This is a genomic window from Streptomyces zhaozhouensis (assembly GCF_900230195.1).
Lineage (GTDB): Bacteria > Actinomycetota > Actinomycetes > Streptomycetales > Streptomycetaceae > Streptomyces > Streptomyces zhaozhouensis.
In genome coordinates this window covers 110,599-225,309 of the sequence record NZ_OCNE01000004.1, presented here as the reverse complement: position 1 = coordinate 225,309, position 114,711 = coordinate 110,599, and the positions used below count along the sequence as shown (strand labels likewise).

Annotated in this window: 95 protein-coding genes and 1 pseudogene (1 of these 96 only partly in view); 40 read left to right on the top strand and 56 right to left on the bottom strand. The window is 73.5% G+C overall.

Annotated elements, in window-relative coordinates; translation table 11 throughout:
• Together CRP51_RS09050 and CRP51_RS09045 are read right to left on the bottom strand one after the other, a co-directional pair.
• Positions 1-1,387, bottom strand: the 5' portion of a protein-coding gene (locus tag CRP51_RS09050; RefSeq protein WP_245880459.1) for an SLC13 family permease. It extends 131 nt beyond the left edge of the window; only the first 1,387 of its 1,518 coding nucleotides appear in the window; it begins with the start codon at positions 1,385-1,387; its stop codon lies beyond the left edge, outside the window.
• A 172-nt stretch (positions 1,388-1,559) separates the two neighbouring features.
• Complete coding sequence (locus CRP51_RS09045; protein WP_097230520.1) at positions 1,560-2,192, bottom strand: PH domain-containing protein; 633 nt, start codon at positions 2,190-2,192, stop codon at positions 1,560-1,562.
• 272 nt (positions 2,193-2,464) lie between these two features.
• Here CRP51_RS09045 and deoC point away from each other — a divergent pair, with 272 nt between their 5' ends.
• The 3 genes from deoC to CRP51_RS09030 are packed head-to-tail and all read left to right on the top strand — an operon-like array spanning position 2,465 to position 5,760.
• Complete coding sequence (gene deoC, locus CRP51_RS09040) at positions 2,465-3,466, top strand: deoxyribose-phosphate aldolase (RefSeq protein ID WP_439333140.1); 1,002 nt, start codon at positions 2,465-2,467, stop codon at positions 3,464-3,466.
• A 7-nt stretch (positions 3,467-3,473) separates the two neighbouring features.
• On the top strand, positions 3,474-4,904 hold the full coding sequence (locus CRP51_RS09035; protein ID WP_097230518.1) for an aldehyde dehydrogenase family protein: 1,431 nt from the start codon (positions 3,474-3,476) through the stop codon (positions 4,902-4,904).
• On the top strand, positions 4,897-5,760 hold the full coding sequence (locus tag CRP51_RS09030) for an aldehyde dehydrogenase family protein (RefSeq protein ID WP_097230517.1): 864 nt from the start codon (positions 4,897-4,899) through the stop codon (positions 5,758-5,760). The genes CRP51_RS09035 and CRP51_RS09030 overlap by 8 nt, the downstream gene beginning before the upstream one ends.
• 162 nt (positions 5,761-5,922) lie before the next feature.
• On the opposite strand, the gene CRP51_RS09025 is transcribed toward CRP51_RS09030, so the two are convergent.
• On the bottom strand, positions 5,923-6,576 hold the full coding sequence (locus CRP51_RS09025) for a hypothetical protein (protein WP_097230516.1): 654 nt from the start codon (positions 6,574-6,576) through the stop codon (positions 5,923-5,925).
• 897 nt (positions 6,577-7,473) lie between these two features.
• Between CRP51_RS09025 and CRP51_RS09015 the strand changes: the two genes are divergently transcribed.
• Genes CRP51_RS09015 through CRP51_RS30090 form a run of 3 tightly spaced genes read left to right on the top strand, consistent with a single transcriptional unit; the run spans position 7,474 to position 9,224 of the window.
• On the top strand, positions 7,474-8,001 hold the full coding sequence (locus tag CRP51_RS09015; protein ID WP_097230515.1) for a DUF6879 family protein: 528 nt from the start codon (positions 7,474-7,476) through the stop codon (positions 7,999-8,001).
• A gap of 7 nt (positions 8,002-8,008) precedes the next feature.
• Positions 8,009-8,863 (top strand): helix-turn-helix domain-containing protein, encoded by an 855-nt coding sequence (locus tag CRP51_RS09010; protein ID WP_097230514.1) that lies wholly within the window; start codon positions 8,009-8,011, stop codon positions 8,861-8,863.
• 10 nt (positions 8,864-8,873) lie between these two features.
• Positions 8,874-9,224 carry a DUF397 domain-containing protein gene (locus CRP51_RS30090; RefSeq protein ID WP_097230513.1) on the top strand — a complete coding sequence of 117 codons (351 nt, stop codon included), beginning with the start codon at positions 8,874-8,876 and terminating at the stop codon, positions 9,222-9,224.
• 131 nt (positions 9,225-9,355) lie between these two features.
• On the opposite strand, the gene CRP51_RS09000 is transcribed toward CRP51_RS30090, so the two are convergent.
• The gene (locus CRP51_RS09000) at positions 9,356-10,081 is read right to left on the bottom strand and encodes a SigE family RNA polymerase sigma factor (protein ID WP_097230512.1); all 726 of its coding nucleotides are present in this window, start codon (positions 10,079-10,081) and stop codon (positions 9,356-9,358) included.
• A gap of 296 nt (positions 10,082-10,377) precedes the next feature.
• Here CRP51_RS09000 and CRP51_RS08995 point away from each other — a divergent pair, with 296 nt between their 5' ends.
• The 4 genes from CRP51_RS08995 to CRP51_RS08980 all read left to right on the top strand — a co-directional run bounded on the left by CRP51_RS08995 (position 10,378) and on the right by CRP51_RS08980 (position 14,289).
• Positions 10,378-11,052 carry a response regulator gene (locus tag CRP51_RS08995; RefSeq protein WP_097230511.1) on the top strand — a complete coding sequence of 225 codons (675 nt, stop codon included), beginning with the start codon at positions 10,378-10,380 and terminating at the stop codon, positions 11,050-11,052.
• Between the two features lie 37 nt (positions 11,053-11,089).
• A complete protein-coding gene (locus CRP51_RS08990; protein WP_097230510.1) occupies positions 11,090-12,883 on the top strand; it encodes an ATP-binding protein in 1,794 nt (597 codons plus the stop codon).
• Positions 12,880-13,458: a hypothetical protein gene (locus tag CRP51_RS08985; protein WP_097230509.1), complete on the top strand. Its 579-nt coding sequence runs from the start codon at positions 12,880-12,882 to the stop codon at positions 13,456-13,458. The genes CRP51_RS08990 and CRP51_RS08985 overlap by 4 nt, the downstream gene beginning before the upstream one ends.
• Before the next feature lie 99 nt (positions 13,459-13,557).
• A complete protein-coding gene (locus CRP51_RS08980; RefSeq protein ID WP_170970474.1) occupies positions 13,558-14,289 on the top strand; it encodes a VanZ family protein in 732 nt (243 codons plus the stop codon).
• 106 nt (positions 14,290-14,395) lie between these two features.
• Here the strand turns inward: CRP51_RS08980 and CRP51_RS08975 are convergent, their stop codons facing one another.
• From CRP51_RS08975 to CRP51_RS08965, 3 genes are all read right to left on the bottom strand, one after another.
• Positions 14,396-14,785, bottom strand: coding sequence for a hypothetical protein (locus CRP51_RS08975; RefSeq protein WP_097230507.1), 390 nt, complete (start codon positions 14,783-14,785; stop codon positions 14,396-14,398).
• A gap of 164 nt (positions 14,786-14,949) precedes the next feature.
• On the bottom strand, positions 14,950-16,083 hold the full coding sequence (locus CRP51_RS08970) for an adenosine deaminase (protein ID WP_097230654.1): 1,134 nt from the start codon (positions 16,081-16,083) through the stop codon (positions 14,950-14,952).
• 535 nt (positions 16,084-16,618) lie between these two features.
• On the bottom strand, positions 16,619-17,581 hold the full coding sequence (locus tag CRP51_RS08965; protein WP_439333133.1) for a LysR family transcriptional regulator: 963 nt from the start codon (positions 17,579-17,581) through the stop codon (positions 16,619-16,621).
• 126 nt (positions 17,582-17,707) lie between these two features.
• On the opposite strand from CRP51_RS08965, the gene CRP51_RS08960 reads away from it, so the two are divergent.
• The gene (locus tag CRP51_RS08960) at positions 17,708-18,958 is read left to right on the top strand and encodes an MFS transporter (protein ID WP_097230653.1); all 1,251 of its coding nucleotides are present in this window, start codon (positions 17,708-17,710) and stop codon (positions 18,956-18,958) included.
• A gap of 53 nt (positions 18,959-19,011) precedes the next feature.
• On the opposite strand, the gene CRP51_RS08955 is transcribed toward CRP51_RS08960, so the two are convergent.
• The 4 genes from CRP51_RS08955 to mgtE all read right to left on the bottom strand — a co-directional run bounded on the left by CRP51_RS08955 (position 19,012) and on the right by mgtE (position 23,228).
• On the bottom strand, positions 19,012-19,539 hold the full coding sequence (locus CRP51_RS08955) for a hypothetical protein (protein WP_097230505.1): 528 nt from the start codon (positions 19,537-19,539) through the stop codon (positions 19,012-19,014).
• A gap of 45 nt (positions 19,540-19,584) precedes the next feature.
• Complete coding sequence (locus CRP51_RS08950) at positions 19,585-20,751, bottom strand: amidohydrolase family protein (protein WP_097230504.1); 1,167 nt, start codon at positions 20,749-20,751, stop codon at positions 19,585-19,587.
• A 183-nt stretch (positions 20,752-20,934) separates the two neighbouring features.
• A complete protein-coding gene (locus CRP51_RS08945) occupies positions 20,935-21,681 on the bottom strand; it encodes an SAM-dependent methyltransferase (RefSeq protein ID WP_097230503.1) in 747 nt (248 codons plus the stop codon).
• A 221-nt stretch (positions 21,682-21,902) separates the two neighbouring features.
• Positions 21,903-23,228: a magnesium transporter gene (gene mgtE, locus CRP51_RS08940; protein ID WP_097230502.1), complete on the bottom strand. Its 1,326-nt coding sequence runs from the start codon at positions 23,226-23,228 to the stop codon at positions 21,903-21,905.
• A gap of 466 nt (positions 23,229-23,694) precedes the next feature.
• Here mgtE and CRP51_RS08935 point away from each other — a divergent pair, with 466 nt between their 5' ends.
• Positions 23,695-24,168, top strand: a complete 474-nt coding sequence (locus CRP51_RS08935) for a carboxymuconolactone decarboxylase family protein (protein WP_097230501.1) — start codon at positions 23,695-23,697, stop codon at positions 24,166-24,168.
• Between the two features lie 120 nt (positions 24,169-24,288).
• Here the strand turns inward: CRP51_RS08935 and CRP51_RS08930 are convergent, their stop codons facing one another.
• The 12 genes and pseudogenes from CRP51_RS08930 to CRP51_RS08875 form a co-directional block, all read right to left on the bottom strand.
• Positions 24,289-25,578: a thymidine phosphorylase gene (locus CRP51_RS08930; RefSeq protein WP_097230500.1), complete on the bottom strand. Its 1,290-nt coding sequence runs from the start codon at positions 25,576-25,578 to the stop codon at positions 24,289-24,291.
• A 46-nt stretch (positions 25,579-25,624) separates the two neighbouring features.
• A complete protein-coding gene (locus CRP51_RS08925; RefSeq protein ID WP_212615861.1) occupies positions 25,625-26,035 on the bottom strand; it encodes a cytidine deaminase in 411 nt (136 codons plus the stop codon).
• Entirely contained in the window at positions 26,032-27,315 is a 1,284-nt protein-coding gene (locus tag CRP51_RS29125; protein WP_097230498.1) for an ABC transporter permease, read from the bottom strand. Before CRP51_RS29125 ends, CRP51_RS08925 begins: the two co-directional genes overlap by 4 nt.
• The gene (locus CRP51_RS08915) at positions 27,312-28,439 is read right to left on the bottom strand and encodes an ABC transporter permease (RefSeq protein WP_245880458.1); all 1,128 of its coding nucleotides are present in this window, start codon (positions 28,437-28,439) and stop codon (positions 27,312-27,314) included. Before CRP51_RS08915 ends, CRP51_RS29125 begins: the two co-directional genes overlap by 4 nt.
• On the bottom strand, positions 28,436-30,115 hold the full coding sequence (locus CRP51_RS08910) for an ABC transporter ATP-binding protein (protein ID WP_097230497.1): 1,680 nt from the start codon (positions 30,113-30,115) through the stop codon (positions 28,436-28,438). Before CRP51_RS08910 ends, CRP51_RS08915 begins: the two co-directional genes overlap by 4 nt.
• 189 nt (positions 30,116-30,304) lie before the next feature.
• On the bottom strand, positions 30,305-31,339 hold the full coding sequence (locus CRP51_RS08905; RefSeq protein ID WP_097230496.1) for a BMP family lipoprotein: 1,035 nt from the start codon (positions 31,337-31,339) through the stop codon (positions 30,305-30,307).
• 231 nt (positions 31,340-31,570) lie between these two features.
• Positions 31,571-32,770 carry an amidohydrolase gene (locus CRP51_RS08900; RefSeq protein ID WP_097230495.1) on the bottom strand — a complete coding sequence of 400 codons (1,200 nt, stop codon included), beginning with the start codon at positions 32,768-32,770 and terminating at the stop codon, positions 31,571-31,573.
• A gap of 404 nt (positions 32,771-33,174) precedes the next feature.
• Positions 33,175-34,260: a hypothetical protein gene (locus CRP51_RS08895; RefSeq protein WP_097230494.1), complete on the bottom strand. Its 1,086-nt coding sequence runs from the start codon at positions 34,258-34,260 to the stop codon at positions 33,175-33,177.
• 93 nt (positions 34,261-34,353) lie between these two features.
• Positions 34,354-35,286 (bottom strand): N-acetylneuraminate synthase family protein, encoded by a 933-nt coding sequence (locus tag CRP51_RS08890; RefSeq protein ID WP_097230493.1) that lies wholly within the window; start codon positions 35,284-35,286, stop codon positions 34,354-34,356.
• On the bottom strand, positions 35,283-36,524 hold the full coding sequence (locus tag CRP51_RS08885; RefSeq protein WP_097230492.1) for an acylneuraminate cytidylyltransferase: 1,242 nt from the start codon (positions 36,522-36,524) through the stop codon (positions 35,283-35,285). Before CRP51_RS08885 ends, CRP51_RS08890 begins: the two co-directional genes overlap by 4 nt.
• Before the next feature lie 53 nt (positions 36,525-36,577).
• Positions 36,578-37,948 carry a DUF6716 putative glycosyltransferase gene (locus CRP51_RS08880; RefSeq protein ID WP_097230491.1) on the bottom strand — a complete coding sequence of 457 codons (1,371 nt, stop codon included), beginning with the start codon at positions 37,946-37,948 and terminating at the stop codon, positions 36,578-36,580.
• Positions 37,949-38,407: 459 nt separating this feature from the next.
• Positions 38,408-38,950, bottom strand: a pseudogene (locus CRP51_RS08875) (RNA polymerase sigma factor); the annotation flags it as partial.
• Positions 38,951-39,391: 441 nt separating this feature from the next.
• On the opposite strand from CRP51_RS08875, the gene CRP51_RS08870 reads away from it, so the two are divergent.
• Together CRP51_RS08870 and CRP51_RS08865 are read left to right on the top strand one after the other, a co-directional pair.
• A complete protein-coding gene (locus CRP51_RS08870; RefSeq protein ID WP_097230490.1) occupies positions 39,392-40,336 on the top strand; it encodes an SPFH domain-containing protein in 945 nt (314 codons plus the stop codon).
• Positions 40,333-40,632: a type II toxin-antitoxin system antitoxin gene (locus CRP51_RS08865; protein ID WP_245880457.1), complete on the top strand. Its 300-nt coding sequence runs from the start codon at positions 40,333-40,335 to the stop codon at positions 40,630-40,632. The genes CRP51_RS08870 and CRP51_RS08865 overlap by 4 nt, the downstream gene beginning before the upstream one ends.
• Positions 40,633-40,676: 44 nt before the next feature.
• On the opposite strand, the gene CRP51_RS08860 is transcribed toward CRP51_RS08865, so the two are convergent.
• Entirely contained in the window at positions 40,677-42,275 is a 1,599-nt protein-coding gene (locus CRP51_RS08860) for a beta-N-acetylhexosaminidase (RefSeq protein WP_097230489.1), read from the bottom strand.
• Positions 42,276-42,479: 204 nt separating this feature from the next.
• Between CRP51_RS08860 and sdhC the strand changes: the two genes are divergently transcribed.
• Genes sdhC through CRP51_RS08840 form a run of 4 tightly spaced genes read left to right on the top strand, consistent with a single transcriptional unit; the run spans position 42,480 to position 45,884 of the window.
• A complete protein-coding gene (gene sdhC / locus CRP51_RS08855) occupies positions 42,480-42,860 on the top strand; it encodes a succinate dehydrogenase, cytochrome b556 subunit (RefSeq protein ID WP_097230488.1) in 381 nt (126 codons plus the stop codon).
• A gap of 6 nt (positions 42,861-42,866) precedes the next feature.
• A complete protein-coding gene (locus CRP51_RS08850; RefSeq protein WP_170970473.1) occupies positions 42,867-43,328 on the top strand; it encodes a succinate dehydrogenase hydrophobic membrane anchor subunit in 462 nt (153 codons plus the stop codon).
• Positions 43,329-43,356: 28 nt separating this feature from the next.
• Complete coding sequence (gene sdhA / locus CRP51_RS08845; protein ID WP_097230486.1) at positions 43,357-45,111, top strand: succinate dehydrogenase flavoprotein subunit; 1,755 nt, start codon at positions 43,357-43,359, stop codon at positions 45,109-45,111.
• The gene (locus tag CRP51_RS08840; RefSeq protein WP_097230485.1) at positions 45,111-45,884 is read left to right on the top strand and encodes a succinate dehydrogenase iron-sulfur subunit; all 774 of its coding nucleotides are present in this window, start codon (positions 45,111-45,113) and stop codon (positions 45,882-45,884) included. The genes sdhA and CRP51_RS08840 overlap by 1 nt, the downstream gene beginning before the upstream one ends.
• On the opposite strand, the gene CRP51_RS08835 is transcribed toward CRP51_RS08840, so the two are convergent.
• Positions 45,868-46,656, bottom strand: coding sequence for an SAM-dependent methyltransferase (locus tag CRP51_RS08835; protein WP_097230484.1), 789 nt, complete (start codon positions 46,654-46,656; stop codon positions 45,868-45,870). The genes CRP51_RS08840 and CRP51_RS08835 overlap by 17 nt on opposite strands.
• A gap of 70 nt (positions 46,657-46,726) precedes the next feature.
• On the opposite strand from CRP51_RS08835, the gene CRP51_RS08830 reads away from it, so the two are divergent.
• The gene (locus tag CRP51_RS08830) at positions 46,727-48,121 is read left to right on the top strand and encodes an FAD-binding oxidoreductase (protein ID WP_097230483.1); all 1,395 of its coding nucleotides are present in this window, start codon (positions 46,727-46,729) and stop codon (positions 48,119-48,121) included.
• 9 nt (positions 48,122-48,130) lie between these two features.
• Here the strand turns inward: CRP51_RS08830 and CRP51_RS29935 are convergent, their stop codons facing one another.
• The 5 genes from CRP51_RS29935 to CRP51_RS08805 all read right to left on the bottom strand — a co-directional run bounded on the left by CRP51_RS29935 (position 48,131) and on the right by CRP51_RS08805 (position 55,129).
• Positions 48,131-50,104 (bottom strand): serine/threonine-protein kinase, encoded by a 1,974-nt coding sequence (locus tag CRP51_RS29935; RefSeq protein WP_281259639.1) that lies wholly within the window; start codon positions 50,102-50,104, stop codon positions 48,131-48,133.
• A gap of 121 nt (positions 50,105-50,225) precedes the next feature.
• Positions 50,226-51,101 carry a hypothetical protein gene (locus CRP51_RS08820; RefSeq protein ID WP_097230481.1) on the bottom strand — a complete coding sequence of 292 codons (876 nt, stop codon included), beginning with the start codon at positions 51,099-51,101 and terminating at the stop codon, positions 50,226-50,228.
• A 21-nt stretch (positions 51,102-51,122) separates the two neighbouring features.
• Positions 51,123-52,757, bottom strand: coding sequence for an ABC transporter substrate-binding protein (locus CRP51_RS08815; protein WP_170970471.1), 1,635 nt, complete (start codon positions 52,755-52,757; stop codon positions 51,123-51,125).
• Positions 52,758-52,939: 182 nt separating this feature from the next.
• Positions 52,940-53,242, bottom strand: coding sequence for a carboxypeptidase-like regulatory domain-containing protein (locus tag CRP51_RS28770; RefSeq protein ID WP_170970470.1), 303 nt, complete (start codon positions 53,240-53,242; stop codon positions 52,940-52,942).
• Between the two features lie 459 nt (positions 53,243-53,701).
• Complete coding sequence (locus CRP51_RS08805; protein ID WP_097230478.1) at positions 53,702-55,129, bottom strand: metallophosphoesterase; 1,428 nt, start codon at positions 55,127-55,129, stop codon at positions 53,702-53,704.
• A gap of 224 nt (positions 55,130-55,353) precedes the next feature.
• Here CRP51_RS08805 and CRP51_RS08800 point away from each other — a divergent pair, with 224 nt between their 5' ends.
• Positions 55,354-56,565 carry a D-alanyl-D-alanine carboxypeptidase family protein gene (locus CRP51_RS08800; protein WP_342749023.1) on the top strand — a complete coding sequence of 404 codons (1,212 nt, stop codon included), beginning with the start codon at positions 55,354-55,356 and terminating at the stop codon, positions 56,563-56,565.
• On the opposite strand, the gene CRP51_RS08795 is transcribed toward CRP51_RS08800, so the two are convergent.
• From CRP51_RS08795 to trpS, 3 genes are all read right to left on the bottom strand, one after another.
• Entirely contained in the window at positions 56,453-57,391 is a 939-nt protein-coding gene (locus CRP51_RS08795) for a YihY/virulence factor BrkB family protein (RefSeq protein ID WP_097230477.1), read from the bottom strand. The genes CRP51_RS08800 and CRP51_RS08795 overlap by 113 nt on opposite strands.
• Positions 57,392-57,514: 123 nt before the next feature.
• The gene (locus CRP51_RS08790; RefSeq protein WP_097230649.1) at positions 57,515-58,084 is read right to left on the bottom strand and encodes a 2'-5' RNA ligase family protein; all 570 of its coding nucleotides are present in this window, start codon (positions 58,082-58,084) and stop codon (positions 57,515-57,517) included.
• A gap of 124 nt (positions 58,085-58,208) precedes the next feature.
• The gene (gene trpS, locus CRP51_RS08785; protein ID WP_097230476.1) at positions 58,209-59,228 is read right to left on the bottom strand and encodes a tryptophan--tRNA ligase; all 1,020 of its coding nucleotides are present in this window, start codon (positions 59,226-59,228) and stop codon (positions 58,209-58,211) included.
• A 185-nt stretch (positions 59,229-59,413) separates the two neighbouring features.
• Between trpS and rocD the strand changes: the two genes are divergently transcribed.
• The 3 genes from rocD to CRP51_RS08770 all read left to right on the top strand — a co-directional run bounded on the left by rocD (position 59,414) and on the right by CRP51_RS08770 (position 62,999).
• Positions 59,414-60,640, top strand: coding sequence for an ornithine--oxo-acid transaminase (rocD, locus tag CRP51_RS08780; RefSeq protein WP_097230475.1), 1,227 nt, complete (start codon positions 59,414-59,416; stop codon positions 60,638-60,640).
• Between the two features lie 287 nt (positions 60,641-60,927).
• Positions 60,928-61,917 carry a malate dehydrogenase gene (locus CRP51_RS08775; protein ID WP_097230474.1) on the top strand — a complete coding sequence of 330 codons (990 nt, stop codon included), beginning with the start codon at positions 60,928-60,930 and terminating at the stop codon, positions 61,915-61,917.
• 173 nt (positions 61,918-62,090) lie between these two features.
• Positions 62,091-62,999 (top strand): glycine betaine ABC transporter substrate-binding protein, encoded by a 909-nt coding sequence (locus CRP51_RS08770; RefSeq protein ID WP_097230473.1) that lies wholly within the window; start codon positions 62,091-62,093, stop codon positions 62,997-62,999.
• Positions 63,000-63,054: 55 nt separating this feature from the next.
• Here CRP51_RS08770 and CRP51_RS08765 read toward each other — a convergent pair whose 3' ends face one another.
• The 5 genes from CRP51_RS08765 to purN form a co-directional block, all read right to left on the bottom strand.
• Positions 63,055-63,516, bottom strand: a complete 462-nt coding sequence (locus tag CRP51_RS08765; RefSeq protein ID WP_097230472.1) for a DUF3017 domain-containing protein — start codon at positions 63,514-63,516, stop codon at positions 63,055-63,057.
• Between the two features lie 22 nt (positions 63,517-63,538).
• Positions 63,539-64,402, bottom strand: a complete 864-nt coding sequence (locus tag CRP51_RS08760; RefSeq protein ID WP_097230471.1) for a bifunctional methylenetetrahydrofolate dehydrogenase/methenyltetrahydrofolate cyclohydrolase — start codon at positions 64,400-64,402, stop codon at positions 63,539-63,541.
• 69 nt (positions 64,403-64,471) lie between these two features.
• Positions 64,472-64,723, bottom strand: coding sequence for a hypothetical protein (locus tag CRP51_RS08755; RefSeq protein ID WP_097230470.1), 252 nt, complete (start codon positions 64,721-64,723; stop codon positions 64,472-64,474).
• A gap of 452 nt (positions 64,724-65,175) precedes the next feature.
• On the bottom strand, positions 65,176-66,771 hold the full coding sequence (gene purH / locus CRP51_RS08750) for a bifunctional phosphoribosylaminoimidazolecarboxamide formyltransferase/IMP cyclohydrolase (RefSeq protein ID WP_097230648.1): 1,596 nt from the start codon (positions 66,769-66,771) through the stop codon (positions 65,176-65,178).
• Positions 66,772-66,830: 59 nt separating this feature from the next.
• Positions 66,831-67,472, bottom strand: a complete 642-nt coding sequence (gene purN / locus CRP51_RS08745; RefSeq protein ID WP_212615874.1) for a phosphoribosylglycinamide formyltransferase — start codon at positions 67,470-67,472, stop codon at positions 66,831-66,833.
• A 242-nt stretch (positions 67,473-67,714) separates the two neighbouring features.
• Here purN and CRP51_RS08740 point away from each other — a divergent pair, with 242 nt between their 5' ends.
• Positions 67,715-68,341: a hypothetical protein gene (locus CRP51_RS08740; protein ID WP_097230468.1), complete on the top strand. Its 627-nt coding sequence runs from the start codon at positions 67,715-67,717 to the stop codon at positions 68,339-68,341.
• A 432-nt stretch (positions 68,342-68,773) separates the two neighbouring features.
• Here the strand turns inward: CRP51_RS08740 and CRP51_RS08735 are convergent, their stop codons facing one another.
• Complete coding sequence (locus tag CRP51_RS08735) at positions 68,774-70,258, bottom strand: cell division protein PerM (RefSeq protein ID WP_141514569.1); 1,485 nt, start codon at positions 70,256-70,258, stop codon at positions 68,774-68,776.
• Between the two features lie 74 nt (positions 70,259-70,332).
• Between CRP51_RS08735 and CRP51_RS08730 the strand changes: the two genes are divergently transcribed.
• On the top strand, positions 70,333-71,055 hold the full coding sequence (locus CRP51_RS08730; protein WP_141514568.1) for a sigma factor-like helix-turn-helix DNA-binding protein: 723 nt from the start codon (positions 70,333-70,335) through the stop codon (positions 71,053-71,055).
• 88 nt (positions 71,056-71,143) lie between these two features.
• Here the strand turns inward: CRP51_RS08730 and sucD are convergent, their stop codons facing one another.
• The 3 genes from sucD to icmB form a co-directional block, all read right to left on the bottom strand.
• Positions 71,144-72,028 (bottom strand): succinate--CoA ligase subunit alpha, encoded by an 885-nt coding sequence (gene sucD / locus CRP51_RS08725; protein WP_097230465.1) that lies wholly within the window; start codon positions 72,026-72,028, stop codon positions 71,144-71,146.
• Between the two features lie 48 nt (positions 72,029-72,076).
• Entirely contained in the window at positions 72,077-73,252 is a 1,176-nt protein-coding gene (gene sucC, locus CRP51_RS08720) for an ADP-forming succinate--CoA ligase subunit beta (RefSeq protein WP_097230464.1), read from the bottom strand.
• 485 nt (positions 73,253-73,737) lie between these two features.
• The gene (gene icmB, locus CRP51_RS08715; RefSeq protein ID WP_097230463.1) at positions 73,738-74,145 is read right to left on the bottom strand and encodes a coenzyme B12-dependent isobutyryl CoA mutase small subunit; all 408 of its coding nucleotides are present in this window, start codon (positions 74,143-74,145) and stop codon (positions 73,738-73,740) included.
• Positions 74,146-74,499: 354 nt separating this feature from the next.
• Between icmB and CRP51_RS08710 the strand changes: the two genes are divergently transcribed.
• Positions 74,500-76,170, top strand: coding sequence for a M23 family metallopeptidase (locus tag CRP51_RS08710; protein ID WP_245880454.1), 1,671 nt, complete (start codon positions 74,500-74,502; stop codon positions 76,168-76,170).
• Between the two features lie 84 nt (positions 76,171-76,254).
• Here the strand turns inward: CRP51_RS08710 and CRP51_RS29120 are convergent, their stop codons facing one another.
• On the bottom strand, positions 76,255-77,025 hold the full coding sequence (locus tag CRP51_RS29120) for a hypothetical protein (RefSeq protein WP_212615860.1): 771 nt from the start codon (positions 77,023-77,025) through the stop codon (positions 76,255-76,257).
• A 157-nt stretch (positions 77,026-77,182) separates the two neighbouring features.
• On the bottom strand, positions 77,183-79,627 hold the full coding sequence (gene pcrA / locus CRP51_RS08700) for a DNA helicase PcrA (protein ID WP_097230462.1): 2,445 nt from the start codon (positions 79,625-79,627) through the stop codon (positions 77,183-77,185).
• 236 nt (positions 79,628-79,863) lie between these two features.
• Between pcrA and CRP51_RS08695 the strand changes: the two genes are divergently transcribed.
• Together CRP51_RS08695 and CRP51_RS08690 are read left to right on the top strand one after the other, a co-directional pair.
• Entirely contained in the window at positions 79,864-80,562 is a 699-nt protein-coding gene (locus CRP51_RS08695) for a DUF1707 SHOCT-like domain-containing protein (protein ID WP_097230461.1), read from the top strand.
• Positions 80,563-80,888: 326 nt separating this feature from the next.
• Positions 80,889-82,073, top strand: a complete 1,185-nt coding sequence (locus CRP51_RS08690) for a C40 family peptidase (protein WP_097230460.1) — start codon at positions 80,889-80,891, stop codon at positions 82,071-82,073.
• A gap of 65 nt (positions 82,074-82,138) precedes the next feature.
• Here CRP51_RS08690 and CRP51_RS08685 read toward each other — a convergent pair whose 3' ends face one another.
• Positions 82,139-83,212: a Gfo/Idh/MocA family protein gene (locus CRP51_RS08685; protein WP_097230459.1), complete on the bottom strand. Its 1,074-nt coding sequence runs from the start codon at positions 83,210-83,212 to the stop codon at positions 82,139-82,141.
• 116 nt (positions 83,213-83,328) lie between these two features.
• On the opposite strand from CRP51_RS08685, the gene CRP51_RS08680 reads away from it, so the two are divergent.
• Complete coding sequence (locus CRP51_RS08680) at positions 83,329-83,739, top strand: RidA family protein (RefSeq protein WP_097230458.1); 411 nt, start codon at positions 83,329-83,331, stop codon at positions 83,737-83,739.
• 140 nt (positions 83,740-83,879) lie between these two features.
• Positions 83,880-85,526: a TlrC/CarA/OleB/SrmB family ABC-F type ribosomal protection protein gene (locus CRP51_RS08675; protein ID WP_097230457.1), complete on the top strand. Its 1,647-nt coding sequence runs from the start codon at positions 83,880-83,882 to the stop codon at positions 85,524-85,526.
• A 24-nt stretch (positions 85,527-85,550) separates the two neighbouring features.
• On the opposite strand, the gene CRP51_RS08670 is transcribed toward CRP51_RS08675, so the two are convergent.
• On the bottom strand, positions 85,551-85,898 hold the full coding sequence (locus CRP51_RS08670; protein WP_097230456.1) for a hypothetical protein: 348 nt from the start codon (positions 85,896-85,898) through the stop codon (positions 85,551-85,553).
• 197 nt (positions 85,899-86,095) lie between these two features.
• Here CRP51_RS08670 and CRP51_RS08665 point away from each other — a divergent pair, with 197 nt between their 5' ends.
• The 5 genes from CRP51_RS08665 (at position 86,096) to CRP51_RS08645 (ending at position 92,621) form a co-directional block, all read left to right on the top strand.
• A complete protein-coding gene (locus CRP51_RS08665) occupies positions 86,096-88,432 on the top strand; it encodes a glycoside hydrolase family 9 protein (RefSeq protein ID WP_439333130.1) in 2,337 nt (778 codons plus the stop codon).
• A 224-nt stretch (positions 88,433-88,656) separates the two neighbouring features.
• A complete protein-coding gene (locus tag CRP51_RS08660; RefSeq protein ID WP_245880453.1) occupies positions 88,657-89,349 on the top strand; it encodes a DsbA family protein in 693 nt (230 codons plus the stop codon).
• A 168-nt stretch (positions 89,350-89,517) separates the two neighbouring features.
• Positions 89,518-90,594, top strand: a complete 1,077-nt coding sequence (locus CRP51_RS08655) for a C40 family peptidase (RefSeq protein WP_097230454.1) — start codon at positions 89,518-89,520, stop codon at positions 90,592-90,594.
• A gap of 130 nt (positions 90,595-90,724) precedes the next feature.
• Positions 90,725-92,038, top strand: coding sequence for a hypothetical protein (locus CRP51_RS08650; protein WP_245880452.1), 1,314 nt, complete (start codon positions 90,725-90,727; stop codon positions 92,036-92,038).
• A 37-nt stretch (positions 92,039-92,075) separates the two neighbouring features.
• On the top strand, positions 92,076-92,621 hold the full coding sequence (locus CRP51_RS08645) for a DoxX family protein (RefSeq protein WP_097230453.1): 546 nt from the start codon (positions 92,076-92,078) through the stop codon (positions 92,619-92,621).
• 90 nt (positions 92,622-92,711) lie between these two features.
• On the opposite strand, the gene CRP51_RS08640 is transcribed toward CRP51_RS08645, so the two are convergent.
• The 3 genes from CRP51_RS08640 to CRP51_RS08630 are packed head-to-tail and all read right to left on the bottom strand — an operon-like array spanning position 92,712 to position 95,237.
• Positions 92,712-93,491: a VOC family protein gene (locus CRP51_RS08640; RefSeq protein ID WP_097230452.1), complete on the bottom strand. Its 780-nt coding sequence runs from the start codon at positions 93,489-93,491 to the stop codon at positions 92,712-92,714.
• 19 nt (positions 93,492-93,510) lie between these two features.
• Positions 93,511-93,825, bottom strand: a complete 315-nt coding sequence (locus CRP51_RS29115; RefSeq protein ID WP_245880451.1) for a hypothetical protein — start codon at positions 93,823-93,825, stop codon at positions 93,511-93,513.
• Complete coding sequence (locus CRP51_RS08630; protein WP_097230450.1) at positions 93,822-95,237, bottom strand: PspC domain-containing protein; 1,416 nt, start codon at positions 95,235-95,237, stop codon at positions 93,822-93,824. Before CRP51_RS08630 ends, CRP51_RS29115 begins: the two co-directional genes overlap by 4 nt.
• A gap of 123 nt (positions 95,238-95,360) precedes the next feature.
• Here CRP51_RS08630 and CRP51_RS08625 point away from each other — a divergent pair, with 123 nt between their 5' ends.
• The 3 genes from CRP51_RS08625 to CRP51_RS08615 are packed head-to-tail and all read left to right on the top strand — an operon-like array spanning position 95,361 to position 97,703.
• Positions 95,361-96,629, top strand: coding sequence for a PspC domain-containing protein (locus CRP51_RS08625; protein ID WP_097230449.1), 1,269 nt, complete (start codon positions 95,361-95,363; stop codon positions 96,627-96,629).
• Complete coding sequence (locus CRP51_RS08620) at positions 96,626-97,306, top strand: LuxR C-terminal-related transcriptional regulator (protein ID WP_097230448.1); 681 nt, start codon at positions 96,626-96,628, stop codon at positions 97,304-97,306. Before CRP51_RS08625 ends, CRP51_RS08620 begins: the two co-directional genes overlap by 4 nt.
• A 49-nt stretch (positions 97,307-97,355) precedes the next feature.
• Entirely contained in the window at positions 97,356-97,703 is a 348-nt protein-coding gene (locus CRP51_RS08615; RefSeq protein WP_170970469.1) for a potassium channel family protein, read from the top strand.
• Between the two features lie 21 nt (positions 97,704-97,724).
• Here CRP51_RS08615 and guaA read toward each other — a convergent pair whose 3' ends face one another.
• Positions 97,725-99,311 carry a glutamine-hydrolyzing GMP synthase gene (guaA, locus tag CRP51_RS08610; protein ID WP_097230446.1) on the bottom strand — a complete coding sequence of 529 codons (1,587 nt, stop codon included), beginning with the start codon at positions 99,309-99,311 and terminating at the stop codon, positions 97,725-97,727.
• Positions 99,312-99,786: 475 nt separating this feature from the next.
• Between guaA and CRP51_RS08605 the strand changes: the two genes are divergently transcribed.
• On the top strand, positions 99,787-100,128 hold the full coding sequence (locus CRP51_RS08605) for a chorismate mutase (protein WP_097230445.1): 342 nt from the start codon (positions 99,787-99,789) through the stop codon (positions 100,126-100,128).
• A 693-nt stretch (positions 100,129-100,821) separates the two neighbouring features.
• Here CRP51_RS08605 and CRP51_RS08600 read toward each other — a convergent pair.
• Complete coding sequence (locus CRP51_RS08600; RefSeq protein ID WP_097230444.1) at positions 100,822-102,708, bottom strand: GMC family oxidoreductase; 1,887 nt, start codon at positions 102,706-102,708, stop codon at positions 100,822-100,824.
• The gene (locus CRP51_RS08595) at positions 102,708-104,282 is read right to left on the bottom strand and encodes a succinic semialdehyde dehydrogenase (protein WP_097230443.1); all 1,575 of its coding nucleotides are present in this window, start codon (positions 104,280-104,282) and stop codon (positions 102,708-102,710) included. Before CRP51_RS08595 ends, CRP51_RS08600 begins: the two co-directional genes overlap by 1 nt.
• A gap of 238 nt (positions 104,283-104,520) precedes the next feature.
• On the opposite strand from CRP51_RS08595, the gene CRP51_RS08590 reads away from it, so the two are divergent.
• Entirely contained in the window at positions 104,521-105,510 is a 990-nt protein-coding gene (locus tag CRP51_RS08590; protein ID WP_097230442.1) for a DMT family transporter, read from the top strand.
• Here CRP51_RS08590 and CRP51_RS08585 read toward each other — a convergent pair.
• The 4 genes from CRP51_RS08585 to CRP51_RS08565 all read right to left on the bottom strand — a co-directional run bounded on the left by CRP51_RS08585 (position 105,471) and on the right by CRP51_RS08565 (position 114,623).
• Entirely contained in the window at positions 105,471-107,243 is a 1,773-nt protein-coding gene (locus tag CRP51_RS08585) for a serine/threonine protein kinase (RefSeq protein ID WP_245880450.1), read from the bottom strand. The two genes, CRP51_RS08590 and CRP51_RS08585, sit on opposite strands and share 40 nt — an antisense overlap.
• A gap of 122 nt (positions 107,244-107,365) precedes the next feature.
• Entirely contained in the window at positions 107,366-110,215 is a 2,850-nt protein-coding gene (locus tag CRP51_RS08580; protein ID WP_097230441.1) for a serine/threonine kinase C-terminal domain-containing protein, read from the bottom strand.
• A 306-nt stretch (positions 110,216-110,521) separates the two neighbouring features.
• Entirely contained in the window at positions 110,522-112,771 is a 2,250-nt protein-coding gene (locus CRP51_RS08575) for a serine/threonine-protein kinase (RefSeq protein WP_245880449.1), read from the bottom strand.
• A gap of 121 nt (positions 112,772-112,892) precedes the next feature.
• Positions 112,893-114,623 (bottom strand): glycerol-3-phosphate dehydrogenase/oxidase, encoded by a 1,731-nt coding sequence (locus tag CRP51_RS08565; protein ID WP_097230440.1) that lies wholly within the window; start codon positions 114,621-114,623, stop codon positions 112,893-112,895.
• Positions 114,624-114,711 lie beyond the last annotated feature (88 nt).

The window sequence follows — 114,711 nt, the reverse complement described above, 5'->3', positions numbered from 1 at the left end:
CGATGGCGTTGGGCGGGGTGGCGACGGGCAGCATGAACGCGCATGTCGCCGCGAGGGCGACGGGAACGACCAGCAGCAGCGGGTCGAGGCCGAGGCCGAGCGCCACCCCGCCCATGATCGGCAGGAAGGTGGCGGCCGTCGCCGTGTTGCTGGTCAACTCGGTGAGCAGCAGCACCAGTCCGGCGACCACGACGACCAGCAGCAGGGTCGGAACGGCGTCCAGACCGCTGACCCGTTCACCGATCCAGGCGCTCAGTCCGCTCTCGCCGAACTGGGTGGACAGGCTGAGTCCCCCGCCGAACAGCAGCAGGATGCCCCAGGGCACGTCCTTGGTGTCGTCCCAGTCGAGCACCCGCCGGGTGTTGCGGGTGTCGGCCGGCAGCAGGAAGAGCAGCAGCGCGGCGCTCACGGCGATGCCGGCGTCCCCGAAGTCGCTGACCCACGCCCAGCGGTCCTCCATCTGCGGGACCATGATCCAGGACACGGCGGCCAGGCAGAAGACGGCGAGCACGGTCTTCTCGGCGTGGCTCATCGGGCCGAGTTCACGCCTGCGTTCCTGGAGCATCTCGCGTCCCCCCGGGATCTCCCGGAGGGCGGGCGGGAAGAAGACGCGGGTCAGCAGCAGCCACGCGACGACGAGGAAGACGCCGGCGAGCGGGACGCCGAAGAGCATCCACTGGAAGAAGCCGATGCTGATGTCGTGGGTGGTGTTGAGGTACTCGCGCAGGAACGCGTTGGGCGGCGTGCCGATCAGGGTGCCGAGCGAACCGATGGAGGCCGCGTAGGCGATGCCCAGCATGAGCGCGGTGGCGAAGTTCGGGTCCCGCTTCCCGTCCCCGAGCTGGACCACGAGCCCCAGCACCGCCACCCCGATGGGCAGCATCATGACGGCCGTGGCCGTGTTGGATATCCACATGCTCAGCGCGCCGGTCGCGAGCATGAACCCGCCGACCATCCGCACCGGACTGGTGCCGACGAGCAGCACCGTGGCCAGCGCGAACCTGGTGTGCAGGTTCCAACGCTGCATGGCCGCCGCGAGGATGAAGCCGCCCATGAAGAGGAAGATCGTCTCGCTGGCGTAGGGCGGCGCGACGTCGGACAGCGCGGCGTTGCCCAGCAGCGGGAAGAGCACGAGGGGCAGCAGCGCGGTGGCCGCGAGCGGTATCGCCTCCGTCATCCACCACACGGCCATCAGCGTCGCGACCGCCGCCACGTTCCTGCCGTCCGCGGAGAGCGACTCCGGAAGGACGAGCCTGACCACCACCGCCAGCACGACACCCAGCCCGAGCCCCACCCACTGGCGGGTGGCCACTTTCTCCTCCGCGCCCTCCGCGCCCTCCGCCGCGCTCTCCGGCTCGTCCCGCACCATCCCGCCCTCACGCCCCATGCGATGCCTCCCGTACCAAGTCAGGTCGGGACAACCTGCCACCGGGAGTTCACCAGGGGCAAGAGGTGTGACGTGACCGGTCGCCGGACGCGCGGCGACCGGTCAACGCGCGTCGCCCGCGTGGCGCGCGGCTACGGCGGCGGGGCGCCGGCGGCGGTCGGGGCCCGGCCGTTCAGGAGGTCAGCCAGAGCACCAGCAGCGCCACGCCGCCGACGGCGAGCGGGGCCAGCGTCTCGTAGCTCCAGCGCACCGTGACCTCGCCCTTCGCCGCCTCGTCCGCGCCGTGCCGCTCGGCCAGTTCGCGCAGCTCGGCCACGGCCATGTCGCCGGGCGCCGGCCGGTCCGCGTCCGCCACGTCGGGCGCGGCGCTGCCGCCGAACCCGAGGAACGAGCGGGGCGCCCGCCCCGACTCGGCGGCCTCGCGGCGGCGGGTGGCCTTCGACCTGGCGCGCAGCGAGACCGGGATCGCCCACATCTGGTACTTGGTGCCCTCGGCCACCAGCTCCGTCGAGTACCCGGCCTGGATGGAGTCCACGGCGGACCAGGGGGCGGTGACGGTGCGGAACGGGTTGCGCACGCGGAGCCGTTCGTCGGAGGCGAAGACGGCGGGCCGCAGGGTGAACGCGACGATCAGCGGCGCCACGAAGAGCAGGGTGGAGGCGGCGGTCACCGGCGTGCGGCCGTCCCCGCGCAGCAGGGCGTCGCCGGCGAGCCAGCCCACCAGGCCGAGCAGCACCACCCCGGCGACCAGGGCTGAGCCCGAGCGGTAGATGCGGTCGGCGTACTTCTCGGGCTCACTCGTCATGCCCCCGATTCTGCCGGAGAGACCGCGCGCTTCAACCGACCGTTATGCCATAGTTCTCTTCGCCCACGGGCCCCCCACATCCTCGCTGGCCGCCGCGCGGTGCGCGAAAGGGGCGCGGGGAACCACGCGCGCGACCGGCCGGTGCGGGCGGCCGACACCGCGCCCGCGCCACGCGCGCGCGTGCTCGCTGCCGCGGGCCCCCGGCAGGTGGCCTCGGCGGAGTTCGGGGGATGACATGCCACTACGCGCGTAGATATGCTCGTCTGGTGACCATGTCATTGAAGGCGGACCCTCCGACGGCCCCCACACCCCCCGCACCCCCCAAGGACGCCCCCACTCCCGCCCCGCTCGCGGACGTCACCGCGTCCGACGCCTCACTGCGCCGGTTCCTGCACGGGCTTCCCGGGGTGGACGCGGTCGGCCTGGAGGCCAGGGCCGCCGCGCTCGGGACGCGTTCGATCAAGACGACCGCCAAGGCGTACGCGCTGGACCTGGCGATCTCCATGATCGACCTGACCACGCTGGAGGGCGCCGACACCCCGGGCAAGGTCCGGGCGCTCTGCGCCAAGGGCCGCAACCCGGACCCGACCGACCGTTCCACGCCGCCGGTCGCGGCGATCTGCGTCTACTCGGACCTGGTCGCCGTCGCGCGGGAGGCGCTGGCCGGCAGCGACGTCGCGGTGGCGTCGGTGGCCACGGCGTTCCCGGCCGGGCGCGCGGCGCGCGCCGTGAAGCTGGCCGACACGGCCGAGGCGGTGGCCGCGGGGGCCGACGAGGTGGACATGGTGATCGACCGGGGCGCGTTCCTGGCCGGCCGCTACCTGTCGGTCTTCGAGGAGATCGTCGCGGTCCGCGCGGCGTGCGGCGACGCGCATCTGAAGGTCATCCTGGAGAACGGCGAGCTGGCGACGTACGACAACATCCGCCGCGCCTCCTGGCTCGCGATGCTCGCCGGCGCCGACTTCATCAAGACCTCGACCGGCAAGGTCGGGGTGAACGCGACCCCCGCCAACACCCTGCTGATGCTCCAGGCGGTACGCGACTTCCGCGCGGCCACCGGCCGGCAGATCGGTGTGAAGCCGGCGGGCGGCATCCGCACCGCCAAGGACGCGGTGAAGTTCCTGGTGCTGGTGAACGAGACGGCGGGTCCCGACTGGCTGAGCCCGACCTGGTTCCGGTTCGGCGCCTCCAGCCTGCTGAACGATCTGCTGATGCAGCGTCAGAAACTCGGTACCGGACGGTACTCGGGTCCCGACTACGTGACGGTGGACTGAGACGACGATGACGTTCGACTACGCGCCGGCGCCCGAGTCCCGGGCGATCGTGGACATTCCGGCCTCGCACGGCCTCTTCGTCGACGGGCGGTTCCGGCCCGCGGCCGACGAGGCCGTCTTCAAGACCGTCTCGCCCGCGAGCGAGGAGGTGCTCTCCGAGGTCGCCAACGCGGGCGCCGAGGACGTGGACGCCGCCGTGCGCTCCGCGCGGAAGGCGTACGAGAGCTGGTCGGCGCTGCCGGGCTCGGAGCGCGCCAAGTACCTGTTCCGCATCGCGCGGTTGGTGCAGGAACGCGCGCGCGAGCTGGCGGTGCTGGAGTCGTTGGACAACGGCAAGCCGATCCGCGAGTCGCGGGACGCGGACCTGCCGCTGGTGGCCGCGCACTTCTTCTACTACGCGGGCTGGGCCGACAAGTTGGAGCACGCGGGGTTCGGGCCCGCGCCCCGGCCGCTGGGCGTGGCCGGCGGGGTGATCCCGTGGAACTTCCCGCTGCTGATGCTGGCCTGGAAGGTGGCGCCGGCGCTGGCCACGGGCAACACGATGGTGCTGAAGCCCGCGGAGACGACCCCGCTGACCGCGTTGGCGTTCGCCCGGATCTGCCAGCAGGCGGGGCTGCCGCCCGGGGTGCTCAACATCCTGACGGGCGACGGCGCGACGGGCGCCGCGCTGGTGGCGCACCCGGGGATCGACAAGGTCGCGTTCACCGGTTCGACGGAGGTGGGCAAGGCGATCGCCCGCACGGTGGCCGGCACCCACAAGCGGCTGACGCTGGAGCTGGGCGGCAAGGCGGCGCACATCGTCTTCGAGGACGCGGCGCTCGACCAGGCCGTCGAGGGCATCGTGCAGGGCATCTTCTTCAACCAGGGGCACGTGTGCTGCGCCGGTTCGCGTCTGCTGGTGCAGGAGTCGGTGGCGGACGAGGTGCTGGCGGCGCTGAAGGCGCGGATGAGCACGCTGCGGGTGGGCGACCCGTTGGACAAGAACACCGACGTCGGCGCCATCAACTCGGCTGAACAGCTCGCCAGGATCAGGGAGTTGACGGAGGCGGGCGAGGCGGAGGGCGCGGAGCGCTGGGCGCCGGAGTGTGAACTGCCCTCCACCGGCTACTGGTTCCGGCCGACGCTCTTCACCGGCGTGACCCAGGCGCACCGGATCGCGCGGGAGGAGATCTTCGGTCCCGTGCTGTCGGTGCTGACGTTCCGCACCCCGCAGGAGGCGGTGGAGAAGGCGAACAACACGCCCTACGGTCTCTCCGCCGGCATCTGGACGGAGAAGGGCTCGCGCAGCCTGTGGATGGCCAACCGGCTGCGGGCGGGCGTGATCTGGTCCAACACGTTCAACAAGTTCGACGCGACCTCGCCGTTCGGCGGGTACCAGGAGTCGGGCTACGGCCGCGAGGGTGGCCGTCACGGTCTGGGGGTCTACCTCGATGTCTGAGCCACTGCCGGTCCTCAAGACCTACAAGCTGTTCGTGGGGGGCGCGTTCCCCCGGAGCGAGAGCGGGCGGGTGTACGAGGTGACGGACGCCAAGGGCCAGTGGTTGGCCAACGCGCCGCTGGCCAGCCGCAAGGACGCGCGGGACGCGGTCGTCGCGGCGCGGAAGGCGTTCCCGCGCTGGTCGGGCGCGACCGCCTACAACCGGGGCCAGGTGCTCTACCGGGTCGCGGAGATGGTGCAGGGCCGCAGGGAGCAGTTCCGCGCGGAGGTCGCGGCGGGCGACGGGCTGTCGAAGTCGAAGGCCGCCGCCGTGGTGGACGCCGCCATCGACCGGCTGGTCTGGTACGCGGGCTGGTCCGACAAGGTCGCGCAGGTCGCCGGCGGCGCCAACCCGGTGGCCGGCCCCTACTTCAACCTCTCGACACCGGAACCGACCGGCGTGGTCGCGGTGTTGGCGCCCGGCGGCTCCTCGCTGCTGGGCCTGGTCTCGGTGCTGGCACCGGTGCTGACCACGGGGAACGTGGCGGTCGTCGTCGCCTCGGAACGCGCGCCGCTGCCGGCGCTCTCCCTGGCCGAGGCCCTGGCCACCTCGGACGTGCCGGGCGGCGTGGTCAACGTGCTCAGCGGCACGACGGCCGAACTGGCCCGCCCGCTGGCCGCGCACCAGGACGTCAACGCGATCGATCTGACGGGCGCGGAAGGGGAGTTGGCGACCGAGCTGGAGGTGCTGGCCGCCGAGAACCTCAAGCGCGTCCGCCGCCCCGACCCGGCGGAGGACTTCGCCTCCGCCCCGGGCACGGACCGGCTGCTCGGCTTCCTGGAGACCAAGACGGTCTGGCACCCGACGGGCGTCTGAACCGGTCCGTTCGCCCCGGGGCTCACCACGGCCCCGGGGCGTCGTGGTGCCTGGGCGGGGACCTCAGCGAGTCGGTCGGTGTCAGTGAGATGGGAGTGCGCGGAGCGTGAGCTGCCGGGCTGTCCACGCGCGTCGCGGTGTGCCGGGGCTGTGGGGAGGAGGTCAGGCCAACGCGGCAAGCTCCGCGTCGAGGTCGACGACGGTGCAGCGTTTGAGTGCGACGACGAGTTGGGAGGCGAGGAACCAGTTGCTGGCGCGGTGGCCGTAGGGCAGGTACTCGTCCACGTGGGCGGTGAGCCGCGAGGTGCCGCGGGTGGGGGTATAGAGGGTGCCGAAGACGCCCCAGATCTTCGGGCGGCGGGAGCGGACGGCGACGGGGCGGGTGAGGTGCGGGCAGTGGCGGCTGGCCAGGGCCGCGCAGTGCAGGCAGACCGGGGGCTTGGTGGACTTGGCGCCCTCGTAGTCGTTGGAGCCGTCGTGGTTCATCAGGAACAGCCAGCCGTCCCGGGTGTGGCTGGCCGCCCGGCCGCAGACCTGACACAACCGCTCGGCCTGCGCCCGGCGTTGCCGCACCGGGTGAGGGGCGCCCAAGTTCGGGCGCCCCTCACCCGGCGCCTCACCCATGCGGCCCCAGAGCATGTCGAAGGCGTCGCGGTCGGCGGGCGACTCGTCGAGGTACCAGATCCCGCCCGCGTCCGGCCGCATCGTCACCCGCTGCCCGTAGGAACGTTCGGCACTCCAGTGGGCGACATAGGGAACGGGGAGACGGCGCGGGCCCCAGGTCGTCACGGTCTCGGGGGCGAGGAGTTCGGGCATGGCGGATCAACTTTCCGAACGACGGCGGTGGGGCGTCGCGGTCAGCCTGGGCAGTGCCCCGGGACCGGGAGCCGGCCCGTCGATCGTCGGAACGCGCTGGCGGCGATGGCGGCCGTTCACCGGGCCATCCCCGCTCGATGGCTTTGGACTCGGCTGCGCAAGTCGGCGGCCCTGGCGAGCAGTTCTTCGGTGGTCAGGGCCTGATCGCTCGTCGCTTCCTCGGCTGGGGAGGTCGAGGGCTGGCGGCCTTCGGGGATCGGGTCGGGTGCGTGCTGTGTGGGTGGGGGCATGGGTCAACTCTTCTTCTGGGTGGGCGGGTTCCTTCATTCGGGCGGCGCCGTGGAGCGGGTTGTCCGCCTCGGCTGCTCGGGTTCGGAACCGAAGGTAGAGCGGCCGTCACTCAGACCCCAAGGAGATTGCGCGAGTTTGCGGCAAGCCGATTGACGGCCTCGAACACCGAGCCGACCATCGTCGTGTCGCGCAAAACTCTGCAAGGCAGCAGACAGGGGAACGACCATGAAGCTACGGGTTCCTTGGTAAGAACTCCACGGTCGGCGACTGCCCGACCCTGTACGCCACCGACCGTGACACCTACCTCGTCCAGGGCTGGAGGATCTTCGCGAACGACCTGCTGATGCGGCTCGACCTCCGGGAGGGAGAGACCGCCGTGGAGGTACCCACCGAACTGTTCGAGCACCTCACCGAGGACGGCCTGCCGGCCGGGGAGATCAGGCCGAGTGGCGGACCCGATCATGATCCTGACGCCGGGCGGTACCTTCGTCGTCCAGGGGCGTGAGGTGACCGACCCGCACGCCCTGGCCCAGATGGACATCCCGGACTACGAGACCGTGGTCGAGGTCCCCAGGACCGCGATCACCGCCCTACTGGAGGAGCCACGTGGAGCTGATCTCCGGCGCCGAGCGCAACCAGCTCTTTGAGAGCGTCGAGCGGGACGCGTTCCACCTGGAGCTGCGGGACGACTACTCCGTTCCCGACGAGGACAGCCCGTTCACCAGTTGGCTGCGCGGTGAGAACGTCGACTACTCCTACATGGCGCCGTGGACGCGGCTGGTACGACGCGTCACGAGCGAGGGGCGCACGGTCCGGCGGGTGCGCGTGGTCACCGAGCCGCCCAGTCCCTACATCCGTTGGGAACATGCCACCACCCGCCTCAACGAGGAGGCGGGCGAGGACATTCGCTGGCTGCCCCGACACCTCCTGCCCGCCGATGCCGCCCTGCCCGTGGGAGGCAACGACTGGTGGCTGTTCGATGACCGCCTCCTCGCCGTCGGCCACTTCGATAACGACGGCCGGGTCCTCGGCTCGGAGCTGGTGGAAGAACCAGAGACCGTGGCCGCCTGCGTCCGCCTGCGGCACCGGCTCTGGGCCGCAGCCGTTCCGCACCGCGACTACCGCCTGTCCTGAACCGCCCGTGACCACCCAGGTAGAAGAGGCACTTCAGGCGCTCGGCGCCCGGCTGCGCGGCTTCCGCAAGGACGCCGGATTCACCAGCGGCCGGGCGTTCGCGCGCGCCACCTCCTGGCAGGAGTCGAAGGTCTCCCGGATCGAGAACGGCAGGCAGCGGCCCAGCGAGGACGACATCCGGACCTGGTGCCAGGCCACCGGACAGAACGACCAACTCGGCGACCTGATCGCGATCGTTCGCCATGTGGACGAACTCTGGCTCGACCTGCGCAGGTTGCTGCGCACCGGCGCCGAGCAACGACAGCAACAGGCGATTCCTGTCTACGGCAAGACGCGGGTGTTCCGCATCTGGCACCCCACGGTCATCTGGGGAACGATCCAGACCTCCGAGTACGCCGCGGCGGTCTTCGACCAGGTCGTCGGCTTCTACGAGGTCCCCGACGACGCCGAGGCCGCCGTCGCCAAACGGCTGGAACGCCAGCGCTACCTGTACCGGGGCGAGAAGATCTTCAACGTTCTCCTCGGCGAACAGGCGCTGTACACCAACTTCGGCGGCCCCGAGACGATGAAGGGCCAGCTCGACCGGCTCCTGGCCGTGATGCGACTGCCGCGCCTCAGCCTCGGCATCATCCCCAGGACGGCACCGGTCGCCATCTGGCCGGGCAACTCCTTCTCGATGTTCGACGACCGACTGGTCCTCGTCGAGACCTACTCGGCCGAGCTGTCCGTCACCCAGCCCCGCGAGATCGAGATGTACACCAAGGCCTTCGCCCTGCTCCAGCAGTCGGCCGTCTACGGCACCGCCGTCCGCGAACTTGTCCTCCGAGCGATCCACCACTACGACCAACTGCCGACCGACTAGGAAAGTCCTCATGAACTGCGCGAGCACTGTGGTCCCCAACTGGCGCACCAGCACCTACACCAAGTCCGACAGCTGCGTCGAGGTCGCCGACAACGGCTCAGGGCGGGTGCGAGTGCGGGACACCAAGGCGCGCGGGAAGGGAACGGTGACCGCTCGGCGGGACGCCTGGGGCGCGTTTGTCGCGTACGCGAAGCGGGTGCCAGGCGAGGAGAGTCGAGGTCGGCCGAAGAGCCTGACGGCAGAGAAGCGGGGCCGAAACGCCCGCGAACGCACGGAACGGGGGCGCGGAGTCCGGCCAGACCCCCCGGCCGACCGAGCTCCACGCCCCCGTGTTCCCCCGTATCCCCCGATACCCCCGTGATCCCCTCCGGGCGCTCCCCCGCGCCCCTTCTCCCCCGTATCCCCCGATACCCCCGTTATCTCCCCCGTTCCCCGTTCCCCCGTTGTTCCCCCGTACCCCCGTGTTTCCCCCCGCCTCCGGTGGCCGGCCGCTTACGCGACCAGGGCCCCGAAGGACTCCTCCTCGCCGTGCCCCTGGGCCAGCACCCGGTCCTCGCGCAGTCGGCGCAGGGTGCGCCAGATGCTGCTCTTGACCGTTCCGACACTGATGTTGAGCGTGTCGGCGATCTCCGGGTCGGTCTGGCCCTCGTAGTAGCGGAGCACCAGCATGGTGCGCTGCTGCTCGGGCAGCTTGGCGAGCGCCTGCCAGAGCACCGTGCGCAACTCCGTGCCGCGCATGGGCTCCTGGTCGCCCGGCGCCTCCGGCAGTTCTTCGGTCGGGTACTCGTTGAGCTTCCGCCGCCGCCAGGCGCTGATGTGCAGGTTGGTCATGGTGCGCCGCAGGTAGCCCCCGACCGCGGCCTTGTCGCTGATCCGGTCCCAGGCACGGTAGGTGGAGAGCAACGCGCTCTGGAGCAGGTCCTCCGCCTCGTGCCTGTCCCCCGTGAGGTGGTAGGCCGTGGCGTACAGGGAGGCGCGGCGCTCGCGCACATAGGCGGTGAACTCCGCCTCGGCGACCCCCTCGCGCCGCGCGCCCCCTGTGCGGCCCCCCGTGACGCCCACCGCGGTCAGATGCGATGGACGCTGGTGCCCGGTGCCGCGACGACCCCCATGCCGAAGCGCGACACCGGACTTCTCCCCGTGCCGGACGGGAACCATCGAGGCGGTGGCGTGCGTGTCAGTCACCGCCGGGCTGGTGGTGTGGTGCATGACGCTCATCCGCTTCCCCCATCGTGAAGGTCGTCCCTGTCCGTTGCCGAATACATTGCCGGGCCAGTTTCATGACCGGGTCCCCCAACTGTCACAGCGGTGTCACAGCGCCGACGGCCGTGCCACGGGCCCCTGGACCCGCCCCTGACACGCCCCCGAGCCGCCCGTGAGTCCGCCGTGGAGTCGCCCCCGACACAAGGGTGTTGAGCGTTCAACGACCTGCGCGGCGCCGCCCGGCCGCTGTGGGGCAGGACTCAGGTCGGGACGGTCGAACTCCGAACACTTCATGGGCCACAATGAGCCGTGTGGCTTTCCTGTTGCTGATCGAGGACGACGAGGCGGTACGCACGGCCCTGGAGATGAGCCTGACCCGCCAGGGACACCGGGTGGTGACCGCGCCCACGGGCGAGGACGGCCTCCAGTCGCTGCGTGAGCAGCGTCCCGATCTGATCGTGCTCGACGTCATGCTGCCCGGCATCGACGGCTTCGAGGTGTGCCGCCGCATCCGGCGCACCGATCAGCTCCCCATCATCCTGCTGACCGCGCGCAGCGACGACATCGACGTCGTGGTCGGCCTGGAGTCCGGCGCCGACGACTACGTCGTCAAGCCGGTGCAGGGCCGGGTCCTCGACGCCCGCATCCGCGCGGTGATGCGCCGGGGCGAGCGGGAGTCCAACGACGCGGTCACGTTCGGCTCGCTGGTGATCGACCGTTCCGCGATGACGGTCACCAAGGACGGCGTCGACCTCCAGCTGACCCCGACCGAGCTGCGGCTGCTGCTGGAGCTGAGCCGCCGCCCCGGGCAGGCGCTGTCGCGGCAGCAACTGCTGCGGCTGGTCTGGGAGCACGACTACCTGGGCGACTCGCGGCTGGTCGACGCCTGCGTGCAGCGACTGCGCGCCAAGGTGGAGGACGTGCCGTCGTCGCCGAAGCTGATCCGCACGGTGCGTGGCGTGGGCTACCGGCTGGACGCACCCTGATGACCTCGCGGCGCGGGCCGCTCCGGGAGCGCGGCTGATGAGGGAAGCGCGGCGCGGGGAGGCGGACGACGCCCCCCGCCCCAGGGGACGGCTGCGCGGATGGGCGCACACCCTGTTGAGTCTCACCAGCCTGCGGCTGCGGCTGGTCACGGTCTTCGCCCTGGTCGCCCTGGTCGCCGCCGTGTCGGTCTCCGGCATCGCCTACTGGCTGAATCGCGACGCGGTGCTCACCCGTGCCCAGGACTCGGCGCTCAGCGACTTCAGCCAGTCGCTCGGCGACCGCGCCGGCGCCCTGCCCGACCAGCCGACCTGCGACGCGTTGCGGCTGATGGCCGGCAGGGTCGCCAACCGCACCTTCCACTACGAGGTGGTGCTGGAGGACTCCCGGCTCCCCGAGGGGGACTGCCGCGCGGAGTCGGACCCGACCGTCTTCACCCACGAGATGGTGCCGGACTCGCTGCGGGACGCCGTCCGGGACCGCAGGGAGGAACAGCCCGAGGACGACCAGTACCACCTGTACTGGCAGCGGATCAGCATCGACGGCGACCCCTACCTGGTCGGCGGCGCGCAGGTCATAGGCGGCGGCCCGGCCGGCTATCTGCTGGCCTCGCTGGCGCCGGAGCGCGACGACCTCAACTCCCTGGCCGTCTCGCTCGGCGTCGCCACCGCGCTCGCCGTGATCGGCTCGGTGCTGCTGGCGCAGGGCGCCGCCACCATGGTGCTGCGCCCGGTGCAGCGGCTGAGCAACGCGGCCAGACGGCTGGGCGAGGGCAAGCTGGACACCCGCCTCGCGGTGCGCGGCGCTGACGAACTCGCCGAGCTGACCAGGACGTTCAACAACGCCGCCGCCTCCCTGGAGGCCCAGGTCGAGGACCTGAGCGAACGGGAGACCTCCAGCCGCCGCTTCGTCGCCGACATGTCGCACGAGCTGCGCACCCCGATGACCGCGATCACCGCGATGACGGAGCTGCTGGAGGACGAGGTCGAGACGCTCGACCCGCGCATCGCGCCCGCCGTCCAGCTGGTGGTCAGCGAGACCCGGCGGCTGAACGACCTGGTGGAGAACCTGATGGAGGTCACCAGGTTCGACGCGGGCACGGCCAAGATGGTGCTGGACGACGTGAACATAGCCGACCAGGTCACCGCCTGCATCGACGCCCGCGCCTGGCTCGACGCGGTGCACCTGGACGCCGACCGTTCCATCACCGCGCGGGTCGACCCGCGCCGGCTGGACGTCATCCTGGCCAACCTCATCGGCAACGCCCTCAAGCACGGCGGCTCCCCGGTGCGGGTCACCGTCCGCGAGCACGCGGACGACGAGGGCGGCCGGCTGGTCAGCGTCGAGGTCGCCGACCAGGGCCCTGGGATACCGGAGGACGTGCTGCCGCACGTCTTCGACCGTTTCTACAAGGCGTCCGCCTCCCGGCCGCGCTCGGACGGCAGCGGCCTCGGGCTGTCCATCGCGATGGAGAACGCCCATCTGCACAGCGGCGACATCACCGTCCACAACGACCCGGTGGGCGGCGCCGTCTTCACGCTGCGCCTCCCCCACGACCCCGGGCTGCCCGAGGACCGCGCCGACGACCCGGACAGCGGCCAGGAGACGGCTCCGGGACGCGGCGGCGGGAGCACCGTTCCGCGCGGGAAGCCGACGACGGCACCGGCGCCGCGCCGTGCCGCACCGGGCGGCGACGCCCCGGACGGAGACGGGCACGTCTCCGGCGGGCGTGGTGCGGGCCCGAGCGGCGACGGCGGGCGCGGTGCGCGCGGTGCCGGCGAGGCGGCCGGTGTGGAGAACGACGACGGTGCGGCCGAGGAGGACCGGCGGTGAGGGGCGGAGCGAGGGGCGGCGGCGCGTTGCTCGCCGGGCTGCTGACGCTGGCGGCGACGGGATGCGGCATCCGGGAGACCGACGTCCCGGTGGACGCCGGGCCCGCGCCCACCCGGGCCTCCTGCGACGCCCCGGCCAGGGGCGAGCACCACACCGAGATCTATCTGGTCTGCGGGCAGCGCGTGGAGTCCGTCGCCCGCGTCGTGTCCACGGAGGCCACCGAGCCGTCCGACCACGCCGAGGTGGCCGTCGCGCTGCTCGGCCAGCTCCAGGCGGACCCGGAGGAGGCGGAGAAGGCCGCCGGGTTCACCAGCGCGGTCCCCGGCAACCTCCGGGTGGAACAGGTGGAGGAGGGCGAGGCGGGAAGGACCGTCCGTCTCAACCGACGCCCCAGCGAGATTCCCGAGCTGGCCCTGACGCAGATCATCTGCACCTTCGCGAACAGCGCCTCCCTGGGCGGCGCCGGCGAGACCGTCGTCCTCGGCGGACCGGCCGGCACCGACACCGACAAGCCGCACACCTACTCGTGCAGCGCCGCCATGCGCAGCCCCGAGGGCGCCCGCGGCCTCGGCTGAACGGGCCGAGGGCGGCGACCGTTCGCCGGCCGCCCGATGGGGTCCAGCTCACAGTGCCGGCGGGGAACCGGCCCCACCGGCAACCGCGTCCTGATCAGCGTGCGGCCACATCCTGCGGGCTCTGCCGAGCCGACGCCCCCCGCCGGTCACCCTCTCCCCGCGAACCCCACCGAACGTGGGGGGCGCCTCGTCCGTGTCCCCGCGCGGACCCGGCTGGTCGCCTCCGCGCTGCTGTGTTGCTATCTGCTGCTGGCCGCGTGGCTGGCGCTGCGCCCGTTGACGATGCTGTGGGTCTCGCCCGCCAACCTGGAGCCGCTCTCCACCATCCGCGCCGACCTCGCGCGCGGTCCTGAGGAGGCCGGCCGCACCCTGGCGGCGGGGCTGGTGCGGCTGGCGCCGCTCGGCGTGCTGCTGCCGCTGGTCGGCGCGCGGCTCGGCGGCGGGCGGATGCTGTCGTTGGCCCGCACCGGCTTCGTCGGCGCGATGGTCTCCATGGGCCTGGAGTGCGGCCAGACGCTCGCCCCGAGCCGGGTCGCCGACATCGACTCCGTGCTGCTCAACACCCTGGGCGTGGCCCTGACCCACCAGCTCTGCTACGGCACGCTGCGCCGGCTCGCCCGCCCGGCGGCTCCGCCGGCCGACGCGCCCCCGGAGTCCCCGACTCCGCCGGCGGCGCCCGCCCCCGAGCGGCGCCCGAGCCCCCGTCCTTCGCGCCGCGCCCCGACCCGTTGCCCGGCCGCCGGGACCCCGCTGCCCCCCGGCGCGCTCCCGCCCCCCGCGCCGCTCCCGCCGCCCACCACGGAGGCACGGGCGACCGTCCACCACCTGTAGGGGCCCGGCCGGCGGTGGGCGCGCCCGGCGGCCCGCCACGCGGAAGGCCGCGCCTCCCCGGGGTGGCGGGGAGACGCGGCCCGTTCGGTCCGTGCCGGGGCGACGGTCAGGCGAGGCCGCCCAGCGCGCCGGTCACCGGGCCGGTCGCGCCCGCGACGCCGGAGACGCTGTCCACGGCGCCCAGGGCGCCGGGGGCCAGGCCACCGATCAGGTCGGTCGTGTTGGCGAGGCCCGTGGTGTGGGTGAGGGTCTGCGTCGCCGCGCCCAGCGCGTCGTTGGTCGGGGTGGCCTCCATCAGCTGCTGGCTGACGCCACCGACCTCCTTGCCGGCCACCTGGTCCACGGTCTCCTGGACCGGGATCGAGTTCGCCACCTCGCCCGTGGCGGTCGCCAGGCCGTCGTTGAGGCTCATGGCGGAGGCGGAACCGGCGGCGGTCGCGGCGAACGCGGCGCCCAGGGCGGCCACACCGAGCGTCTTGGCGGTTGCGTGCTTCATCAGAACTTCCTTGGGGTGTGTTTCGTGAGCGGCGAGCCCGAAGGTAGCCACGGAAAACCCGCCGTGGCAATGAATCGAAAAGTGTGCCGCGACTCGAAACTCGCCCCATCGGCCGAGCGCGCGCGCCGTCCGCGCCCGCCCCGCACGGGAAGCAAACCCCCTGTTCAGGACCGCAGTTCACCACCACCATGGAACAACCATGCGGAGCGGAGCGCGGCGTACCCCGGCTTGATCACGTCATTGATCATGGCGAGACGTTCATCGAAAGGAATGAATGCGGATTTCATCGCATTGACCGTGAACCACTGGAGGTCGTCCAGCGTGTAGCCGAATGCCCGCACCAGATGGGTGAATTCGCGACTCATGCTGGTGTCGCTCATCAGGCGGTTGTCCGTGTTGACCGTGGCACGGAAGCGCAGCTCCCGGAGCAGTCCGATCGGATGTTCGGCATACGAACTGGCCGCGCCGGTCTGGAGGTTGGAGGTCGGGCACAGCTCCAGCGGCACCCGCTTGTCCCGCACATAGGCGGCCAGCCGGCCAAGCCGCACCTCGCCGTCCTCCGCGACCTCGATGTCGTCGATGATCCGCACCCCGTGCCCCAGCCGGTCCGCCCCGCACCACTGGAGCGCCTGCCAGATCGAGGGCAGCCCGAACGCCTCGCCCGCGTGGATGGTGAAGTGGTTGTTCTCCCGCTTCAGATACTCGAACGCGTCCAGGTGCCGGGTGGGCGGGAAGCCGGCCTCCGCGCCCGCGATGTCGAAGCCGACGACACCCGACTCGCGGTGCTCGTTGGCCAGTTCGGCGATCTCCAGCGAGCGCGCCGCGTGCCGCATCGCGGTCAGCAGCGCGCCGACCCGGATGCGCCGCCCGGCGGCGATCGCGCGGCGCTCGCCCTCGCGGAAGCCCTCGTTGACCGCGCGGACCACCTCGGTCAACGTCAGCCCCGCCGTGAGGTGCTGCTCCGGCGCGTAACGCACCTCGGCGTAGACCACGCCGTCCTCCGCCAGGTCCTCGACGCACTCGGCGGCGACCCTGGTCAGCGCGTCGGCGGTCTGCATCACGGCGGTGGTGTGCGCGAACGTCTCCAGATACCGTTCCAGCGAACCGGAGTCGGCGGCGGCCACGAACCAGGCACCCAACTCGGCCGGGTCCCGGGTCGGCAGCCCCTCGTACCCCTGCTCGCTCGCGAGTTCGGCGACGGTGGCGGGGCGCAGCCCGCCGTCCAGGTGATCGTGGAGCAGGACCTTGGGGGCGCGCCGGATCTGCTCCTCGGTCGGAGCCGGCGGCGAAACGGGCAACGGGACGCGGTGCGCGGCGGTGTCGGTGCGGCTGTCGTCAGAGGTCACTCCTCAACTCTACTCCTACGCGCGTAGATACTGGCCGTTGCGGCTGGGCGGGGCGACTGCGGTACCGGGTGGTGCCGTCCGTTCGTCGGGTGCGCCCCGGCGTTGCGTTGCTCGCGCAGTTCCCCGCGCCCCTTGTCGGGGCTGGCGTCCACGGCCAGGTGCGGATTCGGGTTCGGGTACGGGTACGGGTTCGGGTTCGGATTCAGGTTCGGCAGGTGGCGGCCTGTTTGGGGGCGCGGGGAACTGCGCGGTGCGTCCGTGGCAAGCCGCACACGACCACGGCGGCGCACCGGCCGGGTGGGTTGTCGGGTGCGCCCCGGCGAATGGTTGCTCGCGCAGTTCCCCGCGCCCCTTGTCGGGGCTGGCGTCCACGGCCAGGTGCGGATTCGGCAGGTGGTGGGGACACAGGCAGCAGGCCGCACACGACCACCGTGGCGCACCGGCCGGGTGGGTGGTCGGGCGCGGCCCGGCGCAGGGCTCCGCCGGGTCACCCCGGCGTCAGCGCGCCCCTGCGGCTGAGCAGAAAGCGGCGGAACGCCGCGACCGGCGGTGTCTCGGGGCGGCGCGCCATCCAGGCCACACCGATCTCCCGGACGGCGCGCGGCGCCGTGACGCTCAGGTCGCGCACCCCGGGTCTGGCCAGCGTCGCCGGCGGCAGCAGTGCCACGCCGAGCCCGGCCGCGACCAGGCCGCGCAGGGTCTCCGGCTCCTCCCCCTCGAACGCGATCCGCGGCCGGAACCCCGCCTGCGCGCACAGGTCGTCCGTCAACCGGCGCAGCCCGTAGCCGGGCTCCAGCGTGACGAACGACTCCTCCGCCGTCTCCGCGAGGCGGACCCGGCGGCGGCCGGCCAGCCGGTGGTCGGCGGGGACCACCAGGTAGAGGCGTTGTTCGTCGAGTCGCCTGGTGACCAGGTCGGGCGCGTCGGGCACCGGGGAGGTGAGGCAAAGGTCCAGCTCGCCGGAGCGCATCCGTTCGATCATGTCCTCGCCGTAGCTCTGCACCAGCGCGAACCGCACCCCGGGGTGGGTCTCCCGGAACGCGCGGATCAGCGCGGGCATCGTCTCCGGGCCCATGGTGTGCAGAAAGCCGAAGGCGACCTTGCCGACGCCGGGGTCGGCGTCGGCCCGCGCGGTCTCGGCCGCCCTGGCCACCTCGGCCAGCGCGCGTTCCACGGAGCGGGCGAACGCGCGGCCCACCGGCGTCAGCGAGACCGTCCGCCCGTGTCTGGCCAGCAGCGCGACGCCGAGGTCGGCCTCCAGCCGGGCGACGGCCCGGCTGAGCGTGGGCTGGGGAACGCCCAACTCCTCGGCCGCGCGGGTGAAGTGCTCGTGCCGGGCCACCCCCGCGAACTGCGCCAGCCGGGGCGCCAGCAGCGCCGCCGGCGCGTCCGCCGTCAGCTCGGTCGCCTCGGCGGGCGGGCCGTCGTCCCCGGACGTGGCGACCGTCACCTTCGTATCTTCTGCGTGGCGAGACGATGACATGCCGACCCCTGTCCTGCGGTCATACGGAAATGCATGATCAGGGCCAGCTTCTCGCATTGGACGTAATAAATCGACCGCCGTACGTTCGTGGACATGCCCCTCGATACCAGGGCTCCCGCCACCGTGGGAGCCTCAGCTCCGCCGTTCGTTCACCCGCAACGCAGCCGGATCAACCTGGCGCTCTTCGCCATCGGCATGGCGACCTTCGCGATGCTGTTCTCGACTCAGGCCCTGCTGCCGGACATCGCCGCCGCCTACGCCGTCTCCCCCGACCAGGCCAGCTGGACCGTCTCGGCCGCCACCATCGGCCTGGCCCTGGCCGTGCTGCCGCTCTCCACGCTCTCCGAACGGTTCGGCCGCGTCCGGCTGATGACCCTCTCGGTCGCGACCGCCGTCGCCCTCGCGCTGCTGCTGCCGCTGGCGCCCGACCTCGGCACCCTGGTCGTGCTGCGCGCCCTCCAGGGCGCGGCGATCGCCGGCATCCCGGCGTCGGCCGTCGCCTATCTCTCCGAGGAGCTGGACCCGAAGGCGACCGTGGGCGCGATCGGGCTGTTCATCGCGGGCAACAGCGTCGGCGGCATGTCCGGCCGCGTGCTCACCGGCTGGGTCGCCGAGGGCGCCGGCTGGCGCGCGGCGCTGGCCGCCGTCGCCGCGCTCGCCGTCGTCGCCGCGCTGGTCTACCGGCTGCTGCTGCCGAAGGCGCGGTTCTTCACGCCGTCCTCGCTGCGCCCCCGGCTGGTGCTCGACTCGCTCGCCGGCCATCTGCGCCGGCCGCTGCTGCTGCGGCTCTACGCGATCGGGCTGCTGCTGATGGCGGCGTTCAGCGCGGTGTACACGGTGATCGGCTTCCGGCTGGTCGAGGAGCCGTTCGGGCTCTCGGCCGGGCTCGCCGGCTCGATCTTCGTCATCTATCTCGTCGGCACCGCCTCCTCCGCGGTCTCCGGCCCGCTGCTCGGCCGCCTCGGCCGGCGCGGCGCCCTGTACGCGGCGATCGGCACCACCGTCGTCGGACTGCTGCTGACCGCCTCCACCTCGCTGGCGGCCGTGCTCACCGGGCTGGTGCTGATCACCGGCGGCTTCTTCTTCGGCCACGCCATCGCCTCCGGCTCGGTCAGCCGGGTCGCCACCCACGGCAAGGCCCACGCGTCGGCGCTCTACCAGGTCGCGTACTACCTCGGCGCGAGCCTCGGCGGAACGCTGGGCGCGGCCGTGTACCACCGGGCCGACTGGTCGGGGCTGGTGGCCTTCGCCCTGCTGGCGCTGGTCGCCACGGCGGTGATCACCCTCTACGCCACGGCGCGCGCCCGCACCCGGGCCCGTCTGGAGGCGGGGCTCGCGGCCTGACCCGCACCTCCCCGGGGGCGGCGGTCGGGGCCGCCCCCGGGGTTCGCGCTTCCTCATGTCGCGTCGACGACCCTTCCGTCCCGGAGCACCAACTCGGTGATCTGCCCGTCCTCGTAGAAGCGCCGATAGCCGACGAACTGGCCGCACCCCGCGGGCCCCGGCGTCCCGTCCGCGCGGTGGTGACGGGAGCCGTAGTACTCGGGGCTGGCGTGGGAGGCGAGCCGGTCGACCAGCCGGCCGACGTCCTCGAAGTCGTCCGGGTGCAGCGACTGGCGCGTCGTCAGCGCCCATCCGGGGCGCGGCCTCTCCCGCCGGGCCAACGCCGAGACGGCCGCTCCCCCGATGCGGTGGGCCGCGTCCCGCTGAGCCAGCAACGGAAAGTCCTCCCGCGCTATCTCGCCCCGCTCGTCCCGCACCGGCTCGCCGTTCTCGTCGAGCATCTCGCGGGGGAAGTCCGGAATCAGGGAGAGCCGCTCGGGCCTCGGCCCCAGCCCGAGATGCCAGCGCAGCTCGGTGATCTCGTCCTCCGCCAGGTCGTCCCGCAGCTCAAGGGTGAGGAAGAAGTCGTACGCGTCAGCCATGTTCCGGAGGCTAACCGGGACCACTGACAGTCGGCCGCCGCTCGCTCACCCCAGCGGTCGCGCACTGCCGCGCACGCGGTGGCCGGACCGCCAGACGGCGCGGACGCGGGAGGCGAGGGCGGGGGTCGCCAGGGTGGTGCCGTCCAGCAGTACCAGGTCGGCGCGTTTGCCAGGGGCGATCTCGCCCCGGTCGTCGGTGAGTTGGAGGAGCCGCGCAGCGTCCAGGGTGGCGGCGCGCAGGGCGCCGGCCGCGCCGAGGCCGGCCTCGGCGAGGTGGTGGATCTCGCGCAGCGCCTCCGCGTAGGGGCGCACCGGCGCGTCGGTGCCCATCGCGACGGGGACGCCGGCCGCCAGCGCGAGTCGGACGGCGCGGCGGTGGGCGGCGGCGTGCTCGGTCGGCTCGCCGTGGGAGGTCGAGAGGGTGGGGACGAACCAGGTGCCCGCCTCGGCCATCGCCTCGGCGGCGGATTCGTCGAGGAAGGTGCCGTGTTCCACGCTGCGCGCGCCGGCGCGGGCGGCCTGCTCGGCGGCGCGCGCCCCGTGCGCGTGCACCATGACGTGCCGCCCGCCCTGCCGCTGGGCCTCGTCGACGAGGGAGCGCAGCTCGGCGTCGGTCAGTTGAACGTCGTGAACGCCACGGCCGAGCGCCAGCGAACCCGTCGCCGTCACCTTGATCCAGTCCGCCCCGGCGCGCACCATCCGGCGCACGACGGCGCGCGCCTGGTCGGGGCCGTCGAAGACCGGGTCCGGCAGCGACGGGTCGCCCGCGCCGTCGACCGGGCCGTACCGGGGCGACCAGTGGTCACCGATGCCGCCCGTGGTGCAGACCTGCCGCAGCGAGACCAGCACCTCGGGGCCCTCGAACCAGCCCTCGCGCAGGGCGAGTCGAAGCCCCGCGTCCGCTCCCCAGGCGTCGCGGACGGTGGTGACGCCCTGGTCGAGCAGGGTCCGCAGCGCGGGCACCGCCGAGAGGGGGCGCGTGGAACGGGGCAGCCGCCCCGGGTCGCCCAGCGAGGCGCCGAGGCAGACGTGGACGTGGCAGTCGACGAACCCCGGCAGCAGCAGCCCGCCGGCGCAGTCCACCTCGCTGTCGCCGTCGAGCCCCGCGCCGACGGCGAGGACACGGGCGCCCTCCAGCACCACGTCGGCGCGTTCGGCGCGGCCGGAGGCGGGGTCGAAGACCGTCCCGCCGGTGAGCAGCACGCGGGTCATCGCGGCGTTCCCCTCTCTGTCACGGTCGTTTCCCACCACGGTCCTTCCCGCCACGGGCCGCGTCCGGCACGGGCCGCGTCCGGCACGGTCCTTCCCGCCACGGGCCGCGTCCGGCTCCCGGGCACGGCGCCCTCGCCGGGCGCGGGACGGCGGTGCTCGGGTACGGGACGGCGGTGCTCGGCGTCAGCGGCGCATCAGCGCGAAGACCCCCCAGCCGAGGTACGGACGCACGTAGCGGGCGTGCCGCACCGGCCCCTCGCGGAGGGAGGCGCGCAGCTCGTCGGCCAGTTCGTCGTCCGGGTGGCCGTCGAGCCAGCGCCGCACGGTGAGCCACTGCGCCCCGTGGTAGCGGTCCCAGCCCTCCTCGTCTGCCAGCACCATCTCGACGACGTCGTATCCGAGTTCGGCGAACTGTTCGAGCAGGCCGGGCAGCGAGCGGCAGTCGTCCCTGGCGCTCAGGTAGCAGCCCTCGACCGTGCGCTGGTCCGGGGGCTCCCGGCGCCAGTACGGCTCGCCGACCAGCATCAGTCCGCCGGGCCTCAGGCTGCGTTGGAGCAGCTCGACCGTGCCGGCGACGCCGCCGCCGATCCAGGTGGCGCCGACGCAGGCGGCGAGGTCGACGGGCGTGTCGGCGACATGGCCCGACGCGTCGCCGTGGACGAGACGTACCCGGTCGGCGACGCCCAACTCGAAGGCGCGGGCGCGGGCGTTGGCGAGGAAGACGGTGCTGATGTCCACGCCGACCCCGCTGATCCGGTGGTCCCGGGCCCAGGTGCAGAGCAGCTCGCCGGAGCCGCAGGCCAGATCGAGCACCCGGGAGTCGGGCGCCAGGCGCAGTGCCCTGCCGAGGGTGGCCAGCTTCTCCTCGGTGAGCGGGTTGTGGACGCGGTGCTGGCTCTCGGTGATGGCGATGCTACGCGGCAGGTCCACGCGGGGGTTTCCTTACGTCGGATGCGGTCTCGATGGCTCCGGAGGGCGGTCGGCCCCGGCCGACCGCGTCGGTGTGGACCCGCGACACGCGTGCTCCCTCCGGGTGGTTCGCCTCGCCGACGGGGAGGGACGTTAGGCCGGTGAGGGCCCGCGCGTCCAGGGGTTTTCCCGGGGCCGAGCCGGCCCCGGGAGAACGAGCCCGGGAGAACGGGCCGGGGTGCTCAGATCCCGAGGAGCACCTTGGCCGTGCTGAAGTAGATGACCAGCCCGGTGGCGTCGACCAGGGTGGTGACCATGGGCGCGGAGACCACCGCCGGGTCGATGCGGAGCTTCTTGGCCAGCAGCGGCATCATGCCGCCGACGGTGGAGGCCCAGGCGCAGATGACGATGAGGGTGAGGCCGACGACGGCCGCGATGTCGGCGGCGACGAAGAACGTGCCGACGAGGAAGCCGACCACCGCGAGCATCGCCCCGAGCAGCAGCCCGGTGCGGCACTCGCGCCAGATCACCCGCAGCAGGTCGGAGGTGCGGACCTCGCCGACGGCCAGCGCGCGGACGGCCGCCGTGGCGGCCTGGGCGCCGGCGTTGCCGCCCGTGCCGATCAACAGCGGGACGAACAGCGCGAGTTGGGTGACCTCCTCCAACTCGCCCTCGTAGAGGCGGGTCACGGAGACCGTGAGGGTGGCCGCGACCAGCAGCAGCATCAGCCACATCATGCGGATGCGGGAGAGCCGGAAGACGCTGGCCGACATGTAGTGGCGTTCCAACGGCTCCGAGCCGGCCTGGCGGGCGACGTCCTCGGTGTCCGCGGCCTCGATGACCTCGAACGCGTCGTCGCTGGTGAGGAGGCCGACGAGCCGGTCCTCGCTGTCGACGACCGGGAGGTCGAGGACATTGGTCTCGCGCATCAGCCGGGCCGCGTCCTCGGCCAGCTCGGTGGCCCTGGCCATGGGCGGCTCGGTGACGACCAGGTCGTGGACCATGGCGCCGGGCTCGCTGAGGACCAGCTCCCGCAGCTCGACGATGCCGGTCAGCCGGCGGCCCCGGTCGACGACGGGGAGGGTGTAGATGGTCTCGGCGTTCCCGCCCCTGCGGCGCACCACCTCCAGGGCCTGGCCGACCGTCAGGTCCTGTTGCAGCGCGACCGTCTCGGGCGTCATGAAGCGGCCGACCGAGCCCTCGGGGTAGCCCAGGAGCGCGGCGGTCATCTGCCGTTCGTGGGCGCTGAGTCCGGCGAGGACCCGCTTGGCGACCTTGGCGGGCGCCTCCTTGAGCATCCGCGCCCGGTCGTCGGGGTCCATGTGCTCGACCAGGTCGCGGAACGCCTGGTCGCGCAGGCCCTGGAGGATCTCCTGCTGGTCGACCGGGTCCAGCTCCTCGAAAACCTCAAGGGCGCGGTCCTTGTCCAGCAGGCGGAAGGTGACGACCGACTGCACGGCGTCCATGCGGGCGATCTCGTCCGCGATGGCGTAGGGCGGCTGGGTCTCCAGCCACTCCAGGGCACCGGCCAGGTCCTGCTCGTCGAGGAGCATGGGAAGGTGCGTCATGACGGGGGAACCCCCTGGGGGCGAAGGGCGGCCACGGACATCCGGTGTGCGCGCACACGCCCGGCGCCCCAGGCGGACTCGCTACCTGGGTCGAAGAGCGTGGCGCGGTGGATGACTGGGAGGTTCACTGCGCATCGCAGCATCACCTCCCGCCGTCTCGTTCCTTCGGTGCCACCGCAAAGCGTACTAGCCACAGCGGCCGATCATGCCAAGGAATCCGGCATAACGGACGGCGCGCGCGCGACGATCAGGCAAAGCGCCGGGGTCCCCGCCCCGTCAACGGGCGCGGGCGCGCGCCGGGGTGTGCGAGGGGCGCGCGGACAACGAGGGGGCGCGCGATCGACCGCGCGCCACAGCCCGAGACGTGGGTCACAGCGGAGGACGTCACATCGCCGTGTCTCGCGGCGTCATACGTGTGTAGGCGTCGACAGCGACGGCAGCGAAGAGGCGGCGAAGGAGCCCCGTGATGAAGGCACGCATCAACGTCCAGGAGAGCAAGCTGGCCGGCAAGGTGGTCCGGCAGCTGGTCGGAGCGGCCCAGGCGGTGAACGAGTCGGGACTCTCCCCGGTGACACAGGAGTTGGTGAAGATCCGCGTCAGCCAGATCAACGGCTGCGGCTTCTGCGTCGACATGCATACCAAGGAGGCGGGGGCGGCCGGCGAGACCGACGCGCGGATGCACATGATCGCGGTCTGGCGCGAGGCCACGGTCTTCAGCGACGCGGAGCGGGCCGCGCTGGCGCTGGCCGAGGAGGGCACCCGGATCGCGGACGCGGCGGGCGGCGTCCCCGACGCCGTCTGGGAGGAGGCGGCGCGTCACTTCACCGAGGACGAGCTGACGGCGCTCACCTCACTGATCGCCGTGATGTCCGCGTTCAACAGGCTCAACGTGATCATTCAGCAGCCGGCCGGCGACTACCAGCCGGGGCAGTTCGGCTGAGCCGCCCCGCTCCCGGCCTTCCCGCTTCCGGCCGGGTCCGAGCCCTGATCGGCGACGCCGCGGGAGGCGACGCCGGCCGCGCGGGGGGCGCGGCCGGCGTCGTACCCGGGTTAGGTCGGCTCAGGAGACGCGGTCCAGCACGGTGGGGGGCGGGGGCGCCAGCGTGGCGGCCTCCTCGGCGGGGACGACGCTGACGACGTCGCCGGTCAGCGCCTCCAGCGCGGCCTCGAAGCGCTCGGGAGTGTCGGTGTGCAGGGTCAGCAGCGGGGCGCCCTCGGCGACCGACTCGCCCGGCTTGGCGTGGAGTTCGACGCCGGCGGCGGCCTGGACGCTCTCCTCCTTGCGGGCCCGGCCCGCGCCCAGCCGCCAGGCGGCCAGGCCGACCGCGTAGGCGTCGAGCCGCGCCAGCACCCCGCCGGCCGGGGCGGTCACCACATGGCGCTCGCGCGCCCGGGGCAGCGGCGCGTCCGGGTCGCCGCCCTGGGCGGCGATCATGCGCCGCCAGTGGTCCATCGCCGAGCCGTCGGCCAGCGCCCGCGCCGGGTCGGCGTCCGGCAGCCCGGCCGCGTCCAGCATCTCCCTGGCCAGCGCCAGCGTCAGGTCCACCACGTCACGCGGCCCGCCGCCCGCCAGCACCTCGACGGACTCCCGCACCTCCAGCGCGTTGCCGGCGGTGCGGCCCAGCGGCGTCGACATGTCGGTGAGCAGCGCCACCGTCCGCACCCCGTGGTCGGTGCCGAGGCCCACCATGGTCTCGGCCAGCGCCCGCGCGTCGTCGAGGGTCTTCATGAAGGCGCCGGAGCCGACCTTGACGTCGAGCACCAGCGAGCCGGTGCCCTCGGCGATCTTCTTGGACATGATCGAGGAGGCGATCAGCGGCAGCGACTCCACGGTGCCCGTGACGTCCCGCAGCGCGTACAGCTTCCGGTCGGCCGGCGCCAGCCCGTCCCCCGCCGCGCAGATCACGGCGCCCACCTCGTCGAGGACGCGCAGCATCTCGGCGTTGTCCAGGGAGGCCCGCCAGCCGGGGATCGACTCCAGCTTGTCGAGCGTGCCACCGGTGTGGCCGAGCCCCCGGCCCGAGAGCTGGGGCACCGCCGCGCCGCAGGCGGCGACCAGCGGGGCCAGCGGCAGTGTGATCTTGTCGCCGACGCCGCCCGTCGAGTGCTTGTCCGCGGTGGGGCGGGAGAGCGAGCCGAAGTCCATCCGCTCCCCCGAGGCGATCATCGCCGCCGTCCACCGGGCGATCTCCCGGCGTTCCATCCCGTTCAGCAGGATGGCCATGGCCAGCGCCGACATCTGCTCGTCGGCGACCTCCCCGGCGGTGTAGGCGGCCACCACCCAGTCGATCTGGGCGTCGCTGAGCGCCCCGCCGTCGCGTTTGGTGCGGATGATCGAGATGACGTCCATGTCAGGTGCGCGTCCGTGCTCGTGAGGGTGCGGTTACGGGAAGGGGTCAGGCGGTGCGTTCGGCCCGGTCGTCGAAGTCCCAGGCCAGCGGCAGCAGTTCGCCCAGCGGGCGGGGGCCTTCCGGCAGGTCGACCAGCAGCGTCGGGCCGCCGTGCTCCATCAGCAACTGGCGGCAGCGCCCGCAGGGGGTGATCAGCGCGCCCGCGCCGTCGCAGCAGGTGAAGTGGGTCAGCCGCCCGCCGCCCGTGGCGTGCAGCGCGGAGACCAGGCCGCACTCGGCGCACAGGCCTAGGCCGTAGGAGGCGTTCTCCACGTTGCAGCCGACGACGGTCCTGCCGTCGTCGACCAGGGCGGCGGCGCCCACCGGGTACTTCGAGTAGGGGGCGTAGGCCCGGGACATCGCGTCCCGGGCCGCCGCGCGCAGCGCCGCCCAGTCGGGCGTGGATGCGGTCGTCACGTGTCCTGTCCTCGTCGATACGGTTTGCCTACCGCCCGTGGGGTGCGCAACCGTTGCGCGAAGAGCGTCAGCACCAGCAGGGTCGTCAGGTACGGGCTGGCGGTGACCAGTTCCAGCGGCATGGTGTCGGTGGCCTGGTACCAGGCCCACAGCAGCACGGCCGTGCCGGCCAGCGCCGCGGCCACCACCCGTCGGCCCCTGAGGTACTGCCAGACCGCGAGGCCGAGCAGCACCAGGGCGAAGAGCAGCAGCGTCGCGTGGACCACCGCGCCGCCGCCCCGGGTCTGGAGCGCGTCCATGAAGCCGAAGAGGCCGGCGCCGGCGGCGACCCCGCCCGGACGCCAGTTGCCGAAGATCATGGTGGCCAGACCGAGGTAGCCGCGCCCGCCGGTCTGCCCGTCCTGGTACATCCGGATCAGCACCGCGAGGTAGGCGCCGCCCAGCCCCGCCAGCGCGCCGGAGACGATCAGCGCCACGTACTTGTACAGGTAGACGTTGACCCCGAGCGACTCCGTGGCCTGCGGGTTCTCACCGCAGGAACGCAGCCGCAGCCCGAACGAGGTGCGCCACAGCAGCAGATAGGTGCCGACGAAGAGCAGCACGGCCAGCACCGTCAGCCAGGACACGTTGTGCACCAGCGCGCGCAGCACGCCCGCCGCGTCCGAGACCAGGAACCACCGCTGCCCGGCCAGGTCGCCCAGCCAGTCGGAGAGCCCCGGCACGCTGAACGGCTCGATGCGGTCCATCGGCGGGGACTGCTTGTCGTTGCCGCCGGCCTCGGCGGCGGCGCTGCCCTCGTTGCCGAACCACTGCTTGGCCAGGAACTGCACGACGCCCAGCGCCAGGATGTTGATCGCCACACCGGAGACGATGTGGTCGACGCCGAAGGTGACGGTGGCCAGCGCGTGCACCAGACCACCGAGGGCGCCGCCCACGATGCCGGCGGCCACGGCCGCCCAGGGCCCGTGCTGCCAGCCGATCCAGCCGGCGGCGAAGAGGCCGAGCATCATCATGCCCTCAAGGCCGATGTTGATCACGCCGGAGCGTTCGGCCCACAGCCCGCCGAGGCCGGCGAGGCCGATCGGCACGGCGAAGGTCATCGCCGAGACCCACTGGTCGGTCGCGGTGAGGCTGTTCTCCTCGGTGATCACGCGAACCAGCGAGAGCAGGAAGAGCGCGCCGGCGACCAGCAGCAGCGCCTTCGGATAGGTCAGGCCGCGCCGCTTCTGGCCGGGGGCACCCGGGCGGAACCGTTCGGCGAGGGTGGTCAGGGCGGTCACGCGGACACCTCCGCCTGGTCGTTGTCGCTCTTGCGGGCCCGGGCGAGCTTCTCGCCGACCAGGCGCTGCTGGCGGCGGACGCCCCAGCGGCGGACCAGCTCGTAGGCGACGACCACGGAGAGCACGATGATGCCCTGCATCACCCCGACGATCTCCTGGTCGAAGCCCTCGAACTCCAGCTGGGTGCCCGTCCGCTCCAGGAACGCCCAGAGCAGCGCGGCGAAGCCCATGCCGATCGCGTGGTTGCGGCCGAGCAGCGCGATGGCGATGCCGGTGAAGCCGAGGCCCTCGGGGAAGTCGTTGCCGTAGTTGCCCGACTCGTTGAGCAGCGTCGGCATCCCCACCAGGCCGGCGACCGCGCCGGACAGCAGCATCGCGGTGACCACGGTCCGGGTCACGCTGACGCCGCTGGCCTCGGCGGCCGACTCGGAACGGCCCACGGCCCGCAGGTCGAAGCCGAAGCGGGTGCGGCTGAGCACGAACCAGTAGGCGGCGCCGATCAGCACCGCGAGCAGCACCGTGCCGTGGATCGGCTGGACGCTGGTGGCGAACTCGAAGAAGTGGCTCGACCCGGGGATGTCCGGGGTGTGCACGATGTTGCCCTCGCGCTCGGCGAGCCGTCCCTCCTTGAGGAAGTAGGCGATCAGCGAGCCGGCGATGAAGTTCAGCATGATGGTGGTAATCACCTCGCTGACGCCCCTGGTCGCCTTGAGGTAGCCGGCGATGCCGGCCCAGATGCCGCCGCAGACCATCGCGACCAGCAGGATCACCGGGATCTGCACGAAGCCCGGCAGGCTCAGCGCCCCGCCGACCACGGCGGCGAAGAACGCGGCGACCCGGTACTGGCCGTCGACCCCGATGTTGAAGAGGTTCATCCGGAAGCCGATGGCCACGGCCACCGCCGACAGGTAGTACGGGATCGCCTTGTTGAGGATCCAGACCTGGCTGTCGCTCTTGATGCCGAAGTCGAACATCACGGAGAAGGCGGTGAACGGGTTGTCGCCCGTCACCACCATCACCAGCGAGGTGATGGCCATCGCGGTGACCAGCGCCAGCAGCGGCGCGGCACCGCCCAACACCAGCTTCTCGCGGCGCTCCTCGGTCAGAAAGCCGCCCGCCTTCACCGGGCACCTCCCTCGGCGTCGTTCCCGTCGGGGGTCCCGGACCCGTCGGCCGGGGTGTCGGTCTCGGTGGATTCGGAGCCGTCGGCGGGCTCGGCGGGCTCGGCCGTGAGATGGCCGCTGGCCGTGCCGGTCATCGCGGTGCCCAGCTCCTCGGGGGTGATGGTCGCCGGATCGGCGTCCGCGACCAGCCGGCCCCGGTACATCACGCGCAGGCTGTCGGAGAGACCGATCAGCTCGTCCAGGTCGGCGGAGATCAGCAGCACCGCCAGCCCTTCGTGCCGGGCGCGGCGGATCTCGTCCCAGATCTGCGCCTGCGCGCCGACGTCCACGCCCCGGGTGGGGTGCGCGGCGATCAGCACCTTCGGCTGGTGGCTCATCTCCCGGCCGACGATCAGCTTCTGCTGGTTGCCGCCGGAGAGCGAGCCGGCCGTGACCTCGATGCCCGGGGTCCGCACGTCGTACTCCTCGACGATGCGCCGGGTGTCGGCCTTGGCCTGGCCACCGGTCAGCCAGGGGCCCCGGGAGTTGGGGGGCTCGGTGACATGGCCCAGCATCCGGTTCTCCCAGAGCGGGGCGTCCAGCAGCAACGCGTGCCGGTGCCGGTCCTCCGGGACGTAGCCGATGCCGGCCTCGCGGCGGTGCCGGGTCGAGGCGGTGGAGATCTCGGCGCCGTCCAGGGTGACCGAACCGCCGTCCGGGGTGCGGATGCCCATCACGGCCTCGACCAGCTCGGCCTGGCCGTTGCCCTCCACGCCGGCGATGCCCAGAACCTCGCCGCGGTGGATGGTGAAGTCGATGTCGGCCAGCACCTCGCGGCGCAGCCCGTCCGAGTCGGTGCCCGACAGGTGCAGCCCGGAGACCGTGAGCATCGGCTCGTCGGTGACCGTGGACTCCCTGGTGGCCGGCGTCGGCAGCTCGCTGCCGACCATCAGCTCGGCCAACTGCTTCGGGTTGGTCTCGGCCGGCAGCACGCTGCCCACCGTGGTGCCGCGCCGGATCACCGTGATCGCGTCGGCGACCGACAGCACCTCGCCCAGCTTGTGCGAGATGAACAGCACGGTCAGGCCCTCGTCGGTGAGGCCCCGCAGGTTGTGGAAGAGCGCGTCCACCTCCTGCGGCACCAGCACGGCCGTCGGCTCGTCCAGGATCAGGGTGCGGGCGCCCCGGTAGAGGACCTTGAGGATCTCCACGCGCTGCCGGTCGGCGACGCCGATGTCCTCGACGAGCGCGTCGGGGCGGACGTTCAGCCCGTAGGTGTCGGAGAGTTCGGCGATCCTGCGCCGGGCGCGCGCGCCGATGCCGTGCGCCTTCTCGGCGCCGAGCACCACGTTCTCCAGCACGGTCAGGTTGTCCGCCAGCATGAAGTGCTGGTGGACCATGCCGATTCCGCGCGCGATGGCCTCGGCCGGGCCCTTGAACGAGACCTGCTCCCCGTCGATGGCGATGGTGCCCTCGTCGGGACGCTGCATCCCGTAAAGGATCTTCATCAGCGTGGACTTGCCGGCGCCGTTCTCCCCGACCAGGGCGTGCACGGTGCCGCGCTGGACGGTGATGTCGATGTCGTGGTTGGCGACCACGCCGGGGAAGCGTTTGGTGATGCCGCGCAGGGCCACCGCGGGGACGTCGGGGGTGCCGGCGTCCCCGGCGGCCGGGGGCGGGCTGCTGGAGGCTGGGATGACGCACTCTCCTCGGGAGAAGGAGCGGGGCCCCGTGCGGGGTCGAGCGGGAAGGGTGGGGCAGACGGTACCGCGTGGGGGTGAACCGGGCTCAGTGGGGCCCGTTCACCCGCCGCGCGCTGCCGGAACCCGCCGGCGCCCGCGCCGTCCGCCCCGGCGCGGGGCGGTGGCGCGGGCGCCGGCGTGGTGTCACGGGGTGTCGTTGACGGTGGTCTCGCCGTCGACGATCCGCTGGGTGGCGGCGTCGATCTCGTCCTGGATGTCGTCGATGAACCCGCCGGAGGTGGACAGCTCGACGCCGTCCTCGGCCAGCGTGTACTCGTGGACACCGGACGGGGCCTCGCCGTTGTGGACGGCGGTGATCAGGTCCTCGACGGCCACGTCGACCCGCTTGACGCCGGAGGTCAGGATCGAGTCCTTGTACTCGGCGAGGCCGGGCTGCTGGTACTGGTCGGAGTCGACGCCGATCGCCCAGGCGCCCTCGACGGCGGCGACCTGCTCGACCGAGCCGCTGCCGGAGGAGCCGGCCGCGGTGTAGATGACGTCGACGTCGCGGCCGAGCATGGCGTTGGCCTTCTCGCTGGCCTTCGCCGGGTCGGCGAAGCCGCGGTCGTCGTCGGCGTAGAGGTAGTCGACGTCGACCTCGATGTCCGGGTTGGTCTCGGTGGCGCCCTGGACGAAGCCGGCCTCGAACTTCTGGATCAGCGGGTTGTTCACCCCGCCGATGAAGCCGACCCGGCCGGTCTCGCTCTTGAGGGCGGCGGCGACGCCGGCGAGGTAGGAGACCTCGTGCTCGGCGAAGACCATGCCGTAGACGTTGTCGCCCTCGGGGGCGGCGTCCACCACGCCGAACGTGGTGTCCGGGAAGTCGGCGGCGACCTGCTGGATCGAGTCGCCGTAGAGGTAGCCGACGCCGATGACCGGGTTGTAGCCCTCGTTGGCCAGCGCGGTCAGGCGCTGCACGCGGTCGGCGTTGGTCTCGCCGCTGCGCGCGGTCTGGAACTCGGGGGTGATGCCCAGCTCCTCGCCCGCGCGGTCGGCGCCGGTCGCGGCCGACTCGTTGAACGAGTGGTCGTCGCGACCGCCCACGTCGAAGGCGATGCCGGGGCCCTTGTCCCCTTCGTTGTCATTGGACTCGGTCGAGCTCTCCCCACAGGCGCTGGCCGTCAGGGCCAGCGTCGCGGCGATGGCGACCGTTGCTGCGAACCTCGATACGCGGCGCAAGAGGACCGATCCCTTCGGGTTTGAAAGCGCCTCTTACGGCGCTGTTGGGCCGATCGTAACGCGCGTAGAACAGGGGAGACAGCCTCACGTTTGGCCCCGTTATCAGATCGGTGTTAAGGCAACGTGGAGGCAACGATGACGGGTGGTCCACGTCACTGACACGGCGGCCGCCGGAGGGCGCGGGCCCCTCGGCCCGCGCCCCCGTGGACAACACCGTGACCGCGCGTCACCTCAGCCGAGCAGCGCGGCGGCCGTCAGCAGGTCGACACCGACGGAGATCGCGTGCTCGTCCACGTCGAAGTCGCCCTGGTGGATGTCCCTGATGGTGCCCGAGGCGTCCCCGCGCGGCCGGACCCCGAGGCGGGCCATGGCGCCGGGCACCTGCTCCAGATACCAGGAGAAGTCCTCGCCGCCCAGCGACTGCTCCGTCGACTCCACCGCCTCGCCGCCGAACCTGGCGGTCATCGCCTCGGCCAGCAGCGCGGTGGAGCCCGGGTCGTTGACCACCGGGGGGACGCCCCGGATGTACTGGATCTCGGACTTGGCCCGCCAGAGCGTGGCGACCTCGTCCACCGCGGCGTGCACCAGGTCGGGCGCCTGCCGCCAGGTGTCGAGGTCCAGGCAGCGCATGGTGCCGGAGAGCTCGGCCGACTGCGGGATGACGTTCGGCGCGTGGCCGGTGGTCAGGCGGCCCCAGGTCATGGCGAGCCCGGCACGGGTGTCGACGCGGCGGCCGAGCAGCGCGGGGACCTCGGTGACGACCTTGGCCGCCGCGGTGACCAGGTCGGTGGTCAGCTGCGGGCGCGCCGTGTGGCCGCCGGGGCCGGCGAGGGTGACCTCGACGCGGTCGCAGGCGGAGGTGATCGCCCCGGTGCGCAGGCCGATGCGGCCGGCCTCGACCTTGGGGTCGCAGTGCAGGGCCAGGATGCGGCCGACGCCCGTCAGCACGCGCGACTCGATGGCGTCCGTCGCCCCGCCGGGCAGCACCTCCTCGGCCGGTTGGAAGATCAGCCGCACCGGGCGGGTCAGCCGCCCCTCGGCGGCCAGCCTCGCCAGCACCAGGCCGGCGCCCAGGACCACGGTGGTGTGCACGTCGTGCCCGCAGGCGTGGGCGCGCCCCGGGACGGAGGAACGGTAGGGGACCGTCTTGGTGTCCGGGATGGGCAACGCGTCGATGTCGGCGCGCAGCGCGAGCATCTCCCCCTCCGCCCCGGGTGGGCGTACGTCGCAGACCAGGCCCGTGCCGACGTCCAGGACGCGGGGGGCCAGGCCGGCCCGCTCCAGGCGGTCCTTGAGTACGGCCGTGGTGCGCACCTCCTGGTTCCCCAGCTCGGGGTGCCGGTGGAGGTCGCGCCGGAAGGCGATGAGTTCCGCACGCAGCGCGTCGTCGAGCGTCGTGGGGGTGGACTCAGGGGACAGCAGATCACTCACGTGATCGAGGTTAGCCCCGATCACCGGCTGATGGACCGGCGATCATGCAAAGTTCACACAACAGATGCATAGATATTCGGTTGGGTCGCCGCCTGACTGGGTATGAGTGCTCTCTTATCCACGCTTGCGCGTGAATGCCCTGTTCCTGACCGAAGTTGCGCTGGGCGCTGGGCGCTGGGCGCTGGCGCTGGGCCGCTGGGGTGCGACCGCGGTAGCGGGGTGGCGGGGGTGCGCTCTCGGGTGCGGCCCGTCGTTCGGTTGCTCGCGCAGTTCCCCGCGCCCCCTCCACGCCGCTGGGCCGCTGGGGTGCGACCACGGTAGCGGGGTGGCGGGGGTGCGCTCTCGGGTGCGGCCCGTCGTTGGGTTGCTCGCGCAGTTCCCCGCGCCCCCTCCACGCCGGTGGGTCAGGTCTGTTGGGGGGCCGGGAGGGAGACCAGGCCGTGGGTGCCCCGGGCCGTCGTGGTGACGGCGGAGAGGAAACCGCTGGCGCGTGCCGTGACGCGGTCGGTGAACCAGCCCTCCGCCAGGTCGCAGACCAGCACCCGGACGTCGGTGTCCGCCAGCACCCGGGGCAGGGTGTGCACCACGGTGGAGGGGAAGCTCAGGATCGTCCCGCCTATCGGCCCGCGCCTGGCCACCAGCTCCAGCGGCAGGTCGGGCCGGATCACCTCGACGCCGGTCTCGTCCCCCAGGCGGCGCAGCTTCTCCGCGCTCTCCCTGCGGTGGGCCCAGTAACGGGTGACGTGGTGCTGCCTGGCCAGGTCCCCGACGGCCGCGAGGTAACGGTCCTCCCGCAGCACCCCGGTCTCCACGAGCGACGTGCCGACCAGGTCGGCGCCCTCCGTGACGCGCGGCCTGCCGAAGTAGTGGCGCGTCCAGGGGAACGCGTTCTCCGTGACGGTGATCCCCTCGATGGGGCGCACGGGCATCGCGGTGAAGATCTCCACGACCCGGCCGGGCGCCGGGGAGAGCCGGTGCACCGCCCGGCGTGCGACCGGCGCGAAGAGCAGACCGGCCGCGCCCCGGGAGGACGGCCGGTGCCAGCGGACCAGTCGTTCGCCGTTGGCCAGTTGGGAGACGAACTCCATGGTCGCCGTGCCGTCGTCGACCACCACGATGTCGCGCGGGCGGCTGAGCGAGAGCAGCAGTTGGAGATAGCGGGAGAACGGGTCCCCCACCACCAGCCGGCGGGCCCGGCGCAGCGGGCCGGCCAGCGCGGCCAGCGTCCTGGGAGGCGCGCCGGCGCCGCCGCGTGCCTCCTGCCAGCGGACCTGGTGCCCCGAGTCCCTGGCCAGCCGCGCCATCCGGCGCAGCTGGCCACGGGTCGTGGGGTCACGAGGAGGGAGCACCACCACCGCGCAGTCGGTCTCGGTGGCGCTGGCCCACTCCAGGATGTTGAGCAGCTGGACCGGGCTCTCGGCGAAGGCCAGCGTCTCGGCCGTCTCCGTCGCCCCGGCCGTCCTGGCCTTCCTGGTCTGGGGTTCGCTCATGGACCTCTGTGGACCTCTCCGTCCGGACCGCGTGACGCTCCCGCGTCGGCGGGGTGGTGGGAGCCGGCGCGCGGGGGCGCCGGCGGTCCGGCCTCAGACCGAGGCCGGCTCGGGGGAGCTCTCGCCGCGCTCGGCGACGACGCCCTTGACGCGGCGCAGCTTCTTCATCGGAGCCAGCTCGCTGTCGTAGACCTTCTTCACGCCGTCGCCCAGGGACTCCTCGATGATCCGGATGTCCCGCACCAGCCGGGTCAGGCCCTGCGGCTCGACCGAGGCGGCCTGGTCCGAGCCCCACATGGCGCGGTCCAGGGTGATGTGGCGTTCGACGAAGACCGCGCCGAGGGCGACGGCGGCCAGCGTGGTCTGGAGGCCGGTCTCGTGGCCCGAGTAGCCGATCGGCACGTTGGGGTACTCGGCCTGGAGGGTGTGGATCACCCGCAGGTTGAGCTCCTCGGCCTTGGCCGGGTAGGTGGAGGTGGCGTGGCAGAGCAGGATGTTCTCGCTGCCGAGCACCTCGACCGCGTGCCGGATCTGCTGCGGCGTCGACATCCCGGTGGAGAGGATGACGGTGCGGCCGGTGGCGCGCAGGGCGCGCAGCAGCTCGTCGTCGGTGAGGGAGGCGGAGGCCACCTTGTAGGCGGGGACGTCGAAGTCCTCCAGGAAGTTGACGGCCTCGGTGTCCCACGGGGAGGCGAACCAGTGGAGCCCGCGCTTGACGCAGTACTCGTTGATCGCCCGGTAGTCGTCGGCGTCGAACTCGACCCGGTGCCGGTAGTCGATGTACGTCATCCGGCCCCAGGGGGTGTCCCGCTCGATCTCCCACTGGTCGCGGGGGGTGCAGATCTCGGGGGTCCGCTTCTGGAACTTCACCGCGTCGCAGCCGGCCTCGGCGGCGGCGTCGATCAGGGCGAAGGCGTTCTCCAGGTCGCCGTTGTGGTTGATGCCGATCTCGCCCGTGATGTAGACCGGGCGGCCCGGGCCCACGATGCGGTCGCCGAGCTGACGGAGCCGGTTTCCTGCGGTCATGATGCTGTCAGTTCCTTTCCGAGGAGCCACGAGGCGATCTCGCGGACGGCGCCCGACCCGCCCGGCGCTGAGGTGACAGCGCGGGCGGCGGAGCGCACGACGTCATGGGCACTGGCGACGGCCACAGGCCAGCCGACCAGGTGGAAGCACGGCAGGTCGTTGACGTCGTTGCCCGCGTAGAGCACGCGCTCCGGGGCGATTCCTGCTTCCTCGCACCACTGCTTGAGGGCGAGGTCCTTCCGGTCGACGCCGTGCATCACCGGGATGCGCAGCTTGCGCGCCCGGGCGGCGACCACCGGGTTCTCCTCCGTGGACAGGATCAACAGGGGCATCCCGGCCCGGCGCAGCGCGGCGATGCCGAGCCCGTCGCCGCGGTGGACCGAGACCGTCTCCCGTCCCTCGGAGTCGACGAGCACCCGGTCGTCGGTCTGGGTGCCGTCGAAGTCGAGCACCACCGCGTCCACGTCGGCGCGGGTGGGCAGATAGTCGGGGAAGTGCGGGAAGCGCGAGTAGCTCTCGTGGTCGACCGAGGTCCCGGTGGCTATCGCGTTCCGTCCGCCGTCCAGCAGCGGGGCCAGCGCGCGGGCGCGGGCCAGGTCGTGCGGGTCGTCGATCTCCAGCACCCGCGCGGGGTCGGCGCGCACCAGCTCGGTGCGGCCGAAGAAGCGGTGCCGCTCGGCGCGGAAGCCGGAGGCGCGCATCGCGTAGGCGGCGCCGGTCTCCAGCAGGTCCTGCGGCCGGTCCTGGCGGCGGGGGCGGTACGCCTTGTCGTGGTTGACGCCCTGGCCGCCGGTGGCGGCGGCCTCGCGCCAGACGTAGCCGTGGAACGGGGCGACGGTCAGCGCGGTGTCGGCGCCGTCGAGGACGGCGGCGGCGACGCCGTCGATCTCCTCGCGGCTGATGAACGGGCTGGTGCACTGCACCAGCAGCACCACGTCGACCTTGACGCGGTGGCGCTCCTCGTAGACGCCCATGGCGTGCAGGACGGCGGCCTCGCTGGTCGCGGTGTCGCTGGAGATGTCCTCCGGGCGTTCGATGACCTCGGCTCCGGCGGCGTGCGCCGCGGCGGCGATGCCCGGGTCGTCGGTGGAGACCACCACGGAGGTCAGCAGGCGCGCGGCCCGGCACTCCCGCACCGCGCGGGTGATCAACGGGGCGTCGCCGACGGGCGCGAGGTTCTTACCGGGAACTCCCTTGGAGCCTCCGCGCGCGGGGATCACGGCCAGCACTGTGCTCATGGCTCACGCCTTCGTTGTGGGTCGGTTCGGTGCGGTGGCCGAGGGGTGGGCGTTCACAGCTGGCCCCAGCGGCGGATGAGGGGGGCGACGCGCTGGGCGCCCGCGCGGTAGGCGCCGCGTGCGGTGCGGCGCAGCAGCTTCTTGGAGGCGCCGCGCAGGCCCGCGTCGGAGGCGTTGGTGGGCTGGTCGGCCAGCGGCTCGCCCTTGGGGTCGAGTCCGTGGCGGGCGAGCAGCCTCGGCAGGTAGCCGGGCGCGGTGCGCGTCGTGTAGTAGGGGGCCAACGGGGGCAGCCCGGCCCGCGCGCGCTCGTCGAGCAGGGCGGCGAGCCTGCCGCGCGCGGCGGTGAAGCCGCTCTCCACGCTGGAGGCGCCCCGGGTGATGCCCTGGTCGGCGAGCCAGCCGGGGTCGGGGGTCGGGATCAGGCCGTCGTCGATCTCGTCCCAGGAGGCGAGGCAGCCGGAGCCGATGAAGTAGTGGTTGCCCAGCGGTTCGCGGACGCCGAGGTCGGTGAGGACGGCCGTGGGTATGGAGCGCTCCAGCGACTCCAGGGCGGCCGTCGAGGAGACCGTGACCAGCAGGTCGGTGGTGTCCAGGACCTCGCCCATGTTCCCGTAGGCGAGGCTGAAGTTGCCCGGCCACTCCTCCTTCGCCCGCTCGGCGAGCCGCTGGTAGGGCAGCTCCTCGATGTGGGTGGTGTGCTCGCTGGGCTTGCTGCGCAGCTTGAGCACCACCTCGCGGTCCGGGTGGCGCCTGGCGTGCGCCATGGCGCGCCCCAGCAGGTAGGCGCGCTCCGCGCGCCCCTCGGGCACCGAGGGCTGCACGGCGAAGACCACCCGCGTCGGCCGCTCGCCGCGCGCGGCGGGGCCCGGGTCGTGGGCGGTGCCGCCGAGGAACGGGAGGGCGCAGGGGGTGACGGACCCGCTGCCGGCGCCGACGCCGTCGTAGATCTCGCGGAAGCGGCGCACGTCGTAGGGGCTGTTGGCGAGGACCAGATCGGCCCCGTGGCGCAGCAGCAGCCCGTCGGAGAGCTTCTCGTAGACGACGCCCACATAGCCGGTGACCACGACGGGGCGGCGTTCGGCGCCTTCCCAGACGCGGGCGAGCCCGTGCAGCATGGCCTGGGTGGTGCCGCCGACGCAGGAGAGCACCAGCACGTCGAACGGGGGCAGCTCCGCGTTCTCCCCGGAGGCCCTGCGGCCCTGCTCGGCGAGGAAGTCGACCGCGTTGATCTCGGTCAGGTCCTCGGCCTCGGCCCCCACCTCCGCGAGCTGCCGCGCCGTGGGTGTGGCGCGGCCCCAGAGGAGGTAGCCGTGGACGGCCGACTCCGGGGCTATGCGGAGCGCCGTCAGGGCGCCCCACTTCCACCGGGTGTCGGAGTCCGCCAGCACGGCCACGCGGGTCTTGGTGGGGGATGAATCGGGCACGTTCTGAACGTTAGGCAGCCGTTTCGAGTCGCGGACCAACTCAATGACAACGGGGCGTTAACAGCACGGCACAGAAACCCGAACTGGCCTCGTCAGACGCCCTGTTCACCTGCTTCGGCGACGCCGTTCACCTCCCGGCTACCACCGCCCCACCTTGCCGGTGTGCCGCCCCGAGCCGCCCGCCGGCCGCGCGTGCGCAAGAAGCCGGGGAGCAGAGAAAAGGGGCCGGGGGAAAAGAGAAAAAGGGGCCGCTCGGCGGCCCCTTCCGGGGAAAGACGAAGAATGGCGCGGGCGGGGCTGGGGGAAAACCACCCCGCCCGCGCCTGGGGCTCCCTGAGGTACGGGGGGGACCTCCGGGTGAGCCCCTGTCGGCCGATGACCAGTCGGCCTGCTTCTTACTGCGCCGCGCCCCGCGTTTGCGTTACAGCGCCCCGCCGGCCCGTCACCTCAGGCCCGTTCCACCAGCTCGGCGAGGCGGCGCAGACCCCGGTGGTTGGCGGTGCGGACGGCGCCGGGGCGCGAGCCGAGCAGCAGCGCGGCGCGCTTCGCGTCGAGTCCGAAGAGCGTGCGCAGCATCACGGCGCCGGCCTGCTCCTGCGGCAGCTCGGCGACCAGCTCGATGGTGCGGCTGGTGCCCAGCGCGGCGATGGCCTCCTCCGCCGTGTCGGCCGAGGACGGCAGGTCGACCAGCGCCGTCTCGTCCGTGCCGCACTCCCTGGGCCGTCGGCCGCGCGCCCTGAGGTGGTCCAGCGCGCGGTTGCGCGCGATGCGGGCGGCCCAGCCGCGGAACCGGTCGGCGTCCCCCTGGAAACGGTCGAGGTCACGCGATATGTGGAGCCACGCCTCGGCCGTCACGTCCTCGGCGTCCGGCTCGGCCACGATGGTCCGCACATAGCCGAGTAACCGGGGATGCACGGCACGGAAGACCGCGCGGAACGCGGCCTCGTCGCCTCCCTGGGCGGCATGGACCGCCTCGGTCAGCTCGCAGTCTGCCCCCTGCACTCCCGCCCCCTTGGCGGCCTCCGGGCCGCACACTCGTTCCCACGGTGGTGACTGTCTGTCCTTCGGTTCTGAACGCTACGCGTCCCCAGCGGTGCCGTCCATGGCGCATCCGGCCGTATCCGCGCGGTAACGGAAAGCGGTCCCGAGGCGCTGAAGGAAGTGCCGAACGGGCCCGGTCAGGGGCCCGCGTCCGGCGGACAGCCGGGGTCTCTCCTGTGGGGGGTGGCGGCCCCGGCTGTCTCAGCGTGACTGCCCGCTTCCGCCTCGGAACGCACCAGGGCACACAGCGCTCTCACGCCTTCCGCCCGTCTTCCCGCCGGTTCCCCCGCGTTCTTCTCGCTTCCCCCTCCTCTTCTCCGCGCCTCCCCCTTCCGGCGCCGGGCGCCGTACGGTTAAAGTGATAGCACTTTGATAGGCACTCCGGGGAAGGCGGAACGACACATGACACCCACGGAAACCACCGACCCCCCTGCACGTCCCGAGCTGACCGAGCCGACGATCCGGGAGACCCCGGCGCACAGCGTCCCCGGCGGACTGGCGCTGCTGCTGACCTTCCTCGGGACGCTGGTCGGCGCGGCGGTGCTGGTGTTCGGCATCGTGCTGGCCAAGGACGAGCAGCCGGCCCTCGGCGCCACCGTGATCGTGCTCGGCTCGCTGGTCTTCGTCGGGTCGGTCGTCATGATGAGCGGGCTGAACATGGTCGCCCCGGGCGAGGCCCGGGTGGTGCAGTTCTTCGGCCGCTACGTGGGCACCATCCGCAAGGACGGCCTCCGCTGGGTCAACCCGCTGACCACCCGCTCCAAGATCTCCACCCGGGTCCGCAACCACGAGACCGCCGTGCTGAAGGTCAACGACGCCGACGGCAACCCGATCGAGCTGGCCGCCGTCATCGTCTGGCAGGTGCGGGACACCGCGCAGGCGAGCTTCGAGGTCGACGACTTCGTCGAGTTCGTCGCCACCCAGACCGAGTCCGCCGTCCGGCACATCGCCATCGAGTACCCCTACGACGCCCCCGACGCGGACGAGCTCTCGCTGCGCGGCAACGCCGAGGAGATCACCGAGAAGCTGGCCGCCGAGCTGACCGCCCGGGTCAGCTCCGCCGGGGTGCGGATCGTCGAGTCCCGCTTCACCCACCTCGCCTACGCGCCCGAGATCGCCTCCGCGATGCTCCAGCGCCAGCAGGCCGGCGCCGTGGTGGCCGCGCGGGAGACCATCGTCCAGGGCGCCTGCGGGATGGTGGAGGCGGCCCTCGGCCGGATGAGCGAGCTGGACCTGGTGGAGCTGGACGAGGAACGCAAGGCGGCCATGGTCTCCAGCCTGCTGGTCGTCCTCTGCGGCGACCGTTCGCCCCAGCCCGTGCTGAACACCGGCTCCCTGTACCAGTGACCGAGCCGCCCACCGGGGGCGAACGCCGCGCCGCACGCGGCGCCAGGAAGCAGGTGCTGCTGCGTCTGGACCCGGCGGTGCACGAGGCGTTGGCGCGCTGGGCGGCGGACGAGCTGCGCAGCACCAACGCCCAGCTGGACTACCTGATCCGGCGGGCGCTGCGGGAGGCCGGCCGGCTGCCCTCCGGCGCCCGGCCCCCCGCCCGCCGGGGCCGGCCGCCCACCCCCCGCGCCGAGACCGACGACGCGCCGGGGGGTCCCGAGGAGACGGGGGGTCTCGACGAGACGGGGGGTTGAGCGAACGGGGGCCGCGCCGGCCCCCGTTCGCCCTCCTCTCCGCCTCAGGACGCCGTCACGCGGTCGGCGAGTTGGCTGAACTCCGCCCACTCCAGCTCGGGTTCGGCCGGGTCCCAGAGCTTCTGGGCGACCGCGCGCAGCGGACCGGTGATGCCGGCCGCCACCTCGTCCTGGGTCTGCGCGTCCGCGATGTCGCCCCAGACGGCGAACCGGCCGCCCGGCACGTGCTCGGCGTCGCGGAACTCCTCCGGAACCGGCTCGCTGCCGCGCACCACGTCCGGCGTCCACTCCTGGTAGATGCGCTCACCCGTCGGATAGGTGAACTGGTTCGGCTCGCCGAGCACGTAGTAGAGGTACTCGGAGTTCATGTTGACCAGCGGCCAGCCGCCCTCCAGGTACTCCACCGGCTCGCGGGCACCGATCTCCCGGCCGGTCCAGTAGGTGACCTCCCGCTCCTGGTCCGGCTGGACCTCGCCGCCGGCGTGCATCCCGTCGTTCCACACCTGGGGGATCTTGCCGGCCTCCCGTGCGACGTCGGCCCGGTCGTTGAGCCAGCCGGTGGCGAGGTCGGTGACGCCCGCGCCGTCGCCGAAGCGTTCCCTGGCGGCCTCGGCGAGCTCCGGGTAGGAGGCGTCCGGGTCGGACTTGTAGAGCGCCGCGTACTCGTCGCCGCCCAGGTGCAGGTAGTCGCTGGGGAACAGCTCGGCGTACTCGCGCAGCAGGTCGTCGACGATCTCGGCGGAGTCGGGGTTGGCGATGTCGATGGCGCCCGGCGTGGCCGAGCCGTCCGTCTCGCGCAGCTGGAGGTCCGGATGGGCCTCGGTCACCACGCCGAGGTGTCCCGGCGAGTCGATCTCCGGGATCACATCGATGTGCAGCGACTGGGCCAGTCGGATGATGTCTGTGACCTGGTCCTTGGTGAGGTGGTCGTCGGAGACGATCTCCGGGTGGGACTCGCTCTCGATGCGGAAGCCCTGGTCGTCGCTGAAGTGCAGCTGGAGCTGGTTGAGCTTCAGCTCGGCCATCTCGCGCAGCCGCGCCTCGATCCACTCGGCGTCGTAGTGCTTGCGCGCGATGTCCAGGCTCAGGCCGCGCTGCGGCCGGTCGGGGCGGTCCTCGACGGTGCCCTGGGCGATGCCGCCCTGGCCGCGCACCGCCTGGGTGAGGGTGACCGTTCCGTAGAACGCGCCGGCGTCCGTCTCGGCCGTGATCGTCACCCGCTGGTCGTCGGTCCGAAGCCGGTAGCCCTCGGCTCCGCAGTCCGCGTCGTCGTCCAGCACCAGCTCTATGTCGCCCGGCCCCGCGTCCTCGTCCGCGCGGTCGACGGAGAGCTCGTCGGCCAGCCGGTCGGCCTCGTCGGTCAGGGAGCCGTCCGGGTCGGTCACCACCCGGGTGGAGTCCGCCGGGGCCCAGCCGGGGCCCGGGGCGGCGTCGAAGGAACGGACCGCGGGCACCGTGCGCGGCGCCTCGTCCGGGCCGGTGGGCAGGGGGGTCGCGGGGGACTCGCCGACGCCTCCCGGCTGCCGGGAGCCGGCCTCGTCGTGGGGTTCGCCTGAGGGTCTGGTCATGGTCACGACCAGGGCGAGGGCGATCAACGCCACCGCTCCGGCCAGTGCGCATATTCGCCAGGGCGCTTGTCGCATATTCCGAAGGTAACCGCTGGTCATGAGCTGGCAAACGGATGACAGGGATGCCGGATTTATCGCCCGCGCGGCCCCCCGGGACGGGGCGGCCGAAACGCGTCGATACCATGTGCGCGGCCGGTGGACCGTACCCGGCCGGGCCGACCGACATCCAAAGGGAGCTGCCGGCAGGCCCGACGTGATTCGCGTGCGAAGGGTTCTTCCGTGCCGGCAGGAACGTTGTACCGCGGCCGGGAAGGCATGTGGTCATGGGTGGCGCACCGCGTCACCGGTGTCCTCATCTTCTTCTTCCTGTTCGTCCATGTGCTGGACACCGCTCTGGTCCGTGTCTCCCCCGAGGCGTATGACGACACCATCGCGGTGTACAAGACGCCGCTCGTGGCCGTGATGGAGTACGGGCTCGTCGCCGCGGTGCTCTTCCACGCGCTGAACGGCCTTCGGGTGGTGGCCGTCGACTTCTGGGCCAGCGGCACCCGCTACCAGAAGCAGATGCTCTGGACCGTGGTGGGCCTCTGGCTGGTGCTGATGGCCGGCGCCGCCTACCCGGTGCTGGGCCACGCCGTCCGCGAAGTGTTCGGGAGCTAGATCACCATGAGCGCAACGAGTTCCGTGAGTGCCACCGAGGGCATCGGCCCCGACAACCCGGCGCCGCTGGTCGAGCCACCGCGCGCCCGGTCGGCCAGGACACCGAAGTCCACCCGTACCAACTTCGAGCTGTACGGCTGGGTCTTCATGCGGCTGTCCGGCATCGTGCTGGTGGTGCTGGTCCTCGGCCACCTGCTGATCCAGCTGGTGCTGGACGGCGGCGTGAGCAAGGTCAGCTTCGCCTTCGTGGCCGGACGCTGGGCCTCCCCGTTCTGGATGGCCTGGGATCTGATCATGCTCTGGCTCGCCATGCTCCACGGCGCCAACGGGCTGCGCACGATCATCAACGACTACGCGCAGCGGGACGGCACCCGCTTCTGGCTGAAGATGCTGCTGTACACGGCCACGGTCTTCACCGTGCTGCTGGGCACCCTGGTGATCTTCACCTTCGACCCGAACATCCGCTGACGCACCGGGGCTGACGAGGCATTCGCATATGCAGATCCACAAGTACGACACCGTGATCGTCGGCGCCGGCGGCGCCGGGATGCGCGCGGCCATCGAGGCCACCAAGCGCAGCCGGACCGCGGTGCTCACCAAGCTCTACCCGACCCGTTCCCACACCGGCGCGGCGCAGGGCGGCATGGCCGCGGCGCTCGCCAACGTCGAGGAGGACAACTGGGAGTGGCACACCTTCGACACGATCAAGGGTGGCGACTACCTGGTTGACCAGGACGCGGCGGAGATCCTGGCCAAGGAGGCCATCGACTCCGTGCTCGACCTGGAGAAGATGGGCCTGCCGTTCAACCGCACGCCCGAAGGCCGCATCGACCAGCGCCGGTTCGGCGGTCACAGCCGCAACCACGGCGAGGCCCCGGTCCGCCGCTCCTGCTACGCGGCCGACCGCACCGGGCACATGATCCTCCAGACGCTGTACCAGAACTGCGTCAAGGAGGGCGTGGAGTTCTACAACGAGTTCTACGTCCTGGACCTGTTGCTCAACGAGGTCGACGGCGAGCGCCGCACCGCCGGTGTCGTCGCCTACGAGCTGGCCACCGGCGAGCTGCACGTGTTCCAGGCGAAGGCCGTCGTCTTCGCCTCCGGCGGCAACGGCAAGTTCTACAAGGTGACCTCCAACGCCCACACCCTCACCGGCGACGGCCAGGCCGCCGCGCTGCGGCGCGGACTGCCGCTGGAGGACATGGAGTTCTTCCAGTTCCACCCGACCGGCATCTGGAAGATGGGCATCCTGCTCACCGAGGGCGCGCGCGGCGAGGGCGGCATCCTGCGGAACAAGGACGGCGAGCGCTTCATGGAGAAGTACGCGCCCGTCATGAAGGACCTCGCCTCCCGCGACGTGGTCTCCCGCTCGATCTACACCGAGATCCGCGAGGGGCGCGGCTGCGGCCCCGACGGGGACCACGTCTATCTGGACCTCACCCACCTGCCGCCGGAGCAGCTGGACGCCAAGCTGCCCGACATCACCGAGTTCGCCCGCACCTACCTGGGCATCGAGCCGTACACCGACCCGATCCCGATCCAGCCGACCGCGCACTACGCGATGGGCGGGATGCCGACCAACGTGCTCGGCGAGGTGCTGGCCAACAACACCGACGTGGTGCCGGGGCTCTACGCGGCCGGCGAGGTCGCCTGCGTCTCGGTGCACGGCGCCAACCGCCTGGGCACCAACTCGCTGCTGGACATCAACGTCTTCGGCCGCCGCGCCGGCATCGCCGCCGCCGAGTACGCGGCCACCGCCGACTTCGTGGAACTGCCGGACGAGCCGGCCAAGTTCGTCGCCGACGAGGTGGAGCGGATGCGCGACGCCACCGGCGGCGAGCGGGTCACCGAGATCCGCGCGGCGCTCCAGGAGACCATGGACAAGAACGCCATGGTCTTCCGTACCGAGCAGACCCTCAAGGAGGCCCTTGAGGAGATCACCGAGCTGCGCCGCCGTTACCGCGACGTCTCGGTGCAGGACAAGGGCCGGCGGTTCAACACCGACCTGCTGGAGGCCCTGGAGCTGGGCAACCTGCTGGAGCTGGCCGAGGTCCTGGTGGTCTCCGCGCTGGCCCGCAAGGAGTCCAGGGGCGGCCACTACCGCGAGGACTACCCCAACCGCGACGACGTCAACTTCATGCGGCACACCATGGCCTACCGCGAGGTGGACGCCGAGGGCAACGAGTCGATCCGGCTGGACTACAAGCCGGTCGTCGTCACCCGCTACCAGCCGATGGAGCGTAAGTACTGATGGCTACCCCGACTCTGGAGAAGCCCGCCGAGGCGGGCGCCGACCACCTGGTCACCGTGACCTTCCGGATCCGCCGGTTCAACCCGGAGGTCTCCGAGGAGGTGCACTGGCAGGACTTCGAGATCGCGATCGACCCCAAGGAGCGGGTGCTCGACGCGCTGCACCAGATCAAGTGGCACGAGGACGGCACGCTGACGTTCCGCCGCTCCTGCGCCCACGGGATCTGCGGCTCGGACGCGATGCGGATCAACGGCAAGAACCGGCTGGCCTGCAAGACGCTGATCAAGGACATCACCACCATCAAGGGCTCGGTCGCCACCAAGCCGATCCTGGTCGAGCCCATCAAGGGCATGACGGTCCTCAAGGACCTGGTGGTCGACATGGAGCCGTTCTTCCAGGCGTACCGGGACGTCATGCCGTTCCTGATCACCTCGGGGAACGAGCCGACGCGCGAGCGTCTCCAGTCCGCCGAGGACCGGGAGCGCTTCGACGACACCACCAAGTGCATCCTGTGCGCCGCGTGCACCTCCTCGTGCCCGGTGTTCTGGAACGACGGCCAGTACTTCGGCCCGGCGGCGATCGTCAACGCGCACCGCTTCATCTTCGACTCGCGCGACGAGGGCGGCGAGCAGCGCCTTGAGGTGCTCAACGACAAGGACGGCGTGTGGCGTTGCCGCACCACGTTCAACTGCACCGACGCCTGCCCCCGTGGCATCGAGGTGACCAAGGCCATCCAGGAGGTCAAGAAGGCCCTGATCACCCGCCGGTTCTGAGCTGGGGGCCCCAGGCCCGCAGCACCAGCGTGACGAAGCCGAGCACCCCCCGGTAGCCCCCGAGCCACCGGGTGCGGTGCTCGGCCGCTTCCGCCGCCGCCTCGGCGGCGGCGGGGTGGTCCGGGTGGTCCAGCGCCCAGGACGCCAACGAGCCGGTCCACGCCCACTCGTAGGCGTCCCACTCCTCCGCCGAGGAGACATGCCCGTGGACCGGGGTCCACCCGGCGGCCAGGCAGCGGTCCACCGTGCCGGCCAGGTCGGCGAAGTCCGAGGGCACCGCGCCCAGACCGCCGAGCGCGGCGGGTGTCGGCTCCCGTTCCCAGAAGCCCTCCCCCGCCACCAGCGTTCCGCCGGGCGCCACCTGGCGGCCGGCCGCGGCCAGGGTCTCCTCCAGCCCGCCGAACGCGTGGGTGGAGCCCACGCAGAGCACCGCGTCGAAGCCCGCCTCCTCGCCCCCGTACGCCCCGGCGTCGGCCGCCACCAGCTCCAGCCGCTCCCCGACCCCGCGCCGGTCCGCCTCCGTCCGCGCCCACTCCAGCGCCCCGGCGTTCAGGTCGACGCCCACGGCCGTGGCGTCGGGGCGGCCCGCCAGGGCGCGCAGCGGCCAGGCGGCCTGGCCGCAGCCGAGGTCGAGCAGCCGGGGCGCGGCGCGCCCCCGGCCCAGCGCGTGGGCGAGTACCGCGTCCACCGACGCCTCGGCCAGCGGGGCGGCCACGGGGTGCTCGGCGTGGGTGATCAGATGGCGTGCGTGGGGGGTCAGGGCGTCGCTCATGGCGGGAGCCTGGCACGGGTTTCGCTCACCCGGCATGGGAATTCCCGCCGCCGGATGCCAAGCTGCGGTTATGAGCACCGCAGAAGAGACCCCGGTCGAGACCACCGTCGTCGCACGGTTGCTGGCGGCCCTGCCTGCCGACACCGTGCTCACCGATCCCGATGTGACCGCCTCCTACGCGCACGACATGGCCAGCTTCTGCCCGGCGGGCCGGGCGGCGGCCGTGGTGCTGCCCCGTTCCGTCGAACAGGTCCAGGAGACGCTGCGGATCTGCCACGCGCTGGGCGTCCCCGTGGTGCCGCAGGGCGCGCGCACCGGGCTCTCCGGCGCGGCGAACGCGGTCGACGGCTGCGTGGTGCTCTCGCTGCTGCGGATGGACCGGGTCCTGGAGATCGACCCGGTGAACCGGATCGCCGTCGTGGAGCCGGGCGTCGTCAACGCCGACCTCTCCAAGGCCGCCGCCGAGCACGGGCTCACCTATCCGCCGGACCCGTCCAGTTGGGAGCAGTGCACGATCGGCGGCAACATCGGCACCGGCTCCGGCGGGCTGTGCTGCGTCAAGTACGGCGTGACCGCCGAGTACGTGCTGGGCCTGGACGTGGTGCTGGCCGACGGGCGGCTGCTGCGCACCGGGCGGCGCACCGCGAAGGGGGTCGCCGGCTACGACCTGACCCGGCTCTTCGTCGGCGCCGAGGGCACCCTGGGCGTGGTGGTCGGCGCGGTGCTGGCGCTGCGGCCCGCGCCGCCGCGGCAGTTGGTGCTGGCCGCGGAGTTCGGCTCGGCGGCGGCGGCCGGGGACGCGGTGGCCGCGATCATGGGCGCCGGGCACACGCCGTCGCTGCTGGAGCTGATGGACGGCACCAGCGTGCGCGCCGTCAACCGGCTGACCAGGATGGGCCTGCCGGAGTCGACGCGGGCGCTGCTGCTGGCCGCGTTCGACACCCCGGAGGCGGCGGCGGAGCTGGCGGCGGTCGCCGAGCTGTGCCGGGCGTCGGGGGCGACCGAGGTGGTGCCGGCCGACGACCAGGCCGAGTCGGAGATGCTGCTCGCCGCCCGCCGCGCCACCCTGCCCGCGCTGGAGGCGGTCGCCGGCACCACGATGATCGACGACGTCTGCGTGCCGCGCGACCGCATGGCGGAGCTGATCGACGGGATCGCCGCCATCGCCGCACGCGTCGACCTGACCATCGGCGTCGTCGCCCACGCCGGGGACGGCAACGCCCACCCGACGGTCTGCTTCGACGCCTCGGACCCCGACCAGGCGGCGCGGGCGCGGGCCTCGTTCGACGACATCATGGCGCTGGGGCTGGAGCTGGGCGGCACGATCACCGGCGAGCACGGGGTCGGGGTGCTGAAGAAGGAGTGGCTGGCCAGGGAGTTGGGCCCGGTGGGTCTCGAACTCCAGCGGTCGATCCGGCAGGTCTTCGACCCGACGGGCATCCTCAACCCGGGCAAGGTGCTCTGAGACCTCCGGTCAGGGCAGCCGCCAGCGCTGGCGGTCGTCGCCGTCCACGCAGGTGGCCATCGTCGGTTGCTGGCCGGCGCCCTGGCTGGTGAGGCACTTGCCGCCGAAGGTGCCGATGGTGTGGGCGCCGCCGACCGACTGGGCCGAGGGGAAGAGCCCCCCGCCGAAGGAGGAGCCGAGGAACGCCCCCGTGTCGCCGCCGTTGGCGGCCGCCAGCGTCTCGCCGTCCTGCTCGCAGACGTGGAGGGCGCTGTCGTGGTAGGCGGTGGTCCGCACCCAGCCGTGGCTGGTGTTGCCGCCGGAGATCACGGCGCCGCCGGCCCGGGGCTCGTCCTCGGCCAGGCCGAGCGGCAGGCCGTCGGCCACGTTGACGATCTGGCCCCAGTTCTCCCCGCCGCAGCCGGCGGCCGGGCCGCCGGGGTCCGGGTCGCCGCCGCCGGACGGGCCGCCCGCTCCGTCGGAGCCCGAGCCCCCGTCGCCCGACCCGCCGCCCGGGGAGCCGCCCTCGGACGCGCCCTCGGAGCCGCCGGCCCCGCCGTCGCCGCCGCCCCGGGCGCCGCCGTCCTCGCCCCCGGCCTGGTCCTCCGCGTGCTCCTCGCCGTCCGCGTGCTCCGGTTCCTCCGAGCCGTCGTCCGCGTCCCCGCCGTCCGCCTTCTCGTCCGCCTCGCCCTCCGGGTCGGCGGCACCGTCGGCGCCGGCCGAGCCGTTCGCCGCGTCGTCGTCCGTCCCGCCCGGGGCCGGGTTCTCGGCACCGCCCGCCTCGGTGCGCCAGGGCAGCTTCTCCACATAGACCAGCGTCACCGTGCCGGTGAGCAGCAGCAACAGCGCCAGGACCAGCACCATGGGCCGGGGGCGGCGCCACACCGGGGCGCGCTTCCCCGCCTCGTGCGCCTCGGTGTCCTCCGCCGGGTCCTTCGCGGGCTCCTTCGCCGGATCGTGCAGGGGCTCCTTCGCGGCGTCCCCGGCGTCGGCGTCGGCGTCCCCGCGGTCGGCGTCGACGAGGACGCCTCCCCTCGCCGGCGACTTCCCGTCCTCCCGCCGCTCCTCCCGCTCCTCTTCCTTCTCCGGCTTCTCCTTCTCCGCCTCTTCCCGCCCGGCGGCCTCCGCCCCCTCCGCCCCGTCCTCGTGCCACGCCCCGCCCCCGGCCAGCCGGCGGGCCGTCGCCGCCATGGCCGAGGCGTCGGCGTAACGGTCCTCCGGAGCCTTCGCCAGGGCCCGCATGACGAAGCGGCGCACCGGCTCGGGTATCGCCTCCGGCAGCTCGGGCACCGGCTCCCGCACGTGCTTGAACAGGATCTCCACCGGCGCCTCACCGGTGAACGGCGTCGTCCCGGTGAGCAGTTGGTAGCAGACCACGCCCATCGCGTAGAGGTCGGATGCGGGCACGGCGCCGCGCCCCTCGGCCTGCTCGGGCGCCATGTAGAGGGCGGTGCCGAGGACGGAGCGCCCGTCGGTGATCTTGGTGCCGGCGGCGGGGCGCGCGATGCCGAAGTCGGTCACCGTCACCCGGTCGCCCTCCCCCAGCATCAGGTTGGAGGGCTTGACGTCCCGGTGCACGATGTCCCGCAGATGCGCGGCGTGCAGCCCGTCCAGCGCCTCGGCGGCGACGGCCAGGACCCGTTCCGGAGGGAGGGTCCCGGCCTCGGCGAGCACCGCGTCCAGCGGGCGCCCGTCGACCAGCTCCATGACGATGAACGCCACGGACGCCGGCTCCTCGCCCTCGTCCTCCGGCTCGGTCTCCTCCTCGCCGTAGTCGTGGACGCCGACGACGTTGGGGTGTTTGAGCGCCGCGAGAAGGCGCGCCTCGCGGCGGAAGCGGTCCAGGAACGAGGCGTCGTCCGACAGCTTGGCGCTGAGGACCTTGATCGCGACCTCCCGGGTCAGCGTCTCGTCCTCGGCCCGCCACACATCACCCATCGCGCCGCCACCGATCCGACCGGTCACCCGGTACCGACCGTTGAGCAACGTGCCCCGCCGCACCATTCCCGCCCCCGAAGGCCACATCGTCGTTGGGAGGTCAACATAGTCGACGTGGCAACGGGATCGACTAAAAGGGGGGTTGACGTTCCGTTGACGGCCGCCGTCAGCACCGCGGCGCGCCGGCTCAGTCCGTCTCCCGCCGTTCGACGGCCGGGTCCCCGGCCTCGGGGCCCGCGGCGCCCTCGCGCTCCTCGTAGGGGGTGCACAGCTCGTCCAGCAGGCGGGCGCGGGCGTCGGCGGGGTCGCGGACCAGGTCGGGCAGGAGCCGCTCCCGCCAGACCTCGGCGGCGCGGGGCAGCGCGTCGGCGAGCGAGCGACGCAGTATCCGCTTGGCGACCAGCAGCGGCACCGCGACCACGGGCCGCAGCACGCCGCGCCCGCGCGCGTTGATCAGCACCTCCACCTCCCAGGCGCCGTCGGCGGCCGGGCGGGGCGTGACCCTGGCCTCGCCGCGCACCAGCGAGTGCCGCACCTGGACGAGCAGCGGCGGGCGGCCGGCCGTGCCGACGGCCGAGGCGTACCAGCGGCCGACGTCCAGCTCGGCCTGGAGCGTGAACCAACGCAGCCAGCGCCGCCGTTGGCGCCCCGGACGGGAGACCGAGCCGTCCACCCGCAGAGTGGCGCGCTCCGGCCGTTCGACGCCGCGCAGCCGCAGGTCGGCGGCGAGCCGCGGGGTCGGCCCCGGGCCGAGCCGCTGGCCGTCCACGCGCAGCGCGACCCCGGCGGCCCGGTCCCACTCGACGAGGGTGACGCGGGGGGCGATGGCGTCCTTGGCCAGGGGCGCGGCCGTCTCCTCGTCCCGGCCGTAACGGGCGCCGGGGGTGGCGTGTTCCCCGTCGAAGAGGGCGACGCCCTGGACGGTCCTGCCGTCCTCGGCGACCAGCCGGTGGTCCTCGGCGCGCAGCCCCTGCCAGACGTCGAACGGCACCGCGACGGCACGCGACAGTTCGTCACGGCTGAGAGAAGGGTTCAGGATGACGGTGTGCTTGAGTCGTGCCATGGGCGCATCCTGCCCCACGGATCAGATTCGACGAAGCTCCCAGAGCCGCCAGATGCCGCTTCCGATCAGGTGCTGGACGCCCGTGATGTCGTCCTGGCTGATGGTGAACCGCTTCTCCTGCCAGATCGGGATGATCGCGGCGCTCTCGGCGGCCAGTTCGTGGATGGCCAGGAAGGTGTCGGCGGTCTGCGCGCGGTCCTGCTCGGCCTGGGCCTCGGCGATCAGCCCGTCGATCCGCTCGTCCGAGTAGCCGGTGGCCATGCCGTCGCCGGGGCCGAGGATGCCGTCGGTGAACGTCGAGGGGTCGGGGAAGTCGGGGCGCCAGCCGATCAGGTACGCGTCGTAGTCGCGCGCGGAGTAGACGCCGGGGATGAACTCGTCCCACTCGTAGTGGGCGACCTCCACCTCGAAGAGGTCGCCCTCCTCCAGCTGCCGCTCGATGGCCGCCGCCTCCTCGTGGTTGGCGGCGCCGCGCGAGTAGGCGATCTCGAACTCCACGGGCAGCGAGAGCCCCGCGTCCAGCATCCGCTGCCGCAGCACCTCGGTGTCCGTCTCGCGGTACTGGTCGAAGTAGGGGGTGCCGTGGCCGGTGTAGCCGACGGGGATCAACGAGTAGAGCGGCTCGACGGTGCCCTGCTGGACCCGGCTGCTCAGCGACTCCCGGTCCAGCAGCGCGGCGGCGGTCTGCCGGGCCACCTGCGAGTCGACCGGCATCCCCTCGTCGGTGTTGAACGCCAGCACGCGGATGGAGCCGGCCGTGTTCTCCGTGACGGGGTGCTCGGGGTCGCTGCGGTTGACGTTGGCCATCACCCCGGGCGGCATCTTGCCGTCGTTGACGTCGAGTTCGCCGGCCTCCCAGGCGGCGACCAGCTGGTCCTCGGGGGACTCCTCGTCGTTCCCGTAGAAGTACCGCACGGTCACCGGCTGCTCGGCCGGCTCGTGGGCGCCCCGGTACTCGGGGTTGGGCACCAGCTCGACGGACTCGCCCTCGTGGTACTCCTCCAGCATGAAGGGACCGGAGCCGTCCACGAGCCAGTTGTCGCGCAGCTCCAGCTTCGCGTACTTCTCCCGGTCCACGATCGCGCCGACGCTGCCGGCGACCACGAACGGGAAGGTGGCGTCCGAGTGCTCCAGCTCGAAGATGACGTCCCGGCCGTCGACGCGCACCGCCAGCAGGTTGGCCAGCAGCGCGGAGGGGCCGGCGTAGGAGAACTTCTCGTCCTCGGGGATCGAGTCGTCCGCGGCGTCCTCCTCGGCGCGGGCGGCCATCGCCTGGATGCGCTCGTAGGAGAACTGCACGTCCTCGGCGGTGATGGGCCGGCCGTTGCTGAACTTGAGGTCGCTCCGCAGGGTGCAGCGGTACACGGTCAGCTCGTTGTCCGTGAAGCCGCAGCTCTCGGCGGCGTCCGGGACGGGCTGCTCGCGGCCGTGCTCGAAGGTCAGCAGCGACTGGTACAGATTGCTCATCAGTGCCCAGGCCGAGGCGTCGTAGGCCCCGGCCGGGTCCACCATGGTGGGCGTGGAGGTCGTACCGACCACGATCGGTTCCTCGGAGTCGTCCGAGGAACGGAACAGCGCCCAGCCGCCGATCGCGCCGGCGACCAGCGCCAGGGCCAGACCGATGCCTATGACCCCTTTGGCCCGGATACGTCGCACTCCCCGCGCCCTTTCTTCAAAAGTCCAGCAACGAGGGCACCAGCCAACCACACGCGTCACCGGCGTGAGCGGGCGGAGGGCAACGGACGGGCCACACTTCATGTGGTACCCGGCCCGCTACCGGGAGCGAGTTCACCCCCGCTTCACCCCGGCTGCTCACTGCGACCGCCTTCCACGACTGCCTACTCGGGCACCACTCCCGGCACGTCGATCATGAACTCGACCTCGACGGGCCGCAGTCCGTCGAGCCGGATCTCCACGCTCTGCGTCCCCAACTGCGGGGAGAATGCCGAGAGCATGTAGTCGCCCTCGACAGGCGCGCGCACCTCGAAGGCGCCGTCGTCGCCGCTGCGCGTCTTGTCCAGGTTCTTCCCGCCCCCGGCTCCGGAGAGCGTCACCACCGCACGGGGCAACGCCACGCCCAGCGCGTCGCGAACCCGCCCTCTGATGACGAGGTCCTCCCCCGTCCCAGTCAACTCCGTCATGCCGTTCCCAACCTCCGCAACGCGTTCTGTGTCCATCACGCTGTCAGTTTGTTCCCCCAGCGTTATCAAGGACACCAACGGCGGCCGAATAGTTGAGGCGGCGAGCCGACAAAATCGAGGGACCGGCGCGACCACCCACCCGGCCGGCGCACCACCGTTGTCGTCCGCACCCCACGCCCCACGCACCGCGCCCATGCACTGCCGCGGGCGGCCGTCTTGGGGGCGCGGGGAACTGCGCGAGCAACCACACACCGAACCGCAGGCGACAACCCACCCGGCCGGCCAGGACCGTAGTCGACTGCGGCCCGCCCCACACGCGCCGCGCCTCCAGACAGGCCGCCACCTACCGAACGTGAACCCGCACCTGAACGACCACGCCAGCCCACACCAGGGGCGCGGGAAACCGCGCGAGCAACCACACACCGAACCGCAGGCGACAACCCGCCCGGACCGGCCAGGTCAAGCCTGGCCGGAGGCCAGTTCGACGACCGTGATGTCCGGGTCGGCGCCGACCCGCACCGGCGGGCCGTACGCACCAGCGCCCCGGCTCACGTACAGCTGCGTGTCGCCGTACCGCTCCAACCCGGCGAGCGTCGGGTTCGCCAGCCCGGCGAGGTATGTGACGGGCCACATCTGCCCACCGTGGGTGTGCCCGGAGAGCTGGAGGTCGACGTCGTAGTCGACCGCCTCGTGGATCATGACCGGCTGGTGCGCCATCAGCACGGAGGCCCGCGCCGGGTCCCGGTCGCCGAGCGCCGCGCCGTAGTCCGGGCCGCCGAAGTCCGTGCCCTCGCCGTCGACGTCGTTGACCCCGGCGAGGTCGAAGAACGGCAGCTCCTGACGCTCGTTGATCAGCGGCGTGACGCCCAACTCCCGGACGTGGTCGACCCATTCCACGGTCTCCACGTAGTACTCGTGGTTCCCGGTGACGAAGAACGCGCCGTCCCTCGCCCGCAGGTCGCCCAGCGGGGCGACGGCCGGGCGCAGGTCGTCGACCTCGGCGTCGACCAGGTCGCCGACGATGGCGATGGCGTCGGGCTGGACCTTGTTGATCGCGTCGACCACGCGGCGGCAGTGGGACTCGCCCAGCACCGGGCCCAGATGGATGTCGCTGACGACGGCGATCCGGTAGCCGTGCCCGCCGCGCGGCAGCTTGGCCAACGGGATGGTGACGCGCCGCACCCGCAGCCGGCGGGCGTTGGCCACGCCGTAGCCGACGGTCCCGAGGGTCACCAGGCCGGCGCCGACGGCTATGGAACGCGAGACCAGCAACCGCCGGCTCAGCCCGTCGTCGCCCGCCCCCTCCGGCTCCCCCGGCGCGTCGGCGCCGGGAGCGTTCGCCCCGGCGTCCCCGGACGCCGGCGGCGCCTCCGGGCCGTCGGCCGGGGCCGCCTCGTTCGTCGCCGGCTCCGCCGCCCCCTGCGCGGCGCCCGCCACGACGCCGGCCGGCACCGGCTCCGCGACCGTCAGCTCCTCGCGCGCCGGCACGTCCTCCGGCTCCTCGACCGCCGGCTCCGCCGGCTCCCGCGCCGGCTCCCGCGCCGGCTCCCGCGCCGGCGCCTTCACGGCGCGCGAACGGCGCAGCAGCGCGAAGCGCACCACCTCGCCGACCAGCAGCGCCAGCAGCAGATAGAGCAGCGCGGCCATCCAGAGGAACCCGGGCCAGGCCAGCACCCGGTGCACCCCGAACGGCAGCCCCAGCCGCCCCCCGCCGGCGGCCAGCAGGGTCAGCAGCGTCATCCCGCCGAGCACCCAGCCGCCCAGTCGCCGGTAGCGCGTGCCGGGGCGGGAGACGTCCCGCACGAGCCGCCGCCACAGATACCAGTGCGCCCCGCCCAGCACCACGCCGGCCACCACAATCATGACCAGGGCGGTCACGACGGTCATCACAAGCGAACCCCTCCCGCGCGTGAGGCCGCTCCCGGCCCCGCACTCCAGTATGAGCGACCGCCGTCGGCGGTCACCGGCGACGGTCACCGGCGGCGACCGACCGGTCCGCGTCTCGCGCGTTCACCGGTTTGCGCCGCTCCGCTGGCACGGACGTGGGGCAGCAACGATAGGTTCACCGTGTGCCGTTCAATCGTTCGTCTTCTTGTCGGATCTCCGCCCGTGTGGCGGTCCTTGGCCTGCTCACCCCGGCCGTGCTGGCGCCCGCGCCGGCCCTGGCCGATGAGCCGCCCGCCGGTGGCGCGGTCGTCGGGGGGCCCGAGCTCGCCGGCCCCGGGACCGCCGTGCACCTCGGCGAGGGCGCGCCCGCGCTGCCCGAGGAGCTGACCGCGAAGTCCTGGATCGTCGCCGACGCCGAGAACGGCGAGGTGCTGGCCGCCCACGCGGCCCACCGCAGACTGCCGCCGGCGAGCACCATCAAGATGCTCTTCGCCGACACCGTGCTGCCGCAACTGGACCGGGACGCCACCTATCTGGCCGAGCCGGAGCACTTCACCGAGCTGGGCCCCGGCAGCAGCGCGGTCGGCGTCGCCGACGGCAGCACCTACACCGTCGAGGACCTGTGGCGCGGCGTCTTCCTCGCCTCGGGCAACGACGCCGTGTACGCGTTGACCTCGATGAACGGCGGCAAGGAGGCGACGGTCGCGGAGATGAACGCGCGCGCCGCCGACCTCCAGGCCAACGACACCCATGTGGTCAACCCGGACGGCTACGACGCGGAGGGCCAGCTCTCCTCCGCGTACGACCTGACGCTCTTCGCCCGCGCCGGGCTTCAGAACGAGGACTTCCGCGAGTACGCCGCGACCCCCTCCGCCGACTTCCCCGGCGAGGGCGAGGGCGAGGACCGCGAGACCTTCTCGGTGCAGAACACCAACCGGCTGCTGGTCGGCGCCCCCGGCCTCGACCCGTTCCCCGGCATCGCCGGCGTGAAGAACGGTTACACCACCGAGGCCGGCTACACCTTCACCGGTGTCGCCGAGCGCGACGACCGGGTGCTGCTGGTCACCGTCATGGACCCGGCCGACGAGGACAACCTCGCCGTCTACCGCGAGGCCGCCGCCCTGCTGGAGTGGGGCTTCGCCGCGGCCGACTCCGTCGAGCCGGTCGGCGAACTGGTGCGCCCGCTGAGCGAGACGCCGCCCGAGGGCGAGCGGGAGGCCGGCGGCACGACGTCCGACGGGAAGAACGCGGACGCCTCCCTGGACGGCGCGGCGGGACCGGCCGGCGACTCGGGTTCCGCCAGCGGCCCGCTGGTGCTCGCGGTCACCGCCGGGGGTCTGGTGGTGCTGGCGGGGGCGGCGTATCTGTACCACCGGCGTCATCCGCTGCCGGTGTCGCTTCCAGCGCGTCGGCGTCGGGACGGTCCTCGGGACTGACGGCGGTGGCGGTCCAGGCACAGCACCACAGCAGCAGCTTGGCGATCAGGTTGATCCACAGCAGCAGCGCCACCGGCACGCCGAAGGCGCCGTATATGCTCCGCCCGGCGACGCCGGTCAGATAGCCGCCGAGCAGCAGCTTCAGCAGCTCGATGCCGACCGCGCCCAGCAGACAGGCCGTCACCGTGGCCCGCCGCGGCGGGCGGACGCCGGGCAGCCAGACCAGGACGTAGAGCAGCAGCAGGAACGTCACGCCGACGGCCACCGCGTAGGCCCCCAGCTGGACCAGCTCGGTGAAGCCGCCCAACTCCCTGCTGGCCCAGTGCAGCAGGGTCTGGCCGACGGCCGAGACGGCGAGCGAGACCAGGATGACCAGGCCGAGGCCGGCCAGCACGCCGAGGTCCTTGACCCGGCGCAGCACCATGTTCTCCTCCGGCTCCGCGAGGTCCCACACCTCCCGCAGACAGCCGCGCAGCGCGTCCACCCAGGCCGCGCCGGTGGGCAGCACCAGCAGCAGCGAGACCAGGCCGATGGTGCCGGCGTGGTCGAAGAGCGCGCCGAGGTCGAGCTGGTCGGAGATGCCCGGGATCTGCTCGGAGATCCAGTGCTCGATGTCGTCCAAATGCCCGTCGTCCAACAGCAGCCCGCCGACCGCGGCGACCAGGCCGAGGACGGGGAAGAGCGTGATGAAGCTGGTGAACGTGATCGCCGCGGCCAGCCGCGTCCAGTTGCGCCGGTCGAGGTGCTGGTAGAGCCGCCAGACCGGGCTGCGCAGAAACCAGTCCACCACGGTCGCCACCCAGGGGAGCCGCCGCAGCCAGTCCATCCGACCCTCCTCACCCAGCCGGCGGCACCCGGTCGCGCCCCGGTCGCCGTGACCCTATGCGCGCCTGCCCGGTGGCGCGGCGCGCGACACCGGCGGCGGGCCGACGAGACGGAACCGTCGCGTTCAGGCCACCTGGGAGGCGGCGTCGGGGCGGGGGGCCGGCCCGGCGGCCGAGGCGAAACGGAACTCCCTGCGCAGCGCCCAGGCGCCGCCCTCGTCCTGCTCGTAGAGGGCGAACCCGGTCACCCGCCAGGCGGCCTCGTAGTCGGCCAGCTCCTCACTGGCCCGGTCCATCGCCTCGTCGGCGATGCCGTGCGCCACGGTGACGTGCGGGTGGTACGGGAAGAGCAGCTCGCGGGCGAGCGGCCCCTCGGGGGCGCGCACCCGCTCCTGGAGCCAGCCGCAGGCGGCGGCGCCCTCCACCACCCGCACGAAGACGACGGGCGACAGTGGCCGAAAGGTGCCGGTGCCGGCGAGCCGCATCGGGAACGGACGCCCGGCGGCGGCGATGGCGGACAGATGGTCCTCGATCGCCGGTCTGGCGGCCGGGTCCACCTCGGTCGGCGGCAGCAGCGTCACATGGGTCGGGATGTGGGCGGCGGCAGCGTCGCCGAAGCCGAGGCGGCAGCGCTGCAAGCGGCTGCCGTGCGGCTCCGGGACCGCGATGGACACACCGAGCGTCACCGTCCCCACCATCCGACTCCCTCCCACTCCCGCCGGCTCGCACTCCCGGCGGTCGAACCCGTGCGCCTGCTCCTGGCCAGTGTGCCGCCTCGGGGCGCGAACGCGAACGGCTCGCGCCCCCCGGCTCCTCCGGTCAGCCCGGGAGCCCCGGCAGGAAGCCGACGGCCTCGTGGACCCGCGCCAGCGTCTCGGCCGCGACGGGACGGGCCTTCTCCGCGCCCTTGGCCAGCACCCGGTCCAGCTCGGCCGGGTCGTCGAGGAAGCCCCGGGTCCGCTCCTGGAACGGCGCCACCCACTCGGTGAACAGCTCGGCCAGCTCCGTCTTGAGCGGGCCGTAGAGCTGACCGGTGTACTTCTCCTCGATCTCGGCGACCGTCATGCCGCTCAGCGCGCTGTAGACGCTCAGCAGGTTGCTCAGCCCCGGCTTCTCCGCCGGGTCGTAGCGCACCTCGGTGCCGGTGTCGGTGACGGCGCTGCGGAACTTCTTCGCCGAGGTCTTCGGCGGGTCGAGCAGCCAGACGATGCCCTTGGGCGAGGAGCCCGACTTGCTCATCTTGCTCGCCGGGTCCTGGAGGTCCTGGATCTTGGCCGCGTCCTTGAGGATGTAGGCGTTCGGCAGCCGGAACAGATCCCCGCCGTACCTGCCGTTGACCCGCTGTGCCAGGTCGCGGGTCAGCTCGACGTGCTGCCGCTGGTCCTCGCCGACCGGCACCTGGTCGGTCTGGTAGAGCAGGATGTCGGCGGCCTGGAGGATCGGGTAGGTGAAGAGCCCGACGGTGGTGCCCTCGGCGCCCTGCTTGGCCGACTTGTCCTTGAACTGCGTCATCCTCGACGCCTCGCCGAAGCCCGTCACGCAGTTGAGCACCCAGGCCAGCTGCGCGTGCTCCGGCACATGGCTCTGCACGAAGAGCGTGCAGCGGTCCGGGTCGAGCCCGGCGCCCAGCAGCTGGGCGGCGGCCAGCCGGGTGGCCGCCCGCAGCGCCTCCGGGTCCTGGGGGATGGTGATGGCGTGCAGGTCCACCACGGAGTAGAAGGCGTCGTGGGTGTCCTGGAAGGGCAGCCACTGCCGCACGGCGCCCAGGTAGTTACCCAGGTGGAAGGAGCCGGCGGTCGGCTGGATTCCGGACAGGACGCGAGGACGTTCGGTGGCCATGCCGCTCATTGTCTCAGGTCGGCCAACCGGGTAACGGCCCCGGCGAGACCTCCGCCGAGGCGTCTGCCGAGGGGGCCCGGGAGCACCGGATTCCGGACAGTCGCGTGCGGATTCTTCCCATAGCGGACGGAACCCGCTACAAGTCGAGGCGAAGGCAACACCCCTGCCAGAGATCGGAAGTCGCCATGAGCGTCCAGGAGACCCCCGCCGCACTGATCGCCGCCGCCGAGGCGCACAGCGCGCACAACTACCACCCGCTGCCGGTCGTCCTCTCCTCCGGACGCGGCGCCTGGGTGACCGACGTGACCGGCCGCCGTTACCTGGACCTGCTGGCCGGCTACTCGGCGCTCAACTTCGGCCACGGCCACCCCCGGCTGATCGCCGAGGCCAAGGCCCAGCTGACCCGGCTCACCCTCACCTCCCGTGCCTTCCACCACGAGCGCTTCGCGCCGTTCGTCACCGAGCTGGCGGAGCTGTGCGGCAAGGACATGGTGCTCCCGATGAACACCGGGGCCGAGGCGGTGGAGACGGCGCTGAAGACGGCCCGCAAGTGGGGCTACCGGGTGCGCGGGGTGCCGGCCGACCGGGCGCGGATCGTCGTCGCGGCCGACAACTTCCACGGCAGGACCACCACGCTCGTCGGGTTCTCCACCGACCCGGACGCCTACGCGGACCACGGCCCCTTCACGCCCGGGTTCACCGTGGTGCCGTTCGGCGACCTGGCCGCGATGGAGGCGGCGCTGGCCGACGAGTCGGAGGGCGAGGTGGTCGCCGTGCTGCTGGAGCCGATCCAGGGCGAGGCCGGGGTGGTCGTGCCGCCCGCCGGCTACCTGCCGGGCGTGCGGCGGCTGACCGCCGAGCGCGGGGTGCTGCTGATGGCCGACGAGATCCAGTCCGGACTCGGCCGCACGGGCCGGACCTTCGCCTGCGAGCACGAGAGCGTGGTGCCCGACGTCTACGTACTCGGCAAGGCGCTGGGCGGCGGCGTGCTGCCGGTCTCCGCCGTGGTCGCCTCGTCCGAGGTGCTGGGCGTGCAGCGGCCCGGCGAGCACGGGTCGACGTTCGGCGGGAACCCGCTGGCGTGCGCCGTCGGCCTGGAGGTGGTGACGATGCTGCGCGAGGGCGAGATCCAGGCGCGGTCCGCCCGGCTGGGCGAGCGGCTCCACGAGGAGCTGGGCAAGCTGGTCGGCGAGGGCGTGCTGACGGAGGTGCGCGGACGCGGTCTGTGGGCGGGCCTGGACCTGGCGCCCGGACTCGGCACCGGCCGGGAGGTCGCGACGAGGCTGCTGGAACGCGGCCTGCTGGTGAAGGACACCCACGGCAGCACCCTCCGCATCGCGCCGCCGCTGGTGATCGAGGAGGAGGACCTGGAGTGGGCGCTGGCCCAGCTGCGCGAGGTTCTCGTGAGCTGAGGCCCCACGCCGCCCACCGGCGGTGAAGGGGCGCGGGGAACCGCGCGAGCGACCACCCACCGGGCGCACGCCGACACCCCGCCCCCACCGGCCAGGTGAACAGTCGATCCCGCCCCGGCGAGAAGCGGGCGTCGGCGCGGGGCTACGCTGGCGCCCGTATCTTGATGGCGAGATATGGCGTGAAAGTGCGCGAGGACTCCCGCGCCCACCGCGGGGGTTCCTGGCCACGTCCGACGAGTAACCTGGCCGTGGACCCGGCCGCCTCATTCACAACCGGAAGGTCCCAGATGCCCCGCACCCCCGTCACCGTCACCGTCACCGGCGCCGCCGGCCAGATCGGCTACGCGCTGCTCTTCCGGATCGCCTCGGGCCAGCTCCTCGGGCCCGACGTCCCCGTCCGCCTGCGGCTGCTGGAGATCACCCCGGCGCTGAGCGCGGCCGAGGGCACGGCCATGGAGCTGGACGACAGCGCGTTCCCGCTGCTGGCCGGCATCGACATCACCGACAGCGCCGACGTCGCGTTCGACGGCGCCAACGTCGCCCTGCTGGTCGGCGCCAGGCCGCGCACCAAGGGCATGGAGCGGGGCGACCTGCTGGAGGCCAACGGCGGGATCTTCAAGCCGCAGGGCAAGGCCATCAACGACCACGCGGCGGACGACGTCCGCGTGCTGGTCGTGGGCAACCCGGCCAACACCAACGCGCTGATCGCCCAGGCCGCCGCCCCCGACGTGCCGGCCGAGCGGTTCACCGCGATGACCCGGCTGGACCACAACCGGGCGCTCTCCCAGCTCGCCGCGAAGACCGGCGTCTCCGTCGCCGAGATCCGTCGCCTGACCATCTGGGGCAACCACTCGGCCACCCAGTACCCGGACGTCTTCCACGCCGAGGTCGCGGGCAAGAACGCGGCCGAGGCGATCGGTGACGAGAGCTGGCTGGCCGACGAGTTCATCCCGACCGTCGCCAAGCGCGGCGCCGCGATCATCGAGGCCAGGGGCGCCTCCTCGGCCGCCTCCGCCGCCAACGCCGCCATCGACCACGTGCACACCTGGGTCAACGGCACCCCGGCCGGCGACTGGACCTCGATGGCGATCCCGTCCGACGGCTCCTACGGCGTCCCCGAGGGTCTGATCTCGTCGTTCCCCGTCACCTGCGCCGACGGTGCCTACAGCATCGTCCAGGACCTGGAGATCAACGAGTTCTCCCGGACCCGCATCGACGCCTCGGTCCGCGAGCTGACCGAGGAGCGCGACGCGGTCCGCGCGCTCGGCCTCATCTGAGCGAGCGCACCGGGCGAGACCGCGCCTTCCGCGACAACGCCCCGTAGCAACGACGTCTCATGACGCGCCTGTGGCCCCACACCAGCTGTTGGGGCCACACTGCGTAGGCGGCCCCTCCCGCCCCAGCCCCCAGCGACCCGCCGTCCGGCACACCGAAGGAAGAGCCCTCGCCGATGCTCCGCATCTCCCCCCGGATACGCCGTCGGGCGCGCCACCGCCTGCTGGCCGGCCTCGGTGCCCTGGGACTGGTGCTCGCCAGCGCCTGCGACCTGCCGGGCGAGGTGCTCGGGGACGACGAGCCCGAGCCGGTGCGGATCGCGGTGACCGACTGGCCGGGGGCGCGGGCCAACGCGGCGGTGGTGGCCTATCTGCTGGAGGAGGAGCTGGGCGTCCCCGTCGAGAAGGTCGAGACCGACCCGGGCGCCGCCTGGGACCAGTTGGGCGTCGGCGACACCCAGGTCCTGCTGGAGGACTGGGGCGCTCTCCCGGACCGGACCCGGCTCCACGTCGAGCAGCGCGAGGACGTGGTCGACGCCGGCGAGCTGGGCATCGAGGGGCACGTCGGCTGGTACATACCCGGGGAGTTCGCCCGCGCCAACCCCGAGGTGCTCGACTGGCGCCACCTCAACGACTTCGCCGACGAGCTGCGCGGCGAGGTCCTCCAGGCCGACCCCGGCTTCGCCACCAGGGACGAGGCGATCATCGAGGAACTGGGCCTGGACCTCACCCCCGTCGCCGCCGGGAGCGAGGACGCGCTGATCGACGAGATCCACCAGGCGGGAGCGCGCGGCACCCCGCTGCTGGCGTACTTCTGGCAGCCGCACTGGCTGGCCACCAAGGTCGAGCTGGCCGAGGTCGAACTCCCCGACTACTACCCGAGCATCCCGCTGCGGAAGTACCTCAACGCGGAGTTCGCCGAGGCGGGCGGCGAGGTGGTCGACTTCCTGCGGGCGTTCTCCTGGTCGGAACGGGACCAGAACACCGTCGCCGCGCTGATCGCCGGCCAGGGCATGACCCCCGGCGCCGCGGCCGAACGCTGGGTCGCCGAGAACCCGGACACCGTCGCCGCCTGGCTGGGCTGACCCCGGGCCGCTCCCGCGGGCCAGCCCTCGCTCGGTCCGGCGCTCGGTCCGGCGCTCAGTCCACCGAGAAGCGCAGGATGTCGTTGAGGAACGGCACCTCAAGCCACGGGCTGGGCTCGGCCATCAGCGTCAGCAGCACCACCACGGTGCCCAGCAGCCCGTAGGTGACGATGTCGGTGAAACGCGAACGCACCGCCAGCATCCCCACCGCCGGCAGCCAGGCGCGCAGCGCGGCGCCGGCCAGCAGCCCGCACCCCACCACCAGCAGCCCCACGCGGAAGTCCGCCAGCGTCAGCAGCAGCCCGGCCAGCGTGGTGGCCAGCACCACCAGCAGCGGCCACTGCCGTATCGGCGCCGGCGCGTCCCAGCCGGCCGTGCGCCCCCCGCCCTCGGGACGCGCCGTGCTTCTGGTGCGATACCTCTCCGGCACCCGCCAGCGTTTGCGCCAGGCCACGCCGCTCACGGCCGATCGGCCCCCTCGTCGTTCTCGTTCTCGTCGGTCGGGTCGTGCGGTCAGGTCGCGCGGTCGGGTCGCGCGGTCAACGGGCGATGCCGGCCGCGCGCTCGGCGGCCTCGACCACGTTGGTCAGCAGCATCGCGCGGGTCATCGGGCCGACGCCGCGCGGGTTGGGCGACAGCCAGCCGGCGACCTCGGCGACCGCCGGGTCCACGTCGCCGACGATCCGGCCCGACTCGTCGCGGCTGACGCCGACATCGAGCACGGCCGCGCCCGGCTTGACGAGCTCCGGCTTCACCAGGTGCGGAACGCCGGCCGCCGCCACGACGATGTCGGCCCGCCGAAGGTGCGCGGCCAGGTCGCGGGTCCCGGTGTGGCACTGGGTCACCGTGGCGTTCTCCGAGCGGCGGCTGAGCATCAGCGGCAGCGAACGGCCGACGGTCACGCCCCGGCCCACCACGACGACCTCGGCACCCTCGATCGGCACCTCGAAGCGGCGCAGCAGCCGGATCACGCCGTGGGGCGTGCAGGGCAGCGGCGCGGGCTCGTTGAGCACCAGGCGGCCGAGGTTGGTGGGGTGCAGCCCGTCGGCGTCCTTCGCCGGGTCGATGAGCTGGAGCACGCGGTTGGCGTCGATGCCACGCGGCAGGGGCAACTGCACCAGATAGCCGGTGCAGGCCGGGTCGTCGTTCAACTCCCGGACGACGGCCTCGACCTCCTCCTGGCTCGCGGAGGCCGGCAGCTCGCGCTGGATGGAGGCGATGCCGACGGCGGCGCAGTCCCGGTGCTTGCCCGCGACGTACTTCTGGCTGCCCACGTCCTCCCCGACCAACAGCGTGCCGAGGCCCGGGAGATGGCCGCTCGCCTTGAGGTCGGCGATCCTGGTGCGCAGGTCTGACTTGATCTCGGCCGCGGTCGCCTGGCCGTCGAGTGTCTGGGCAGTCATGGGCCCATACTCCCCGATGAGGGCCCCGCGCCACCAATCAGGTGCCGCGGGGCGTGGTCGGTCCGCCGGCTACGCCGCCGGACGGTTGAGGATCGCCACCAGCACCTCGTGCAGGACCTCGGCGTCGCGGGCGTCGCGCAGACGGTAGGGGCCGCCCTCGACCGCGTACCACTCGTCCGCGCCGGCGTAACGGACGCGCAGCGCGAGCGCGCCGTCCTCGTCGACCGTGCTGTGCAACTCCAGTTCGCCCGTGATCGCGCCGACCTCCCGGGTCATGACCCCGCCGGCCGGGCTGCTGAAGAAGGACCGTCTCTCGTTCATGCCCGACATTCCAGCAGCTTGCCCGGCCACCCACACGAAGCCACACCCACCTGGCCGGTACGGCACCGTGGTCACGTGCGGCCCGCCACCCATGCACCGCGCAGTTCCCCGCGCCCCCAAACAGGCCGCCACCTGCCGCGCGTGAACCCGGCACCTGACCGACCGCGCCAGCCCAAACCAGGGGCGCGGGGAACTGCGCGAGCGACCGACCACCGGGCCGAGGACGACAACCCACCCGACCACGCCCGTGAGTAGTCGACCAACCCCCGCCACAAATGCACCGCGCAGTTCCCCGCGCCCCCAAACAGGCCGCCACCTGCCGCGCGTGAACCCGGCACCTGACCGACCGCGCCAGCCCAAACCAGGGGCGCGGGGAACTGCGCGAGCGACCGACCACCGGGCCGCGGACGACAACCCGCCCCCACCGGCCAGGTGAGTAGTCGTCCACCCCGTCAGTGAAAGAAGTGCCGCGTCCCCGTCAGATACATCGTGACGCCGGCCTTCCTCGCCGCCTCGATCACCTGGTCGTCGCGGACCGAACCGCCCGGCTGGGCCACCGCCCGCACGCCCGCCTCCGCGAGCACCTCGAACCCGTCGGGGAAGGGGAAGAACGCGTCGGACGCCGCGAACGACCCCGCCGCCCGTTCCGCACCCGCCCTGGCGACCGCGAGCCGCGCCGAGTCGACGCGGTTGACCTGGCCCATGCCGACGCCGACCGTCGCCAGCCCCTTCGCCAGCAGGATCGCGTTGGACTTCACCGCGCGCGACGCCCGCCAGGCGAAGGCCAGTTCGTTCAGGCCCGCCGCGTCCAGCGGCTCGCCCGCCGCCAGCCGCCAGCCCGCCGGGTCGTCGCCCTCGGCCTGGAGCCGGTCGCTGACCTGCACCAGCGCACCCCCGTCGACCGGCCGGAACTCCGTGACGGCGGACGGCGGCTCGGGGCAGCGCAGCACCCGGATGTTCTTCTTGGCGGTCAACGCCTCCAGCGCGCCGTCCTCGTACCCGGGGGCCACCACGACCTCGGTGAAGATCTCCGCGATCTGCCCGGCCAGTTCGGCGCTGACCGGCCGGTTGACGGCGATCACCCCGCCGAACGCGGAGAGCGGGTCGCAGGCGTGCGCCTTGCGGTGTGCCTCGGCGACGTCCGAACCGACCGCGATGCCGCACGGGTTGGTGTGCTTGATGATCGCCACGCAGGGCTCGGCGTGCTCGTGGGCGGCGCGGCGCGCGGCCTCGGTGTCCACGTAGTTGTTGTAGGACATCTCCTTGCCGTGCAACTGCTCGGCCGAGGCCAGGCCCGTTCCGCTGCCGTCGGTGTAGAGCACGGCGGACTGGTGCGGGTTCTCCCCGTAACGCAGCACCCGGCCGAGCCCGAAGACCGGGCTGAGGCTCTGCGGGAAGGTCTCCTCCTCGCCGCCCCGCGCCGCGAAGTACCCCGCGACCTGGGCGTCGTAGCGCGCCGTGTGCCGGAACGCCTCGCCCGCCAGCTCCCGCCGGCGCGTCGCCGTGAAGCCGCCGTCCGCGACGGCCGCCAACAGCTCGCCGTAGCCGGCCGGGTCGGTGACGACGGCCACCGTGGCGTGGTTCTTCGCCGAGCTGCGCACCATCGCCGGGCCGCCGATGTCGATCTGCTCCACGCAGTCCTCGAACGCCGCGCCCGAGGCGACGGTCTGCTCGAACGGGTAGAGGTTGCTCACCAGCAGGTCGAACGGCTCGACCCCCAGCTCCTCCAACTGCGCCCGGTGCGCGGCCACCCGCCGGTCGGCCAGCAGGCCGGCGTGCACCTTGGGGTGGAGCGTCTTGACCCGGCCGTCCAGGCACTCGGGGAAGCCGGTCACCTCCTCGACCGGGGTCACCGGCACCCCGGCGGCGGCGATCCTGCGCGCCGAGTTGCCCGTGGAGACCAGCGCGACGCCGGCCTCGTGCAGCCCCCTGGCCAACTCCTCAAGACCGGTCTTGTCGTAGACGCTGATCAACGCGCGGGCGATCGGCCGGCGCCCCTCGGGGCCGCCCTCCCCCGCGTCGTCGCGCTGGAACCGTTCGGTCGCCAACCGCGCGGTGTCGGTCGGGAGTTCGGCGGGCTGCTGGTCGTGCGTGTGGTCCTCGGCGGTCACGGGATGTACACCTTTCGTCCCTCTACGCGGTAGCCGTCCCGGGCCAGTCGGCCCACGGCGTCGACGAGCAGGCCGCGTTCCACTTCCTTGATCCGCCGGTGCAGGGTGGCCTCGTCGTCATCGTCCCTGACCTCGACGGCTCGCTGAGCGATGATCGGACCGCTGTCCACCTCCGCCTCGGCGAAGTGGACCGTGCAGCCCGTCACCTTGACGCCGTGCGCCAGCGCGTCGCGCACCCCGTGCGCGCCGGGGAAGCTGGGCAGCAACGCCGGATGGGTGTTGACGAACCGGCCGCCGAAGGCGGCCATGAACGACGCTCCCACGATCTTCATGAAGCCGGCCGAGACCACGAGGTCCGGCCGGTGCGCGGCCACCGACTCGGTGAGCGCGCGGTCCCAGTCGGGGCGGGAGGCGTAGTCCCGCAGCCGGTGGGTGAACGTCGGCACCCCGGCCCGTTCGGCCCGGCGCAGCCCCTCGATCCCGCCCCGGTCGGCGCCGACCGCGACCACCTCGGCCCCGAACCCGGAGTCCGGGTCGGCGGCGGCGTCGAGCAGCGCCTGGAGGTTGCTCCCGGAGCCCGAGACCAGGACGACCAGGCGGACCGGGGGCTTGCCCCCCGCGCCCTGCTGGGCTCCCACCGGGGAGTCGACGGCATCGGGGGCGGCGGAGGCAGAGGCCACGACGAGGTCTTTCCTTGAGGTCTTCTCCGGGGTCTTCCTCCCCGGATGGCGCCGGCCGTTCACCGGCCGACCGTCCGCAACGATACCGGCACGGCTGGGTCCCCCCGTGCCGTGGGCCGCCCGCGGGCAGGTACGGTCGGAGCCACCGGCACCGCGAGAATCCCGGCTCGCGGCCCCGACAGGGAGATGCGACCACTCAGATGACGGACCGACCCCGAGCCTCAGGCAAGCAGGAGCGGCCCAGCGAGGAGGACAACCCCTTCGCGCCGCCGCCCGAGGGGCAGCCCGACCGGCCGTGGCGCCCGCGTCGTCCCGACGACGACTCCGGGGACGAACGGGGTTCTGGCGACGGCTCGAAGCCGGGCTGGGGCGGCCCGTTCGGCCGGCGCCCGCGGGGCGAGGGGGACGACGACCGCAACGGCCGCCGCTGGGACCCCAACGACCCGGTGCAGCGGCACGCGCGGTACGCGGTGCTGGCCGGCATGTGGGGCGTCTTCGCCGGGCTGCTCTCCTGGGAGTGGCTGGGCCTGCTGCTGGGCGCGCTCGCGCTGTACTGGGGCATCAGCGCGCTGCGCGGCGGCCCGCGCGACGCGGAGGGCCGCCCACCGGCCCCGACCCCGGACGGCCGCCGGCCGCAGCGCGGCTCGGCGATCGCCGGCGTGGTACTGGCCGGCGTCGCGCTGGCCATCGTGGCGGCGAGCTACACGGCGCAGCTGGTCTACAAGGACTACTTCGACTGCGTCTCCGACTCCCTGACCGCGCCCTCGAAGGCGGCCTGCGAGAAGGACCTCCCGAGCCAGCTCCGCCCGATCTTCGGCAACGAGTAGCCCCTTGCCGGGGGGTTCCCGGAACGAGGAGCCCCTTGCCGGGGGTTCCCGAAACGACCACCCGCCCCACCGGCACGCACCGCGCGGTTCCCCGCGCCCCCGAGCCGCCCACCGGCCGAGAAGGGGCGCGGGGAACGGCGCGAGCAACCACACACCGGGCTCACGCCGACAACCCACCCGGCCGACCAGGACCACAGTCGTCTCACGCCCGCCACCCATGCACCGCGCAGTTCCCCGCGCCCCCAAACCGCCCACCGGCCGAGAAGGGGCGCGAGGAACGGCGCGAGCAACCACACACCGGGCTCACGCCGACAACCCACCCAGCCAGCGCGGCACCATAGTCGACCAACCCCCGCCACCCAGCACTCGCGCGGGGAACGGCGCGAGCAACCACACACCGGGCTCACGCCGACAACCCGCCCAAACCCCGAGCTAACGGTGGTCGTCCATCCGGGAGACCAGCTCACCGGAGGACTTCCGGAGCGCTGACCAGCGGGTCAGCCGCGCGTCCGTGGTGTGCCACTCTGGGACCGGCTCCTCGCGCCGCCGCCGGCGGCGGGGCCACGCCGGCCGGCGCGCCCGCCGCGGCGGGCGCGGGCGCACCCGCGCCCCCGGCCGCTCACGGCCCAGCAGCCCGGCCAGCACCAGCCGCGGCTGGTGGAGCCGCAGCAGCCGCAACGCCCACGCCACCGGCAGCGCCGCCAGCGCCCACCCCGCCGCTACCGCCCCGGTCAGCCAGCCGTGCGGCCCGAACTGGGCCAGTTCCCCGGCGCCCAGCGGCCCCCCTGCCAGCGTCCCGAGCCAGCCGAGCAGCAGCCCGGTACCGGCGGCGGCCAGCAGCGCGGTCAGCGCCGTTCCCCACCACCCGGCGGCGGTGCCGCGTTCGCCGGGGACGGGCACGGCCCACCGCGCGACCAGCCCCGCGATCACGAGGACACCGGCCAGCGGGACCGCCGCCGTGCACCACAGCAGCACTCCGTCGGGGGTGCCGTGCGGCAGACCTGCGAGCAGCGGGAACGGCGGCGGGACCGGTTCGCCGCTGACCGCCAGGGGGGAGAGCAGGCTGCCGCCGCCGAGCGTGAAGCCGGGCCCGAGGCCGTAGGCGGCGCCCCAGACGGCGGCGTTGGGCGCCAACGCGCAGCCGAGCAGCAGCACGGCGAGCCGGCCCGACCAGTCGCCGCTCAGCGCGACCAGCGTGCCCTGTGCCGCCGACGCGTGGAGCAGCAGCGCCCCGGCCGCCAGCAGCGCGCCGACGCCGCAGCAGGCGGCGGCCCCGCCGAGCGCGGCGCGGCCGGCGCCAGCCAGCCGTTCCGCCGTGAACGGCCCCGCCCAGCGGGCCGCTCGCCAGCCGTCCGGTGGCGTCCAGGGCGCGACCCCGCTGAGCACCCACGCAGAGACGACGGTCACCAGCACGGCGAAGAGCGGCAGTTGGAGCGCGGTCGACAGAAGCCCGGGGGCGAGGTCGGCCGGCGAGGCGAAGACCGCGGCGGCGGCGCCGGTGAGCAGGTAGCCGGCGCAGAGCCACCGGGCGACGGCGAACGCCTCCCCCGGCGCGGCGGCCCACTCGGCGTCCTCGGGGTCGGGCCGCAGGGTGACCCGGACCGCGCGGTGCAGCAGCCAGACGGGGAGCGCCGCCAGCAGCAGCGGGGTGAGGCCGACGGGCGCGGTGCCGCCGTAGAGCGTGTCGTGGCGGACCAGTTCGCAGCCGTGGGCCAGCAGCCACAGGTCGGCCGCGATCCGCAGCGCCCCCGTCGCGCCGTGGTCCGGGTAGGGGGAGAGCACCCAGAACAGCAGCACCAGGACGGCGAGGCCGCCGAGGCCGAGGCCGGCCGCGAGCATTCCTTCGAGAAACCACCGGCCCTGGGCGCGGCCGGGGGGCGCGGTCCGCCGCAGGGCCGACTGAGTGAGGTGTCGCACCGGGCCATGCTCCCAACAACACCCGAAGTGTCCCGGTAATGGGTTTTCGCCGCAGTGTCGGCCACCATCCCCATATGACCCGTTTTAAGGATAATCCTCCTCGGCATCGCCGAGGCCGAGGCCGTCCCCGGAGACCGGACCGCGGCGTCGCCACCCCGGAGCCCGACGCCCGCGACGCGTTCGTCGCGCTCTACGAGGGGCACGCCGCGCCGCTGCTGCGGCAGGCGCTGCTGCTCGGCGGGGACCACGCGGTGGCGCGCCGCGCGGTGGCGCGCGCCTTCCGGCTGGCCTGGGAGTCCTGGCCGGAGGTGGCGACGGACCAGGACCCGGCCGGCTGGGTGCGCGCCAGTTGTCACGAGCACGCGCTCGCGCCCTGGCACCGCTACGTTCCCGACCGCTGGCGTGATCCGGTGGTGCCGGCGGACGACGACGGCGAGCTGACCGTGGCGCTGCTGGCGCTGCCGCCCGCCTACCGGCGGACGCTGCTGCTCGCCGACGGCCTCGGCCTCGGGCAGGCGGCGGTGGCCGCCGAGTGCGAGGCCAGCACGGCGGCGACGGCGAGCCGGCTGCGGCACGCCAGGGCCGCGCTGGCCGAGAGACTGCCGGGGGTCGCGGACCCGGCCGAGGCGTTGGGCCGCGCGACGCGGTCCCGGCCGGGCGCGCCGCCGCCGCCGGCCGCCGAGGCCCTCCGGGCCAGCGAACGCACCACCCGCAGGATCGTGCGCGGCTCGGCCGCGCTCTTCGCCGGCACCGCCGTCACGCTGGCCGGCTCGGGGGTGCTGGCCGCGCTCCAGTGACGACCGGCCGGGCGGCACCGCCGCGGAAAACGCCGAGGGCGCCCGGTCGGCCGTGGCCGACGGGCGCCCCCAGCGGGAACGAGGGTCCTCAGCCGGCCAGCGACTCCCGCGCCAGCAGGGCGGTCTCGGACGGGGTCTTCCCGACCTTGACGCCGGCGGCCTCCAGGGCCTCCTTCTTCGCCTGGGCGGTGCCGGACGAGCCGGAGACGATGGCGCCCGCGTGGCCCATCGTCTTGCCCTCGGGCGCGGTGAAGCCCGCCACATAGCCGACGACCGGCTTGGTGACGTTCTCCTTGATGAAGTCGGCGGCGCGCTCCTCGGCGTCGCCGCCGATCTCGCCGATCATCACGATCAGGTCGGTCTCCGGGTCCGCCTCGAACGCGGCGAGCGCGTCGATGTGCGTGGTGCCGATGATCGGGTCACCGCCGATGCCCACGCACGAGCTGAAGCCGATGTCCCGCAGCTCGTACATCATCTGGTACGTCAGCGTGCCGGACTTGGAGACCAGCCCGATGCGGCCGGGCTTGGTGATGTCCGCCGGGATGATGCCCGCGTTGGACTGCCCGGGGGTGATCAGGCCGGGGCAGTTCGGACCGACGATGCGCGTCTTGTTGCCCTTCTGGCCCGCGTAGGACCAGAACGCGGCGGTGTCGTGCACCGCGATGCCCTCGGTGATCACCACGGCCAGCGGGATCTCGGCGTCGATGGCCTCGATCACGGCGGACTTGGTGAACTTCTCCGGCACGAAGATCACGGTCACGTCGGCGCCGGTGGCCTCGATGGCCTCCTGCACGCCGCCGAAGACGGGGACCTCGGTGCCGTCGAAGTCGACGCTGGTGCCGGCCTTGCGCGGGTTGACGCCGCCGACGATGTTGGTGCCGGCGGCCAGCATCCGCCGGGTGTGCTTCTGGCCCTCGGAGCCGGTCATCCCCTGGACGATGACCTTGCTCTCCTTGGTGAGGAAGATAGCCATGGTGTGAGTCTCGCTGTCCTCTGTTCTCGTCTGTCCCGATCGGGGGCGTTACTTGGCGGCCAGCTCCGCGGCCCTGTCGGCCGCGCCGTCCATGGTGTCGACCTGCTCGACCAGCGGGTGGTTGGCGTCGGTCAGGATCTTGCGCCCCAACTCGGCGTTGTTGCCGTCGAGCCGCACCACCAGGGGCTTGTTGACGTCCTCGCCCTTCTCGCGCAGCAGTTCGAGGGCCTGGACGATGCCGTTGGCGACGGCGTCGCAGGCGGTGATGCCGCCGAAGACGTTCACGAAGACGGACTTGACGTCCGGGTCGCCCAGGATGATCTCCAGGCCGTTGGCCATCACCTCGGCGGAGGCGCCGCCGCCGATGTCCAGGAAGTTGGCCGGCTTCGCCCCGCCGTGCTTCTCGCCCGCGTAGGCGACCACGTCGAGGGTGCTCATGACCAGGCCGGCGCCGTTGCCGATGATGCCGACGTTGCCGTCGTCCAGCTTCACGTAGTTGAGGCCGCGCTCCTTGGCCGCCGCCTCCAGCGGGTTGGCGGCGTCGCGGTCCTCCAGCGCGGCGTGGTCGGGCTGACGGAACTCGGCGTTGCCGTCCAGCGACACCTTGCCGTCCAGCGCGATGATCCGCCCGTCGCCGGTCTTCACCAGCGGGTTGACCTCGACCAGCAGGGCGTCCTCGTTGACGAAGACCCCCCACAGCTTCACCAGCACGTCGGCGACCTGCTCGGCCACCTCGGCGGGGAAGCGGGCGGCCGCGACGATCTCGCGCGCCTTCTCCGCGCTGACGCCGTCCACGGCGTCGACGGGGATGCGGGCCAGCGCCTCCGGCTTGGTGGCGGCCACCTCCTCGATGTCCATGCCGCCCTCGACGGAGGCCATCGCCAGGAAGGTGCGGTTGGTGCGGTCCAGCAGGAACGAGACGTAGTACTCGTCCGCGATGTCCGCGGTCTGGGCCAGCATCACGCGGTGCACCGTGTGGCCCTTGATGTCCATGCCGAGGATGGCCCCGGCCTTCTCCACGGCGTCCGCCGGGTCGGAGGCGAGCTTGACGCCGCCGGCCTTCCCACGACCACCGGTCTTCACCTGCGCCTTGACGACCGCGCGACCGCCAAGCCGCTCGGTCACCTCACGCGCCGCCTCCGGCGTGTCGATGACTTCGCCGGCCAGCACCGGCACGCCATGCTTGGCGAAGAGATCCCTCGCCTGGTACTCGAACAGGTCCACGCTCGCGTCCGTCCTCAGTCGTCAGTGAATCTCGCGGTTCGTTCTCGACGTGGGCGTGCCGCGTGGCCGCGATGCGAGGCGATGAGTGCGAGCGAGCGCACGCGGCATGTCCGAAGTCGAGCGTATCGGTGCCCTGCGGGCGTTCCGGGCCCCGGGTCACCCCTGAGCGGTGAGACCCGTCACAACCCACCCGCCCGGTACCGCACCGTAGTCGCCTGACCCCCGCCACGAGCACCCCGCGCCCCACCTCGCCCCCGACCGGCCGGGACCATGCTCGACCGCGGCCCGCCCCCCGTGCGCCGCGCGGCTCCCCGCGCCCCTGACGGGACCGCCACCCGCCGAGTGCCCACGGGCACCCGACCGCGAACGCCGACCCGCACGAGGGACACGGGTGAGGGGCACGGGGGACCGACCACCGGGCCGAGGGGCGCCCCCGCCCCGACCGGCCAGGCCGGCAGTCGGCCGGACCCCGCCGCGAAGGGCCGCTACAGGCCCGCGCGCACGTGGGAACGGACCCACTCGACGACCTCACCCGTCGGCGCGCCGGGCGTGAAGATCTCCGCCACCCCCTGCTCCTTCAACGGCGGGATGTCGTCCTCCGGGATGATCCCCCCGCCGAAGACCGTGATGTCGCCCGCGTCCTGCTCGCGCAGCAGCTCCAACACGCGCGAGAACAGCGTGTTGTGCGCCCCCGAGAGGATGGAGAGGCCGATGGCGTCGGCGTCCTCCTGGATCGCCGTGGCCACGATCTGCTCCGGCGTCTGGTGCAGTCCGGTGTAGATGACCTCCATCCCCGCGTCCCTCAGCGCCCGGGCGATCAGCTTGATGCCACGGTCGTGCCCGTCGAGCCCCGGCTTGGCCACGACGACCCTGATCGGTCCTGACTCACCCATCGACTGCCTCCCAAGGAACGCGCCACCGAGCCGACGCGAACGAACGTTAACCACAGCATCGCGCACCGACCCCCCGCCCGTCAGCGGCGGGTGACCCCGGCCGGGAAAACCCCTCGGGGAAGGCCCCGGTAACACCGCCCAACCCCCCAGGAATTCGAACTGCACTCGAACAAATGGTGCGGTCTCCATGGCCCCTCCGTCGAAAGGCGAGCTATTGCCCGTTTCCTCATGTCTGGAAACCCAAGAACAACCGGCCGAAGATTGTGGGGCTCGCGTACCCCCGGGTACAGTCACCGTCCAGCAGCCGCCGGGTCCCCACCCCAGCTCCTGTTGTCGAGCCGAAAGGCATGGTCGGTGAGCGATCGTCTGTTGTCGGGAGCCCCCGACCAGTTGGACTACTCCGGCCTCGGATCCTTTCCCTCCCCCGGCTTCGGCGAGAGCCCCCAGGACAGCTACGCGGGGCACTACGCGACCGCCCAGGGCACGGGCGAGATGACGGGCCATCAGGACACCTACACGCCCTCGGGCGGACAGGACCAGGGATACGGCTACGGGCAGGCGTACGGCGGCTACGGCACCGGGTTCGACGGCGCGGGGTACGACACCGGCGGCGCCGGGACCGCGTGGGGCGCCGCCCCGACGGGCGCGGCCGGCCACGGCTACCAGGGCGACGGCTACCAGGACCCGGCCTACCGGCAGCAGGATTTCCCGGCCTACTACCCCGAACAACAGAGCCAGCCGGCCGAGTACGGCGGTTATCCGCGGCAGTCCGCGCCGACGAACGAACAGCCGCAGGACCAGGGGCTGTTCGCCCCGTCCGCCGAGCGGTACGGCACGGACCCGTACGCCGGCGACTCCCCCTACGGCGACGGGTACGGCACCGCCACCACCGGCTACGCCGCGGACACGTACCCCGACGGCGCTTACGCCGAGGGCACGTACGCCGGCGACTCCTTCGGCGGCGACCAGGCGCCGCGTCACGACACCGGGCAGTTCGAGACGCCGCGGTTCGACACCGGGCAGTTCGAGGCCGTGCGGAGCGAGTGGAGCGACTGGAGCGCCCAGGACGCGACCCCCTCCGGCGGGTGGGCCGTCGAGCCGGACGCGTTCGCCGCGATGGAGACCGCCACCTTCGAACGGGCCGCCGAGGAGACCGGCGAGCAGCCGGCGGTCGGCGTGTGGAACGACACCGCGTGCGAGGACGCGCCCGACGACGGGCCGGCGGAGCCCGCGGCCGGGGAACGGGCCTTCACCCCCCGCCCCGCCGCCGTCGGCAAGCCGCTCGACCGGGGGCGGCGACGCTGCCCGAAGTCCCGCCGGTCCGCGCTGCTGAGCGTCGCCGCGCCGTCCCTCGCGGTGCTCGGCGTCACGGCGGCGGCCACCGCGGCGACCGTCACCAACTCCTCCGACCCCACCGAACCCCCGCCCGTCGCGGCCCCCGACCCCTCCGAGGTCGAGGAGATCGCCGCCAACGAGGAGTTCAACACCCAGCTCCAGGGCCTCACCCAGGCGGCCGACGACTACGCGGACCGCGCCAGCCGCACCCAGGGCCGGATGGATCTCGCCGCGCAGATCGAGGCCGAGGAGCAGGCGGCGGCCGAGGAGGCCGCGCGCATCGAGGCCGCGCGGCAGAAGTTCTTCCTGCCGGTCGAACAGCGCGGGCTGAGCGCCTACTACGGCCAGGCCGGCGTCAACTGGATGTCCACCCACACCGGGATCGACTTCCCGGTCGGCTACGGCACCCCGGTGCGGGCCGCGACCGACGGCGTGATCACCACCCAGTCGCACCCGAGCTACGGCAACATGATGATCCTGACCGCCCCCGACGGCACCGAGACCTGGTACGCGCACCTCCAGTCCACGGTCTTCTACTCGGGCTCCGTCCAGGCCGGCACCGTGATCGCCTACTCCGGCAGCTCCGGCACCTCCACGGGACCCCACCTGCACTTCGAGGTCAGGCCCGGCGGCGGCTCACCGATCGACCCGTTGACCTGGCTGCGCAACCAGGGCCTCGAACCCACATAGGCCCCGCCCGCTCGCGACACACGGCGGACGCGCCGGCCCCCTCCGGGACCGGCGCGTCCGCCGTCGGGTGACCGTCGTCGGCGCTCAGCGGCGGCGCTTCCTGTCGATCGAGGCGCACAGGCCGACGGCGCTGACCGGGGCCAGCACGAGCATCAGGTAGTTGTCCGCCTCCATGACCTCCGTCCAGAGGTCCCAGAGATCGCCGAAGTCCTGGAAGAAGATCTCCACCGCGTTCTTGACCTCGACGCCGTTGGCCGCCGCCAGTTCGCTGTCCAGGTCGGACATGCTCTCCGCGACGAAGAGCGCGATGCCGTACAACTCGCCGGCCACGGCGGCGACCAGCGCCAGCACGGCGGCGGCGGCCCAGACCCCGTAGTTGCGCCGGGTCAGGAACGCGGGGCCGACGGCGACCAACGCGCCGACCAGCAGGAAGAGCCACGGGTACTGGCTCGCCTCGCCGGTCTGCTCGTCGATGGACTCCTTGTAGATCATCGCGTACACGATGCTCGCGATCAGCGTGGCGCCGAGCGCCGCGAGAACGGCCAGCAGCGGGTTGTTCACGCCCCCGCCGGGCGGCGGGGGCGGCGGGAAGCCGCCGGGCGGGCCGCCGTACGGGCCGGGCTGCTGCCCGGGGCCCGGATAGGGCGGCTGACCGCCGTAACCGGGCTGCTGCGGCGGCTGCCCGTAACCGGGCTGCGGCTGCTGCGGGTAGCCGTACCCCTGCTGCGGGGGCGGGGACTGCTGCGGGTAGCCGTACCCCTGCTGCTGCCCGTACGGGCCGGGGCCCTGGGGCTGTTGCGGCGGCGGCTGCCCTCCGTACCCGCCCTGCGGACCTTGCTGCCAGGGCTGGCTCATGGGTTCCCCCTGAGGAAGAGAAGTAGAGCGCGCCCCGCGAGAGCGGTAGGTGCACGGGGCTCCGAACGTACGGGAGACATCCCACCGCCCGGCTTGCCCGGCGACAACCCCTTTCCCCGGTCTGTGACAGGACAGCGACAGAGTCAGGACCCGCAGGTCAAAGCTTCTCCACCGGCGCGTACCGCAGCAGCAGCCGCTTGGGCTTCTCGCCGCCGAAGTCGATGCTGGCCTCGGCCCGGTCGCCCTCGCCCTGGACGGCGACGACGCGCCCCATCCCGAACGTGTCATGCGTCACCCGGTCCCCCGGGGCGAGCGAGACCACCGGGCGGTCGGGCTTGCGGCCGGTGGCGAACCCGCCGGCAGGAGCGCCGCCGCGGCGGGCGACCACCGGGGCCTTCGGCTCCGGTGCCCTGACCGTCGGGCCGGTGCGCCGCCAGTCCATGAACTCCTCGGGCACCTCCTCCAGGAACCGGGAGGGCGGATTGTGCTGCGGCTGCCCCCACGCGCTGCGCAGCACCGATCGCGTCACATACAGCCGCTGCCTGGCGCGGGTGATCCCCACATACGCCAGCCGGCGCTCCTCCTCCAGCTCCTTCGTCTTGCCCAGCGACCGCATGTGCGGGAAGACCCCGTCCTCCATGCCGGTCAGGAAGACCACGGGGAACTCCAGTCCCTTCGCGGTGTGCAGCGTCATCAACGTGATCACGCCGCCCTCGTCCTCCTCGTCCGGGATCTCGTCGGAGTCCGCGACCAGCGCCACCCGCTCCAGGAAGTCGGCGAGCGTGCCGGGCGACTCGTCCTCCGCGTTGGCCCGCTCCTGCTCGAACTCCAGGGCGACGGCCGCCAGCTCCTGGAGGTTCTCCACGCGGGTCTCGTCCTGCGGGTCGGTGGAGGACTGCAACTCGGCCAGATAGCCCGTGCGTTCCAGCACCGCCTCCAGCACCGTGGCCGGACCCGCACCGGACTCGACCACCGTGCGCAGCTCCTCCAGCAGCACGTTGAACCTCCGGACCGCGTTGGCCGAGCGGGCCGCCATCCCGTACGCCTCGTCGACCCGGCGAAGCGCCTGGGCGAACGAGATCCGCTCGCGCAGCGCCAGGGCCTCGATCATCGCCTCGGCGCGGTCGCCGATGCCGCGCTTGGGGACGTTGAGGATGCGGCGCAGCGGCACCGTGTCCTCCGGGTTGGCCAGGACCCGCAGATAGGCCAGGACGTCGCGGACCTCACGCCGCTCGTAGAAGCGGACGCCGCCGACGACCTTGTACGGCAGGCCGACCCGGATGAAGACCTCCTCGAAGATCCGGGACTGGGCGTTGGTGCGGTAGAAGATCGCGACCTCGCCCGGCCTGGCGTCGCCCGCGTCCGTCAGCCGGTCGATCTCGTCGGCGACGAACTGGGCCTCGTCGTGCTCGGTGTCGGCGACATAGCCGGTGATCCGGGCGCCACCGCCCGAGTTGGTCCACAGGTGCTTGGGACGACGGTCCTCGTTCCGCGCGATCACCGCGTTGGCCGCGGAGAGGATCGTCTGCGTGGAGCGGTAGTTCTGCTCCAGCAGCAGCGTCGCCGCCTGCGGGAAGTCCTGCTCGAACTGGAGGATGTTGCGGATCGTGGCGCCCCGGAAGGCGTAGATCGACTGGTCCGCGTCGCCCACCACGCACAGCTCCGCCGGCTCCACCGCGCCGCCCGGCTCGCCGACCAGCTCCCTGATTAGCGTGTACTGGGCGATGTTGGTGTCCTGGTACTCGTCGACCAGGAGGTGCCGGAAGCGGCGGCGGTAGTGCTCGGCGACGTCGGGGAACGCCTGGAGCAGATGGACGGTGGTCATGATGATGTCGTCGAAGTCCAGCGCGTTGGCCTCGCGCAGCCGCGCCTGGTACATCGTGTACGCCTCGGAGAGCGTCTTCTCGAAGCCGTCGGTCGCCTGGCCCGCGAAGTCCTCCGGGTCGATCAGCTCGTTCTTCAGATTGGACACCTTGGCGCTGAACGACTTGGGCGGGAAGCGCTTCGGGTCCAGCTCCAGGTCCCGGCAGACCAGCGCCATCAGGCGCTTGGAGTCGGCGGCGTCGTAGATCGAGAAGCTGGAGGTGAAGCCGAGCTGGCGGCTCTCCCGGCGCAGGATGCGGACGCAGGCGCTGTGGAACGTCATCACCCACATCGCCTGGGCGCGCGGGCCGACCAGCTCCGCGACCCGCTCGCGCATCTCGCCGGCGGCCTTGTTGGTGAAGGTGATCGCGAGGATCTGCCCCGGGTGCGCGCCGCGCGCCGACAGCAGATGGGCGATGCGGTGGGTCAGCACCCGGGTCTTGCCCGAGCCGGCGCCGGCGACGATCAGCAGCGGCCCCCCGCTGTGCGTGACGGCGGCGCGCTGCTGCTCGTTGAGCCCGTCCAGCAGGGCGGCGGGGTCGGTGAGCGGCTTGCGCGCGCCGTTGCGGTAGTAGGCGTCCTCCTCGGCGGCCCGGGGCTCGGCGAAGGTGCCGGCGAACAGGTCGTCGGGGATGCCCTCGGGATCGGCGCCGTGCGCGTCCTCGGGCTCGGGGGGCGGCCCCTCGTCCGGGGTGGGGTCGAGGTCCGCCAGGGCTTGGTCGTCGAAGAGGCCGCTCATCGCCCACCGAGTCTAGAGGGCCCCACTGACAGCGGGCGCGCGGTCCGGTCACCCCGGGGGCGCGCTCGGGGGAGTCTCCGGGTCCGTCCCGGGGTTCGCCCGGAGCGGGCCCCGAGATCGTGCCGGGGAAGGCGACGCGGGCGACGCGCGCGGCTACGTTGAGAGGGAGGGTCCGGCGCCGCCGGACCGCCTCCGCCGGCAGGCGGGGCCAGCGCACAGGGAGGGGAAAGCGCGCCATGACATCCGTGAGTCAGCCCGGGGACGCGGGGGGTAGGGACATACGGGGAACGGAGGTCGCCGCCCCGGCGGCCGAGGGGCGTGAGACGGCGGACCCCAGGGCGGGGCTGCGCGCCTCGCACGCGGACCGCGAGGCGGTGGCCGAGCGACTGCGGGAGGCGGCGGGCGAGGGCCGGCTCGAACTGGAGGAGTTGGAGGAACGGCTGGAGGCGGCGTTCTCCGCGAAGACCTACGGCGACCTGGCCCCGTTGACCGCCGACCTGCCGGGCCCGCACCTGCGCCAGCCGCCGTCCATGGGCCCGCGGCCCCCGCGGGACGGCGGGGCGCCGCTGGTGCTCAAGGGCGGGCTGCACGGCGTGGAGCGGGTGGGCCGCTGGCAGGTGCCGCCGAGGATCGTGGTGACGGGCGGTCTCGGCGGCGCCAAGTTGGACTTCACCCGGACGGAACTGCCGCTGGGCGAGACGGAGGTGGAGGTGCACGGCGACATGGGCGGGGTCACCCTCGTCGTGCCGGAAGGCTGGCGCGTGGACACCACGGGCGTCGACCCGGCGATCGGCGGGCTGAGCGACCGCACCGGGGAGGACGCGCCGGAGAGCGCGCCGACGGTGTGGCTCACCGGCACCTGCGGGATCGCCGGCACGACGGTGCGCCACCCCAACCGCTGGGAACGTCGCCGCCTGCGCGACAACCCGTCCTGACCGGACGGCCGCCCGCCCGGTGCGAAGGGCGCGGGGACCGCGCGAGCAACCGTCCGCCGAGCCGCGGTCGACGGTCCACCCGAGCCGCGCGGGGCCCTCGTCGTCAGAAGCGATCACGAGGCAAAGATCACAACTTGGTTTCGGTCATATCGCGCATCAGCCTTCCCAAGAGCCCCGCCCAGTGACTAGCGTGCGGCGACAGGTGGCTCGCTCCCCTGACGCCGCACCCGGCGGCACGGGCCGCCTCCGTTCGTGGAGATCTCCCTCGCCGCGGCCCCCGGCCGCCAGCAGCCCACGACCGGCCAGGGATTGGAGACACACCGGCCTTGGGTACTCACCGCAAGCCGCGCGGCGGCATCCTGGAGTCCCCGTCCGCCCGCCGTGGAGCCGTCGGCTTCGGCGCGTGCGCGCTCGCCTCCGCGACGCTGTTCGGTCAGCCGGCCTTCGCCGACGACGACGAGCCGCAGGGCATCGAGGAGCAGCGCGACCGCGCCACCTCGGCCGCGGAGCGGGCCCGCGAGGTGCGGGAGCAGGTCGACGCGCTCTACCACGAGGCGGGCGTCGCCACCCAGCACTACAACGCCTCCCAGGAGGACGTGGACGCTCAACAGGGCCAGGTGGACGAGGCGTTGGCCGCCGCGGACGCCGCCACCGAGCAGGTGAACGAGGCCCGGCAGACGCTGGGCGCGATGGCCGCGGCCCAGTACCGCGCGGGCACGGGCGGGCTGCCGGACGCCGCCGCGATGCTGCTCGCCGACGACCCGAAGAGCTTCTTCGACATCGGCTACACGCTCGACCGCCTGACCAGCCTCCAGCAGCACGCGTTGGACCGCTTCTCCGAGCGCGAGCAGGCGGCCGACGAGGAACGGGACGCCGCCACCGAGGCGTTGGCCGAGCTGGAGGAGCGGGAGCGAGAGCTCCAGTCGCAGAAGCAGGAGGTCCAGGACCGGCTCGCGGAGGCGCGCGCCCTGCTCGACCAGCTCGACGAGGAGGAGCAGGCCGAGCTGGAGGAGTTGGAGCGCCTCGAAGAGGAGGAGGCCGCCCGCCGCGCCGAGGAGGCCCGGCAGGAGCAGGAGCGGCGCGAACAGGAGGAGCGCGAGCGCCAGGAGCGGGAGGAGCGGGAGGAGCAGCCCGAGACCCCGCCGGACTCGGGCGACCACGCCTCCCTCGCCGAGGCCGCGATCGCCTTCGCCGAGGGCGAGTTGGGCAAGCCCTACGTGTGGGGCGCCACCGGGCCCAACAGCTACGACTGCTCAGGGCTCACCCAGGCGGCCTGGCGCGCGGCCGGCGTGGAGATACCCCGGGTCACCTGGGACCAGGTCAACATCGGGACGACCATCCCGCGCGACCAGATACAGCCGGGTGACCTGATCTTCTTCTACGACGACATCAGCCATGTCGGGCTCTACGTCGGCGACGGCCAGATGATCCACGCCCCCAAGCCGAACGACGTCATCAAGTACGAGTCGATCGACAACATGCCCTGGCACAGCGCCGTCCGCCCGGCCTGAGCCACCGCACCGTCGGCGCCGCCGCCCGCCCACCGGGCGGCGGCCCCGGTCGGCCGCCGCCGAGGTCAGCCGGACGTCCCCGCCCCCGGGCTGACGTCGGGGACCGGCACCGGCCGGGAGCCCTCCCGCAGGGAGCGCGCGCCGGCGACGCCGACCAGCGAGGCGGCGACGGCCTGCCGCACCGGCACCAGCGGGGGCCGCCCCCGTTCCACGGTCTCCCGCCAGCCCTGCAGCAGCAGCACGGTGGCCTCCCGTTCGCGTTCCACCTCCGCGCCGTCGAGGAGCAGCCGCGGGGGCACGCGTTCCTCCTCGTGCGCCGCGGTGCCCTCCGCGGTCGCCCACGCCTCGCGGCGGATCCGCACCGACCAGGCGCGTTCGCCCGGGGCGCGCACCGACTCGGCCATCGCGTGGGTGCCGCGCAGCGTCACCGCGCTCCAGTGACCCTCCGGTTCGCCCTGGAGGAAGCAGAAGCGGCTGACCGCCAACGCGCCGCTGGAGAGCCGGACCACGAGCACCACCGCCGTCGTCGCTTCCCCCTCGTCGACGGGGAACGCGGAGACCTCGACCGGCCAGGCGCCGGTGAGGGCCAGGATCGGCGAGAGGGTGTGGGTGCAGTAGGCGGTCGGCGCGATGCGGCCCCGCCAGTGGTCCGGGTCGCCGGTCAGCTCCGCGAGCGCCTCCGGGGAGAGGCCGTGCAGGTAGTCGGCCTCGACCAGTTGGAGACGCCCCAGCTCGCCGGCGTCCACGGCCTGCCGCAGCAGTCGGGTGCCCGGCATCAGCGGGTAGTTCTCGGCGAAGGAGTAGCTGGCGCTCGACGCCTCGGCCGCGGCGATCAGCCGCCGCCCCTCCTCCTCGTCCACGCAGGCGGCGGTCTCCGAGAGCACGGCGACGCCCCGTTCCAGAAAGGCGACGGCGAGCGGTGCGTGGGCGTCGAAGTCGTTGGCCAGCACCACCCCGTCGAGGCCGGCGTCGAGCAGCGCGCGCCAGTCGTCCGTGCCGGCCGCCCCCGGGATCCGCGCCAGCGCGGCCGACAGCCGCGCCGGGTCACGGTCGCAGACCATCCCCACCTCGATCCCCACCCGTCGGCACCACCGCGCCAGATGCAGGCCCATCCCCAGTCCGACCACTCCGACTCTCATGGCCGCCACCCCAGCCCATCCGCCGGGCGGCGGCAAGCGAATTCACGCGCGGGCGCGGGCGCCGGCGTGCGACGATCACGCACGCGCACCACCCCCGACCAGCGAAAGGCGCCACCGTGCCGAAAGCCGTGACCCTGATCCGCTCCGCCGCGCTCTCCAATGTCGCGGAGTACGCCTACGCCGCCACCGCTCCCGCCGAGGCACGACTGGTCTTCCTCGCCGGCGCCTGCCCGTTGAACGCCGACGGTTCCACCGCGGCGGTCGGCGACTACGCGGGCCAGGCCGCCGTCGCCGTGGCCAACCTCCGCACGGCGCTGGCCGAGGCCGGCGCCGGGCTGACCGACGTGATCAACACCCGGGTGCTGGTGGCCAGTTCCGACCAGGCCGACCTGGTGGCGGCCTGGGAGGTGGTGCGGGACGCCTTCGGCGAGCACGACGTGCCCAGCACCCTGCTGGGGGTGACCGTGCTCGGTTACGACGACCAGCTGGTGGAGATCGAGGCGGTGGCGGCGCTGCTCGACGACTGACCCCGGGTGACGTTCCGTGACCGTTGCCAGCCCTGGGCCGCTCCGTCTACGCTGCCGTGACGCGCTCTTCCTGAGCCCCCGGCGCGCGGCTCACCTCGCGCACGCTCCCGCGCCCGCCCCACACCACCCCGGGGAGACCCGTGTCCTTCGCCACCACCTCGCAACTCACCCTGCGTGACATCACCAAGCGGTACGACGGCAGGACGGTGCTGCACCGGGTCACGCTCGCCGTCGGTCCCGGCGAGAAGGTGGGCGTGATCGGGGACAACGGCGCGGGCAAGTCCACGCTGCTGCGGCTGGCCGCCGGGTTCGAGCGGCCCGACCAGGGCGAGTTGACCGTCTCGGCACCCGGCGGCCTCGGCTATCTGCCGCAGACGCTCGCGCTGCCGCCGCAGGCCAGCGTCCAGGAGGCCGTCGACCTCGCGCTCGCCGACCTGCGCCAGCTTGAGGAGCGCATCCGCCGCGCCGAGAGCGCGATGGAGACGCGCGAGGGACCCGCGCTGACCGCCACGATGGCCCAGTACGCGGCGCTGGTGGAACGTTACGAGGCCCGCGACGGCTACCAGGCGGAGGCCAGGGTCGACATCGCGCTGCACGCCCTCGGCCTCCCCGGGCTGGCGCGCGACCGCGCCGTCGGCACCCTCTCCGGCGGGGAGCGCTCCCGGCTCGCCCTGGCCGCCACCCTCGCCGCCGCCCCCGAGCTGCTGCTGCTCGACGAGCCCACCAACGACCTCGACGACCAGGCCGTCGGCTGGCTGGAGGAGCAGCTCCGCGCCCACCGGGGGACGGTGGTCGCCGTCACCCACGACCGGGTCTTCCTCGAACGGCTGACCACCACCGTGCTGGAGGTCGAGGCCGGCGCCGTCACCCGGCACGGCGACGGCTACGCCGGCTATCTGCGCGCCAAGGCCGCCGAGCGGCGCCGGCGGCTCCAGCGTTTCGAGGAGTGGCGCGAGGAGTTGGCCCGCAACGAGCGGATCGCCGACGCGAACGTCGACCGGCTGGACGCCATCCCCCGCAAGGCGCCGATGGCCGCCTTCGGCCACGGCGCCTTCCGCCAACGCGGTCGCGAGCACGGCGCGGCCAGTCGCATCCGCAACGCGAGGGAACGGGTGGAGCGGCTGACCTCCGACCCCGTGGCGCCGCCGCCCGAGCCGTTGCGGTTCACCGGCCGCGTCGAGGAGACCGGCACCGCGCACGAGGGACCCGCCGTCGCGCTGCGCGGGGTGACGGTCCCCGGCCGGCTGACCGTGGACGCGCTGCGGCTCGGCCACGACGAACGGATCCTGGTCACCGGGCCCAACGGCGCCGGCAAGTCCACCCTGCTGCGGCTGATCGCCGGCGAGCTGACGCCGGAGTCGGGCACCGTCACGGTCCCCGGCCGCGTCGGCCATCTGCGGCAGCGCGAGACGCCCTGGCCGGAGCGGTACAGCGTGCTGCGCGCCTTCGCCCACGGCAGGGAGGGCGCCGGCGACCTGGACGAGCAGATCCGGACGCTGCTCTCGCTCGGGCTCTTCGAGCTGTCCGAACTGAGCCTGCGCGTCGGGGAGTTGTCCTACGGCCAGCGGCGGCGCATCGAGCTGGCCCGGCTGGTCACCGAGCCGGTGGACGTGCTGCTGCTCGACGAGCCGACCAACCACCTCTCCCCCGCGCTGGTCGAGGACCTGGAGACCGCGCTCGACGACTACCACGGCACGCTGGTCGTCGTCACCCACGACCGCCGTCTCCGCGCCCGCTTCGCCGGCCGTCAACTGACGGTGCGCGCGGGGCGGGTCGAGCAGGGGTAACGCCCGGGGCCGGGTTCCGACCGGTTACCAGACGGTGGCGATCACGATGTTGGCGACCGTGAGCAGACCGATGGTTCCCATGATCGCGGACGACACCTTCTCGCCGCGGTTGATATAGACCAGCACGGAGATCACGACCAGCAGCGCCAGCTTGACGGCGATCTTGGTGTTGTCGACCTCTTGGTCGTCGGCCTGGTTGAGCCCGACCAGGGCGAGTCCGGTGACCAGCATGGTGGCGGCCCCGTGCAACATTCCCGGCGTCACCAGGGCCTCACCCGCGCCGAGCGCCCTCACCTGCGCCAGCACCCCGCCGAGCAGCGCGGCGATGCCGATGATGTGCAGCGCGAGGACCAGATCAATGGCTACTCCCATGCCACGGAAGTCTAGTGAGCACCGCTCCGTCGCCCACCGGCGGGCTCCAGGGGGTTGACGGGTTCCTGTCACTCGTTCGACGATACTTCGACAGCTTGGGAGCGCTCCCATACGCGCGGCGGCACCCGTCGCACCACGCGCAGCCCGTCGACAGAACAGCGCAGCGAACCCCATCCGCTCCGTCGAAGGATCGAGCCGTGACCCCACGTCCTTCCCCCGCCGCCCCCCGGCGGCTTCCCCGCGCCACGCGGGGCCGACGCCTGCTGGGCGCCGCACTCGGCGCCGGCCTGATCGCCGGCGCGCTGACGCTGCCCCAGGCCGGCGCGGCCGAGGGCCCCGCGTCGGCCGAGGGCCCCGAGCTGATAGTCAACGGCGACTTCGCCGACGGCACCACCGCGCCCTGGTGGTGGACCGCCGACAACCCGGGCGAGGTCGTCGACGGCCAGCTCTGCGCCGAGGTGCCTGGCGGCACCACCAACCCCTGGGACGCGATCATCGGCCAGGACGAGCTGCCGTTGACCGCGGGCGAGTCCTACCAGCTGAGCTACACCGCGAGCGCCACCGCCACCCTCGTCAGCCGCACCAACGTGCAGCAGGCGGAGGAGCCGTACACGGCGGAACTGGCCGCCGCCGACCGGATCGGCGAGGAGGCGACCACCTTCACCCACGTCTTCACCGCCGGCGCCGACCACGAGGCCGCACAGCTGGTCTTCCAGGTGGGCGGCCAGGACGAGGCGTTCACCCTCTGCCTCGACGACATCTCGCTGACCGGCGGCGCGGAACCGCCGGTCTACGAACCGGACACCGGTTCGCCGGTCCGCGTCAACCAGGTCGGCTACCTCAGCGAGGGCCCCAAGCAGGGCACCCTGGTCACCGAGTCGACCGAGGCGCTGCCCTGGTCCCTCGCCGACGCCTCCGGCGCCGAGGTCGCGACCGGCACCACCACCCCGCTGGGCGTGGACCCGTCGTCGGAGGAGAACGTGCACGCCTTCGACTTCGGCGCGTTCACCACGCCGGGCGAGGGGTACACGGTGACCGTCGGCGAGGAGACCAGCGAGCCGTTCGCCATCGGCGACGACCTCTACGAGACGCTGCGCACCGACGCGCTGGCGTACTTCTACCACAACCGCAGCGGCATCGAGATCGACGCCGAGCTGGTCGGCGAGGAGTACGCGCGCCCGGCCGGCCACGTCAACGAGGCGCCCAACCAGGGTGACGACGGCGTGACCTGCTGGCAGGACGCCTGCGACTACACCCTGGACGCCGCCGGCGGCTGGTACGACGCGGGCGACCACGGCAAGTACGTGGTCAACGGCGGCATCTCCGTGGCGCAGCTGCTCTCCTCCTACGAGCGGACCCTGACCACCGAGGGCGCCGACGGGGAGCCGCTGGGCGACGGCGCGCTGGCCGTTCCCGAGCGGGGCAACGGCGTGCCGGACATCCTCGACGAGGCGCGCTGGCAGCTGGAGTTCCTGCTGTCGATGCGGGTGCCGGAGGGCGAGGAGCAGGCCGGGCTCGCGCACCACAAGCTGCACGACGCCGCCTGGACCGCGCTGCCGACGCTGCCGCACGAGGACGACCAGCCGCGTGAGCTGCACCCGGTCTCGACGGCCGCGACGCTGAACGTGGCGGCCGCCGCCGCGCAGGGCGCGCGGCTCTTCGCCGAGTACGACGCGGAGTTCGCGGCGGAGCTGCTCGCGGCGGCCGAGTCGTCGTACGCGGCGGCGGTGGCCAACCCGGATCTGCTGGCCGACCCGGACGACGGCGTCGGCGGCGGCGCCTACAGCGACGCGAAGCTGACCGACGAGTTCTACTGGGCGGCGGCCGAGCTGTTCGTCACCACCGGCGAGGACACCTACCGGGAGGCGGTGCTCGGCTCCGAGCTGCACGGCGACGTCGAGGGCGTCTTCCCGCCCGGCGGCTTCTCCTGGGGTGAGACGGCGGCGCTCGGCGGACTCTCGCTGGCGACCGTTCCCAACGCGCTGGACGAGGACGAGCTGGCGGCGGCGCGGGCCACGGTCGCCGAGGCGGCCGACGGGCTGGTCGCGCTGGCCGGTGAGCAGGCGTACGGGGTGCCGCTCGGCGTCGACGGCTATGTCTGGGGCTCCAACTCGCAGGTGCTCAACAACATGGTGGTGCTGGCCACGGCCCACGACCTGACGGGCGAGACCGCCTACCGGGACGCGGTGCTGACCGGCCTGGACTACCTGTTGGGACGCAACCCGCTGAACCTCTCCTACGTGACGGGCCACGGCGAGCGCGACGTCCACAACCAGCACCACCGCTTCTGGGCCAACCAGCTGGACCCGAGCCTGCCGAACCCGGCCCCCGGCTCGGTGGCCGGCGGTCCCAACAGCGCGCTCCAGGACCCGGTGGCCGAGGACCTGCTCCAGGGCTGCGCCCCGGCGATGTGCTTCGTCGACCACATCGAGTCGTACTCGACCAACGAGATCACCATCAACTGGAACGCCCCCCTGGCCTGGATCGCCTCCTACACGGACGACCTCGCCGGCGGGTCCCCCGCCACCGAGTGACCGGTGCCCGCCCGCCCCTCGTCCGGTCTCCGGGCGGGGGGCGGGCGGTCCCGGGGCTTTCGCGCCGGGCGCCTACGCTGGGGGACATGCCGGTCTCCCGTTCGCGTAAGCCGAAGCCGAAGCAGCGCCGTCCGTCGAGTGGGCGGACGAGCGCGCGCCGTCCCGCGGCCTCGCGGTCCGTGCGGGAGGGCGCGAGCCGGCCGCGGCGGCTGGGGGTGGGCCTGGTGGCCGTCCTGGTCGTGTTGTTCCTGTTGGTGGGCACCATCGCGGCGCTGCTGGTCAGCGGCGGGAACGACGACGACGCCGACGGGGCCGGCGGCCAGGAGGAGGTCGTGCCGCTGCCGGACGGCCATCCGGCGCTCGAACTGGCACGGCGGGACGCGAACGACCCGCTGGCGCTCGGCGAGGCGGACGCGCCGGTGGTCATGATCGAGTACGCCGACTTCCAGTGCGCGTTCTGCGGGACGCACGCCAGGGGCGTGCACGGGACGCTGGTCGAGGAGTACGTGGAGCGGGGGCTGCTGCGCATCGAGTTCCGCAACTTCCCGATCAACGGGCCGGAGTCGGACGCCGCCGCGCGGGCCGCGTGGGCGGCGGGGCGGCAGGGGCGGTTCTGGGAGTTCTACGAGGCTGCGTTCGCCGAGGAGTTCCACCTGGAGAGCGGCCGGTTCTCGGATGAGGGGCTGACGGAGCTGGCCGGGGAGGCCGGGGTGCCGGACGTGGAGCGGCTGTTGGCCGACATGGAGTCGGAGGAGGCCGGCGAGGCGGTCGGCGCCGACGCCGAGGAGGCGATGGACCTGGGGATCACCACGCCGCCGTCGTTCCTGGTCAACGGGCAGCCGATCCAGGGGTCCCGGCCGTTCGCCGAGTTCGCGGAGCTGATCGAGCCGCTGGCGGAGGCCGCGGAGAGCTCCTGAGGCGCGGAGGTATGGCACCCTCGCAAGCGATCACGCTGAGTCTCAAACCTTGAGCGAACGGTAGCCGTTCCCGATCGTTTCGATCAACTCCCGTCGACTACGGGCGTTTGCCGCCAATGCCGGTCAGAGAGCGGTTGCGGGGTCCGCGCCGGTCTAGCGTCCTGCCTCATGGCCGAGCATCGCGGGCGCCGCCGGCGGCGTCCCATCTACCGAAAACCCTGGTCGTCCAGACGTCCCGCCCTGCGGGTCGCCGCCGGGCTCACCCTTGCCGGCGCCGCCGCCACCGCGCTGGAGGCGCCGGCGATGGCCGAGCCCGAGCCGACCCTCGCCGAGGTCGAGGAGCGCGTCGACACCCTGCACCATGAGGCGGAGCGGGCCACCGAGGCGTACAACGAGGCGACCGAGACCGCCGAGGAGGCGGAGGCGGAGCTGGCCGAGCTGGCGGCCAGGTCCGACCGGCGCACCGAGGAGTTGAACGACGCGCGCGACGCCCTCGGCGCGCACGCCAGCGCGAGCTACCGCTCGGGCGGGATGCCGGCCGGGCTGGCCCTCGCGCTCTCCAGCGACCCGGAGGAGTACCTGCGCCGCGCCGCCGTGGCCAGCCGCACCGGCGACCGGCAGGCGCAGCGGGTGCGCGAGGTCACGGAGAAGCTGCGCGACCTGGAGCAGTTGCGGGACGAGGCGGACGAGCGCGCCGAGACGGTCGAGGCGGCGCGGGAGGAGGCCGAGCGGCACCGCGAGACGGTCGAGGAGCGGCTGGCGGAGGCGGAGGAGCTGCTGGCGACCCGCACCGCGGAGGAGCGCGAGCGGCTGCTCGCCGAGGAGAACGAGGGCCTGGCCCCGGCCCGCGCCGGGCGGGACGAGCCGCGGCCGGCGGGTCCGGTGGAGGCGCCGTCGGCGCGGGCGGCGACGGCGGTCGGCTTCGCGCTGGCGCAGGTGGGCAAGCCGTACGGCTGGGGCGCCACGGGCCCCGACGCGTTCGACTGCTCCGGGCTGACGCAGGCCGCGTGGGGCGCGGCGGGGGTGTCGCTGCCGCGCACCAGCTACGCGCAGGCCACGGCCGGGCCGCGTGTCGCGCGTTCCGAGTTGGCCCCCGGCGACCTGGTGTTCTACTACGCGGACAACAGCCATGTCGCGCTCTACATCGGCAACGGCCAGATCGTGCACGCGGCCAGGTCGGGTACCCCGGTGCGGCTGGCGGGCGTCGACTCGATGCCGTTCAGCGGCGCGACCCGGCCCGCGTGAGCGCGCGCGGGTAAGGCAGAATCCCTAGGGCCACAAGACATCGAGGAGCGTCTATCCACGGCCCGGCGTTGATGCGTAAGGCGCCGGTCGCCGGCCCCGCGCTCCGGGCCCGGGGGAAGTAGGGAACACGGTGGCCGAGGAGCCGTCCAGCGAAGCCGCGCCGAGCGGGGCGCCGGAGGCCGCGCGCCCGGCGTCGCCGGCCCATCCGGCGGACTGCGCGTGCGGCGACTGCCCGCAGTCGACCCGGGCGGCGCTGCGCCGCTCCGAGGAGGCGCTGGCCGAGCTGCGCGACCGACTGGCCAGGGGCGACGGGATACCGCCGGCCCTGGGCCACTCCCCCGAGGCGTCCCGGCAGTGGATCTCCGACGAACTGACCGAGGCCGCCCGGGAGGTGGCCGCCGGCACCGAGGCGCACGGCCGCTTCCGGCTGGCGAGGCTGGCCGACCGCGCGTCGTTCGCGCTGTGGGGCGTGGTGGTGGCGCTGGCCCTGGGCCAGGGCGTGACCGCGCTGCTGGGCGACCGGGGTTGGACGACCGCGCGCACCACGGCGCTGCTGGCCGCCGCGCTGGTCGCCGCCGTGCTGACGGTCGTGGGCCGGGCGCACCGCGAGCGCGGCGGGTTTCTGGCGCCGCTGGTCGGGGAGGACAACCGGCTGTCGACCTCCCGCGCGGTGGCCGCCGGCTGGCTGCTGTTCTGCGGGGTGACCGTGCTGATGCTGGCGTTCACGCTGGCCGGCCTCGGCGACGGCGGTGAACGGTCGGCGCTGCTCGACGGGTTGGGCCCCACGCACGGTGGGGGGCTGCTGGCCGCGGTCGCGCTCTCGTGCGCGGTGACGGTGTGGGTGCGGCACACGGTGGCGACGCGGGTGCGCGGCTTCCGGATGCAGAAGGTCAGGGCCGCGGGGCCGCGCCCCGCCGACCTGTTGACCGACGACGCGGGGCGCGGCAGCTTCCCGGACACGCAGTACCTGCTGGTGAACGCGGCGGCGATGGTGCTGGTCGGGGTGCGACTGGCGCGGGCGCCACGGGAGTTGCCCGACCTGCCGTGGGGTGTGGCGCTGCTGCTCGCGGTCTCCGCGCTGACCTATCTGGGCGCCAAGTACACCGAGGGCGCGCGCCCGGTGATCCAGTCCGTGGTGCGGGTGCGGGAGCCGGGCACGGTGGTGGCGCCGATCCGGCAGGGCGACGAACTGGAGATCAGGGGCTCGGGTTTTGTGCCGGCCGGCGCCGATTCGGCGCAGCGGCTGGCGGAGACGGTGGTGCGGATCGGGGGCCTGACAGTGCCGGTGCCGCTGGTGCCCCGGCGCGGCGGGTTCGACAACCCGCGCGACGACCGGCTGGTGGTGTGTGTGCCGGCCGAGGTCGAACCGGGCCGGGTCGAGGTGCAGGTGATCACCGCGGCCGGCACGGAGTCTGGCCGCTACCGCGTCACGGTGGCAGACTGACCCGTCCCAGAAAGCCGCGACGAAAGGGCGTCGGCCCATGTCGGTGTCGGACCAGTTGGGCGGCCATCCCCCGGTGCCCGGGGGCCCCGGAGGCGTCCGGGATGCCGCGGCGCGGTGGGCGATGCTGCCGCTGCGCCTGTTCCTCGGGTTCACCTTCCTCTACGCGGGGATCGACAAGTACGTGGACGGCGGCCCCTTCAGCTCGGTGATGAACACCGACACGATGGAGGGGATGCTGACGGTCGCCAAGGACGACTCGCCGGTGCCCTGGCTGGTCGATCTGGCGTTGGAGTCCCCCGAGTTGATGGGGCACGGGACGGCCGTCGCGGAGATCGTGATCGGGGTGGCGATCCTGGTGGGGCTGCGCACCCGGTGGGCGGCGGCGCTGGGCGCGCTGCTGGCGCTGGCGTTCTGGCTGACCGTCTCCTGGTCGTCGGACCCGTACTACTTCGGTCCCGACCTGCCGCTGCTCTTCGGCTTCGTGACGCTGGCCCTGGCGGGCGGCGGCCCGTACACGGTGGACGGGCTGCTGGGCTCGAAGCCGTGGTTCCTGCCGCAGCGCAAGAGCAAGATCTTCCGCTGAGCCTGCGCCCCCGCCGGGCCGAAACGGGCTCGGCGGGGACGGGCTCGGCGGGGAGAGGCTCGGCGGGAACGGACGGCGGCCCACCGGGAGTCAGGCGGGGCGGCGGATCCCGAGCCCGTGGAGTTCGACCGCGTGGAACGGTGCGCCGCCGACGGAGTCGACGCCGTCGAGGCTGAGGGCGCTCAGCCGCCCGTGGCCGCCGGCCGCCTCCCGGCCGGTGTGCGGGTCGTCCCCCGCGCGTTCGAAGGTGACGGCGGCCCCCGGCAGCGGAACCCGGGTGCCCTCGGCGGGGAGGCCGAGCAGCTCCCCCAACGCGCGGGCGGCGGCCTCCGGTTCGGGGACCGAGACGACCAGCCCGGTCAGATCGTGCGGCCCGCGCTCGAACGCGCCGGGCGGCAGGCCGGCGACCAGCTCCTCGCCGGACGGCGTGCAGGTGATGAAGAACGGCCACCACGACGGCCCGTCCAGCACGAACACCTCGACGAACGAGATGCCGTGCTCGGCCAGTTCGATCTCCACCACCTCGACCCGGTGCCCGGCGGCGCGCAGCCGGGCGGCCGTGGCGTGCGCGTCGACCACGTCGACCGCGAAGGTGAGCGGGCCCGCCGGGCCGGACAGCGCCTCGATCGCCGGCTCCAGCAGGCGCACCCCCCGCTCGAAGCGGGAACGGGGCAGCGCGGCGCGGTCGGTGACGGTGAGGATCTCGACGTAGCGGGCGTCCAGCCGCCAGCCGCCGTTCTGGAAGCCGTCGCGCGCTTCGTTGGTGTGGGCCGGCAGCCCGGCCGCGCGGTAGGCGGCCACCGCCTCGGGCACGTCGGGCACGTAGTGCAGCAGATGGTCGAACCGGGGGCGCTCGTCGGAAGAGTTCATCAGGTAAGGCTAACCTTACCTACCCCTCGCCGGCGCCCACCTCGTCCGCCTCCCGCGCCTTCGCCGTCTCCCGCGCCTTCGCCGTCTCGCGCGGCCCCCTCGCCCGGCGCACCGCGACGGCGATCACCGCGACCACGGCCGCCAGCAGCAGCGCGGCCGGCAGCATCGCGAACCGCGCCGCCACGGGCACGTCGGTCTCGTCGACGGCGTCCAGGGCGTAGAGCGCCGCGATCGGCAGCAGACACAACCCCAGCACCAGCCGGGCCGGTTCGAACCGGTGGCGCCCCACCCGGGGGCGGCGGCCCGCCCGGCACCGATGTCCTCCGTCGCTCACGGCCGTGGCTCCTCTCCCGCGCGCTGGACCTGGACATGCCCGATGCCCATCTCCAGCCGCAGCTCCATCCGTGCGTTCTCCACCGTCTCCCCCGCGGCCTCGCGTTCCGTCTCCTCGGCCGCGTCGACCACGGCCGGATACTCCAGGAGACGGTCCTGCCCGAAGCCGCCCCAGGAGTCGCGGTTGTCGTTGTCCCCGAGGCCGCGCAGCGGCTGGTAGGTGAACGCCCCGGCGCCGATGTCCACCGAGACCTCCAGGTCGACGTCGTAGGGCACCAGCACGGTGACCTCGCCGGCGCCGGCCCGCACCTCGGTGGCCAACGTGCCCCCGGCCTCCAGGTCCACCCCCGTCAGGTCCAACTCGGCCTGCCCGCTGCCCAGTTCGTACTGGGGCCGGACCATCTCCGCGTCACCCGGCCGCCATTCGTGGCTCTCCCAGCTGGTGGTGATGTTCTCCGGCAGCACGGAGGCGCCCGCCAGCATCGCGCCCGTCAGCAGCACGGAGACGATCGTGCCGGCCCCCAGCCGCCCCCAGAAGGCGCTGACCACCAGCCCGACGGCGAAGACCACCAGCGCCGAGGAGAAACCGACGACCAGCGCGGGCCCCAGCGGCTGACTGGCCCAGGACGCCGCGAGACCGGCGCCGAACGCGAGCACCGCGCCGAGGAACACCAGCCCGCCCAGCCGCAGCTCACGCGGCTGCGGCGGCGGCACCGGCGGCCCGCCGGGACGGCCGGCCGACCCCGGCGCCGGCGGACGCCCGGCCGGCGGGGCGCCCGTCTGGGTGTAGTCGCCCGGCGCCGCCTGCTCCGGACCCCACAGATAGCTGGCCTGGCCCGCGTTCCCCCGCCACCACGAGGGGCCGCTCGGCGCCGGGGGCCGCCGCGCCTCCGGCGGCGCCTCGGCCGCGGCCTGCGCCAGCTTCGGGTGCGCCGGCGTCCCCTCGGGCGTCGTCTCCTGCTCGGCCCCCCGCCGGTACTTCGCCCAGTAGGCGGCCGCCGCCAACGCGGCCAGCACCTCGAGCGAGAACCACGTCGTCGTCCGGCTGCCCCCCAACGACGCCAGCAGCAGCCCGCACCCGGCGACCACGAAGAGCAGCGCCGTCAGCCCCGGCCCCTCGACCCGGCCGGAGAGCAGCCGCCGCCCCTCGTTCTCCTCCTCGCCCTCGAACGGCGTGATCAGCCAGGCGACGCCGTACACGACCAGCCCGAGACCGCCCAGCACCGACAGCACCACCAGCGACACCCGGAAGATCACCGGGTCCATCCGGTAGTGCCGGCCGAAGCCGCCGCACACACCGCCGATCACCTTGTGCTTGCGAGAGCGGCGCAACGGTGCCTCGGCGGGCGCCGGCGGCGTCGCCGTCGAGGTCGGCCCGGTGCCGGCCCCCGGCCACGTACGGTCGTCGGTCATGGGGTCATCCTCTCCCCGTCCGCCCCGCGACGGAATCGGGGGAGCCCCGGAGAGCGCCCCTGACGTCCCCTTCCGGGGCACCCCTGATGTGCGGGCGGGACGGCTCGTGTGACGATGCGGGGCATGACGATGGCCACGCCCTACGCGAGCGCCGGGGACGAGGCACCGGTCCGCAAGCTCTACCGCAGCGCGGACGGACGCTGGTTGGGCGGAGTCGCCCAGGGCCTGGCCGGGCACCTGGGCGTCCCGGTCTCCTGGGTCCGGGTGATCCTGCTGGTGCTGTTCTCCTCCAACGGACTGGGCGTGCTGCTCTACGCGGTCTTCTGGTTCGTGGTGCCGCTCGGCGCCCCGGAGACCACGCCGGCCGCGCCGGCGCGCCGCAGAATGACCTGGCGCAAGCCGGGCAAGGAGTCGCTGGTCGCGTTCCTGGTGCTGGCCGTCGCGCTCTTCGCGTTCGCCGGCAGCATCCAGTACCCGATCTCCTCGCGCTACCTGCTGCCGTTGCTGATCATCGGCGTCGGCGCCGCGGTCGTCTGGCGCCAGGCGGACAACTCGCGCCGCGCCGCCTGGGCCGAGGCCACCCGCAGAAGCCGCTGGCTGCCGCTGCTGCGCAGCGCGGCCGGCGCGGTCCTCGTCGGCGCCGGCGTCTCCGTCTTCGTGGTGGGCCAGGGCGGCGCGGCCACCGAGAGCCTGGGCGTCGCGCTCCAGGCGTCGGTCGCCGTGGTCGTCGGCATCGCGCTGCTGGCCGGGCCCTATCTGGTGCGGATCGTGCAGGACCTCTCCGAGGAGCGCACCATGCGCATCCGCGCCCAGGAACGCGCCGAGGTCGCCGCCCACGTGCACGACTCGGTGCTGCACACCCTGACGTTGATCCAGCGCAACGCCGAGAACGGCCGCGAGGTCGCCCGCCTCGCGCGCGCCCAGGAACGCGAACTCCGCGCCTGGCTCTACCGTTCCGCCGAGTCCGGCGACGCCCAGCCGGTGGAGGACGACGACGAGCCGAAGACCCTCGCCGAGGCGGTGCGCGCCACCGCCGCCTCCGTCGAGGACCACCACGGGGTGCAGATCGAGGTGGTCTGCGTCGGCGACTGCCCCCTCGACGAACCGCTGGGCGCCGCGCTCCAGGCAGCGCGTGAGGCCATGGTCAACGCGGCCAAGTACGGTGGGGAGGGCGGGCCCATCCGGGTGTTCGCCGAGGTCGAGGGCCGCACGGTCTTCGTCTCGGTGCGCGACCGGGGGCCGGGCTTCGACCAGGACTCGGTGCCGGCCGACCGGATGGGCGTGCGCGAGTCCATCGTGGGCCGGATGCGGCGCAACGGCGGCACCGCCCGGGTACGGTCCACACCAGGCGAGGGCACAGAGGTGGAGCTGACGATGGAGCGATCCGAATGAACCGGTCACCGGAGGAACGACGCGCCCGGGTGGTGCTGGTCGACGACCACCGCATGTTCCGCGCGGGGGTGCAGGCCGAGATCGGCCGCACCGAGGAGACCGGCGTCGAGGTGGTCGGCGAGGCCGGCGACGTCGACCAGGCGATCACCGTGATCAAGGCCGCCGCGCCCGACGTGGTGCTGCTGGACGTGCACCTGCCGGGCGGCGGCGGCGTCGAGGTGCTGCGCCGCAGCTCGGAGCTGATGAGCGCGGCGGCCAACCCGGTCCGTTTCCTCGCGCTCTCCGTCTCCGACGCGGCCGAGGACGTCATCGGCGTCATCCGCGGCGGCGCGCGCGGGTACGTCACCAAGACGATCACCGGGACCGACCTGGTCGACGCGATCTTCCGCGTCTCGGACGGCGACGCGGTCTTCTCCCCGCGGCTCGCGGGCTTCGTGCTGGACGCGTTCGCCTCCTCCGAGGCCCCGCCCGTCGACGAGGACATGGACCGGCTGACCCAGCGCGAACGCGAGGTGCTGCGGCTGATCGCCCGCGGTTACGCGTACAAGGAGGTCGGCAAGGAGCTGTTCATCTCCGTGAAGACGGTCGAGAGCCATGTCTCGGCGGTGCTCCGCAAGCTCCAGCTCTCCAACCGCCACGAGCTCACCCGTTGGGCGACCGCGCGCCGGCTCGTCTGAGCCCGCGTCGCTCCCCGGGTTGGCGCCGCCGCTGGCCAAGACTGGGGCGGTGTTCGGATTCGTGGTGCTCGCGGCGGCGCTGGTCGCGGCGGGACGAGAGGCGTGGCGCGCCCCCTCGTTCCGCGGCGCCGCGCTCTCCCTGCTGCTCGTCCTGGTCACCGGGACGGTCTTCTACCGGGTGCACGAGCACTGGTCGGTGCTGGAGTCGCTGTACTTCTCGGTGACCACGGGCCTGACCATCGGCTACGGCGACCTGGCGCCCACCACGACCCTCTCGCGCGTCTTCACGATGATCTACGCGGCGAGCGCCGTCAGCCTCTTCGCCATGGTCGGCGGCCTCCTCGCCCGCACCGGCCTCGCCCACCGCCGCTCCCTCCGGCACCGGGACCCCTCCTGAGCGTTCCCCCGCCCCCGCCGGTCACTCCCACTCGATCGTGCCGGGCGGCTTGCTCGTGATGTCGAGGGTGACGCGGTTGACGTCGCGGACCTCGTTGGTGATGCGGTTGGAGATGCGGGCCAGCAGGTCGTACGGGAGGCGGGACCAGTCGGCCGTCATGGCGTCCTCGGAGCTGACCGGGCGCAGCACGATCGGGTGGCCGTAGGTGCGGCCGTCGCCCTGGACGCCGACGCTGCGGACGTCGGCGAGGAGGACGACGGGGCACTGCCAGATGTCGCGGTCGAGGCCGGCGGCCGTCAGCTCCTCGCGGACGATGGCGTCGGCCTCGCGCAGCAGGTCCAGGCGTTCCCTGGTGACCTCGCCGATGATGCGGATGCCCAGGCCGGGGCCGGGGAACGGCTGGCGGTGGACGATCTCCTCCGGCAGGCCCAGCTCCTGGCCGACCAGGCGGACCTCGTCCTTGAACAACTGCCGCAGCGGCTCGACCAGTTGGAACTCGATGTCCTCGGGGAGACCGCCCACGTTGTGGTGGGACTTGATGTTGGCAGTGCCCGTCCCGCCGCCGGACTCGACGACGTCGGGGTAGAGGGTGCCCTGGACGAGGAAGGCCACGTCCTCCCCGGCGGCGCCGGCCTCGGCGACGAGCTCGGCCTGCGCCTGCTCGAAGACCCGGATGAACTCGCGGCCGATGATCTTCCGCTTGGTCTCCGGGTCGGAGACCCCGGCCAGCGCGTCGAGGAAGCGTTCCGAGGCGTCGACCAGCCGCAGCGTCGCGCCCGTCGCGGCGACGAAGTCCTTCTCGACCTGCTCGGTCTCGCCCTTGCGCATCAGCCCGTGGTCGACGTAGACGCAGGTGAGCTGCTCGCCGACGGCCCGGTTGACCAGCGCGGCGGCGACCGCCGAGTCGACGCCGCCGGAGAGCGCGCAGATGGCGCGCTTGGAGCCGATCTGGGCGCGGATGGCCGCGACCTGCTCCTCGACGATGGAGCCGGTCGTCCAGCTCGGGTCGATCCTGGCGCCCCGGTAGAGGAAGTGCTCCAGCACCTGCTGGCCGTGGGTGGAGTGCAGCACCTCGGGGTGGTGCTGGACGCCGTAGAGCCGGCGCTCGTCGTTCTCGAACGCGGCGACGGGAACGGTGTCCGTGGCGGCAGTCACCACGAAGCCCTCGGGCGCGGCCGAGCAGGCGTCGCCGTGCGACATCCAGACCTGCTGCTCGTCGGGCGTCCCCTCGAAGAGGGTCGAACCGGAGCGGGTCACCGACAGCTGGGTGCGGCCGTACTCGCGGGCGCCGGTGTTGTCGACCGTGCCGCCGAGGGCCTGGGCCATCAGCTGGAAGCCGTAACACATCCCGAAGACGGGCACGCCCGCCTCGAAGATCGCGGGGTCGATGCCGGGGGCGTCCTCGGCGTACACGGACGAGGGGCCGCCGGAGAGGATGATCGCGCTCGGGCGCCTGGCGAGGATCTCGTCCACCGGGGTGGTGGAGGGCACGATCTCGCTGTAGACCCGGGCCTCCCTGACCCTGCGGGCGATGAGCTGGGCGTACTGCGCGCCGAAGTCGACGACGAGGACCGTGTCCTGGGGGGCCGTCTCTGCCACGGTTGCCACGGATGCCACAGAACTGCCTTTCGTGCCTACCCGGCCTGCTGCCTGTCGGCGTCTTTGGTGCGAGCGGTGCGGTGATGCGATGGGTGCGGGTGATGCGGGGTGCCGGCGTCCGGGCGGCGGCGAGGTGGTCGCCGCGCGGGCGCGCGGTGTGGGGGTGTGGCCCGAGTCTACCGGCGGCCCGGGGGCCGCGGTCCTGGCGTCCACGGGCCGGGCCCGGGGCGAGGGCCGGGGCGGCGGGGGCCTTGGGGGCGGCGGCGGGCAGTGGCATACTCGGGCGCATGGCACAGCGGCGACACATCTTCTTCACCTATGGCACCGGCCCGGTCGGTTGTCATGGGGAGTGTCGCACGCGGCACTGACAATGAAGACTCCCCGACGCCCCGGGCCCGGATCAACCGGCCCGGGGCGTCGTCGCGTTCGTGGGCCGGACGCTCCGGTCCCGGACTTCGGGGGACAGTTCCAGGGAGAACGGATCATGACGACTCAGACGACCACCACCCCGCCCCGGGCCGCCGGCACCGAAGGCGCGGCCGGCCTCGAAGCCCCCGCCGGCACCGAAGGCGCCGACGCCGACCCCGAGGCGGCCATCGCGCGGGCGCGCGCCGACATCGACGCGCTGGACGAGGAGATCGTGCGTCTCCTTCGCCGGCGCATGGCGCTCTCCGAGGGCGTGCAGCACATCCGGATGGCGCGCGGCGGCCGGCGGACCGACCTCGCGCGGGAGAACGAGGTACTGCGCCGCTGGCACGCGGAGTTGGGCCAGCCGGGCACCGCGTTGGCGATGACGCTGCTGGAACTCTGCCGGGGCCGCGTCTGACCCACCGGCCCCGGGAGGCGCCGGCCGAACCGGGGCACGACGCGTCACCCGTACGGAGCGTGACCGCCCGCCCGAGGCTTCGTTGAAGGTGGTGTCCCCGGGGCGATGAGGCGCCGTGGTCCGCGCGGTGTGGCGAGGACCACGCGCCGTGGGACCTCGCTCCGGTGCGGTGGCCGGGCAGCAGGGGACAGCAGGCCGGTCACGCCCCACGGCCGGTTCTCGGGACGCCGAGGACCGGCCGCCCCGGCCTCGCGGGCAGCGCCCCGCCTCCCGCGTGAGGCGACGCACGCGAGCGGGGGCCAAGGACGTTGGCGAGCCACGGCGCACCCCCCTCCAGTGGTTCGACCAACGAAAAGCGGCGCCTACCCCCCGGGTGCCGCTCCCAGCACAGGCGCCGCCCTGTCGCCGTGCTGACCGGGGGCCTCGGCCGGCGGCCGGGGCCCCCGGGACCCCTTCCCCCGAGCGAGCCCCGGCCCGCCCGGCGATGCGGCTGAAGACGGGACGGAAAGCCCGTGTCCCTTTCGTGACCGAGCGGCGAACAACCTTCCACGCGATTCAACGGTCTCAGCACATGTACAGCCGTTTACCGGCTGTGCCATCATGAACGGAGAGGCCCGCTCCATTCCCCCGTCGAGCGGGCCTCTTCATCTGTCCGGAATGTCGCCCCGCACCCCGGGCACCCCGCCATGCCCTTCACTGGTCCAGACCACCAGGGGGCGCCTCGTCGTCCCCGCCCGAGGCGGGTGGCGGCACCGGGGGCACGGGCAGCACGACCGGGAGCCGCAGCGCGCCGAAGGCCGACTCGGGAACGGCCGGACGGCGCGGCGGCGTCGGGCGCAGCGAGCGGTAGGGCTCGTCGGGTGCCGGCCGCGCGTCCGGCTCGCCCGCGTTGGGCCACAGCGCGAACGCGCGCTCCGCCTGGGCGGTGATGGTCAGCGCCGGGTTGACGCCGAGGTTGGCGGAGACGGCCGAGCCGTCGACCACGCTGATCCCCGGGTGGCCGTGCAGCCGGTGGTAGGGGTCGACCACCCCGCGCTCGGCGGTGTCCCCGATCGGGCAGCCGCCGAGGAAGTGCGCGGTCAGCGGCGTGCCGACCAGCTCTCCCACGTTGGTGCCGGCGAACCCGCCGATGTCCTCGGCGAGATGGCGCGCGGCCTCGGCGCCGGCCGGGATGTGGTCCGGGTTGGGGGCGCCGTGCCCCTGCCGCGCGGTGAGCAGCCCCCGGCCGGGGCGCCGCGTTCTGCGGTAGGTGGTCAGCGAGTTGTCGTGGGTCTGCATCACCAGCCCGATGATGGTCCGCTCCGACCAGCGCCGGTTGGACAGCGACAGCACGAAGACCACCGGGTGGCGCACGCTGGTCGCGGCGTAGGCGAGCAGCCGGGGCAGCCGGCCGCCCCTGCGGAACTGCTTGATCGACAAAAACCCCATCGCGTTGGAGCCCTTGCCGTAGCGGACGGGCTCGACGTGGGTGTGCTCGTCGGGGTGGATGGAGGAGGTGATCGCCACGCCCCGACTGAAGTCGAGGGTCGCGTCCTCGCCGTGCCGGGCGCGGTAGCGGCGGGGGATGGTGCTGGCGCCGACCAGCGCCTCGGAGTTGGTGCGGGTGAGGGTGCCGAGCCGGGCGGAGAGCCGGGGCAGCGTTCCCTGGTCGCGCATCCGGTGCAGCAGCGTCTGGGTGCCGTAGGTGCCGGCGGCGAGCACCACCCGGCGCACGCGCAGCACGGTGCGCTGTCGGCGCCGGCGGCGCGCCCCCGCCCTCGTCGGCACGCAGGTGACCAGATGGCCGCCGCCGTCGGGGAGTTCCGGCGCCTCCGCGACCTCGGTGACGGTGGTCAACGGGCGTATCTCGGCGCCGGCGCGCTCGGCGAGGTGGAGGTAGTTCTCGTTGAGGGTGTTCTTGGCGCCGTGCCGGCAGCCGGTCATGCACTCGCCGCACTCCAGGCAGCCGCGCCGCGAGGGGCCCGCGCCGCCGAAGTACGGGTCGGGGACCTCCTCCCCCGGCCGCGCCCGCCGCTCGCCGTCGGCGTCCTCGCCGTCCCCGAAGAAGACGCCGACCGGCGCCATCCGGAACGTGTCGCCCACGCCCATCCGCTCGGCCGCGCACCGCAGATGCCGGTCGGACGCGGTCACGGTCGGGTTGGTCCGCACCCCCAGCATCCGCCTGGCCTGCTCGTAGTACGGGGTCAACTCCCGCCGCCAGTCGGTGATGTGGCGCCACTGCCGGTCCTCGAAGAAGGCGTCGGGCGGCACATAGAGCGTGTTGGCGTAGTTGAGCGAGCCGCCGCCGACCCCGGAACCTGCCAGGATCATGACATTACTGAGAAGATGGATGCGCTGGATCCCGTAGAGGCCGAGCCTCGGCGCCCACAGGTAGTCGCGCAGGTGCCAGGAGTTCTTCGGCAGTCGCTCCCTGCTGAACCGGCGGCCGGCCTCCAGGACCACCACCCGGTACCCCTTCTCGCTCAGCCGCAGCGCGGCCACGGCCCCGCCGAAGCCGGAGCCCACCACGGCCACGTCGTAGTCGAACGCGGTGTCCGCGCCGCCCGGTTCCTCGCCCGGGAGCTCGGGCCCGCCGGCCATCAGCGCACCCCCAGCGACTTCAGCGCGCGCAGCGAGCGGCTGATCAACGCGGCGTAGCGGCGGTCGTCGAGGCCGTGCGACGGGGCGAGCGGCAGCAGTCGCTGGCGGGCGACGGTCTGCGGCTCGGTGTACTTCAGCAGCCCGTCGGCGCCGTGGCGCCGGCCGAGCCCGGAGTCGCCCATGCCGCCCATCGGCGACCCGACGCTGCCGTAGGCCGCGGCGTACCCCTCGTTGATGTTGACCGTGCCGGTGCGCAGCCGCCGGGCGATCCGGCCGGCGCGGCGTGAGTCGCGCGACCAGACGCTGGCGTTGAGCCCGAACGAGGTGTCGTTGGCCCTCGCCACCGCCTCGTCCTCGTCGGTGAAGCGGTAGACCGAGACGACGGGACCGAAGGTCTCCTCGGCGCAGACCCGCATGGCGGGGGTGACCCCCTCCAGCACGGTGGGCTCGTGGAAGAACGGCCCCAGGTCGGGCCGGTGCCGCCCGCCGGTGAGCACCCTGGCCCCCCGCGCGACGGCGTCCTCGACATGGGTGGCGACGGTGGCGAGTTGGGCGGCCGAGCAGAGGCTGCCCATGTCCGTGCCGTAGTCGAGGGCGGGCCCGAGCCGCATCGCCTCGACCCGGGCGACGAACCGGGCGAGGAAGTCGTCCGCCACCGAGGCGTCGACCAGCAGCCGTTCGACGGAGACGCACAGCTGCCCCGAGGAGGAGAAGGCGGCGCGCACCGCGCCCTCGGCGGCCCGGTCGAGGTCGGCGTCGCGGAGCACCAGCAGCGCGTTCTTGCCGCCCAACTCCAGGCTGGCGCCGATGAGTCGGGCGGCGGCGCGCTGGGCCACCTCGCGCCCGGTGCGGGTCGAGCCGGTGAACGTGACGTAGTCGGCGTGCTCCACGACGGCCGGGCCGACGACGGGCCCCTCCCCCAGCACCACCGTCCAGACGTCCTCGGGCAGCCCCGCCTCGCCCATCAGCCGGCGCGCCCACAGGGCGGTGAGCGCGGTCTCCGTGTCGGGCTTCATGACGACGGCGTTGCCGGCGAGCAGCGCGGGCAGCACGTCGCCGGCGGTCAGCTCAAGCGGGTAGTTCCACGGCGCTATGTGGCCGACCACCCCGTGCGGGTGGCGGACCTCTCTGACCTGGGTGAGCAGCGGTATCGCGCCCAGGTGGCGGCGCTCACCGAGCCGGCCGGGCGCGGTGCGGCCGTAGTGGCGGGCGGCCATCGCCACCGCCTGCACCTCCTCGTGCGCCGCGAGCCGGCTCTTGCCGGTCTCCAGCTGCACGAGGTCGAGCACCTCCGACTGGCGGCGCAGCAGCAGGTCGTGGAAGCGCAGCGCGACCCGGGCGCGCTCCCTGACCGATCTGGCCGCCCAGGCAGGCTGGGCCGCCCTGGCCCGCCGGAACGCGTCGGCCACCTCGTCCAGGGAAGCCTCGGGCAGCTCGGCCAACCGCTCCCCGGTGAACGGACAGTGGCACGCGGTGCGCCCGCCGCCCACCACGCCCGCGGTCAGCGACTCGACCAGAGCGGGGGTGACGATACGGGCGGCGGCCTCGCTCACGTCGGACTGCGCTGTCGTCATAGCCGGAGGGTACGTCGGAGTGTGGGCTATTCCTACCCGTTGGTAACGCCTTTTTGCCAGTGACCACTGGCATGAAGCGCCGCGCCGGCGACACCGGACCGCCCACCGGCGCGAAGGGGCGCGGGGAACCGCGCGAGCACCCCGCCACGGCGGTGCGTGCCGTCGCCGACCGGCGCGCGGGACCGCCAGGTCCGAATACCGCTAGTGCCCGAACTGGCGTTCCCCTTATCGTCGGCCCATGTCACGTCTCCTCAAGGCCGACGCGTCCGCCGCCGGTTGGGTCGCGCTCGGGGCGGCCGGCGTCACCGTGGTGCTCTGGGCGACCGCGTTCGTCTCCATCCGCAGCGCCGGCGAGGCGTACTCACCCGGCGCGCTGGCCCTCGGCCGACTGGCCGTCGGCTCACTGGTGTTGGGCGCCTTCTGCCTGGTGCGCCGCCAGGGCTGGCCGCCGCGGGCCGCCTGGCCCGGCATCCTGCTCTCCGGGGTGCTCTGGTTCGGCCTGTACATGGTCGCCCTGAACTGGGGCGAGCGGGAGTTGGACGCCGGCACCGCCGCGATGGTGGTGAACGTCGGCCCGGTGCTGATCGCGCTGCTCAGCGCGTGGCTGCTGAGCGAGGGCCTGCCAGGACCGCTGCTCGCGGGGATGGCCGTCTCGTTCGCGGGCGCCGTCGTCGTCGGCCTTTCGGCGACCGACTCCACGCACGCCTCGCCACTGGGCGTGCTGCTCTGCCTGCTGGCGGCCGTCTGCTACGCGGCCGGCGTGGTCGCCCAGAAGCCCGCGCTGGCGCACGCCGGCGCGCTCCAGGTCACCTTCTGGGGCTGCCTGGTCGGCACGGTGGCCTGCCTGCCGTTCACCGGGGTGCTGCTCTCCGAGGCGGCCGACGCCCCGCTCCCCGCCACGCTCAACATGGTCTATCTGGGCGCGTTCCCCACCGCTGTGGCCTTCACCACCTGGGCGTTCGCGCTGGCCCGCACGACCGCCGGCCGGATGGGGGCGACGACCTACGTGGTGCCGGCGCTGGTCGTGGTGATGGCCTGGGCGCTGCTGGACGAGGCCCCGACCGCCCTCGCCCTGCTGGGCGGCGCGCTCTGCCTCGCCGGCGTCGCGGTCTCGCGCCGCCGCCGGCGGGGCGCGCCCCGCACGGTCGCCGCCGGCGGCCCCGTCCCCGAGCGGTCCGGCGCCCGGGGTCAGGGGCGGAAGACCAGGTCCGCGAGGAGTCCCTGGTAGAGACGGTGCCCGGCCGTCGCCACCTCGCCCTCCGAGCCGAGCGTGGTCACCTGGACCTGCCAGTGCGAGCCGGCCGACGGGCCGCCGAAGTGCAGCGAACGCCGCTCCGCCGGCCCCTCGTGCGGCCGGGCGACACTGGTCGTGACGACCCGCAGCTCCGCCGCGTCGCCGCCCGACTGGAAGTCGGTCGCCCACGCCTCGCCTTCGACGCTCGCGTAGTTGGCGGTGTCGGAGCGGTAGGCGGCGACCTGGTGCTCCGCCTCGGTCAGCGGCGGCGAGGTGAAGCCCGGGTGGTGCCAGAGATCGACCGAGTGGCGCCCGTCGGGCGAGCGGTAGCTCACCTGACGTTCGCTGGAGGGGTTCTGCTCACGGACGTAGCCGGGCGGCAGGGACAGCGTCATGGCGAGGGCCGGTTCGTCGATCGCGTCCCACTGGGCCGGCGGCGCCACCTCCTGCGGCGGGCCGGTGTCATCGAGTTCTTCCAGGTCAGCTGGGTCGGTGGGGTTCTCGGTCGGGTCCGAGGGATCCTCGGCGCCCTCCTCGCCGCCGGCCTGCTCCTGCTCGGCGCCCTCCTCCGCCCGGCCCGCGTCCCGCTCCTCGGGGCTCTCGTCGGCGGCGCGTTCCTCGTCCTCGTCCTCCGGCGCGCGCCCGCTCTGCCCGTCGTCCGCCCCGGCGCCCGCCACCGACTCCGTGTGCTCCCCGGCGCGGTCGCCGCGCGCCGCCGGGTCCCCGTCCTCGCCCGGCCACGGCACCAGCAGCACCCCGGCCGCCAGCAGCACGGCGGCGGCCGCGCCGCCCGCCACCCACCGGGCGCGCCGCCCCCGCAGGAGCCGTCGCAGCCGGGCGGCGAGGCCGGGGCGCGCCTTCGGCGCGGGCGCGCCGGCCGCCTCCCGGCGCAACACCCTGCGTATCTCGTCCGGTTCCGGGCGCGCGCCGGGGCGCTTGCTGAGCAGCCGCAGCATCAGGTCGCCGAGGGCGTCGTCGGCGCGTTCCGGCGGCCGGGGCGGCGCGGAGATCACGGCCTGGATGGTGGCGGCCAACTGCTCCCTGCGGAACGGCGAGACGCCCTCCGTCGCCAGATACAGCAGCACGCCGAGCGACCACAGGTCGGCCTCGGGCCCCGGCTTCTCGCCCAACGCCAGCTCGGGGGCGACGAACTCGGGCGAACCGACGAACGCCCCCGTGTCGGTCAGCGCCTGCTCGCCCTCCACCGCGGCGATCCCGAAGTCCGTCAACACCACCCGGCCGTAGGCGCCGAGCAGCACGTTGCCCGGCTTCACATCGCGGTGCAGCACCCCCGCCTCGTGCGCGGCGACCAGCGCCTCCAGCACGCCGAGACCGATTCGCGCGGCCTCGGCGCGGGGTATCGGCCCCCGCGCCAGAAGGTCCTCCAGCGAACCGCCGCGCACCAGCTCCATCACCATCCAGGGGCGGCCGTCCTCGAAGACCAGGTCGTGGAGGGTGATCACCCCCGGGTGGCCGATCCTGGCGGCGGCCGCCGCCTCCCGGCGCATCCGGGCGAACGCCCGCTGCCGACGCGCCGGTTCGACGGAGGCGGGCAGCCTCGGCTCCTTGACCGCGACCTCCCGGCCGGTGATCTCGTCGCGCGCCCGCCAGACGGTGCCCATCCCGCCCTGCCCGAGCCGCTCCACCAACTGGTAACGGCCGCCCAGCAGTCGGCCCCTCGCGTCGGCCCCAGAAAGGCGTGGGTCGACGTGCGCGCCCTCGTTCACCAGCCCGTTCCCCGTCTGTCCCGTGCTCCGCTTGCCAAGCCCGGCGCCGCGCTCGGCACCGCGCCCGGCGAGCCGCGGAACCACGGCACCGCTGCGGCACCGAACGCGCGTCGGGCCCGTGATCAGCCGCTGCGGCGGTAGCTCTCGGCTGTCACGTCGTAGATGTCGGCCACCCGGTCCCTGAGGTCGTCGGGGCCGAGCACCTGCACCACATGGTAGTCACCGGCGATGAGCAGCACCCGGTTGAACGCCACCAGCTCGGCGCCGCCCTCGCGCCAGCCGAAGACCCCCTCGGCCATCTGCACGTCGCCGACCCTGGTCTCGATCAGCCCGCTCTGCGAGGAGAACTGGTACGCCCGGAAGTCGGCCAACTCGGGCTGCTGGGTGAGCTGGTAGTCCATCGGCGTGTCACCGAAGTCGGCCACGCTGTCCCGACCGGGGACCACCACGATCTCTATCTCGCCGTCGGTGAAGACGACCCGCTGCTCGGGCCCGGCCTCGCGCTGCCAGTCGTCCGGGACGGCCAGCACGAAGCCGGCGCCGTCCTCGACCAGCCCGAAGCCGTCGGGAGGCGGGGCCGGTTGGCTGTCCTGCTCGTTGGGCGAGGGCTGGGTGGCGCCCTCGGTGGGCTCGCCCTCCGGCTCCTCCTCGGCCTCGCCGTCGGCGCCCTCGGCGCCGCCCGCCGGCTCCTCGGCCTCGTCCGGGGTCGTGTCGACGTCCGGGGCGCCCTCCCCCGTCGCGTCGCTCCCTTCCCGCTCACCCGGCGGGAACGCCAGCACATAGGCGACGGCGCCGGCCAGCCCCAGCAGCACCAGCGTCAGCAGCACCCGGCCGAGCCGGCGCGGGCCGCGCTCCCGGCGCGGGCGCCGGCGCGGGCCGACCAACTCGCCACGGCGGCGCAGTATCGGCAGCCGCCGGGGGTCGGAGGGACGACCCGGCTCCAACGCGGGCGGCGGCGCGGTGACCGTGCGGCGGCCGACGTCCGGCTCGGGGGCGCCGCGCAGCATGGAACGCAGCCAGCCGCGCAGCGCCTCGGCGCTCGGCCGCTCCGTCGGGTCCTGCCGCAGCAGCGACTCCACGATGGGGCGCAGCGCGCCGCAGTCCTCGGCGAACGCGGGCTGCTCGGCGCAGACGGCCTGCACCAGCTCGGCCGCGCTGTCCTCCGGGTAGGCGGGGTGGCCCTGCACGGCGCGGAAGAGCAGCGCGCCCAACGCCCAGAAGTCCGCCGGCGGGCCGACCGGCGGGGCCAGCCGCCAGTGCTCGTAGACGGGCCCGGCCTGTTCCGGCGCCCACCGCTCGGTGACCGCGCCCACGGTGGTGATCCGCGCCTGGCGGGCGCGTTCGGCGGCCAACGCGCTGTCCGGACCCCGGTAGCGCTGCTCGTCGCCGGCGCGCCCGCCGGGCGGGGGCGCGTGCTCGGCACGGGGGGCGGGCGCCGGCTGGGGCGCGCCGGGAGGCTCCTGCCGCGCCGGCGGAAGCGCCGGCGCGTGCGGACCGGGACCGGCGTGCGGACCGGGACCGAACTGCGCGTCGTGCGCGCCGTGGCCCTCGTGCACGCCTTGGCCGCCCTGCCCGGCGGGCTGGTGCGGGGGGCCCTCCTGGGGCCTGGGGCGCGGCGGCTCGGTCAACTCCCAGCCGGTGCGCACCGGCTCGCTGGGCCGCCGGCCGCCGGGCAGCTCCGTCGGCCCCACGCCGCCCTGGGGACCGTCCACCGCCGGGGGGCGCGGGGACATGCTGGCGCTGCGCGCCGCGCCGGCCCGCGCGCCGGCGCGGTAGGCGGCGATGGCGCCGCTGCGCGCGGCGCGGTCCGTGGCGGGGCGCTCGCCGGGGGCGCCTGGCTGCTGCCCCGGCTCGCCCGGCGTCCCGTCGCCGCCCTCGAAGTCCCAGCTGCTGGGCAGCCCTTCGCGCCCGGAGGACCCGCCCGGCTGGCCGTTGTCCCAACGCCGGTAGCCGTCGGGCAGCTCGCCCCCCGGCTCTCCCGCCTGGAAGCCGGGCGGCAGCTCCGCCCGTTCCCCCTCGGCCGGCGCCTCGTCCCCGGCGAAGCCGCCGGGCCACCGCGGCTCGCCCGGGCCCCAGTACCCGGCGCCCGTGGGGGCGCCGCCCGCCTCGCCGCCGTCCGGCGGCCAACCGGCCTCCCGCGCCGGCCCGGCGCCGCCCGCCTCCGTGCCCGAGGGCCGCAAGCCGCCGTCGGCGGTCGGGGCGTCACCGCCCCAGGAGCCGCCGCCGGCCGGCGGCGCGCCGTAGCGCCCCTCGGCCGGGCCGTCGGGCGCGCCGGCGCCCGGCGTCGGACTCTCCGGGGCGCGTCCGCCGGCGGGACCGGTCGGCGAGACGCCGGTCCTGGGGTGCGCGGCGAAGGTGTCGGGGATGTCGGGCGCGGGCAACGGGTCGTAGCCGCAGAGGACTTCCTCCGCGGCGCCCGCCGCCAGCCCGGTCAGCACGGCGCGACCGTCGTCGCAGATCAGCACGGTGCGCGCGGTGACGTTGCGGTGGGTCCAGCCGTGGGCGTGCACGATCCGCAGCGCGGCGAGCAGGTCGGCGGCGACCTCGGCCGCCCGGTAGGGGCCGAGTCGTTCCTCCGCGAGCAGCGCGGCCAGCGGCCTCGACGGCACTAACTCACTGACGATCCACAGTCCGTCGCCCTGCACGAAGACGTCGAAGACCTGGTCGAGCCTGGGGTGGTCGGGCAGCCCGGCCGCCGCCGTGGCGGCCTCGACGGCGCGCCGGACGACGGGGTCGTCCGGCGTCCTGGTCGCCCGGTCCGCGCCTGGTCCGCGCCCGCCGCCGGCCGGGCCGCGCCCGGCGCCGTCGACCAGCTCGGCGTCGACGACCTCGGGCAGCGGCACCTGGCGGACCAGGACCTCCTGGCCGCTGGCGGTGTCGAAGGCCCGGGACTCGACGAACTCGAACTCGTCGGACGGGGTTTGGGGAAGCCGGTACCGATCGGCCAGCAACCGCCCCGCGTACTTGTCCACCTTGCGCCTCCCCACCGCGTGCCCACCCAGCGAACGGCTTCCCACACGATACGGCGCGGGACGCCCGTCCGGCTACGGTCTGTCAACTCACGATTCTTCTCAGTTCCAATCAGCCCTACGCCAGCCCTCGTTCAGCCCCAGTCATCTCCCGTCAGATCCGGTCAGTGGCAGAGAGTCAGCGGCGGAGAGACCGCCCACCGGTGACACCCTCGCGACGGGGACCCGACCGCGTGTCCGGGACCGCCGCCGGCCGGGCTCAGCCGGCGCCGGCGGAACACGGGCCGGTGGGGCACGGGCCGGTGCGGCTCACTCCAGCGGCTGGAAGGTCTGGAAAGCCGTCTCCCGCAGTGTCTCGCACGAGCCTCCCTCCCACTCGCCCGCCGGGCAGGTGATCATGATCGCGTAGCCCCGGTCGTCGTCGACCTTGAAGCCACGGTTGAGCACCCGGACTCTTTCCCCGTTCTCCACCCTTTCGAACTGCCAGTCGGCAACCGTGGGATAGTCCCGCCACTCGACGCTCTCGATCCCGAGCGGCTCGTACCCGTCGCTGTTGCCCCGGACCGCCGGCTCCAGGTCGCGCCAGGCGGCCTCCGCGTCGGAGCCGGGGCTGCCGTTGAAGTCCACCTGGAGCTTGACCGGGCTGCCGGACTCCGCCGCGTAGATGGCGCCCGAGTTCTGTCCCGCTATGCCTATCCGCTGCCAGCCCTGCGGCAGCGAGATGCGGAAGTGGAAGTCGGCGTCCACGACCTCGGCGTAGCCGCTGGGGCCGTCCGGCTCGGCGTCCGGGTCGTTCTCCGGCGAGGTGCCGGGCGGGCCGTCGTCCCCGCCGGACCCGCCGTCCTCCCCGCCGGACTCGCCGGACGCGCCCGCCGAGTCGCCCTCGCCGTCCTCGCCCTCGGGCCCGCCCTCGGAGTCGCCGCCCGAACCGCCCTCCGGCCCCGGCTCGTTGCCCCCCTGCTGCCCCTCGGTCTCGCCCTGCTCCCGCCCCTGGGACGAGCCGCCGCCCTCGTCGTTGCCCCCGTCGTCGCCGCTGGTCAGCCAGATCACCACGGCCGTGCCGAGCACCACGAGCGCCAACGCGACCGCGCCGATGGCCAGTCGCAGCCGCCGCCGGTCCGCCTCGTCGTCACCCGGCCGCCGGGCCGGTGGCGGGGTGCGCGGCCCCTCGGGGGCACCGGCGGCACCGACCGGGGTCGCCGGCCGCGCCGGCGTGCGCGGGTCGCGGGCGCCGGCCTTCGGCCGCGCGCCGGCGCTCGCGGACGCCCCCGCGTCCTTCGCGTCGCCCCCGCCCCGGGCGCCCTCGCCGCTCCCGCCGCGCGGGACGGCCGGAACGTCACCCGGCTTCGGCGTGCTCGCCCCCACCACCAGCGTCTGGTGGTCGGTCGTCGAGCCGGAGCCCTCGCCGCCGGTCAGCGCCGCGTTCAGCAGCTCCCGCACCCGGGGCTCCGCCGGCCGGTCCTCCGGCTTCTTCCGGAGCAACTCCATGATCAGGTCGGCCAGTGGGCCCGCCTTCGCCGGCGGGGGCACCGGGTCGTGCATCACGGCCGCCAGCGTGGCGATCGCGCTGCCCTCGTCGTAGGGCGGCCGGCCCTCCACACAGCAGTAGAGCAGCGCGCCCAGCGACCACATGTCGGCCGGCGGCCCGGGGGAGGCGCCCCTGGCCCGCTCGGGCGAGATGTAGGAGGGGGCGCCGACCAGCATCCCGGTCGAGGTGATCGACGGGTCGCCCTCGACCTTCGCGATGCCGAAGTCCGTCAGCACCACCCGGCCCTCGTCGTCGGCGACGATCACGTTGGACGGCTTGACGTCGCGGTGCAGGATGCCGGCCAGGTGCGCGTCCCGCAGCACGTCGAGGATGGCCAGCCCCGTCTCGGCGGCCCGGCGCGGGGACATCGGGCCGTCCTGCCGGATGATGTCGGCGAGCGAGCGGCCCTCGATCAGCTCCATCACGATCCAGGGGCGAGAACCCTCGTCGACCACGTCGTAGATGGTGACGACGCCCCGGCTGCGGATGGTGGCGATGGCCTTGGCCTCCCGCAGCGTGCGGGTGATCATCCGCTTGCGCTCGGCGTCCTCGATCCCGGCCGACAGGCGCAGCTCCTTGACCGCGACGGAGCGCCCCAGCACCTCGTCCCTGGCCCGCCACACCGTGCCCATGCCGCCGCGCCCGACGACGGAGCCCAGCCGGTAGCGCCCGTTGAGCAGCTTGCTCGCCCCGGCCCCGCGGCCAGGGGACACCTTGGTGGTCGGCCGGTCCTCGACGTCCGCCGCGCCGGAACGGCCGCCCGCGCCGCCGCCCTTGCCCGCCGCGCCCCCGGAACGGCCCTCGCCTTCACCGCCCTTGGGCGCCTCGGCCGCGCCTCCGGCCGCGTCCTCCGCGTCGTCCCCGTCCCGCTTCCGCGCCGCTCCTGCCGCGTCCCGCCCGGCGCCGGAGTCCTCGGCAACGCCCGCCTCTCCGCCCTTCGCTGACGAGGCGCCGGCTTCCGCGCCGCCGTCCTCTCCCTCGTCCGGCTGTCGGCGCAGCCTCGACTCGTTCGCCCCACTGTCCTGGCCCATGCGTGCGTCCCCTCCGGCTTCCCGGGCCATTGTCACCCATCCGTATGACATCCGGGGCGCGGGGCGACCCGCCCGCCCGAGTCGATCAGTAACGAATCGACACGGGCGGGGCGCCGGGGTGTCAGAGCGGAACGGTGTCCGGGGCCCCCAGCCGCGCGGCGTCGGCGGTCTGGTCGTCGGGCTGGAGCTGCGACTCCCGCTCGGCCTCGACCCGCTTGAGATAGTGCTCCACCTCACGTTCCACCTGCCGGTCCGACCACCCGAGCACGCCTCCCATCAACTCGGCGCACTCCTGGGCACTTCGGGTGCCCCGGTCGAAGGTCTCGATCGAGATCCGGGTGCGCCGGGTCAGCACGTCCTCCAGATGGCGGGCGCCCTCGTGCGAACAGGCGTACACGATCTCGGCCTTGAGGTAGTCGTCGGCCGCCGGCAGCGGCCGGCCCAGGCGCGGGTCGTCCACGATCAGGTCCAGCACCTCCTGCGTCAGGGAGCCGTAGCGGAGCAGCAGATGCTCGACCCGCGCCTCGTGCAGCCCCGCCCTGGCCGCGATCCTGGCCCGCGCGTTCCACAGCGCCGCGAAACCCTCGGCGCCCGCCAGCCTGACCTCCTCCGTGCAGCACTCGGCCACCCGCTGGTCCAGCCCGTGGACGGCCGCGTCCACCGCGTCCTTGGCCATCACCCGGTAGGTGGTGTACTTGCCGCCGGCGACCACCACGAGCCCCGGCACCGGGTGGGCGACGGTGTGCTCGCGGGAGAGCTTGCTGGTGGCGTCGGACTCCCCGGCCAGCAGCGGCCGCAGCCCCGCGTAGACGCCCTCCACGTCGTCCCTGGTGAGCGGCGTGGCCAGCACGGAGTTGACGTGTTCCAGCAGGTAGTCGATGTCGGCGCTGGACGCGGCCGGGTGCGCCTTGTCCAGATCCCAGGCGGTGTCCGTGGTGCCGACGACCCAGTGGCGACCCCAGGGGATCACGAACAGCACGCTGGTCTCGGTGCGCAGGATCAGCCCGGTCGACGAGTGGATGCGGTCCTTCGGCACCACCAGGTGGATGCCCTTGGAGGCGCGGACGTGGAACTGCCCGCGCTCCGCGATCATCGCCTGGGTGTCGTCGGTCCACACACCCGTCGCGTTGACCACCTGCCGGGCCCTGATCTCGTAGGCGCGGAAGTCCCCCTCGCCGTCCCCGCTGCCGCTCTCCAGGTCCGACACCCGCACGCCGACGACCCGTTCCCCCTCCCGGAGGAACGCGGTGACCCGCGCCCGGTTGGCGACCCGCGCCCCGTACCCGGCGGCGGTGCGCACCAGGGAGGCGACGAAACGGGCGTCGTCCACCTGGGCGTCGTAGTACTGCAACGCGCCGACCAGCGCGTCCTTCCGGAGACAGGGCGCGACCCGCAGCGCCCTGGTGCGGCTGAGGTGACGGTGCGTGGGGAGCCCGCGCCCGTGCCCCGAGGAGAGCGACATCGCGTCGTAGAGCGCCACGCCCGAGCCCGCGTAGAACCTCTCCCAGCCGCGGTGCCGGAGCGGATAGAGGAACGGCACCGGGCGCACCAGATGCGGGGCGATCCGGCTCAGCAGCAGTCCGCGTTCCCGCAGCGCCTCCCTGACCAGGCCGAAGTCCAGCATCTCCAGGTAGCGCAGCCCGCCGTGGATCAGCTTGCTTGAGCGGCTCGAAGTGCCGGCCGCCCAGTCCCTGGCCTCGACGAGGCCGGTGGACAGGCCCCTGGTGGTGGCGTCCAGCGCGATGCCGGCGCCGACCACCCCGCCGCCGACCACCAGGACGTCCAGCTCCCGTTCCGCCATCCGCTCCAGTGCCTCGGCTCGCTGTTCCGGTCCTAGCGTCGCTGTCCTCACCGCTGCCTCCCTGGCATGTCGTGTGCGTCCGCCGTGCCCTGGTCCCTTCCGGCCCGCCGCTCCGGCCGGCCGGAACGCCGTCCTCCCC

Excerpts from the sequence above, each read along its gene's own strand:
- CRP51_RS08625 (WP_097230449.1), top strand. The coding sequence starts at position 95,361 with ATGACGATGGCCACGCCCTACGCGAGCGCCGGGGACGAGGCACCGGTC.
- icmB (WP_097230463.1), bottom strand. The coding sequence starts at position 74,145 with ATGGGTGAGTCAGGACCGATCAGGGTCGTCGTGGCCAAGCCGGGGCTC.
- CRP51_RS08805 (WP_097230478.1), bottom strand. The coding sequence starts at position 55,129 with ATGACCGTCGTGACCGCCCTGGTCATGATTGTGGTGGCCGGCGTGGTG.
- CRP51_RS09000 (WP_097230512.1), bottom strand. The coding sequence starts at position 10,081 with ATGAGCGTCATGCACCACACCACCAGCCCGGCGGTGACTGACACGCAC.
- CRP51_RS29935 (WP_281259639.1), bottom strand. The coding sequence starts at position 50,104 with ATGGTGCGGCGGGGCACGTTGCTCAACGGTCGGTACCGGGTGACCGGT.
- sdhA (WP_097230486.1), top strand. The coding sequence starts at position 43,357 with ATGCAGATCCACAAGTACGACACCGTGATCGTCGGCGCCGGCGGCGCC.
- CRP51_RS08645 (WP_097230453.1), top strand. The coding sequence starts at position 92,076 with ATGTCGGTGTCGGACCAGTTGGGCGGCCATCCCCCGGTGCCCGGGGGC.
- CRP51_RS08795 (WP_097230477.1), bottom strand. The coding sequence starts at position 57,391 with ATGGACTGGCTGCGGCGGCTCCCCTGGGTGGCGACCGTGGTGGACTGG.
- CRP51_RS08595 (WP_097230443.1), bottom strand. The coding sequence starts at position 104,282 with ATGACGACAGCGCAGTCCGACGTGAGCGAGGCCGCCGCCCGTATCGTC.
- CRP51_RS08770 (WP_097230473.1), top strand. The coding sequence starts at position 62,091 with ATGCTCCGCATCTCCCCCCGGATACGCCGTCGGGCGCGCCACCGCCTG.
- CRP51_RS08930 (WP_097230500.1), bottom strand. The coding sequence starts at position 25,578 with ATGGACGTCATCTCGATCATCCGCACCAAACGCGACGGCGGGGCGCTC.
- CRP51_RS08955 (WP_097230505.1), bottom strand. The coding sequence starts at position 19,539 with ATGGCTGACGCGTACGACTTCTTCCTCACCCTTGAGCTGCGGGACGAC.
- CRP51_RS29120 (WP_212615860.1), bottom strand. The coding sequence starts at position 77,025 with ATGAGCCAGCCCTGGCAGCAAGGTCCGCAGGGCGGGTACGGAGGGCAG.
- mgtE (WP_097230502.1), bottom strand. The coding sequence starts at position 23,228 with ATGACGCACCTTCCCATGCTCCTCGACGAGCAGGACCTGGCCGGTGCC.
- CRP51_RS08755 (WP_097230470.1), bottom strand. The coding sequence starts at position 64,723 with ATGAACGAGAGACGGTCCTTCTTCAGCAGCCCGGCCGGCGGGGTCATG.
- CRP51_RS08740 (WP_097230468.1), top strand. The coding sequence starts at position 67,715 with ATGACGGACCGACCCCGAGCCTCAGGCAAGCAGGAGCGGCCCAGCGAG.
- CRP51_RS09045 (WP_097230520.1), bottom strand. The coding sequence starts at position 2,192 with ATGACGAGTGAGCCCGAGAAGTACGCCGACCGCATCTACCGCTCGGGC.
- CRP51_RS30090 (WP_097230513.1), top strand. The coding sequence starts at position 8,874 with ATGAACTGCGCGAGCACTGTGGTCCCCAACTGGCGCACCAGCACCTAC.
- CRP51_RS08975 (WP_097230507.1), bottom strand. The coding sequence starts at position 14,785 with ATGAAGCACGCAACCGCCAAGACGCTCGGTGTGGCCGCCCTGGGCGCC.
- CRP51_RS08620 (WP_097230448.1), top strand. The coding sequence starts at position 96,626 with ATGAACCGGTCACCGGAGGAACGACGCGCCCGGGTGGTGCTGGTCGAC.
- CRP51_RS08890 (WP_097230493.1), bottom strand. The coding sequence starts at position 35,286 with ATGACCGCAGGAAACCGGCTCCGTCAGCTCGGCGACCGCATCGTGGGC.
- CRP51_RS08990 (WP_097230510.1), top strand. The coding sequence starts at position 11,090 with ATGAGGGAAGCGCGGCGCGGGGAGGCGGACGACGCCCCCCGCCCCAGG.
- CRP51_RS08775 (WP_097230474.1), top strand. The coding sequence starts at position 60,928 with ATGCCCCGCACCCCCGTCACCGTCACCGTCACCGGCGCCGCCGGCCAG.
- CRP51_RS08835 (WP_097230484.1), bottom strand. The coding sequence starts at position 46,656 with ATGAGCGACGCCCTGACCCCCCACGCACGCCATCTGATCACCCACGCC.
- CRP51_RS08895 (WP_097230494.1), bottom strand. The coding sequence starts at position 34,260 with ATGAGCGAACCCCAGACCAGGAAGGCCAGGACGGCCGGGGCGACGGAG.
- CRP51_RS08850 (WP_170970473.1), top strand. The coding sequence starts at position 42,867 with ATGAGCGCAACGAGTTCCGTGAGTGCCACCGAGGGCATCGGCCCCGAC.
- CRP51_RS08695 (WP_097230461.1), top strand. The coding sequence starts at position 79,864 with ATGACATCCGTGAGTCAGCCCGGGGACGCGGGGGGTAGGGACATACGG.
- trpS (WP_097230476.1), bottom strand. The coding sequence starts at position 59,228 with ATGGCCACCGAACGTCCTCGCGTCCTGTCCGGAATCCAGCCGACCGCC.
- deoC (WP_439333140.1), top strand. The coding sequence starts at position 2,465 with ATGTCATTGAAGGCGGACCCTCCGACGGCCCCCACACCCCCCGCACCC.
- CRP51_RS08600 (WP_097230444.1), bottom strand. The coding sequence starts at position 102,708 with ATGGCCGGCGGGCCCGAGCTCCCGGGCGAGGAACCGGGCGGCGCGGAC.
- CRP51_RS08575 (WP_245880449.1), bottom strand. The coding sequence starts at position 112,771 with ATGGGCCAGGACAGTGGGGCGAACGAGTCGAGGCTGCGCCGACAGCCG.
- CRP51_RS08640 (WP_097230452.1), bottom strand. The coding sequence starts at position 93,491 with ATGAACTCTTCCGACGAGCGCCCCCGGTTCGACCATCTGCTGCACTAC.
- CRP51_RS08655 (WP_097230454.1), top strand. The coding sequence starts at position 89,518 with ATGGCCGAGCATCGCGGGCGCCGCCGGCGGCGTCCCATCTACCGAAAA.
- CRP51_RS09030 (WP_097230517.1), top strand. The coding sequence starts at position 4,897 with ATGTCTGAGCCACTGCCGGTCCTCAAGACCTACAAGCTGTTCGTGGGG.
- CRP51_RS08630 (WP_097230450.1), bottom strand. The coding sequence starts at position 95,237 with ATGACCGACGACCGTACGTGGCCGGGGGCCGGCACCGGGCCGACCTCG.
- CRP51_RS08605 (WP_097230445.1), top strand. The coding sequence starts at position 99,787 with ATGACGACTCAGACGACCACCACCCCGCCCCGGGCCGCCGGCACCGAA.
- CRP51_RS08830 (WP_097230483.1), top strand. The coding sequence starts at position 46,727 with ATGAGCACCGCAGAAGAGACCCCGGTCGAGACCACCGTCGTCGCACGG.
- rocD (WP_097230475.1), top strand. The coding sequence starts at position 59,414 with ATGAGCGTCCAGGAGACCCCCGCCGCACTGATCGCCGCCGCCGAGGCG.
- CRP51_RS08935 (WP_097230501.1), top strand. The coding sequence starts at position 23,695 with ATGAAGGCACGCATCAACGTCCAGGAGAGCAAGCTGGCCGGCAAGGTG.
- CRP51_RS09025 (WP_097230516.1), bottom strand. The coding sequence starts at position 6,576 with ATGCCCGAACTCCTCGCCCCCGAGACCGTGACGACCTGGGGCCCGCGC.
- CRP51_RS08730 (WP_141514568.1), top strand. The coding sequence starts at position 70,333 with ATGACCCGTTTTAAGGATAATCCTCCTCGGCATCGCCGAGGCCGAGGC.
- CRP51_RS08860 (WP_097230489.1), bottom strand. The coding sequence starts at position 42,275 with ATGCGACAAGCGCCCTGGCGAATATGCGCACTGGCCGGAGCGGTGGCG.
- CRP51_RS08820 (WP_097230481.1), bottom strand. The coding sequence starts at position 51,101 with ATGGCACGACTCAAGCACACCGTCATCCTGAACCCTTCTCTCAGCCGT.
- CRP51_RS08685 (WP_097230459.1), bottom strand. The coding sequence starts at position 83,212 with ATGAGAGTCGGAGTGGTCGGACTGGGGATGGGCCTGCATCTGGCGCGG.
- CRP51_RS08870 (WP_097230490.1), top strand. The coding sequence starts at position 39,392 with ATGACACCCACGGAAACCACCGACCCCCCTGCACGTCCCGAGCTGACC.
- CRP51_RS08590 (WP_097230442.1), top strand. The coding sequence starts at position 104,521 with ATGTCACGTCTCCTCAAGGCCGACGCGTCCGCCGCCGGTTGGGTCGCG.
- CRP51_RS08960 (WP_097230653.1), top strand. The coding sequence starts at position 17,708 with ATGCCCCTCGATACCAGGGCTCCCGCCACCGTGGGAGCCTCAGCTCCG.
- CRP51_RS08670 (WP_097230456.1), bottom strand. The coding sequence starts at position 85,898 with ATGGGAGTAGCCATTGATCTGGTCCTCGCGCTGCACATCATCGGCATC.
- CRP51_RS09035 (WP_097230518.1), top strand. The coding sequence starts at position 3,474 with ATGACGTTCGACTACGCGCCGGCGCCCGAGTCCCGGGCGATCGTGGAC.
- CRP51_RS08885 (WP_097230492.1), bottom strand. The coding sequence starts at position 36,524 with ATGAGCACAGTGCTGGCCGTGATCCCCGCGCGCGGAGGCTCCAAGGGA.
- sucD (WP_097230465.1), bottom strand. The coding sequence starts at position 72,028 with ATGGCTATCTTCCTCACCAAGGAGAGCAAGGTCATCGTCCAGGGGATG.
- CRP51_RS08760 (WP_097230471.1), bottom strand. The coding sequence starts at position 64,402 with ATGACTGCCCAGACACTCGACGGCCAGGCGACCGCGGCCGAGATCAAG.
- CRP51_RS28770 (WP_170970470.1), bottom strand. The coding sequence starts at position 53,242 with ATGACGGAGTTGACTGGGACGGGGGAGGACCTCGTCATCAGAGGGCGG.
- pcrA (WP_097230462.1), bottom strand. The coding sequence starts at position 79,627 with ATGAGCGGCCTCTTCGACGACCAAGCCCTGGCGGACCTCGACCCCACC.
- CRP51_RS08950 (WP_097230504.1), bottom strand. The coding sequence starts at position 20,751 with ATGACCCGCGTGCTGCTCACCGGCGGGACGGTCTTCGACCCCGCCTCC.
- CRP51_RS08840 (WP_097230485.1), top strand. The coding sequence starts at position 45,111 with ATGGCTACCCCGACTCTGGAGAAGCCCGCCGAGGCGGGCGCCGACCAC.